The organism is Leisingera sp. UBA4491, assembly GCF_002388965.1.
Taxonomy (GTDB): domain Bacteria; phylum Pseudomonadota; class Alphaproteobacteria; order Rhodobacterales; family Rhodobacteraceae; genus Leisingera; species Leisingera aquaemixtae.
Genome location: NZ_DGNN01000024.1, coordinates 1 through 108,903 on the forward strand (window position 1 = coordinate 1; position 108,903 = coordinate 108,903).

At 65.2% G+C, this 108,903-nt stretch carries 91 protein-coding genes and 1 pseudogene; 57 read left to right on the top strand and 35 right to left on the bottom strand.

Annotation, left to right across the window (positions count from 1 at the left end):
* The 6 genes from B2P87_RS12615 to B2P87_RS12640 form a co-directional block, all read right to left on the bottom strand.
* Positions 1-518: hypothetical protein (locus B2P87_RS12615; RefSeq protein WP_286852644.1), on the bottom strand; the 518-nt coding region annotated here is incomplete at its 3' end.
* Positions 515-922, bottom strand: a complete 408-nt coding sequence (locus tag B2P87_RS12620; protein ID WP_058284687.1) for an ExbD/TolR family protein — start codon at positions 920-922, stop codon at positions 515-517. The genes B2P87_RS12620 and B2P87_RS12615, both read right to left, overlap by 4 nt.
* The gene (locus tag B2P87_RS12625) at positions 919-1,329 is read right to left on the bottom strand and encodes an ExbD/TolR family protein (protein ID WP_286852645.1); all 411 of its coding nucleotides are present in this window, start codon (positions 1,327-1,329) and stop codon (positions 919-921) included. Before B2P87_RS12625 ends, B2P87_RS12620 begins: the two co-directional genes overlap by 4 nt.
* A gap of 145 nt (positions 1,330-1,474) precedes the next feature.
* Positions 1,475-2,092: a MotA/TolQ/ExbB proton channel family protein gene (locus B2P87_RS12630; protein ID WP_141892263.1), complete on the bottom strand. Its 618-nt coding sequence runs from the start codon at positions 2,090-2,092 to the stop codon at positions 1,475-1,477.
* Positions 2,093-2,095: 3 nt separating this feature from the next.
* Positions 2,096-2,515 (bottom strand): hypothetical protein, encoded by a 420-nt coding sequence (locus B2P87_RS12635; protein WP_141892262.1) that lies wholly within the window; start codon positions 2,513-2,515, stop codon positions 2,096-2,098.
* A gap of 65 nt (positions 2,516-2,580) precedes the next feature.
* Positions 2,581-3,426, bottom strand: coding sequence for a hypothetical protein (locus tag B2P87_RS12640; protein WP_141892261.1), 846 nt, complete (start codon positions 3,424-3,426; stop codon positions 2,581-2,583).
* A 185-nt stretch (positions 3,427-3,611) separates the two neighbouring features.
* On the opposite strand from B2P87_RS12640, the gene tssA reads away from it, so the two are divergent.
* The 22 genes and pseudogenes from tssA (at position 3,612) to B2P87_RS12750 (ending at position 33,399) form a co-directional block, all read left to right on the top strand.
* The gene (tssA, locus tag B2P87_RS12645) at positions 3,612-4,670 is read left to right on the top strand and encodes a type VI secretion system protein TssA (RefSeq protein WP_141892260.1); all 1,059 of its coding nucleotides are present in this window, start codon (positions 3,612-3,614) and stop codon (positions 4,668-4,670) included.
* 71 nt (positions 4,671-4,741) lie between these two features.
* Complete coding sequence (tssB, locus tag B2P87_RS12650; protein ID WP_058284681.1) at positions 4,742-5,257, top strand: type VI secretion system contractile sheath small subunit; 516 nt, start codon at positions 4,742-4,744, stop codon at positions 5,255-5,257.
* Positions 5,258-5,272: 15 nt separating this feature from the next.
* Entirely contained in the window at positions 5,273-6,769 is a 1,497-nt protein-coding gene (gene tssC, locus B2P87_RS12655) for a type VI secretion system contractile sheath large subunit (protein WP_058284680.1), read from the top strand.
* Positions 6,770-6,837: 68 nt separating this feature from the next.
* Complete coding sequence (locus B2P87_RS12660; protein ID WP_058284679.1) at positions 6,838-7,338, top strand: Hcp family type VI secretion system effector; 501 nt, start codon at positions 6,838-6,840, stop codon at positions 7,336-7,338.
* A gap of 91 nt (positions 7,339-7,429) precedes the next feature.
* On the top strand, positions 7,430-8,233 hold the full coding sequence (locus B2P87_RS12665) for a type VI secretion system accessory protein TagJ (protein ID WP_058284678.1): 804 nt from the start codon (positions 7,430-7,432) through the stop codon (positions 8,231-8,233).
* Complete coding sequence (gene tssE / locus B2P87_RS12670; RefSeq protein WP_141892259.1) at positions 8,226-8,723, top strand: type VI secretion system baseplate subunit TssE; 498 nt, start codon at positions 8,226-8,228, stop codon at positions 8,721-8,723. The genes B2P87_RS12665 and tssE overlap by 8 nt, the downstream gene beginning before the upstream one ends.
* A 1-nt stretch (position 8,724) precedes the next feature.
* Positions 8,725-10,602 (top strand): type VI secretion system baseplate subunit TssF, encoded by a 1,878-nt coding sequence (tssF, locus tag B2P87_RS12675; RefSeq protein WP_141892258.1) that lies wholly within the window; start codon positions 8,725-8,727, stop codon positions 10,600-10,602.
* Complete coding sequence (gene tssG, locus B2P87_RS12680) at positions 10,566-11,621, top strand: type VI secretion system baseplate subunit TssG (RefSeq protein ID WP_141892257.1); 1,056 nt, start codon at positions 10,566-10,568, stop codon at positions 11,619-11,621. The genes tssF and tssG overlap by 37 nt, the downstream gene beginning before the upstream one ends.
* A gap of 1 nt (position 11,622) precedes the next feature.
* Positions 11,623-14,346 (top strand): type VI secretion system ATPase TssH, encoded by a 2,724-nt coding sequence (tssH, locus tag B2P87_RS12685; protein ID WP_141892256.1) that lies wholly within the window; start codon positions 11,623-11,625, stop codon positions 14,344-14,346.
* Between the two features lie 59 nt (positions 14,347-14,405).
* A complete protein-coding gene (locus B2P87_RS12690; protein ID WP_141892255.1) occupies positions 14,406-15,641 on the top strand; it encodes a hypothetical protein in 1,236 nt (411 codons plus the stop codon).
* Between the two features lie 87 nt (positions 15,642-15,728).
* Positions 15,729-16,559 carry an ion transporter gene (locus B2P87_RS12695; RefSeq protein ID WP_058284722.1) on the top strand — a complete coding sequence of 277 codons (831 nt, stop codon included), beginning with the start codon at positions 15,729-15,731 and terminating at the stop codon, positions 16,557-16,559.
* A pseudogene (gene tssB / locus B2P87_RS12700) lies at positions 16,552-17,043 on the top strand (type VI secretion system contractile sheath small subunit); the annotation flags it as partial. The gene B2P87_RS12695 and the pseudogene tssB (B2P87_RS12700), both read left to right, overlap by 8 nt.
* Before the next feature lie 351 nt (positions 17,044-17,394).
* The gene (locus B2P87_RS20025) at positions 17,395-21,012 is read left to right on the top strand and encodes a type VI secretion system contractile sheath domain-containing protein (RefSeq protein WP_338034741.1); all 3,618 of its coding nucleotides are present in this window, start codon (positions 17,395-17,397) and stop codon (positions 21,010-21,012) included.
* Positions 21,013-21,076: 64 nt separating this feature from the next.
* Complete coding sequence (locus tag B2P87_RS12710) at positions 21,077-23,188, top strand: type VI secretion system Vgr family protein (RefSeq protein ID WP_141892253.1); 2,112 nt, start codon at positions 21,077-21,079, stop codon at positions 23,186-23,188.
* A 9-nt stretch (positions 23,189-23,197) separates the two neighbouring features.
* Positions 23,198-23,806, top strand: coding sequence for a DUF6931 family protein (locus B2P87_RS12715; protein WP_058284721.1), 609 nt, complete (start codon positions 23,198-23,200; stop codon positions 23,804-23,806).
* Between the two features lie 17 nt (positions 23,807-23,823).
* Positions 23,824-24,126 carry a PAAR domain-containing protein gene (locus B2P87_RS12720; protein WP_141892252.1) on the top strand — a complete coding sequence of 101 codons (303 nt, stop codon included), beginning with the start codon at positions 23,824-23,826 and terminating at the stop codon, positions 24,124-24,126.
* 8 nt (positions 24,127-24,134) lie between these two features.
* Positions 24,135-25,628, top strand: a complete 1,494-nt coding sequence (gene tagH, locus B2P87_RS12725) for a type VI secretion system-associated FHA domain protein TagH (protein WP_167510303.1) — start codon at positions 24,135-24,137, stop codon at positions 25,626-25,628.
* A gap of 44 nt (positions 25,629-25,672) precedes the next feature.
* Complete coding sequence (tssK, locus tag B2P87_RS12730; protein ID WP_141892251.1) at positions 25,673-27,013, top strand: type VI secretion system baseplate subunit TssK; 1,341 nt, start codon at positions 25,673-25,675, stop codon at positions 27,011-27,013.
* A gap of 14 nt (positions 27,014-27,027) precedes the next feature.
* A complete protein-coding gene (gene tssL / locus B2P87_RS12735) occupies positions 27,028-28,434 on the top strand; it encodes a type VI secretion system protein TssL, long form (protein WP_141892250.1) in 1,407 nt (468 codons plus the stop codon).
* Positions 28,431-32,003, top strand: coding sequence for a type VI secretion system membrane subunit TssM (tssM, locus tag B2P87_RS12740; protein WP_141892249.1), 3,573 nt, complete (start codon positions 28,431-28,433; stop codon positions 32,001-32,003). Before tssL ends, tssM begins: the two co-directional genes overlap by 4 nt.
* Positions 32,003-32,677 (top strand): type VI secretion system-associated protein TagF, encoded by a 675-nt coding sequence (gene tagF, locus B2P87_RS12745; protein ID WP_141892248.1) that lies wholly within the window; start codon positions 32,003-32,005, stop codon positions 32,675-32,677. Before tssM ends, tagF begins: the two co-directional genes overlap by 1 nt.
* The gene (locus B2P87_RS12750; RefSeq protein ID WP_167510305.1) at positions 32,677-33,399 is read left to right on the top strand and encodes a PP2C family protein-serine/threonine phosphatase; all 723 of its coding nucleotides are present in this window, start codon (positions 32,677-32,679) and stop codon (positions 33,397-33,399) included. Before tagF ends, B2P87_RS12750 begins: the two co-directional genes overlap by 1 nt.
* A 36-nt stretch (positions 33,400-33,435) precedes the next feature.
* On the opposite strand, the gene B2P87_RS12755 is transcribed toward B2P87_RS12750, so the two are convergent.
* On the bottom strand, positions 33,436-35,601 hold the full coding sequence (locus tag B2P87_RS12755; protein WP_141892246.1) for a serine/threonine protein kinase: 2,166 nt from the start codon (positions 35,599-35,601) through the stop codon (positions 33,436-33,438).
* A gap of 44 nt (positions 35,602-35,645) precedes the next feature.
* Positions 35,646-36,173 (bottom strand): OmpA family protein, encoded by a 528-nt coding sequence (locus tag B2P87_RS12760; protein WP_244940841.1) that lies wholly within the window; start codon positions 36,171-36,173, stop codon positions 35,646-35,648.
* 231 nt (positions 36,174-36,404) lie between these two features.
* Between B2P87_RS12760 and B2P87_RS12765 the strand changes: the two genes are divergently transcribed.
* The gene (locus B2P87_RS12765) at positions 36,405-37,247 is read left to right on the top strand and encodes a M15 family metallopeptidase (protein WP_058284664.1); all 843 of its coding nucleotides are present in this window, start codon (positions 36,405-36,407) and stop codon (positions 37,245-37,247) included.
* 95 nt (positions 37,248-37,342) lie between these two features.
* Here B2P87_RS12765 and B2P87_RS12770 read toward each other — a convergent pair whose 3' ends face one another.
* The 8 genes from B2P87_RS12770 to B2P87_RS12805 form a co-directional block, all read right to left on the bottom strand.
* Positions 37,343-38,842 (bottom strand): caspase family protein, encoded by a 1,500-nt coding sequence (locus B2P87_RS12770; protein ID WP_141892244.1) that lies wholly within the window; start codon positions 38,840-38,842, stop codon positions 37,343-37,345.
* Between the two features lie 126 nt (positions 38,843-38,968).
* Positions 38,969-39,295, bottom strand: a complete 327-nt coding sequence (locus tag B2P87_RS12775; protein WP_058284662.1) for a hypothetical protein — start codon at positions 39,293-39,295, stop codon at positions 38,969-38,971.
* Positions 39,296-39,297: 2 nt separating this feature from the next.
* Positions 39,298-39,684, bottom strand: a complete 387-nt coding sequence (locus B2P87_RS12780) for a response regulator (RefSeq protein ID WP_008558444.1) — start codon at positions 39,682-39,684, stop codon at positions 39,298-39,300.
* Between the two features lie 33 nt (positions 39,685-39,717).
* Positions 39,718-40,581, bottom strand: coding sequence for a CheR family methyltransferase (locus B2P87_RS12785; protein ID WP_058284660.1), 864 nt, complete (start codon positions 40,579-40,581; stop codon positions 39,718-39,720).
* Entirely contained in the window at positions 40,578-41,060 is a 483-nt protein-coding gene (locus B2P87_RS12790) for a chemotaxis protein CheW (protein ID WP_058284659.1), read from the bottom strand. The genes B2P87_RS12785 and B2P87_RS12790 overlap by 4 nt, the downstream gene beginning before the upstream one ends.
* Positions 41,050-43,209, bottom strand: a complete 2,160-nt coding sequence (locus B2P87_RS12795; protein ID WP_141892243.1) for a chemotaxis protein CheA — start codon at positions 43,207-43,209, stop codon at positions 41,050-41,052. The genes B2P87_RS12790 and B2P87_RS12795 overlap by 11 nt, the downstream gene beginning before the upstream one ends.
* Before the next feature lies 1 nt (position 43,210).
* On the bottom strand, positions 43,211-43,585 hold the full coding sequence (locus B2P87_RS12800) for a response regulator (protein ID WP_058284657.1): 375 nt from the start codon (positions 43,583-43,585) through the stop codon (positions 43,211-43,213).
* Entirely contained in the window at positions 43,582-43,869 is a 288-nt protein-coding gene (locus tag B2P87_RS12805; protein WP_058284656.1) for an STAS domain-containing protein, read from the bottom strand. Before B2P87_RS12805 ends, B2P87_RS12800 begins: the two co-directional genes overlap by 4 nt.
* A 425-nt stretch (positions 43,870-44,294) precedes the next feature.
* On the opposite strand from B2P87_RS12805, the gene B2P87_RS12810 reads away from it, so the two are divergent.
* The 7 genes from B2P87_RS12810 to B2P87_RS12840 all read left to right on the top strand — a co-directional run bounded on the left by B2P87_RS12810 (position 44,295) and on the right by B2P87_RS12840 (position 52,029).
* A complete protein-coding gene (locus tag B2P87_RS12810; protein ID WP_141892242.1) occupies positions 44,295-46,676 on the top strand; it encodes a methyl-accepting chemotaxis protein in 2,382 nt (793 codons plus the stop codon).
* 167 nt (positions 46,677-46,843) lie between these two features.
* Positions 46,844-47,788, top strand: coding sequence for a CheB methylesterase domain-containing protein (locus B2P87_RS12815; protein WP_167510302.1), 945 nt, complete (start codon positions 46,844-46,846; stop codon positions 47,786-47,788).
* Between the two features lie 26 nt (positions 47,789-47,814).
* Positions 47,815-48,378 carry a chemotaxis protein CheD gene (locus B2P87_RS12820; protein WP_008558442.1) on the top strand — a complete coding sequence of 188 codons (564 nt, stop codon included), beginning with the start codon at positions 47,815-47,817 and terminating at the stop codon, positions 48,376-48,378.
* 195 nt (positions 48,379-48,573) lie between these two features.
* Entirely contained in the window at positions 48,574-49,287 is a 714-nt protein-coding gene (gene modA, locus B2P87_RS12825; RefSeq protein ID WP_141892240.1) for a molybdate ABC transporter substrate-binding protein, read from the top strand.
* Entirely contained in the window at positions 49,284-49,988 is a 705-nt protein-coding gene (modB, locus tag B2P87_RS12830) for a molybdate ABC transporter permease subunit (RefSeq protein ID WP_141892239.1), read from the top strand. The genes modA and modB overlap by 4 nt, the downstream gene beginning before the upstream one ends.
* Positions 49,988-51,073, top strand: a complete 1,086-nt coding sequence (gene modC / locus B2P87_RS12835) for a molybdenum ABC transporter ATP-binding protein (RefSeq protein WP_141892238.1) — start codon at positions 49,988-49,990, stop codon at positions 51,071-51,073. Before modB ends, modC begins: the two co-directional genes overlap by 1 nt.
* 125 nt (positions 51,074-51,198) lie before the next feature.
* Positions 51,199-52,029, top strand: a complete 831-nt coding sequence (locus tag B2P87_RS12840) for a bifunctional allantoicase/(S)-ureidoglycine aminohydrolase (RefSeq protein ID WP_058284652.1) — start codon at positions 51,199-51,201, stop codon at positions 52,027-52,029.
* 51 nt (positions 52,030-52,080) lie between these two features.
* On the opposite strand, the gene bhcR is transcribed toward B2P87_RS12840, so the two are convergent.
* Positions 52,081-52,914 (bottom strand): HTH-type transcriptional regulator BhcR, encoded by an 834-nt coding sequence (gene bhcR / locus B2P87_RS12845; RefSeq protein ID WP_141892237.1) that lies wholly within the window; start codon positions 52,912-52,914, stop codon positions 52,081-52,083.
* A gap of 198 nt (positions 52,915-53,112) precedes the next feature.
* On the opposite strand from bhcR, the gene bhcA reads away from it, so the two are divergent.
* The 5 genes from bhcA to B2P87_RS12870 all read left to right on the top strand — a co-directional run bounded on the left by bhcA (position 53,113) and on the right by B2P87_RS12870 (position 58,096).
* The gene (bhcA, locus tag B2P87_RS12850; protein WP_141892236.1) at positions 53,113-54,303 is read left to right on the top strand and encodes an L-aspartate--glyoxylate aminotransferase BhcA; all 1,191 of its coding nucleotides are present in this window, start codon (positions 53,113-53,115) and stop codon (positions 54,301-54,303) included.
* Complete coding sequence (gene bhcB / locus B2P87_RS12855) at positions 54,303-55,271, top strand: beta-hydroxyaspartate dehydratase BhcB (protein ID WP_141892235.1); 969 nt, start codon at positions 54,303-54,305, stop codon at positions 55,269-55,271. Before bhcA ends, bhcB begins: the two co-directional genes overlap by 1 nt.
* 16 nt (positions 55,272-55,287) lie before the next feature.
* Complete coding sequence (gene bhcC, locus B2P87_RS12860) at positions 55,288-56,451, top strand: 3-hydroxy-D-aspartate aldolase BhcC (protein WP_141892234.1); 1,164 nt, start codon at positions 55,288-55,290, stop codon at positions 56,449-56,451.
* A 72-nt stretch (positions 56,452-56,523) separates the two neighbouring features.
* The gene (gene bhcD, locus B2P87_RS12865; protein WP_141892233.1) at positions 56,524-57,489 is read left to right on the top strand and encodes an iminosuccinate reductase BhcD; all 966 of its coding nucleotides are present in this window, start codon (positions 56,524-56,526) and stop codon (positions 57,487-57,489) included.
* A 94-nt stretch (positions 57,490-57,583) separates the two neighbouring features.
* Positions 57,584-58,096 carry an AmiS/UreI family transporter gene (locus B2P87_RS12870; RefSeq protein WP_141892232.1) on the top strand — a complete coding sequence of 171 codons (513 nt, stop codon included), beginning with the start codon at positions 57,584-57,586 and terminating at the stop codon, positions 58,094-58,096.
* 57 nt (positions 58,097-58,153) lie between these two features.
* Here the strand turns inward: B2P87_RS12870 and B2P87_RS12875 are convergent, their stop codons facing one another.
* The 3 genes from B2P87_RS12875 to puuE all read right to left on the bottom strand — a co-directional run bounded on the left by B2P87_RS12875 (position 58,154) and on the right by puuE (position 61,563).
* On the bottom strand, positions 58,154-59,590 hold the full coding sequence (locus B2P87_RS12875; protein ID WP_141892231.1) for a uracil-xanthine permease family protein: 1,437 nt from the start codon (positions 59,588-59,590) through the stop codon (positions 58,154-58,156).
* Positions 59,591-59,659: 69 nt separating this feature from the next.
* Entirely contained in the window at positions 59,660-60,151 is a 492-nt protein-coding gene (locus B2P87_RS12880) for an ureidoglycolate lyase (RefSeq protein ID WP_141892230.1), read from the bottom strand.
* Positions 60,148-61,563 carry an allantoinase PuuE gene (puuE, locus tag B2P87_RS12885; protein ID WP_141892229.1) on the bottom strand — a complete coding sequence of 472 codons (1,416 nt, stop codon included), beginning with the start codon at positions 61,561-61,563 and terminating at the stop codon, positions 60,148-60,150. The genes B2P87_RS12880 and puuE overlap by 4 nt, the downstream gene beginning before the upstream one ends.
* Positions 61,564-61,712: 149 nt before the next feature.
* On the opposite strand from puuE, the gene uraH reads away from it, so the two are divergent.
* Positions 61,713-62,069 (top strand): hydroxyisourate hydrolase, encoded by a 357-nt coding sequence (gene uraH, locus B2P87_RS12890; protein WP_141892228.1) that lies wholly within the window; start codon positions 61,713-61,715, stop codon positions 62,067-62,069.
* Between the two features lie 79 nt (positions 62,070-62,148).
* Here the strand turns inward: uraH and B2P87_RS12895 are convergent, their stop codons facing one another.
* Complete coding sequence (locus B2P87_RS12895; protein WP_058284641.1) at positions 62,149-63,057, bottom strand: LysR family transcriptional regulator; 909 nt, start codon at positions 63,055-63,057, stop codon at positions 62,149-62,151.
* Positions 63,058-63,161: 104 nt separating this feature from the next.
* Here B2P87_RS12895 and B2P87_RS12900 point away from each other — a divergent pair, with 104 nt between their 5' ends.
* Together B2P87_RS12900 and B2P87_RS12905 are read left to right on the top strand one after the other, a co-directional pair.
* The gene (locus B2P87_RS12900) at positions 63,162-64,421 is read left to right on the top strand and encodes a urate hydroxylase PuuD (protein ID WP_141892227.1); all 1,260 of its coding nucleotides are present in this window, start codon (positions 63,162-63,164) and stop codon (positions 64,419-64,421) included.
* A 312-nt stretch (positions 64,422-64,733) separates the two neighbouring features.
* Positions 64,734-64,937, top strand: coding sequence for a hypothetical protein (locus tag B2P87_RS12905; protein WP_058284716.1), 204 nt, complete (start codon positions 64,734-64,736; stop codon positions 64,935-64,937).
* Positions 64,938-64,999: 62 nt separating this feature from the next.
* Here B2P87_RS12905 and B2P87_RS12910 read toward each other — a convergent pair whose 3' ends face one another.
* Positions 65,000-65,917 (bottom strand): LysR family transcriptional regulator, encoded by a 918-nt coding sequence (locus B2P87_RS12910; RefSeq protein WP_141892226.1) that lies wholly within the window; start codon positions 65,915-65,917, stop codon positions 65,000-65,002.
* A 207-nt stretch (positions 65,918-66,124) separates the two neighbouring features.
* On the opposite strand from B2P87_RS12910, the gene xdhA reads away from it, so the two are divergent.
* The 5 genes from xdhA to guaD all read left to right on the top strand — a co-directional run bounded on the left by xdhA (position 66,125) and on the right by guaD (position 73,938).
* Positions 66,125-67,588 carry a xanthine dehydrogenase small subunit gene (gene xdhA, locus B2P87_RS12915; protein WP_141892225.1) on the top strand — a complete coding sequence of 488 codons (1,464 nt, stop codon included), beginning with the start codon at positions 66,125-66,127 and terminating at the stop codon, positions 67,586-67,588.
* A gap of 12 nt (positions 67,589-67,600) precedes the next feature.
* A complete protein-coding gene (gene xdhB, locus B2P87_RS12920) occupies positions 67,601-69,919 on the top strand; it encodes a xanthine dehydrogenase molybdopterin binding subunit (RefSeq protein ID WP_141892224.1) in 2,319 nt (772 codons plus the stop codon).
* 3 nt (positions 69,920-69,922) lie between these two features.
* Complete coding sequence (xdhC, locus tag B2P87_RS12925; RefSeq protein ID WP_244940843.1) at positions 69,923-70,930, top strand: xanthine dehydrogenase accessory protein XdhC; 1,008 nt, start codon at positions 69,923-69,925, stop codon at positions 70,928-70,930.
* Positions 70,931-70,961: 31 nt separating this feature from the next.
* Positions 70,962-72,557 (top strand): xanthine/uracil/vitamin C permease, encoded by a 1,596-nt coding sequence (locus tag B2P87_RS12930; protein WP_141892223.1) that lies wholly within the window; start codon positions 70,962-70,964, stop codon positions 72,555-72,557.
* Positions 72,558-72,633: 76 nt separating this feature from the next.
* Positions 72,634-73,938 carry a guanine deaminase gene (gene guaD, locus B2P87_RS12935; RefSeq protein WP_141892222.1) on the top strand — a complete coding sequence of 435 codons (1,305 nt, stop codon included), beginning with the start codon at positions 72,634-72,636 and terminating at the stop codon, positions 73,936-73,938.
* 108 nt (positions 73,939-74,046) lie between these two features.
* Here the strand turns inward: guaD and B2P87_RS12940 are convergent, their stop codons facing one another.
* Together B2P87_RS12940 and B2P87_RS12945 are read right to left on the bottom strand one after the other, a co-directional pair.
* Positions 74,047-75,411 (bottom strand): sensor histidine kinase, encoded by a 1,365-nt coding sequence (locus tag B2P87_RS12940; RefSeq protein WP_208764548.1) that lies wholly within the window; start codon positions 75,409-75,411, stop codon positions 74,047-74,049.
* Positions 75,401-76,072: a response regulator transcription factor gene (locus B2P87_RS12945; RefSeq protein WP_008558446.1), complete on the bottom strand. Its 672-nt coding sequence runs from the start codon at positions 76,070-76,072 to the stop codon at positions 75,401-75,403. The genes B2P87_RS12940 and B2P87_RS12945 overlap by 11 nt, the downstream gene beginning before the upstream one ends.
* 144 nt (positions 76,073-76,216) lie before the next feature.
* Here B2P87_RS12945 and B2P87_RS12950 point away from each other — a divergent pair, with 144 nt between their 5' ends.
* The gene (locus tag B2P87_RS12950; protein WP_141892220.1) at positions 76,217-77,332 is read left to right on the top strand and encodes a Do family serine endopeptidase; all 1,116 of its coding nucleotides are present in this window, start codon (positions 76,217-76,219) and stop codon (positions 77,330-77,332) included.
* A 235-nt stretch (positions 77,333-77,567) separates the two neighbouring features.
* A complete protein-coding gene (locus B2P87_RS12955) occupies positions 77,568-80,108 on the top strand; it encodes an AMP-binding protein (protein ID WP_141892219.1) in 2,541 nt (846 codons plus the stop codon).
* On the opposite strand, the gene B2P87_RS12960 is transcribed toward B2P87_RS12955, so the two are convergent.
* The 3 genes from B2P87_RS12960 to B2P87_RS12970 form a co-directional block, all read right to left on the bottom strand.
* The gene (locus B2P87_RS12960; RefSeq protein WP_141892218.1) at positions 80,105-81,313 is read right to left on the bottom strand and encodes a pyridoxal phosphate-dependent aminotransferase; all 1,209 of its coding nucleotides are present in this window, start codon (positions 81,311-81,313) and stop codon (positions 80,105-80,107) included. The genes B2P87_RS12955 and B2P87_RS12960 overlap by 4 nt on opposite strands.
* 259 nt (positions 81,314-81,572) lie before the next feature.
* A complete protein-coding gene (locus B2P87_RS12965; protein ID WP_141892217.1) occupies positions 81,573-82,460 on the bottom strand; it encodes a LysR substrate-binding domain-containing protein in 888 nt (295 codons plus the stop codon).
* Between the two features lies 1 nt (position 82,461).
* The gene (locus B2P87_RS12970) at positions 82,462-83,352 is read right to left on the bottom strand and encodes a LysR substrate-binding domain-containing protein (RefSeq protein WP_141892216.1); all 891 of its coding nucleotides are present in this window, start codon (positions 83,350-83,352) and stop codon (positions 82,462-82,464) included.
* Between the two features lie 153 nt (positions 83,353-83,505).
* Between B2P87_RS12970 and B2P87_RS12975 the strand changes: the two genes are divergently transcribed.
* Complete coding sequence (locus tag B2P87_RS12975) at positions 83,506-85,008, top strand: aldehyde dehydrogenase family protein (RefSeq protein ID WP_141892215.1); 1,503 nt, start codon at positions 83,506-83,508, stop codon at positions 85,006-85,008.
* Positions 84,998-86,269: an NAD(P)/FAD-dependent oxidoreductase gene (locus tag B2P87_RS12980; protein ID WP_141892214.1), complete on the top strand. Its 1,272-nt coding sequence runs from the start codon at positions 84,998-85,000 to the stop codon at positions 86,267-86,269. The genes B2P87_RS12975 and B2P87_RS12980 overlap by 11 nt, the downstream gene beginning before the upstream one ends.
* 31 nt (positions 86,270-86,300) lie before the next feature.
* Here B2P87_RS12980 and B2P87_RS12985 read toward each other — a convergent pair whose 3' ends face one another.
* Positions 86,301-87,329, bottom strand: coding sequence for a zinc ABC transporter substrate-binding protein (locus B2P87_RS12985; RefSeq protein ID WP_244940842.1), 1,029 nt, complete (start codon positions 87,327-87,329; stop codon positions 86,301-86,303).
* A gap of 98 nt (positions 87,330-87,427) precedes the next feature.
* Between B2P87_RS12985 and B2P87_RS12990 the strand changes: the two genes are divergently transcribed.
* The 3 genes from B2P87_RS12990 to B2P87_RS13000 are packed head-to-tail and all read left to right on the top strand — an operon-like array spanning position 87,428 to position 89,471.
* Positions 87,428-87,910, top strand: a complete 483-nt coding sequence (locus B2P87_RS12990; protein WP_008558390.1) for a Fur family transcriptional regulator — start codon at positions 87,428-87,430, stop codon at positions 87,908-87,910.
* Positions 87,907-88,668 carry a metal ABC transporter ATP-binding protein gene (locus tag B2P87_RS12995; protein ID WP_058284703.1) on the top strand — a complete coding sequence of 254 codons (762 nt, stop codon included), beginning with the start codon at positions 87,907-87,909 and terminating at the stop codon, positions 88,666-88,668. The genes B2P87_RS12990 and B2P87_RS12995 overlap by 4 nt, the downstream gene beginning before the upstream one ends.
* Positions 88,665-89,471, top strand: coding sequence for a metal ABC transporter permease (locus B2P87_RS13000; protein WP_141892213.1), 807 nt, complete (start codon positions 88,665-88,667; stop codon positions 89,469-89,471). Before B2P87_RS12995 ends, B2P87_RS13000 begins: the two co-directional genes overlap by 4 nt.
* Positions 89,472-89,523: 52 nt before the next feature.
* On the opposite strand, the gene B2P87_RS13005 is transcribed toward B2P87_RS13000, so the two are convergent.
* Positions 89,524-91,809, bottom strand: a complete 2,286-nt coding sequence (locus B2P87_RS13005; RefSeq protein WP_141892212.1) for a response regulator — start codon at positions 91,807-91,809, stop codon at positions 89,524-89,526.
* Positions 91,810-91,827: 18 nt separating this feature from the next.
* Complete coding sequence (locus B2P87_RS13010) at positions 91,828-92,724, bottom strand: PhnD/SsuA/transferrin family substrate-binding protein (RefSeq protein ID WP_141892211.1); 897 nt, start codon at positions 92,722-92,724, stop codon at positions 91,828-91,830.
* 200 nt (positions 92,725-92,924) lie between these two features.
* On the opposite strand from B2P87_RS13010, the gene B2P87_RS13015 reads away from it, so the two are divergent.
* The 4 genes from B2P87_RS13015 to B2P87_RS13030 all read left to right on the top strand — a co-directional run bounded on the left by B2P87_RS13015 (position 92,925) and on the right by B2P87_RS13030 (position 98,643).
* The gene (locus tag B2P87_RS13015; RefSeq protein WP_414671960.1) at positions 92,925-96,992 is read left to right on the top strand and encodes a PEP/pyruvate-binding domain-containing protein; all 4,068 of its coding nucleotides are present in this window, start codon (positions 92,925-92,927) and stop codon (positions 96,990-96,992) included.
* A 158-nt stretch (positions 96,993-97,150) separates the two neighbouring features.
* On the top strand, positions 97,151-97,387 hold the full coding sequence (locus tag B2P87_RS13020; RefSeq protein ID WP_141892210.1) for a type II toxin-antitoxin system ParD family antitoxin: 237 nt from the start codon (positions 97,151-97,153) through the stop codon (positions 97,385-97,387).
* The gene (locus B2P87_RS13025) at positions 97,380-97,682 is read left to right on the top strand and encodes a type II toxin-antitoxin system RelE/ParE family toxin (RefSeq protein WP_141892209.1); all 303 of its coding nucleotides are present in this window, start codon (positions 97,380-97,382) and stop codon (positions 97,680-97,682) included. The genes B2P87_RS13020 and B2P87_RS13025 overlap by 8 nt, the downstream gene beginning before the upstream one ends.
* Positions 97,683-97,731: 49 nt before the next feature.
* Positions 97,732-98,643 (top strand): MurR/RpiR family transcriptional regulator, encoded by a 912-nt coding sequence (locus B2P87_RS13030; protein WP_141892208.1) that lies wholly within the window; start codon positions 97,732-97,734, stop codon positions 98,641-98,643.
* Positions 98,644-98,652: 9 nt separating this feature from the next.
* Here the strand turns inward: B2P87_RS13030 and B2P87_RS13035 are convergent, their stop codons facing one another.
* From B2P87_RS13035 to B2P87_RS13045, 3 genes are all read right to left on the bottom strand, one after another.
* Entirely contained in the window at positions 98,653-99,087 is a 435-nt protein-coding gene (locus tag B2P87_RS13035) for a GFA family protein (protein WP_208764547.1), read from the bottom strand.
* Positions 99,088-99,154: 67 nt separating this feature from the next.
* Positions 99,155-100,429, bottom strand: coding sequence for a Vi polysaccharide biosynthesis UDP-N-acetylglucosamine C-6 dehydrogenase TviB (gene tviB, locus B2P87_RS13040; protein ID WP_141892206.1), 1,275 nt, complete (start codon positions 100,427-100,429; stop codon positions 99,155-99,157).
* Between the two features lie 104 nt (positions 100,430-100,533).
* Positions 100,534-101,217: a DnaA N-terminal domain-containing protein gene (locus B2P87_RS13045; protein ID WP_141892205.1), complete on the bottom strand. Its 684-nt coding sequence runs from the start codon at positions 101,215-101,217 to the stop codon at positions 100,534-100,536.
* A gap of 552 nt (positions 101,218-101,769) precedes the next feature.
* Between B2P87_RS13045 and B2P87_RS13050 the strand changes: the two genes are divergently transcribed.
* Together B2P87_RS13050 and B2P87_RS13055 are read left to right on the top strand one after the other, a co-directional pair.
* Entirely contained in the window at positions 101,770-103,074 is a 1,305-nt protein-coding gene (locus tag B2P87_RS13050) for an AAA family ATPase (RefSeq protein WP_058284692.1), read from the top strand.
* Positions 103,071-104,198, top strand: coding sequence for a ParB/RepB/Spo0J family partition protein (locus tag B2P87_RS13055; protein ID WP_141892204.1), 1,128 nt, complete (start codon positions 103,071-103,073; stop codon positions 104,196-104,198). The genes B2P87_RS13050 and B2P87_RS13055 overlap by 4 nt, the downstream gene beginning before the upstream one ends.
* A gap of 595 nt (positions 104,199-104,793) precedes the next feature.
* Here the strand turns inward: B2P87_RS13055 and B2P87_RS13060 are convergent.
* Entirely contained in the window at positions 104,794-105,834 is a 1,041-nt protein-coding gene (locus tag B2P87_RS13060; RefSeq protein WP_141892203.1) for an OmpA family protein, read from the bottom strand.
* Between the two features lie 187 nt (positions 105,835-106,021).
* On the opposite strand from B2P87_RS13060, the gene B2P87_RS13065 reads away from it, so the two are divergent.
* On the top strand, positions 106,022-107,542 hold the full coding sequence (locus B2P87_RS13065) for a caspase family protein (protein ID WP_333869310.1): 1,521 nt from the start codon (positions 106,022-106,024) through the stop codon (positions 107,540-107,542).
* A gap of 325 nt (positions 107,543-107,867) precedes the next feature.
* Here the strand turns inward: B2P87_RS13065 and B2P87_RS13070 are convergent.
* Positions 107,868-108,903, bottom strand: a 1,036-nt coding sequence (locus tag B2P87_RS13070) for a DUF4384 domain-containing protein (protein WP_286852666.1), incomplete at its 5' end; no start/stop codon positions are given.

A 108,903-nucleotide genomic window follows, 5' to 3' on the forward strand; every position in this document is an offset into this window, starting at 1 on the left:
GCCGCGGCGGCGGCCGCGGCCGGTTGCACCGCTGCCGGGGCCGGGACCGCCTGGGCGGATTGCGGCTCCGCTGCCACGGCGGCCAGGACAGGCAGGCGGACGCCGGGCAGGCTGGCGGCAGGCGCGGAGGTGCTGGCGAGCATGTCGGGCAGAGCCTGTGCAGGGGATGCCGCAGCGGCCTGAGCGGCAGCGGGTGCAAGGCTGGTTGCTGGCGGGGCGGCAGAGGCGAGGCGGCCGGCTGCGGGAGCTTTCGAATGCGCTTTGGACAGCGGGATGCTGCCTGCGCTGAGGCCTTGGCTTTGCGCTTGAGATTCAGGGGCTTGCTTGCCTTTCGCCGCCTGCGGCACGGCCTCGGACCGCGGGATGCGGTGGGCCTGCAGGTTGAGGGCGCTTTCCGGTGCGGGCTGCTGCGGCAGCGGACCAGGAGAGAGCGAGTTCAGCAGCGCGGCGGCTCCGCCAGCGTGGACCAGGGCGGAGGCCGCAAGCCCCAGCACCCATATGGCCGGGGTGCGCATCACCCGTCCGTTTCCGGGGTGACGACCAGCACCACCTCGCGGAATCCCAGCGCTTCGCCCTCAGCCACCAGCGGCAGCACTTTGCGCAGTTCAGCCGCGCGGTGGGCGTTGATGCGCAGGCGCAGCTCCGGATCGTCTGCCAGCAGGGCGGAGAGGGCAGGGGAGAGGGCGCTGCGGGCGATCGCCTCCCCGTCGAGCGCCAGGGCGCCTTGGGCGGAGATGGCCAGGGTGACGCCGCCCGAGGGCATATCGCGGCCGGTGACGGCGGTGGCGGGGCGGACGTCAAACGGGGCGGTTGCGTCCATCCGGCCGATCAGCATGAAGAAGACCAGCAGGAAGAACACCACGTCGATCAGCGCGATGATGGTTTCCGAATGCGGGTTGCGGGCCGGGCGGTTGAGCTTCATGGCGCCGCCTGCAGCCGCAGCACGCGCAGGCGGGTGACGCCGGCCAGGGCGGCGCTGTCCATCACCGTGATCAGCGCCTGGGTCTGCGCCGCACCGGAGGGCAGGATCACCACCTGGGTCAGCGGTTCCCCGGCCACGGCGGCGGCGAGGGCGGCTTGCAGGGTTTCCGCGTCCAGCGCGGTGCCGCGCAGTACCGGCACGCCGTCGGCGCCGAGGCGGATCATCAGGGTGCCTGCCGGGGACTGGGGAGTGCCCGCAGCGCCTTCGGAGGGTTTCACCGCCGGGATCATGTCGAGGTTCAGGTAGGTGGAGGTCACCATGAAGAACACCAGCAGGATCAGCATTACGTCGATCATCGGCACCAGCGAGATCAGGGCGCGGGGGCGGGCGGGCCGGTTGAGGGTCATGCCGCCCTCGAAGCCATTCCCCTACGGAGGCTCGCGCCCGGTTCCGAGGGGGGGCGCATTCGCGCCCGCCCTGTGGGGCGGGGCCGGGCGCGAACCGGACCGCAAGCGGTCCGGTGAAGAATTGACTGAGAGCAAGAGGCCATTTTTAACGCGACCCGTCGATCAGCAGCAGGCGGCCGGCGGCGCTTTCGATGGCTTGCGCGGCGGCGTCGATGCGGGCGGCGAACAGGCCGGCGGCGACGGCGGCGGGGATCGCCACCATCAGGCCCGCGGCGGTGGTCAGCAGCGCCTGCCAGATGCCGCCGGCAAGCACCGAGGCGTTGGCGGCGCCTTGCGCCAGCTCCAGCTCCTGAAAGGACTGAATCATGCCCAGAACGGTGCCGAGCAGCCCTAGCAGCGGGGCAACCATGGCGATCAGCTCCAGGAGGCGGATCAGGGAGTTCATGCGGCTGACTTCCTCATTGCCGCGGCGTTGCAGCTCATCCTGCAGCAGCGGGCCGCGCAGGCCGTCCTGCAGTGCCTGCATGGCATAACCCATCACCCGGCCGGCGGGGGATGGGTCGGTCCCGATGCTTTGCTGAGCACGTGTGCGGTCGCCGTCCCGCCACAGGTCCAGGGCCTGTTCGCGGGCCGCCGCGCCGGAACGCACCGGCCAGAGCTGGATCAGCTTCACCGCGATCACGGTCACCGACAGCAGCGACATCAGCGCCAGAAGCGCAATCACCGGGCCGCCGGTGCCAAGCATATCCCAGGTGCCGCTCATGGCTTATTTCACCAGCGGCGCGGCGGCGCGGGAACCGAGCTCGAGGATCGGGAAACAGTCGATCTGGTCCTCGTTCTGGGGCTGGCAGGAGGTGATGTCATGCAGCAGGATTTCAGAGATGTTGCCGCAGGCGATTTCCGGAATCTCGAACAGTTTCAGGGTGGTGCGCTGGACCGGCAGCGGGGCGGCATCAATCGACAGCAGCCGGTCGATCACCCCCTGGCCGTCGAGAATGGCGAGCGACATCTCGAAGCCTTCGAAGCTTTTGCCGGTCTGGTTGCGGAACAGGAAAAAGGCGCGGCAGCCGCCGCCCTCGATCTCCTCGGTCTTGTTCAGCTCGACCCGCAGCGGGCCGGTTTCCGCCGCGGCGGCGAGCGGCAGGCAGATCAGGGCGAGGGCAGTCAGCAGGCGGGTCAGGGGCATCACTGTCTCCGGGGTGCGGTGGGAGGCCCAGCCCGCAACCGCTGCGGGCCGGGCTGTTGTTCGGGTCAGGCCAGGGCTGTCAGCGCCTTTTCGATGCGGTCCATGGCATCGCGGGCGGAGTCGAGGTCGCGGCGTTTCAGGTGCCGGGCGGCCACGTGCAGGGCGCGGGCCAGCCGGCTGCGGGCCTTGCCCGGGGCGCGGGCGACGCTGGCCTGCAGCGACTGGGCGCGCTTGACCTGCGCGCCCAGGCTGCGCTGGTCCATTTCGCGCTGGCCGCGTTTCATTGCTTTGGCCTCGTCCTCGCGGTCCTTGCCGGTGCGGGCGACAGCGCGTTCGATCACCAGGATCATCGTCTCAGCCTCCTGCAGGCGGCCCTGGTTGATCAGGCTGACGGATTTCGCCAAGGCGCGCTTGAGCTTCAGCTCCAGCGGGCCGGGGGCGAGGCTGATCCGCGGCTGGATGCGCTTGAGGCGGCGTTTCAGCGGCGCGACGGCCTTTTCGCCGATGTCCGGGGCAGAGATGCCGGCGGCGGTCTCCTCTGTCACCTGGCCCTCGGGCTTTTCCGGCTTGAGACTGTCCAGCAGGTTGCCGCCGTCGTCGTAGAACAGCACGTTGACCTTGGGCTTGCCGCGCTTGAGGAATTTCTTCAGCTCAGTGATCATGCGCTGCGGCGCGGTTTCGCAGATCATCTCCATCGCGCCGGAGCGCACCACATAGGTTCCCCAGGCCATTGGCGGCCCGCCGCCTTCCTTCTTCATCGGGGGTTTCAGGGTTTCCGGTTTCTTGCCCGGCTGGATCATCAGAAGCGGGTCTTTGCTCTGGTCCAGACAGAAGGCAAAGCTCATCCTTTTCTTGGCGCCCTCGCGGACCATCGCTTTGACTTCCTTGCCGGAAATGCGCTCAATACTCATTATTCACCCGCCTCAAAAAGGTGTGAAAACATTTGACTTTAGGATGCCGATAAGGCTCTCTTGGGGTCAAGTTTTTGTTTGAGATTAGGGCATCCTTAACCGCCAGTTCTGAAAAGGGTGGGGGGCTGCTTGACGTTACGTTAACAAGGCCGCAAAACCGGAAGAAAAAGCGGGGGGGCGATTAGATGGATCCGGCAGTATTGCTGCAGTCCAAAGGGGACGATTCGCCCAGCGGCGACAACCTCGAATACGACCCGGCCTTCACCGAGATGGAGCTGGCGGCTCAGCCCGGGGAAGAATCCGTTGTCGGCAATGAGACGATCGCCGCCACGGATCCGGATTACCGCGAAGTTCAGAAGAAAGCGCTGGAGGTGCTGGAGCGCAGCCATGATCTGCGCGCGGCGGTGTTCCTGGGCGATGCGCTGCTGCATTCCGAGGGTCTGCCCGGCTTTGCTGATGTGACCACCTATATCCGCGGCTGCCTGGAAGAGTTCTGGGAGACTTGCCATCCGGAGCTGGATGAGGATGACGGCGACCCGACGATGCGGATCAACGCGGTGCAGGACATGTGCGGCCAGCCGGACGGGATGGCGGGAGCGTCGCCGCTTTACCGCTCGCTGCGGCGGGCGCCGCTGACCGAAAGCCGCGGCTTCGGCCGGTTCTCCCTGCGCGACATCGAAATTGCCGAAGGCATGATGACCGCGCCCGCGGACATGGAGCATATCCCCGACACCGCCACCATCGGCGCCGCCTTTCAGGACAGCGATGAGGATCTCATCGCGGAGCGGCTGGCGGCCATTGAGACGGCGGAGAAGAATGTCCGGGCGATCTCGGCGGTGTTTGATGCGCAGACGCCGGGGCAGGGGCCGGATCTGAGCGCGCTGATCAAGCTGCTGCAGCAGATCGCCAAGCGGATCCGCAACTATGCCGGTGCCGGTGCGGATGAGGCTGCCGAGGGTGGCGCCGAAGAGGATGAGGCCGTGGAGGCCGGGGCAGCCGCCCCGGCTGCGGCTGCAGCGGGCCGGCCGGCGGGCGCGATCAACTCACCCGCGGATGTGTCCAACACGCTGGACCGCATCATCAGCTATTACCGGCGGGCGGAACCTTCGAGCCCGCTGCCGATCCTGCTGGAACGGTGCAAGCGGCTGGTTGGGGCCGATTTCCTCACCATTATGAAAGACATGGCCCCGCAAGGGGTGGATAACGTCCACCTGATCGGCGGCATCGAAGAAGACGATGACTGACGGACACGGCAGACAGCCGCGGCGGACCCCGCCGCGGCACCCGTGACAGCAAGACGAGCAAGGAGACCTAGATGGCCGGAAGTTCACAGAAATTCATTGCACGCAACCGGGCCCCACGGGTCCAGATCGAATATGACGTGGAGCTGTATGGCGCCGAAAAGAAGGTGCAGCTGCCGTTTGTGATGGGCGTGATGAGCGACCTGGTGGGCAAATCCGAAGTGGAGCAGCCCGCGGTGGCGGACCGCAAGTTTCTGGAAATCGACGTGGACAACTTCGATGACCGGATGAAGTCGATGGCGCCGCGCGCCGCCTTCACCGTGCCCAACACGCTGACCGGCGAGGGCAACCTTGCGGTCGACATCACGTTTGAGAGCATGGACGATTTCAAGCCCGCAGCCATCGCCGCCAAGGTGGAGCCGCTGCGCGAGCTGCTGGAAGCGCGCAGCCAGCTGTCGAACCTGATGACCTACATGGACGGCAAGACCGGCGCCGAGGATCTGATCTCCAAGATCATTCAGGATCCGAGCCTGCTGAAAACCCTGGCCGCGCAGCCGAAACCCGGCGGTGACGCCGAGAGCGAAGAATAAAAGGGGAGGACAAAGATGGCTGAAGAAGAACTCCAGGCGGAAGCCGCTGCCGGTGAAGCCGCCTTTGGCTCTGCCGAATTTGCCAACCTGCTGCAGAAGGAATTCCGCCCCAAGTCGGATCAGGCCAAGACTGCGGTGGAGAGCGCGGTCAAGACCCTGGCCGAGCAGGCGCTGGCAAACTCCGCACTGATTTCCGACGACGCGCTGCGCTCGATCGAGAGCATCGTGGCGGAGATCGACAAGAAGCTGACCGAGCAGGTGAACCTGATCCTGCACAATGAGGATTTCCAGCAGCTGGAAAGCGCCTGGCGCGGGCTGCATTACCTGGTCAACAACACCGAGACGGACGAGCAGCTGAAGATCCGGGTGATGCCGATCACCAAGAAGGAAATGTCCAAGACCCTGAAGAAGTTCAAGGGGACGGCCTGGGATCAGTCGCCGCTGTTCAAGAAGATCTACACCGAGGAATTCAGCCAGCTGGGCGGCGAGCCCTATGGCTCTTTGGTGGTGGATTATCACTTTGACCATTCCCCGCCGGACATCGAGCTGCTGGGCGAGCTGTCCAAGATCGCCGCGGCCGCGCATGCGCCGCTGATCACCGGCGCCAAGCCAACGCTGTTCCAGATGGACAGCTGGTCGGAACTGTCGAACCCGCGCGACCTGACCAAGATCTTCCAGACCCCGGAATATGCCGCCTGGCGCAGCCTGCGCGACAGCGAGGATGCCAAATACGTCGGACTGGCGATGCCGCGGTTCCTGGGGCGTCTGCCCTATGGCTCCAAGACCGACCCGGTGGAGGAGTTTGCCTTTGAGGAAGACACCGCAGGCGCAACCAGCGAGAAATACGGCTGGGTCAATGCGGCCTACGGCATGGCGGTGAACATCACCCGGTCGTTCAAGATGTACGGCTGGTGCTCGCGCATCCGCGGGGTGGAAAGCGGCGGCACGCTGGAAAACCTGCCCAGCCACACCTTCCCGACCACCGATGGCGGCGTCGATCAGAAATGCCCGACCGAGATTGCCATCGACGACCGGCGCGAGGCGGAACTGGCGAAGAACGGCATGATGCCGCTGATCCACCGCAAGAACACCGACGTTGCGACCTTCATGGGCGCGCAGTCGCTGCACAAGCCGGCCGAGTACGACGATCCGGACGCGACCGCCAACGCCAACCTGGGCGCGCGGCTGCCGTATCTGTTCGCCACCTGCCGCTTCGCCCACTATCTGAAGTGCATGGTGCGGGACAAGGTCGGCTCGTTCAAAAGCCGTCAGGACATGGAATCCTGGCTGCAGGACTGGATCAACAACTATGTTGATTTCAACGCGGATATCTCCTCGGAGAACGAGAAGGCGCGCAAGCCTCTGGCCGCAGCCGAAGTGGTTGTGGAAGAGGTAGAGGGCAACCCGGGGTATTACACCTCGAAATTCTTCCTGCGCCCGCATTACCAGCTTGAGGGGCTTTCCGTCTCGCTGCGGCTGGTATCGAAACTGCCCTCGGAAAAGGGAGGCTGATTTCCCACTCTCCAGCCTCACTCCCATCATACTGCAGTAGAGTTCTTAGTTTTTGAAAGGATAGAAAAATGGCTGCAAATATGTTCGTGCAAATCTCGGACATCGAAGGCGACGCCACCGAGGAACAGCACAAGAAATGGATCGTCGTTCAGTCCGCGAGCTGGAACGTCGAGCGTGCCGTGGAAATGACCGACCTGGGTTCGACCCAGCGGATGCATGCGAACTCCAACTTCGGCAAGGTCGAGCTGACCTCGCAGATGGGCAAGGCGTCCAACGGTCTGGCCCTGTCGGTGGCAAACGGCACCGTGCGCCCGGAAATCGTCATGCATTGGTGCCGTTCGGGTGACAGCGCCAGCCAGGGCCTGCTGGTCTATTCGACCTGGAAGTTCAAGGATGTGGTGGTGGACAGCTATTCCATCTCTGCCAGCGAAGACGGCATCCCGGAAGAGACCTGGTCGCTGGCCTATGCGTCGCTTGAGCATGAGTACAAGTCGACCAACCAGAAAACCGGTAAACTGACCACTGAAGGCACCTTCAAGTGGAACGTGCAGACCGGCAAGGTCGAGTAAAGCTTTGCGCTGGCCCCGGGCGTATCGGCGCCCGGGGTCCGTTTTTTCTGAAGCATTTGCAGCATCCATCCACGTTGCGGAGTAGAGCCCCATGACACCCGAAGAGCATCTGAAGGCCGGTGATCCCAGGGCGGCGCTGGAGGCGCTGCAAGCCAAGATCCGCGCGGACGCGAGCAACGCCAAGCTGCGGGTTTTCCTGTTTCAGCTGCTGTGCGTGCTGGGCGACTGGAAGCGGGCGATTGCCCAGCTCAAGGCGGCGGCGGGGCTGGATGAAGGCGCCACGGTGATGGCACAGGCCTACCGGGAGGCGATCATCTGCGAGGTCTACCGCGAGAAGGTCTTTGCCGGGGAGAAATCGCCGCTGATCCTGGGCGAGCCGGAGGAATGGCTGGCGCATCTGATCGAAGCGCAGAAGCTGCTGGCAGCCGGCAATCCCAAGGAGGCCGCGGAGCTGCGCGCCAAGGCGTTCGATGCGGCACCGGCCAGCCCGGGCGAGGTGAACGGCAAGCGGTTTGAATGGATCGCGGACGCTGACATGCGGCTGGGGCCGGTGCTGGAGGCGATTGTGAACGGCAAGTATTACTGGCTGCCGTTTTCCAAGATCGTCTCGTTCGAAGCAGAAGAGCCGAGCGACCTGCGCGATGCGGTCTGGACGGCCGGAACCCTGACGCTGGCGGGCGGCGGTTCGGTGGCGGCGATGATCCCGACCCGCTATCCCGGCAGCGAGAAGGCGGACGGGCTGTCGATGCTGGCGCGCGCCACCGTGTGGCAGGATGCCGGCGGGGAAACCTATACCGGTCTGGGCCAGCGGCTGCTGGCGATCGGCGATGAGGACATTGCCATCATGGACGTGCGCACACTCCGGATGGATGGGCACGGCGAAGAGAATGGCTGACAAGACACTGGCCGAGCGCCTGCAGCCCTCGCTGCTGGACCGGCTGACCGACAATGCGCCAGGCGATCAGAAGGAAACCCGCGAGAGCCGGGTGATCGACTTGGTGCGGCTCAGGGAGATCATCCAGCGCGATCTGTCGTGGCTGTTGAACACCCAGAATGTCGAAAGCCATTTCGATGCGGAGAGATACCCGTCGGTGTCGGCCTCGGTGCTGAACTACGGGCTGGTGGAGGTGGCGGGCGAAGCCTCGACCTCTGAGAAGGCGGAAGCGATCCGGCGGTCGATCAAAAAGGCGATTGCCACCTATGAGCCGCGGATCATCGACGGCTCGGTCGATGTGCGGCTGCAGGAGGGGACCGACGCCACCGAGATGACCGTCGGCCTGGAGATCCGCGCTGACATGTGGGCGCAGCCGATGCCGCTGGAGCTGTATCTGCGCAGCAAGGTCGATCTGACCACCGGCGAAGTGGAAATGGAAAGGGCGCTGTGACATGGATACACGGCTGCTGACCCATTACGAAAACGAGCTGAATTACCTGCGCGACATGGGCGCGGAGTTTGCCGCCGCCTATCCCAAGATCGCCGCCCGGCTGGGGATGGAGGGGGTCGAGGTGCTCGACCCTTATGTGGAGCGGCTGCTGGAGGGCGCTGCCTTTCTGACCGCGCGGGTGCAGCTGGAGCTGGAGCTGCAGTATCCGAACTTCACCTCGAACCTTCTGGAAATCATCTATCCGCATTACCTGGCGCCGACGCCGTCGATGATGATCGCGGCGTTTGAGCCGGATGCGGCGAACTCGGCGGTGAAAAGCGGCTATGTGCTGAAGCGCGGCGCCACCCTCAGGTCGCGGCTGACCGAGGGCGAGCAGACGCCCTGCGAATTCCGCACCGCCGCCGATCTGACGATGTGGCCGATCCAGATCACCGAGGCGCAGTGTATCGACGGCCGCGGCGAGCTGGTCGCGGCGGGCGTGGCCACCGGCTATGACGCGCGGGCGGGCATCCGGCTGCGCATCAAGCGGATTGACGGCGACCCGATCAGAAAGCTGGAGATGGACAAGCTGTCGCTGTACCTGTCCGGCTCCGCGGGCAACAGCTGGCCGCTGCTGGAGCTGCTGTGCACCCAAGTGCAGGGGATCGTGGCGCGCTCGACCGACCGGCGGGCGGACTGGCAGCTGCCGCTGCGCGGCGCCAAGGTGGTGCAAAAGGGGTTCAGCCCCGAAGAGGCGCTGTTGCCGCTGCCGCGCCGGGTCTATGACGGCTACCGGCTGCTGCAGGAATATTTCGCGATGCCGGAGCGGTTCCGCTTTGTCGAGCTGCAGGGGCTGCGGGCGGGGCTGGAGAAATCCGCCGGCAGCGAGGTGGATCTCTATATCCTGCTGCGCGAAGGCATGCCCGAGGTGGCCCCGATCGTGGTGCCGGAGGTGTTCCAGCTGAACGCGGTGCCCGCCGTGAACCTGTTTGAGAAGCGCTGCGACCGGGTGCGGATTGCGCCGATTGATACAGAGCATCACGTGATCCCGAACCGCACCGCGGGTCTCGATTTCGAGGTCTACGCGTTGCAAAGCGTGGTCGGGATCAGCGGCGAGGGCGAGGACGACGTGGTGTTCCGCCCGTTCTATTCCGCCAATGACTTCACCGCGGCGGGCGAAAGCCACCCGGCCTATTACACCGTCAAACGGCGGATGCGGCAGCGCTCGGAGAAGGAGCGTTTGCGCGGGGTGCGCAGTTCTTACCTGGGATCGGAGGTGTTCCTGACGCTGGTGGACCGGGCCCAGGTGCCCTATTCGCCGGGGCTGGAGCAGCTGGCGGTCACTGCGCTGTGCACCAACCGCGACCTGCCGATGCTGCTGGCCACCGGCAATGACGATGTGTTCCACCTGCCCGAAGGCGGGCCGGTCAAGAAGGTGACGCTGCCGGTGTCGCCCACCCGCCCGCACCCGACGCTGGCGCAGGGGGACACCGCCTGGCGGCTGATCTCGCACCTGAGCCTCAACTACGTGTCGATTGCCGAAACCGGCAAGGGCCAGTCGGCGGAGGCGCTGCGCGAGCTGGTTGGGCTGTATGCGCCCTTGGGCGACCGGGTGACGGAAAAGCAGCTGGAGGGCATCCTGTCCGTTGGCGCCCGGCCCATCGTGCGGCGGATGAGCGACGAGGTGCTGTCGACCGCGGTGCGCGGCCTGGAGATCACCCTGGGCTTTGACGAGAGTTTTTTCGAGGGCAGCAACATCTATGCGCTGGGGGCCGTGCTGGAACGGTTCTTCCGCGGGTATGCCAGCATCAACTCATTCACGGAGACAGTCCTGAAGACTGAAAAACGCGGGGAAATTGCCAGATGGCGACCGGAAAAGGGCCTTGGCCGGATGATCTGAGCCTCTATGGCCGGCTGGCTGCGGAGCCTGAGAAACACCACGTTTTTCAGGCCCTGAGGGTGTTGGAGGCGCATTTCGGCGACGCCCCCCGCCTTGGCGAAAGCCGCCGCCCGCGCCAGGACAGGCTGCGGCTGGGGCAGGAGGCGGAACTGGCCTTCCCGCCCTCGACGATTGCCGCCTTCAAACCGGCGGAGGGTGATAAACCCGCGGTGCTGACCAACCGCTTCTTCGGCCTGTTCGGGCCGCAAGGGCCGCTGCCGCTGCACCTGACCGAATACGCCCGCGACCGCAAAAGGAACCACCGCGATCCGACAATGGTGGCCTTTGCCGACATGCTGACGCACCGGCTGATGAGCCTGCTGTTCCGCGCCTGGACGCAAGGTTCGCCAGCGGTCAGCTTTGACCGGGCCGATGATCCGATGGCGCGCAAGGTGGCGTCTCTGATCGGCTATAATGGCTTCAAGTTCACCGGCCGGGACGAGATGCCCGACCTGGCCAAGCTGCATTTTGCCGGCCACCTGGCCCGCGGCGCGAAGAACCCGGACGGGCTGGTGTCGATCCTGGCAGCGTTTTTCGAGGTGCCGGTCAGCCTGGAGGAATATGTCGGCAGCTGGCTGGAGCTGGAGCCGGATGACCGCTGGGGCCTGGGCTATGGCGGGCTGGGGCAAAGCACCAGCATCGGCGAAAAGGTGTGGAGCCGCACCGCCAAGTTCCGCATCCGCATCGGGCCGCTGACGCTGAAGGATTACGAGCGGCTGCTGCCGGGCGGTGAAGCGCTGAAACGGCTGCGCGCGATTGTGCGCTCTTATGTTGGCGATGTGCTGGATTGGGACGTGAACCTGGTCTTGGCGGGCGATGAGGTGCCGCGCGCATCCTTGGGCGGCACCACCCGGCTGGGGCACACCAGCTGGATCCGCTCGCGCCCCGATCCGGATGCGGACCAGCCGGACGTGAATGATTTGTACCTGTACCCGGGATTTGGCGCCGGGGCTGAAGAGCGAGTAGAGGGAGGGATTTGAGATGACCGAGATCAGCCGCGTGGCGCTGTTTGGCAAGCTGAACAAGCTGGGGTACCAGGCCGTAGAAAGCGCAACCGTGTTCTGCAAGATGCGCGGAAACCCCTATGTCGAACTGGTGCATTGGATGCATCAGCTGCTGGCGCAGCAGGACAGCGATCTGCACCGGATCATTCAGCATTACGATCTGGACACGGGCAAGATTGCCGCCGAGCTGACCCGCGCCCTGGACATGCTGCCGCGCGGGGCGTCGACGATCTCCGACCTGTCGGACCACCTGATGGACGCGATGGAGCGGGGCTGGGTCTGGGGCTCGCTGCTCTATTCCTCCGGCCAGGTGCGCAGCGGGCATCTGCTGTTGGGCATTTTGAAGACGCCGGCCCTGCGCAATATTCTGTCCACCATGTCGCCGGAGCTGGCGAAGATCGGCGCCGATGATCTGGCGGACAACTTCCATGAGGCCACCGATGGATCGCCGGAGGAACGGCTGGGGGCGCAGGACGGCTCCAACGTCACCGGCGGCGGGGCGGAGCCGGGCGAGGCGTCCGGCGCGATGGCGCCGGGTGCGATGGGCAAGGGCGAGGCGCTGGAACAGTTCTGCACCGACCTGACCGAGCAGGCCCGCAATGGCGAGATCGACCCGATCGTGGGGCGGGACGAGGAAATCCGCCAGATCGTTGATATCCTGATGCGGCGGCGCCAGAACAACCCGATCCTGACCGGCGAGGCCGGGGTGGGCAAGACCGCGGTGGTCGAGGGCTTTGCGCTCAGGATCGCGCGCGGTGATGTGCCGCCGGCCCTGCACGACGTGCGGCTGCTGGCCCTGGATGTGGGGCTGCTGCAGGCCGGTGCCAGCATGAAGGGCGAGTTCGAGAACCGCCTGCGCCAGGTGATTGACGAGGTGCAGGCCAGCCCGGTGCCGATTGTGATGTTCGTGGATGAGACCCACACGCTGGTGGGCGCAGGGGGCGCGGCGGGCACCGGCGATGCGGCCAACCTGCTGAAACCGGCCTTGGCGCGCGGCACCCTGCGCACCATCGGCGCGACGACCTGGGCCGAGTACAAGAAATACATCGAGAAAGATCCCGCGCTGACCCGCCGCTTCCAGGTGGTTAAGGTGGATGAGCCGGGTATCCCGAAGGCGGTTCTGATGATGCGGGGCATTGCCTCGATGCTGGAACAGCACCACCGGGTGCAAGTGCTGGACGAGGGGATCGAGGCTGCCGTCAGCCTGTCGGCCCGCTATATCCCGGCGCGGCAGCTGCCGGATAAATCGGTGAGCCTGCTTGATACCGCCTGCGCCCGCGTGGCGGTGAGCCAGCACGCCGTGCCTGCCGAGGTCGACGACAGCCAGCGCCGGATCGAGGCGCTGACCACCGAGCTGGAGATCATCGGCCGCGACGAGACTGCCGGTTACGAGGTTGCCGACCGGCGCGAGGCGGTGCAGGCCGCCAAGGCTGCCGAGGAGGAGCGGCTGGCCGGTCTGACCGAGCGCTGGAACAAGGAAAAGGCGGTGGTCGAAGGCATTCTGGAGCTGCGCGCCAAGCTCCGGGAGGGGGCCGCGCCCGTGGACGCTCCGGCTGATGCCGGGGACGACGTGGCGGAGGGCGCCGCCGGCAGTCCGCTGACGGATGAGGAACGCGCCAAGCTGATGCAGGAGCTGAAGGACAAGAACGCGGAGCTGGAGGCGCTGCAGGGCGACAGTGCGCTGATCCTGCCGATTGTCGACCATCAGGCGGTGGCCTCGGTGGTGGGCGACTGGACCGGCATCCCGGTGGGCCGGATGGTCAAGGACGAGATCCAGACCATCCTGAACCTGGAGGAGCATCTGGCCAAACGGGTGATCGGCCAGGACCACGCGATGAAGATGATCGCCAAGCGGATCCAGACCAGCCGGGCAGGCCTCGACAACCCGAACAAGCCGATTGGTGTGTTCATGCTGGCCGGCACCTCCGGTGTCGGCAAGACCGAAACCGCGCTGGCGCTGGCCGAGGTGCTGTACGGTGGCGAGCAGAACGTCATCACCATCAACATGTCGGAATACCAGGAGGCCCATACTGTCAGCAGCTTGAAAGGCGCGCCGCCGGGTTATGTCGGCTATGGCGAGGGCGGGGTGCTGACCGAGGCAGTGCGGCGCAAGCCTTACTCAGTCGTGCTGCTGGATGAGGTCGAGAAAGCGCACCCGGATGTGCATGAGATTTTCTTTCAGGTGTTCGACAAGGGCGTGATGGAAGACGGCGAGGGCCGCGTGATAGATTTCAAGAACACGCTGATCCTGCTGACCTCCAACGTCGGCACCGAGACGATCATGGATCTGTGCTCCGATCCCGATCTGATGCCGGAGCCGGAGGGCATGGCAAAGGCGCTGCGCGATCCGCTGCTGAAGGTGTTCCCGCCAGCGCTGCTGGGGCGTCTGGTGACGATCCCCTATTACCCGCTGTCGCCGGACATGATCGCCGAGATCACCAGGCTGCAGCTGGGCCGCATCCAGAAGCGGGTCGAGGAGGCGCACGGGGTGCCGCTGGTGTATTCCGATGCCGTGGTCGACAAGATTGTCGAGCGCTGCCAGGAGCTGGAGTCCGGCGGCCGGATGATCGACGCCATTGTCACCAATTCGATGCTGCCGGATATCTCCAACGAATTCCTGCGCCGCCTTATTGAGGGCACGGAGGTCAAGAAGGTCGATATCGGCGTCACGGACGGCGAGTTTTCCTATGCGTTTGAGTAACGCGGTGCCAGACAACCGGCCTGCGCATTGAAATTAAACAGTCACAAGGGAGAGACCTGATGGCCAAGACAACAACCGTTAAGCATAAGTTCTATGTCGTTGATCTGGTGCGGTCCAAGCCCAAGCTGCAATACATCGAGATCCCGAAATACCGGGTCGATGTGGAGCTTGAAGTCACCACCACGGGCACGCTGAAAAAGCCGGATCCGGCGCCCTCGACCAAACTGAAGCGCCTGGAAGAAGCCGGCATGGTCGAGCTGGAGCGCTATGAGAAGGTGATCACCGAAGAGGCGGTGAAGCTGGACGCCAAGGTCGGCAAGCTGATGGAGACGCCCGGGGCGGCGGCGCAGAAAGAAGCGGAAAAGATGATCCAGGCGACCAACGCCTCGATCAAGAACGCGATGGATTCGGCGGAAGGGGCCGCCCAGAAAGCCATCGAAGCGCGGCTCAAGAAGGAAGCCCAGGGCGACAAGCTGCTGAAGGAGGCGCGGGTCAAGACCACGCTCAAGGTCGGGCTGGGCACGATCAAGATCGCAGGCTCCGTGGCCAAGCTGGTGGCGACCTCCGGGGCGGATGTGACCTCTTACAAGACCATCGTGACGGAGGTTGTGAAGCTGGGGCTGGAGATCAATCAGCAGCTCAAGAACGAGGCCAAGCTGCGCAAGGATCTGTATACCGGGATCCAGGCCTATATCACCCTGCGCGGCACCGTTCTGATGCAGGCGGCGGAGCGGCAGGGGATCACCGACACGTCGGGGATTTCGGTGAAGAAGCCGATTGAGGCGATCAAGAAGCTGACCGCCAAGGCGCTGGCGATGGGCGATGAGGTGACCAAGGGCAAGGACGCCAAATCCATCGCCAAGAACCTGCTGGATGCCACCGTCAAGGGGATCTCGGCCAAGGTGAATGACGCTGAGAAAGCGCGCAAAGCCTACCGCGAGCACACCACCAAGACGCGCGGCAAGACCGACAGCCTGGGCGTTTCGGCGGACAAGCTGATGAAGAAGGTGCGCGCGTCGAAAACCCTGAAAGAAGGCGTCAAACTGGGCGCGGAATGCATGACTCTGAAACGCGCCGCCAGCGAACTGGCCGCCAAGCTGAAGGAGCGCGAAGCCTATCTGGAGGAAATGCAGGCCCTGATGGAGGGCAACGGCATGAAGATCGACGACCAGACGACGATCCAAAAGCTTAAGGAGCTGGACAAGAAGTCGATTGCCTCGGAAGCGGCCACGCTGATGGGCGCAATCAAAACCGTCAAGACCTTGGTGGACAACGTCAGCAAGGCGGTCGCCTGATCCGGACCGGCAAAGCAATGGCCCGGCCCAAAGCCGGCCGGGCCGCAGACAGGGAGAAGACCAGTGGAAACCCAGGCCAGCACCGGCATGACGCTTCGGGACCGCGCCCGCGAATTCGTCGAGCGCCCCTGGGTGACGAATACCATTCTTGGCATCATCATCTTTAACGCCATCACCCTGGGCCTTGGCACCTCTGCCGCGGTGCGGGCGCATGCGGGCGGGCTGCTGGATGTGATCGACACCGCGGTTCTGACCATCTTTGTGCTGGAGCTGGCGCTGAAGCTGTTTGCCTATGGGTTGCGGTTCTTCTCCTCTGCCTGGAACATCTTTGACCTGGTTGTGGTCTCTTTCGGGCTGCTGCCGGACAGCCAGGGCCTGTCGGCCTTGCGCGGCCTGCGGGTGGTGCGTGCCCTGCGCCTGCTGTCGGTCATTCCGCAGATGCGCGCGGTGGTGCAGGCGCTGCTGGATGCCTTGCCGGGCATGGGCGCGGTGATCGTGATGATCTCCATCGTGTTTTACGTCTTCGGCGTGATGGCAACGATGATGTACGGGCAGGCCTTTGACGAATGGTTTGGCACTCTGGGCCGGTCGCTCTATTCGCTGTTCCAGATCATGACGCTGGAAAGCTGGTCGATGGGCATCGTGCGCCCGGTGATGGAGGAGTTCCCCTTTGCCTGGTCGTTCTTTGTGCCCTTCATCGTGATCACCGCCTTCTCGGTCCTGAACCTGTTTATCGGCCTTCTGGTCAACACCATGCAGTCGGCGGTGGAGGCTGAGGCCGAGGCGGAGTTCGAGAAGCTGCGGGACTTGGTGAAATCGGAAACGGACGTTGTCGATGCCCATGTCCTGGAGCTGCATGAGCAGATCAAGGCGCTCAGGGCTGAGATCGCGGAAATGAAAGGGCAGGGCAATGGCTGACAGCTCGCAGAAATTCATCGCCCGCAACCGGGCGCCGCGCGTTCAGATCGAATATGATGTGGAGCTCTATGGCGCCGAGAAGAAGGTGCAGCTGCCCTTTGTGATGGGGGTGATGAGCGATCTTTTGGGGAAATCCAAGGTCGAACAGCCCGCGATTGCAGACCGCAAATTCCTGGAAATCGACGCCGACAACTTCGATGAGCGGATGAAGGGGCTGGCGCCGCGCGCCGCCTTCACCGTGCCCAACACGCTGACCGGCGACGGCAATCTTTCGGTTGATCTGACGTTTGAGAGCCTCGCCGATTTCTCGCCCGGTGCCATTGCCGCCAAGGTCGATGCGCTGCGGCCGCTGCTGGAGGCGCGCACCCAGTTGCAGAACCTGATGGCCTATATGGACGGCAAGACCGGGGCCGAGGCGCTGATCGAGACGATCCTTAACGACCCGTCGCTGCTGGCTGCGGTGTCGGCGCCGGCGGCGGATGCTCAGACCGCGGCGGCGCTCGACTCCTTGCGCACTCTGGAGCTTCCGGAGGCGCAGGCGGACACCACGGGTGACGTGCTGGCGGGGCTTGCCGCACAGGCCCCGGAGGACGCTGAGGCAGAGGATGCTGCGGGCGGCGTTCTGGCAGGGCTGCGGGCGGCAGCGCGTGAGGAGCCGGAAGCAGATGATGGTGCAGCGGATGTGCTGGCCGGCCTGAGTGCGGCGGCACCAGAAGACGAAGACCAGGGCGATGAAGCCGGGGAGGCGCTGGCCTCGCTGGCTGCTGCGGGGGTTCCGGACGCCGGAGAGAGCGATCAGACGGGCGCCGTGCTGGAAGGCTTGGCGCAGGCAGAAATGCCCGATGCGGAAGAGGATACGTCCGGCGCTGGGCTCGCCGGGCTGGCGGCGCAAGAACCTGAGGAGACTGCCGGGGAGGATGCCGCTGGCGCGGCGCTGGAGAGCCTTGCGGCGGTTGAGATTGCTGAGACCGCGGCGGAGGACGCTTCGGGCGTGCTGGACGCGCTGGCGGATCTGGATGTGCCGGAGGCCGCTGTGGAGGAGGATCATTCTGCGGTACTGCAGGGGCTCGCCCCGGCCGAGGTGGAGGACGAGGCTGAAGACGCTGCAGGGGCGGCGCTGGAAAGCTTGGCTGCCGTGGAGGTTTCCGAAGACGCGGAGGAAGATGTCTCCGGCGTGCTGAGCGGGCTGGCCGATCTGGAACAGGCTGAGGAAGACAGCGGCGCGCAGGCCGCGTCGGCCTTGGAGAGCCTGGCGGATGCAGCAGTTCCGGATGCTGAGGAAGAGGACGGTCTGGAAGACGTGCTTGGCAGTCTGCTGGAGGATGCAGCCGAAGAGGAAGACGCCGCCAGCGAAACAGAGGATGCGCTGGAAAGTCTGGCCGCTGCCGGGATTGAGGACGCGGATGACGGTGGAGCGGAGGACATTCTTGAGGGATTGCTGGATGCCGCGCCGGACGACGCGCCCGAAGAAGAAGATCTGAGCGCCGTTCTGGACAGCCTGGAAGCACCGGAAGAGACCGAAGAAGCGGACGCCGCCGGGGATGTTCTGGCTGGTTTGGCGGATGATCTGCCGGAAGGCGATCCGGAGGATGAGACGGATCTGGACGATATCCTGGGCGGCCTTGACGCGCCGGATGAAGAGACCAGTGAAGATGGCCTGACTGCAGCGCTCGACACGCTGAAGGCGCCGGAAGACGAGGAGGGTGTAGACAGCGGCTTGGATGATCTGCTCGCGGACCTCGGCAGCGGCGTGCTGGAAGACGAGGCCGAGGAAGACACCGCTGATGTGCTGGCGGAACTCGCAGGGGCAGACGAGGCGGAGGACACAGACAGCGGTGATGCGGATCTGGATGCGCTTTTGGCCGGCGGGCTGGATGAGGATGACGATCTGGACAGTCTGCTGGGCGGTCTGGATGCGGAGGAAGACACGGAGAGCGATCCAGATACACTGTTGGGCGATGCGGCGGACGAAGCGGTTGCAGAGGACGCGGCAGAGGATAGCGGTTTGGATGATCTTCTCAGCGGCTTGGACGCCGGGGAAGAGGTGGACAGCGCCGATCTGGACGCGCTTCTGGCTGATGATGAGGCCGCCGAAGAAGACGGTGGTGATGATCTGGACGCCTTGCTGGGCGGATTGGACGAGACGGTAGAGGACGCCGGGGAGGATGCCGGGGACAGCGGACTTGATGATTTGCTGGGCGGTCTGGATGACGATGGCGGCGAAAAGTCCGGCGACGCTGACGGTGATGATCTGGACGAGCTGCTGGGCGGGCTGGATGAGGATGAGGCCGGCGAGGATGCCAGCCTGGATGACCTGCTGGGCGGCCTTGGCAGCGACGAGGACGGCGACGGTGATCTGGACAGCCTTCTGGCCGGTCTTGGTGAAGAAGCGGACGCTGAAGAGGCGGACGGCGCGGAAAGCGCCGAAGATGACCTCGATGCGCTGCTGGGCGGGCTGGGGGACGCGGATGCGGATCTGGACAGCCTGATGGGCGATGACGGGGACGTGGACCTGGATGATCTTCTTGGCGGTCTTGGCGATGACGATGAGGACACCGCCGGGGATGGCAGCGATGATCTGGATGCGCTGTTGGGGGATCTGGACGACGGCGGCAACGCGCCAGCGGCAGAGACTGCCGGGGCGGAACTCTCGGACGAACCGGAGTTTGCCTATGGCACCATGAGCGCGGAGCGGCCTGCCGCGCAGAAGCTGGCGCGCAAGCGGTTCCGGGTGGCCGTTATGGGCGATTTTTCAGGGAGAGCGGCCAAGGGGCAGCTGGAAACCGGCGATGCGCTGGCGGCACGCAAGGCGATCCTCTTGGACCCGGATACGGTTGAGGATGTGATCGAGCGCTTTGCCACCGAACTGGTGCTGCCGATTGGCAAACAGGGCGCCGGGATTGCGGTGAAGCTGGAGGATCTGGACGGTCTGCATCCGGATGAACTCTATGAAAACGTGGAGCTGTTTTCCGAGCTGGCGGGCCTGCGCAAGCAGCTGCAGAGCGGGGCAACCGCGGATCACGCCGCAAAAACGCTGAAGGCCTGGGCGGAGAAATACGGCACCAAGGCGCGGGCGCCCAAGCGGACCTCGGCAGGGAATGCGGTGCCTGCGGACAAGCGGCTGAGCGCCTTTCAGCAGCTGATCAAAGATACCGGCATCACCCCGCGTGCGGCCTCGCCGGTGGAGGACCTGCTGGCGCGAGTTGTCGGCCCGCATATCCGGGCGCTGCCGGACCCGGACCTGGCGGCGATGCAGAAGGCGGTGGATGAGGCCTTGTCTGATGCGATGCGGCTGGTGCTGCATCATCCGGAGTTCCAGTCGGTCGAAGCGCAGTGGCGCTCGCTGGATCTGATGGCGCGCTCGATCGAGGCGGACGATACGCTGGATGTGATGCTGTATGACATCTCGGCAGAGGAGCTGGCGGCGGATCTGGCGGCGGAGGACGATCTGTCCAGAACCGGCTTGGTGCGGCTGCTGACGGAGGAGCCGCTGGACGAGGAAAACGGGCGCGGCGGCTATTCGGTGCTGATCGGCATGTATCAGTTCGAGGAAACCCCGCCGCATGCAGAGCTTTTGGGCCGGATCGCGCGGGTGGCGGCGCATGTGGATGCGCCGTTCTTTGCGTCCATTTCGCCGGAGTTCCTGAAAACGCCCAAGGCGGAACGGCCCAAGCTGGTGGCGGAGGCCTGGGACACGCTGCAGGGCATGGCGGAGGCTGGGCATCTGGGGCTGGTCAGCCCGCGGTTCTTGCTGCGGCGCCCCTATGGTGAGAAAACCGAACCCTGCTATGAGTTTGATTTTGAGGAGTTTACCGAAACGGAAGGCCTGAAGGGTATGCTTTGGGCCAATCCGGTGGTGCTGGTGGCGATCCTACTGGGCCGGTCCTTCAAGGAGTTCGGCCCATCGCTGCAACTGGGCAAGATCATGTCTTTGGGGGGAATGCCCTATCATTATGTGAGCGACAGGTTTGGCGACCAGGTGGCGCTGCCCTGCACGGAGCGCAATATCGACCTGAACAAGATTGCGATGGCGCAGGAGCGCGGGTTCATGGCGGTGAGCGCGGTCAAGGGACGGGACGAGGTGCGGCTGACCTCCTTCAACTCCTTGAAGGGCAGCCAGATCCTGGGGCCCTGGACCGGACTGCCGGCGCCTGAGCCTTCGCCGCCGGACCCGCGCGGGCTGCCGGAACCGCCGGTTCCTGCGGGCGGCGGCGATGATAACGATTTGGACCTGCGGGGCGATGATGGCGGCGATTTCGGCCTGGATGATCTGGACCTCGGGGAAGATGACGACGGCCTGGATCTGAGCGGCCTGGATTTCGACGCTGAGGACGGCGGCCTAGATGATCTGGATGACCTTTTGTCGTCGTTTGGGGATGACGGCGATGAGGATGACGATGACGGCGGCGAGGAAATGGATGCAGAGCTCGCCGCGCTTTTGGATGATTTGTGATGCGTATGTTTGAGAACACTGCCGGCGATTACCGGACCGGTTCCCGTCGCGGAAAGGAGGAGACATGGTTGTAAGCAAGGGCCATGAAAACGACCTCGTCTGGATGTCGGGGACTTATGCCACCGACGGCCTGATGATGAGCCGGGCCATCGTGCGTGAGGGGCTGAGCAAGCTGACCGAGACTACCATCGAGTTTGCCGCCACCAAGGCCCAGCCCAAGCTGGAGGACCTGGTCGGCAAGCAGATGAACGTGCATGTGATGCGCCAGCAGACGGAGCATCAGTTCAACGGTATCTGCGTCTCGGTCGAGCATCTGGGGTTCCGCAACGGCTATGAGATGTTCGTGGCCGAAGTGCGCCCCTGGTTCTGGATGCTGACGCGGACCTGCGATCTGCGGGTGTATCAGGACAAGACCACGGTCGAGATCATCAAGCAGCTGTTCAGCGAATACGGTTTCAGTGATTTCACGGACAAGCTGAGCGACAGCTATACCACACGCGAATACTGCCTGCAGTACCGCGAGAGCGACTTTGATTTCCTGTGCCGCCTGATGGAGGAAGAGGGGATCTATTACTATTTCGAGAGCCCGGTTGGCGAAACCACGCGCGAAAAGCTGATATTGTGCGACGGGGTCAGCGGCCATTCCCCGATCAACGGCGGATCAACTGTCGAGTTCCACGCCCGCGACGACAGCGACCGGCGGCGCGAGGAGCATATCTCCGAGTGGACCAAGGATGAGCGCGTGACCCGCGGCAAGGTCACGCTGAACGATTTTGATTTCCTGACGCCATCGGCGGATCTCAAGGCCACCTCGGCAATTGCCAAGGGCAAGCATTCCTACAAGGACTATGAAGTCTACGACTACCAGGGCCATTACCGGAAGGATTCCACCCTCGGCACCAAACTGGCGCGGGTGCGGATGGAGGCGGAGGCGATCAGGCACATTCGCTGGCGCGGCGCCTCCAGCGTGCCGACGCTGGTCACCGGCTGCACCTTCACCATGAAGGAGCACCCGGTGAGCGAGAATAACAAGGAATACCTGGTGATTGATGCGGAGCATCACATCAAGGTGGCCTGGGATTACGGCGAGCGGGAAAGCCAGAAGCGGAAGGAGGTCGCCACCAAAGGCGCAATGCGCCGCGATCTGAAGGCGAAGAACATGGATGTGCCGGCGGAGATGGAGCACGACGTTTATGCCTCGACCTTCGGTGCGATCCTGAAATCCGAACAGTTCCGGGCGCCGCTGGTGACCCCCTGGCCTGAGGTGCAGGGGCTGCAGACCGCAACCGTGGTCGGCCAGAGCGGCGAGGAGATCTGGACCGATGAGCACGGGCGCATCAAGATCCAGTTCCACTGGGACCGGGAGGGCAAGAAGAACGAGACGTCCTCCTGCTTTGTGCGGGTGATGACGCCCTGGTCCGGCAAGAACTGGGGCATGGTGGCCATCCCGCGGATGGGGCAGGAGGTTGTAATCCAGTTCGAGGATGGCAACCCGGACCGGCCGATCTGCACGGGCATGCTTTACAATGCCGAAACGATGCCGCCCTATACCTACCCGGACGATCAGACCCAGCTGGGGATCAAGACCAACTCCTCCAAGGGCGGCGGCGGCTATAACGAGCTGATGTTCGACGACAAGAAGGACAGCGAACTGATGCGGGTGCAGGCGCAAAAGGATCACCAGATGCTGGTCAAGGACCGCTCGACGGTGACGGTTGGCCTGGATGCGCCCGATCCGGAGGTTACGTCTGCGGATGAAAAGAGCTATGTGTTCACCGTCCAGCAGCACATGACGGAAACCGTGCATCAGGGCGACCGCACCGAAGTGGTGGAGACCGGCGACAAGTCGGAGACCATCCAGACCGGCAACATGACCCTGGACATCGACACCGGCAACCTGACCGAAACGATTGCCCAGGGCAACCATACGGAGACCGTGTCGCTGGGCAATCTGACCGTCGATGTGACCGCGGGCAAGATCGCGATGAGCGCAGGCCAGGAAATCAAGCTGACCGTGGGGGCCTCAGAGGTCAAGATCGACAATTCCGGCGTGACCATCAAGGGGCCGATGATCAAGATCGAAGGCACCGGCATGGTCGAAGCAAAGGCACCGATGACCACCGTGAAAGGCGAGGCCATGCTGACCCTGAAGGGCGGCCTCACGATGATCAACTAGGTGGTGCAGATGCCGGGAAGATTTGAAAAGCTGGTCAAGATGCCCGCCGATCCGGTGGCCAAGCTGCTGTCGCGGGCAAATGTGATCCTGAAGACGCCGCTGGAGGCGCCGCCGACGGCGCAGGCCGGGGCGGTGCTGGAGGAACTGGACCGCAAGGGCGCGCTGGTCGATCTGTTGCGGGTGCTGGCGGTGCTGCTGCCGCCGCGGGAACGGGTGTGGTGGGCCTGCCTCGCCGCACGGGACTATATCGGGCCGCGGTCGGACAAGGACCCGGCCGCGCTGAAGGCGTCCGAGGCCTGGGTGTTCGAGCCCACCGAGGAAAACCGCGACAAGGCGCGGATCACCCTGGATCATGCCTATGTCGATGATGACACGGTGAATTGCGCGCTGGCGGTGCTCTATGCCGCCGGAACGCTGGGACCCGGAGAATTGAACCAATATCCTGCCCCCGCAGGGGCCTCTGAGGCGGCCGCCTTTGCCATGAATATGGTGGCCTTGGGTCAGTTGTCTGATAAGTTTGAAGAACACGGCGGCGTTCTGGTGGAACGGGCGCTGGATATCGCGCGCGGGGGCAAAGGTCAGGTGATCGAAGTCCCCCAGCACGCGGCGCAGGACTGACAGGGAGGATGTAACAGATGGGAATGCCACAGGCCCGGGTGACGGATCTGCATGCCTGCATGCTGCCCTCCACCCCGCCGCCGCCGGTGCTGCCGGTGCCGACGCCGATCCTGCCGCCCTGCGCGGTGACCGTGCTGGTTGCCAACCTGCCGGCCGCGCGCTTGGGGGACATGTGCACGGCGGCGCCGTCGCCGCACCCGATCATCAAGGGCTCGGCGACGGTGCTGATCAACAATATGCCGACCGCGCGGATCCTGGACAACACCGCCTGCGGCGGCATGGTCGTCAAGGGTGAATTCACCGTTCTGGTGGGAGGTTAGGCCCAATCATGGGAGTGACGCTGAAGTTTCAAAGCTCGGGCGCGATGCCCGGCGATGCGGCCCCTGTTCCGATGCGGGGGCCAAGCCTGACGGTGGGGCGCGGAGCCAGCTGCGACCTGGTGCTGCCCGATCCGGACCAGATGCTGTCGCGCAATCACTGCGTGATCGAGGATCACAACGGCAATGTGGTAGTGGTCGATCTGAGCTCCAACGGCACCTTTCTGAACTATTCCAAGATCCCGCTGGGCCGGACGCCGACACCGCTGAACAATGGCGATGTGCTGTGCATCGGCAATTATGAGCTGGTGGTGGAAATCCGCGACGACCTGATGGACGTCGGGGAGCTGATTGCGGCGCCCGCGGCGCAGGCGCCCGTGTCGCCCGGCAACGCCGCCAATGCGCCTGATCCGCTGCAACTGTTTGAGGATAGCGGCGGCCCGGGCGGCGATTTCCTGGATGACCTGCTGGGCGAGGGGCCGAAGGGGCCCGCGCAGCTGAACCCGGTCGACCCGATTGACGAGCTGCTGCCGCCGCTGGGCGAGGACGAGGATCCGTTCTTCCAGAAGACCAGCGACGGGCGCGAAGGCGCGGGGGCCAGCCTGGCCAACCACAACCCCACCGCCTCGGACGGGTTTGCCGCGCCTGCCGCGCATTCGAGCATGATCCCGGACGATTGGGACGACGAGTTCCTGTCCGGCATCGGCGGACCGGATGAGCCGGAACCGCAGCCCGAGCCGCCGCGCGAGGTTCCGCCGCCGCCGCAGGAGGTGCCGCCTTCGCAGCCGCCGCAAGAGGTGCCGCCGCAGCCGCCCCAGGAAACCCCGCCTCCGGCACCGCCGCAGGAGGTTCCGCCTGCGCCGCCAACGGAAATTCCGCCCTCTCAGGACGGGGGCAGCCGGGCGCTGCCCTCTGCCGGAGCACAGGAGGCGATTGAAGCTTTCCTCAGCGGGGCGGGCGCAGAGATCAGCATCGGCCCGGAAGATCACATCAGCACCATGGCGCGCATGGGCCGGGTGATGCGGACGCTGGTCGCGGGGTTGCGGGAAATTCTGATGACGCGGACCTCGATCAAGTCGGAGTTCCGCATCGAGCAGACGATGATTTCGGCCGGCGGGAACAATCCGCTGAAGTTCTCGATCACGCCGGAGCAGGCGGTCGAGGCGATGGTGCGCCCGGCGACCAAGGGCTATCTCAGCCCGGAAACAGCCGCCGAGGAGGCGCTGAAAGACATCAAGGCGCATGAGGTGGCGATGGTCACCGGCATGGAGGCGGCGCTGAAGGGCGTTCTGAAGCGGCTCGACCCCAAGGCGCTGGAGGCGCAGATTGAGGACAAGGGCGGCCTCAGCGGCCTCCTGCGCGGCAAGAAGGCCCGTTACTGGGACGTTTACGAGCAGCTTTATGCGGAGATTTCCGACCAGGCTGAGAATGATTTTCACGACCTGTTCAGCCGCGAATTCGCGCGGGCTTACAAGCAGCAGCTGGACAGGCTGAAGGACGGATAAGAGCCGCGCCGCTGGCGCGCGCCTGCAAGGAAGAGGAGATCCCGGTGTCCTGGGACAGCAAGGTACTTTGGACGGAGGGGCTGTTTTTGCAGCCGCATCACTTCCAGCAGTCCGACCGTTACAACGAGGCGCTGGTGGCCGGTCTGGCGCGGCGGCTCAGCCCGTATGCCTGGGGCGTGAACGGGCTGGAGATTGACCACGAGGCGCTGAAGATCGGCCAGTTTGCGGTCAAGTCCTGCGAGGGGCTGACCCATGACGGCACGGTGTTCCGGGTGCCGATGGCGGATCCGCATCCGCCGGCGCTGGAGGTGCCGTCAACGGTCAAGGATTGCATCGTCTACCTGACCGTGCCGCAGCGGCGCCAGGGGGCGGTCGAGGTCGACCTGAGCGGTGCCGAGCGCTCCGCCAGCCGCCTGCGCCCGGACAAGCAGGAAGTGACCGACGTCACCTCCTCCGAGCGCAAGCCGGTGCAGCTGGACGTGGGCAAGATGCGCCTGCAGTTCGCGCTGGAGGTGGATGATCTGGCCGACCTGCTGGCGATCCCGGTCGCGCGCATCATCGAGGTGCGCCCGGACAAAGAGATCGTGCTGGATCAGGCCTTTATACCGTCCTGCCTGGATGTGCGCGCGGCGCCTGCGCTGAACGGCTTCCTGCGGGAGCTGGAGGGCTTGCTGGCGCACCGGATGGAAGCGCTGGCAGGCCGCCTGTCCGAGGCCGGCGGCGCCCGCGGGGTGGCGGATGTGTCGGATTTCATGCTGCTGACGGTGGTGAACCGGCTGCTGCCGCAGGTGCGCCATCTGCGCAATATCGAGAACCTGCACCCCGAACGCCTGTTCACCCTGTGCGCCGGACTGGCGGGGGAGTTGTCGGTGTTCATGTCGTCAGACAAACAGGCGCCGGAGTTTCCGCCCTATACCCATGACAATCTGGTTGCGTGTTTTGCGCCGGTGATCCGGGTGCTGCGGCAGTATCTGAGCTCGGTGCTGGAGCAGAACGCGATTCCGATCAAGCTGGAGGCGCGCAAATACGGTATCTCGGTGGGAGTCATTGCCGACCGCAAACTGCTGGGCAACGCCGGTTTTGTGCTGGCGGTCAGTGCCGACATCCCGGCCGAGGACGTGCGCAAGCATTTCTCGGGTCAGGCCAAGATCGGGCCCGTCGAGGAAATCCGCCAGCTGGTGAATTCGGCGCTGCCGGGGATCACCCTGCGCCCGCTTCCAGTGGCGCCGCGGCAGATCCCCTATCATTCCGGCGTGGTCTACTTCGAGATGGATGCGGACAGCCCCTATTGGCGCAAGATGACCACTTCCGGCGGGATCGCGGTGCATGTGTCGGGCCAGTATCCGGGGCTCAAGATGGAGCTTTGGGCGATCCGTAATGCATAAGGGAAGGCGCTGAGATGGCTGATTATGACGATCCCTTTGCCGAACCGGGGGATACCGACAAGACGGTGATCAAGCCGAACCCGGGCGGGCGGCGCAGCGCCACACCGATGCAGCAGCCAGAGGCGCCGCCGCAGCCCGCGGATCCGGATCTGGATGCCTATGGCGTGCCGCAGGCGGCAGCGCCGAGGCCGCAGGCTGCGGCGGGCGGGGCCAAGGCGCCGAAGATGGCGCTGACGGGGATGAACCAGCTGACCGCCTGCGCCGCAACCCTGTTTGCGCTGATTTCCCGCATCCGCAACCGGGCGCAGCACATGGACCCGGACGCGCTGCGCAAAAGCGTGGTGGCGGAGGTGCGCGCGTTCGAAAACCGCGCGCTGCAGGCAGGAATTCCGGCGCAGACCGTGAAGGTCGCGCGCTATGCGCTGTGTGCGACGCTGGACGATGTGGTGCTGAACACGCCCTGGGGCGGGCAGTCCTCCTGGGGACTGCAGTCGATGGTCGCGACCTTCCACCGCGAGGTGGTGGGCGGCGACCGGTTCTATGACCTGCTGGCGCGGCTGGAGAAGGAGCCGGGCGCCAATATCGACATGCTCGAATTCCTCTATATGTGCCTGTCGCTGGGGTTTGAGGGCCGTCTGCGGGTGGAGCAGGGCGGCTCCGAGAAGCATCTGCAGATCCGCGGCGCGCTGGCCCGGATCATCCGCAACCAGCGCGGCCCCGTCGAGCGCGATCTGTCGCCGCATTGGGAAGGCATCGTCAAGCCGTTCAAAGCGCTGTCGGTCTGGCGGCTGGTGTGGATCACCCTGGCGGCCACCGCTGCGGTGCTGGCGCTGCAGTTCATCGGCCTCAGCTGGATGCTGTCGAACAAGACCGAGAATGTGGTGGGGCAGCTGTCGATTGTCGACGCCGGTCCGAAGGCACAGCTGGAACGGCGCGCGCCGCCGCCCCCGCCGCCGCCGCTGGCCCCGACCACCGAAGAGCAGGTCGCCAAGGTCTCCGGCTTCTTGGAGCCGGAAATCAAGGAAGGCATCGTGCAGGTGTTCCAGAAGGGCAATACGCTCATCATCCGGCTGACCGGCTCCGGCATGTTCGGCTCCGGCTCGGATCAGCTGAGCAAGGCGTTCCGCAACCCGGTGAACCGGGTGGCCGAGGCGCTGAATGACGAAAAGGGCAAGCTCATCGTGGCAGGGCATTCCGACAACGTGCCGATCCGTTCCTCGCGGTTCCCGTCCAACATGGCGCTGTCGCTGGCGCGGGCGAAATCGGTGATGGCCGGCATGGCCAAGGTCATGACGGATCCGGACCGGCTGTCGGCCGAGGGCCGCGCCGACAAGGAACCGATTGCAGACAACAGCACCCGCGCCGGGCGGGCCAAGAACCGCAGGATCGAGATCCTGCTGGTTCAGGAGGTTCAAGGATGATCCGCCGTTATATCATTCCCCTGTTCCGGTCGATCTACACCGTCCTGCTGATCCTGGCCGCGGTGCTGTCGGCCTGCGTGTGGTTCTTTGCGCCGTTCATCGGCAGCGCCGACTGGCGCCCGTTTGACGGGGTGATGGCGCGGCTGATCGCCATCGGCGTGATCTTCCTGCTGTATTTCCTCATCATCGGCCTCATCTTCTGGCGCCGCCGCCGCAAGGATAAGGAGATGACCGAGGAGATGGCCGAGGCGGCCGATACCTCGGAAGATGATGTCTTGTCCGAGGAAATCGGCGAGCTGCGCGGCAAGTTCAAGGACGCGATGAAGGAGCTGCGCAAGTCCAAGGGCGGGCGGCGCCACCTGAATGACCTGCCGTGGTACATCATGATCGGCCCGCCGGGTGCGGGCAAGACCACGGCGATCGTGAACTCCGGCCTGCAGTTCCCGCTGGCCGAGAAGATGGGCAAGGCCGCCATTGGCGGCGTTGGCGGCACCCGCAATTGCGACTGGTGGTTCACCAATGAGGCAGTGCTGATCGACACCGCCGGGCGCTATACCACGCAGGAAAGCGATGCGGAGGCCGACAATGCGGCCTGGCTGGGCTTCCTGGGGCTCTTGAAAAAGTACCGCAAGCGGCAGCCGATCAACGGTGCCATCGTCGCGATCTCGCTGTCCGACCTCAGCTTGCAGGATGAGATCACCCAGAAAAGCCACGCCGCTGCCGTGCGCCACCGCCTGGAGGAACTGCGCGAGAAGCTGGGCGTGCGCTTTCCGGTCTATGTGCTGTTCACCAAAGCAGACCTGATTGCCGGCTTCCAGGAGTTCCATGACTCCTTGGGCAAGGAGGACCGCGAGCAGGTCTGGGGGTTCACCCTGCCGCTGCCCAAGGGCAAGAAGGAAGAGCCGCCGATTGCCGCGTTTGACCAGGAGTTCGGCCTGCTGCTGGGGCAGATCAACGCGCAGCTGTTGGAGAAGATGCAGACTGAGACCGATCATCAGCGCCGGGCGCTGATTGCCGGCTTCCCGTCGCAGGTGGCGTCAATGCGCGCGGTGGCGCGCGACTTCCTGATGGAGGTGTTTCAGGACAGCCGCTATGCGCAGCGGCAGATGCTGCGCGGGGTCTATTTCACCTCCGGCACCCAGGAAGGCACACCGATTGACCGGCTGATGCTGGGCATGGCGCAGACCTTCGGCATCGGTCGGCAGGCGATTGGTTCGGGGCAGGGCACCGGGCGCAGTTTCTTCCTGACCCGGCTGTTCGAGGGTGTGATGTTCCCGGAGGCGGGGCTGGTGTCGGCCGACGACAAGGTCGAACGCCGCTACCGCTGGACCCGGCGGATTGCGATTGCGGCCACCGTGCTGGTGGCTATCGCAATGGGCACGCTGTGGGTGCGGTCCTATCTCAAGAACACCGATCTGATCGCCCAGGCCGAGGGTCAAGTGTCGGCCTACCAGGCCGCAGCGGCAGAGCTGCCGCCCAGCCCGGTGGGCGACACCGACCTGGTTCCGGTGGTGGCGGCGCTGAACAACCTGCGCGACATGCCGGGCAATCCGGTGCTGTCGGACCCGGAGCCCGAGCGCGCGATGACCTATGGCCTGTACCAGGGCGAGGTGATCGGCACCCAGGCCGCACAGACCTATCGTGCGGCGCTGAACCAGCGGCTGCTGCCGCGGCTGCTGGTGCGGCTGGAGCAGCAGATCGAGGGCAACATGAACAACCCCGATACGCTCTATGAGGCGCTGAAGATCTACCTGATGCTGGGGCTGCAGGGGCCGATGAACCCCGATCTGGTCAAGGAATGGATGCGGCTGGACTGGGAAAACATTGCCTACCCCGGCATTGCCCGCACCCAGCTGCGCACCGATCTGATGGATCACCTGACCGCGCTTCTGTCGCAGCCGATGGAGGAGATTGCGCTCAACGGCCCGCTGATCGCCCAGGCGCAGAACATCCTGTCGGAAATGCCGCTGGCGCAGCGGGTCTATAACGGCATCCTGAATTCGCAGCAGGCCACCGCGCTGCCGAAATGGCGGATCACCGATGTCGGCGGGCCGTCGGTCAAGCGGGTGCTGGTGCGCAGTTCCGGCAAGCCGCTGAATGATGGGATCGAAGGCATCTTCACCTATGACGGCTTCCACAATGTGTTCCTGCCGGAGGCGGTCAGTGTTGCCGAACGCGTCCACCGCGAGGCCTGGGTGCTGGGGGAGCAGAGCGAGGCAGCGCAGAATGAGGCGGTTCTTCTGAAGCTCAGCCGCGATGTGCTGGACCTTTATTACAACGACTACATCAGCCGCTATGACCAGATGCTGGGCGATATCGACATCATCCCGCTGGAATCGCTGTCCCATGCGGTGGAAGTCACCAATGTGCTGTCCGGGCCGACCTCTCCCATCGTCAACATCCTGACCGAAGTCAGCAACGAAACCCGGCTGAACGAAGACAAATCGGTGCTGGACGCGGGCTCTCTGGCAGCGGGTGCGCAGCAGGTTGCGGCGATTGAATCCCGGTCGAACCTGTCGATCCAGGGGCAGATCCTGCTGGAGGCGCTGGTCAATTCCGCCGCCAATGCGCCGGGAGAGACAGCCAAGCCGCCGGGGGCCTATGTGCAGGAGCGGTTCCAGTGGCTTTATGATCTGGTCAACCGGCCCGAGGGGCAGCCGTCGCAGCTGGATGACCTGATGGGGCAGCTGCAGCTGGTCTATCAGGAGCTGAACAAGATGTCCTTCTCCGGCGTGGCTGCCGGCGGCCAGAGCGGCCAGGCCCTGCTGCAGTTCCAGCAGACCGCCAGCCGCATGGGCGGGCCGCTGCCCCGCTGGGCAACGCAAATCTCGGCGGGCTCATCGGGGATCACGTCCGAGGGCACCCGCGCCTCGATCAACGCGCGCTGGCAATCGGCGGTGCTGCCGTTCTGCGAACAGGCGCTGGCGAACCGCTATCCGTTCAACCGCTCGGCGCGGGCCGATGTGGCAATGGCGGATTTTGCCAAACTGTTTGCGCCGGAGGGGATGATCGACAGTTTCTTCAACGAGCATCTGATGAAATACGTCGATACCCGCAGCCGGCCCTGGACCTGGAAGCGCGTCAATGACGTCGACCTGGGCATCAGCCCGGCGGTGCTGCAGCAGATGCAATATGCGGCCGAGATCAAGGAGGCGTTTTTTGCGGACGGGCCGCAGCCGGCGGTGAACTTCCAGATCACCGTCAACGCGCTGGATCCCAAGGCCAAGGAGGTGCTGCTGGAAATTGACGGCACCAAGGTGGCTTACAATCACCGTTCCGGCGCGCCGACGCCGGTGGCGGTGACCTGGCCCGGCTCGGTCGGGCTGGCGCGGCTGACGCTGCTGCCGCAAAAGCGCGATGCCGAGAACGTGCTGTCGCGCGACGGGCCCTGGGCCTGGTTTCGGCTGCTGGACGCGGCAGAGGTGCGGCGCACCAATGTGTCCGACCGGCGGCGGGTGAACTTCCGCGTGGGCGGCCGGCTGGCGCTGTTTGAGCTGCAGTCCGGCTCGGTCATCAACCCCTTCGCCCTGCCGGCGATGGCAAAGTTCAGCTGCCCGAAGTCGATGTGATGGCGGGGTTCGGGGCCTTCGGTAAGATGCCGTCAGCCGGGGATTTCTTCCGGCTGAACACGCCGGGCGGTTTTGTCCGGGTGTGGGACGCCTGGCTGCAGCAGATCATGCTGGACGGCAGGGCCGCTTATGGCGCCGGGTTTGACGCGCATTACATGACCGCGCCAATCTGGCGGTTCACCTTGCCTGCCGGACTGGCCGGCGCGGGGGCGGTGATGGGCGTGATGATGCCATCGGTCGACCGCGTGGGGCGCCGGTTTCCGCTGACGCTGATGGCGGGTGCGGGTGTGCCGGGACAAGTGGCGGCGGGGCCGTACCATTTCGGCGAGGCCGCATTATTTGAACGGCTGGAGGATGTGGCGCTGGATGCATTGGAGGACACGATGACCAAGGACCGCCTGGCGGCGACACTCGCAGAGATACCGGCGCCGGCGGCACCGGCCGCTGGCGCCGAGGCCGCAGCGGGGATGACGATGGTTCTGGCCGGGGCCCAGGGCGCGGAGAGGCTGACAGCCGCATCGGATGACGCCCGGCTGGCGGATTGCAGCCTGTGGACCGCGGTTCTGGACGGGGTGCCGCGAACGCTGGCGTGCAGCGGTCTGCCGCAAGGCGCCGCGGCGCTCGGGCTGTTTGACCTGGGCGCGACGGTCTGGGAGGGGGCCGGGGTCTCATGATGAACCCGATGCGCAAATACCGCTATACCGCGCAGACCCACGTGGGACTGAAGCGCAAGATCAACGAAGATGCCGTTCTGGCGCTGCCGGAGCATGACATCTGGCTGGTGGCCGATGGCATGGGCGGACACCAGGCTGGCGACTTCGCCAGCCGCCTGATTGCCGATGCGGTTGCGACGATCCCGCAGGGGCTGGACCCGGCGGCGCGGATGCATTCGCTGCGGGACGCGATCCAGACCGCGCACCAGGCCATCCGGGCCGAAGCCGCCTCCCGCGGCGGCGGCACCATCGGCTCAACCGTTGCCGCGCTGATCATGGCGAACCAGCATTTCGTCGGCCTCTGGGCCGGGGACAGCCGGATCTACCGGCTGCGCAATGGCCGGATCGAGATGCTGACCGAAGATCATTCGGCGGTGGCGGAGTTTGTTCTGGCGGGCAAGATGACTTGGGACGAGGCCGACCAGCATCCGCAATCCAACGCGATCACCCGGGCCGTCGGGGTCGGCGAGGCGCTGGAAATCGACAAGGTGCGCGGCGGCACGGTGCCCGGCGACCGCTTCCTGATCTGCTCTGACGGGCTGACCAAATACGCCACTTTTGCGATCCTCGCGGATGTTCTTGGCAGCACGCCGCTGGAAACGGTTGGCGACCGGCTGATCCAGATCGCGCTGGACGGCGGCGGCGCGGACAACATCACCGCCGTCGTGATTGATGTCCTGTAGCCAAGCCGCTGCCCTTGCAGGGGGCCGCCTGCCCGGTCAGGGTTTGGCGGTGACAAGAACCCGGCTGTCCAGCGAGCGGATGCGGCTGGAATCGGCCTCGTAACTGGCCTGCAGCGCTTCGGCAAAGCCGACGGCGCTTTCCGAGGTCGGGCGCATCCCGTCAAACAGCGGCTCCGACGAATGCAGCACCAGCACCTTGCTTTTGCCCAGGGTGCTGTCATCCACCTTAAAGGCGATGCCGCCGCCGGATGCGGACTCCTCCAGGCTGTAGGCCACCCGCACCGGCACGTCGCCCGCAGCCCCGCCGCGCAGGCTGGCCACCGCATTGTCCGGGCGCGCGATGTTGGGCAGCAGGTGAAACACGTTGCCGGAGACATCAAGGACCGACACCGTCAGGTAGCCGTCGGTCACATCCCCCGGCAGCACCACGTCGATTACCGGGTTTTCCCCGACAAAGAACCGGCCGGAGGGGTTGGGCTCCACCGTCGAGCCGCCCACCGCGAATTCCACTTCGGCACCGCCGGAGGGGGCTTTGGGCAGGTGCTGCTCCACCACACACAGAGAGTCGTTCAGCACCTCGACATCCAGCACCACCTGGCGCTCATGGGCCAGCGCGCGCAGCGCGTCGAACAGCTCCAGCCGGGTGGCGGTGTTGGCGACGCGGCCGCTGATCAGGATCGGGTCGGCCGGCGCATAACCGTCATAATGGCCGTTCCCGTCGCGCACCAGCGGGCCGCAATCAGCAAAGGTGTCCATGATCGCCTTGACCTCTGCCACCGGCAGCATCGGCAGTTCGAACCGGATTTCTGCTTTGCCTTCCAGCGCCCCGGGCAGGCCGTTGCGGAAGCGTTCGTTCAGCATTTCGGCAACGTTGGTGTCGCTGGTCGTGCCGGTCAGGCGGGCCTTGTTGTTGCTGACCACCAGCCGCCATTCGCGCAGGCCCTCAAGCGGCCTTACCGTGTCCAGCAGATCGGCGCCCCAGGTCTCGGCGATTGCGCCGGAGGCCAGGGTCAGATCCGCGTCCTCAGCCAGCGCCAGCAGGGCGTCGCGGGTGGCTTCCGAGGGCACGTTGCCGACGATCTGCACCGGCCCGTCCGCCGGTTTTTCCGCAATCAGCGAATAGGGGCGGACAACCGGATAAGACGGACCCATGAAGCTGTCGAGCATGCCGGAGAAATAGGCCCCCGCGCCGCCGCCGCCGAGCAGCAGCAGAACCGCCAGTGCCGCCCACAGGCCGCCGCGCCCACTCTTTTTCCCCTGTGCGGTTGCGCGCGCCGGGTCCGGCGGGGGAGGCGGCGCCGGCTGGCGGGTTTGCGGTACGATGATGGTGGCATCTTCGGCTGCGGGTCCGTCCAGCACATCCGCCAGACTGCCGCCGTCGGGATTGTCGAGAAACGCCAGCACCTCGCCCGCGCTTTGGAACCGGTCATCCGGGTCCGGGGCGCACATCCGGCCGATCAGCGTCCTGAGGGGTTCCGGCACACCGCTGGTATCCAGCGGTTTCTGCTTGTTCTCAACCACTTCCATCGGGTTGGCGCCGAGTTTGGGCGCGGCGCCGCGGAAGTTGGCAAGCAGCAGCGCGCCCAGCGAATAGATGTCCGAGCGCGCGTCGGTCTGCCCGCTCATCTGCTCCGGCGCGGCATAGGAATACTTGCCCGCAAATTCATTGCCGACAATGGTCTGGGCGCCCGGGTTGGTGTCCTTGGCAATGCCAAAGTCGATGATCACCGCCTCTGCCGGGTCGCCGCCCCGCAGGATGATGTTGTCCGGGCTCAGGTCGCGGTGGACGATATTGCGGGCATGCGCCGCCTGCAGCCCTTCGGCCACGCGGCGGCAGATCACCAGCAGATCTTCGGCCGCCATCGGCCCCTGTTTCAGCCGCTTGTCGAGGCCGGGGCCGTCGATGTAATCCATCAACAGGTAGATATGGCCGTCCGGCGTGCGGTGGTTTTCCGAATAGCGCACCACCGCGGCATGGCGGATTTCGCGGATATTCTCCTCGCGCGCCATCAGGACGGTAAAGTCCTCGTTGGCTGCAAGCTCCTGCTTCAGCACCTTCAGGGCCACCAGGTTGCCGGAGATTTCCGAGCGCGCCTTGTAGACATCCGAGGTGCCGCCGCGCCCCAGCAATCCTTCGATCCGATAGGTATTGTTCAGCAGATCACCCGGCTGGAACAAGTCGCCAGGGCGCGATTCAAGCATGGAGTTCTCCCTGGCCTGCAGTCCGCCGCGAGCCCAAGCCGGGCTTAGCCCAGGGCCTGGAATTCGACGCGGCGGTTTTCATCCGCACGCGGGTTGTCCTGATTGAAAGGCGCGGTCTCGCCCATGCCGATTGCCTTCAGCATATCCTCGGGCACGCCGCAGGCGCTGATCAGGTGGCGGCGCACTTCCTGCGCGCGCAGCAGCGACAGCCGCTCATTATAAGCAGCGGAGCCGGAGCTGTCGGTATGGCCGATGATCTGGAACACGGTGCCGTCCATCAGTTTCATCGACTCGCACATATTGGCCAGCTTGGGCGCCTGGTCCGCCCGCAGCGCCGCGCTGTCAAAGTCAAAGGAGATCTGGACATTGATCTGGGCCTGCTGGTCCACCGGATTGTATTCCTCGGCGGCGGCCGCCACGGTCGCGGTTTCCTGCGCCGTGTCCTGGGTCTGGTCCGTGCTGCTGGGCACGATCACCAGGCCGCGGGTCTTCTGCTTTTTGAAGGCTTCGGTGATTTCCTCAACCGACAGTTCACCGCCGTTCGACTGCGCCTGCGCCAGCGGTGCGAACATGAGACCGGCGCCTAGAACGCTTGCGAAAATTCCTTTCAGGGGGATCATGCTCAGCGCCCTTTCCTACCGTTACAACTTCGCTGGCAGCTTATACCAGCACCTGCTGCCTGCCAATGCCGGGCAAAGGCCAGCGGCGGAAAAAAACACGGTGTTTCCGGCAAGTTGTAAACAGGGGGTTTACTTGCCGCGCACTGAAAGATTGAAATGGGCGCAGGTGAACCGGGAGGGTATATGCGGGTTCTGCCAGCCGTCATAATCGCCATTGGCCTGGTGCTGGCTCCGGCTGTCTGGTTCGGGCTCAGCTGGCTGCTGAGCGAAGAAGATTACCAGGGGGCCGGCGGGGTGGATTCCACCGCGCGTATCGAGATCGAGATGCTGCGCCAGCAGGTCGAGGATCTGCAGGCCCGGATGACCGACCTGCAGAACGAGCTTGCCAGCCTGCCCGCGGGAGGGGCAGGCACCGGAACCCCTTTCACCGATGATGCGGCCGGCGAGGCCGCGATCTGGAACCAGACCGGCGGCGCGGATCTCGATTATGCGCAGGTGGTGCTGATCGCCGACCGGCTGAACGTGAACCGCGGGCTGAAGGTGACGGGCGGCAGCTATCTGACGGAAAAGCTGGGCCGCCCGCGGGAAGATCTGAACGACACCTGCCAGCCGATGACCAACCCGGACCTCAAGGAAAAGCTGGTGACAGAGCAGGTCGGGCCGATCCGGGTCAGCATGCTGCGCCCGGCCATCGAAAGCCTGAAGGTTGTGTTCGAGAACATCCGCCAGGCGGACCCCGACCTTTATGCCCGGATCAACACGGCCGGGGCGCTGTGCGTGCGCCGGATCCGCGGCACGCTCAGCGCGCTCTCCACCCACAGCTATGGCCTGGCTGTCGACCTGAACATCGACGGCAAGCTGGATAATTTCACTGATGGCAAGACCCAGCTGGGGTTGACCATCATGGCGGATTTCTTTTACGACCAGGGCTGGGTCTGGGGCGCGGGGTTCCGCCGCGAGGACAGCATGCATTTCGAAATCAGCCGCCGCCAGCTGGATCAATGGCTGGCCGAAGGGCAGCTGTAACCGTCGGCTTGTCTGCCCAAGGGCCTGTTCAGGAACGAGATGCGCAAAAGGGCGAACAATCCATGAAGCGGATGCATCCGCGGGAACCCAGACGCTTACCCTTCCAGCCCGTAGGCCTGGCGGATCCCCCTTTGGGTGCCCGGCCCGAAATTGCCGTCGATCGCGCCTGCATAGAAATTGTTGTCTTTCAGCTTTCGCTGCAGCGCGCGCCGGGTCTCTGCGGTGAACATCTTGGGGCGTTCGCTCAGCAGGTTGAGCACATCAGAACTGCCGCTGCGCAGCGCCGCATACAGGTAATGGGCTGAATCCTCGGGGCCTTTTGACGGGATCAGCCCGTCATCGATCAGGGCGGCGAAATTGAACTGGGCCTGCGGATGGCGCAGGTCGGCAGCGCGCTCAAAGAACGTCAGCGCTTTCTTCGGGTTGGCGCGCAGGCCAAGCCCGCCCTGGTAATGCAAAAAGCCAAGATCGTTGATCGCATCGGCAAAATCCTGGGCCGCCGCCGCCTGATACAGCTCCAATGCCCTGGCCGGATCGGCGTCGACGCCGGTGCCGCGCTCATACAGCTTTGCCAGCTCAAACTGCGCTTCCGGGGAGCCCGCGTCCGCAGCCCGCTGCAGGAAATCCACGGCCGCCTTGGGGTCAAACCGGCCCTCATTCGGGTTCAGCCGGATATAGGCCAGTCCCAGCATCGACCGGGTATCGCCGAGGTCGGCCAGCGCCAGCAGCTGCTCCTCCTGGTCGGGTTTCAGCGCGGCCCAGGCGGCAGAGGCATCGGCCACGGAAACCGGGGCGTCATTTGCGCCCGGGCCGGCCAGATAGAACGGCACGCCCGTCAGCGAGCCGTAGGTATAGGGTTCCTGCAGGTTGCCGGTGGTCTCCAGAACCCGGTCGCGCACTTGGCGGAACATCAGGCTGATCTCCAGCCCCGGCTGCACCATCTTCTCCATCAGCGCCGTGGCATAAGGCGAGTTGCTGCCGCTGCCGTCCAGCGCCACCTGGCCGTCCTTGGCGGCAAAGGCCACCAGCGTGCCGCGGTCCGGATCGGCCGGCGCCATGCCGCCGCCGCCGCGGGTGGCGGCAGCGTTTTCAGCGGCCTGGGTGCCGCCTTGCTCCAGCGCAATCGAGTCGCCCAGCGGGTTGTCGCGGCAGCTGTCGAGGATCACGATGCGCATCTTGCGGGCCCGGTCCACGGCCGCCAGCAGCTGTTTCAGCGAAAGCGACTGGCGCTGCACATCCCGGTTGCCGGCCACCTTGGCGTCTGCCGGGATCAGGAAATTCTCGCCCTGAACCTCGATCCCGTGACCTGCAAAATAGACCAGCGCCAGATCGGCAACTTCGGAGCGGAAGGCGAAATCCTGCAGCAGCAGCTCCATTTCCGCGGTGCCCGGATCCAGCGCCAGGCTGACGTCAAACCCGATGCCCTCCAGCGTGTCCGCCATCGCGGCGGCATCGTTGCGGGTGTTTTCCAGCGGCGGCAGGTACTGGTAGTCAGCCACGCCGATGACCAGGGCGATGCGGTCGCTTGCAGCCTGCGCCCCTGCCGCCATCAGCAGGCAGGCGGTGAAAATCAACGGTTTGAAAAGCAAAGACATACGGACACCCGGGCTGGCTGTTTCAGCTAGGCCCAATGTAGTCTGCGGCGGCCGCAATGAAAAAGGAAATTCGCGGCCGCGGGTCTGCAGCGCAGCTCCGCCCGGGTCTGGGCGGAGCCGGGGCGTTCAGGTGTCTGCCAAGCTGCTGGCAGAGCGCAGCCGGTCGCGCAGTTTTTCGAGAGTGACCCCTGCCGCTGCGGCCGGCAGATCGGCAGGGCCGGACTCATCAACTTGCGCCTGCACGCGCTTGTAGAAACCGGAGAGCCCGGCCAGGGTCTGGATCACCAGATCAAAGTCCTGCAAAGAGCGCAGTTCCTGGCTGGTCGGGGGCGTGCCCCGTTCCAGCACGTCCAGCACGACGTCTTCCAGCGCCTGCATCTGACTGCGCAGCTGCTCCATTTCCCACGCCGAGGCGGCGCAAAGTTCGCTCAGGGCTTTGCCGGGACGCTCCATGGTTACAGCCGCCCGACGACCTGTTCGATGGCCTGCTTCATCGTGGCGACCGTGAACGGCTTGCGGACAATGTTGTTCAGGCCGATCTGCTTGCCGACCTGGATCATCTCCGGCGTCGGCTTGCCGGTGACCAGAATGAACCCGACCCGCTGTGTGACCTGGTGGCTGCGCAGGGCCTTCAGCAGACCCAAACCGTCCATGCCCGGCATGTTGTAGTCGGACAGCACCATGTGAACCGGTGTCTGGATCAGTTTCTGGTAGGCGCCCTGGCCGGAGTTTTCGACCATGTAGTTCTTGATGCCGATCTCATCCAGGCTTTGTGTGATGATCCCCCGGCTGGTTGACATATCGTCAACGACCATAACGCGGAGAGAGTCTTTCAAGCTCATTTTTCTTTCCTTCTGCTCTGCTTGCAGCCGTGGTCAGGAAGTCCTGCCAGCGGGTGAGTTGACATAGGTTGTGATCCCGGCCGTCTTCAGGTGCTGCGCTGCCGGGCCGGACATGCGCTCTGAGTGCCCGATGAAGAGATAGCCGCCCGGGTTCAGGGCATTCTGGAAGGCCTGCCACACCTTCTGCTGAGTCGGGTTGTCGAAATAGATTGCCACATTGCGGCAAAAGATGGCGTCGAACCTGCCGCGGAACGGAAACGGCTCGATCAGGTTCAGCACCCCGAAGGTGATCAGCTTGCGCAGACTGTCCGGCAGCCGCCCCTCGGCGTCCCGGGCCGGCACCAGCTTGCGGTATTTCGCGTCAATCTGGGCCAGTTCGTCCTCGGGGTATTTCGCCGCCTTGGCGTGCCGCACCACAACCGGGTCGATATCGGTGCCCAGGATCTTGAAATCCAGCTTGGCCGCGTCCGGGCACAGATCCAGAACGGTCATCGCAATCGAATAGGGTTCCTGCCCGTTGGAGCAGCCCGCCGACCACAGCCGCACCCGGCCGCCGCGCCGCGCCTGTTCGATCAGCGGCGGCAGCACATCGTTGCGCAGGGTTTCGAAATGGTGCGGCTCCCGGAAGAAATGGGTCACGTTGGTGGTCAGCAGCGACAGCAGGCCGCTGCGCTCCTGTTCGGAACTGGGGCCGTCCAGGCAAGCCAGATATTCCTTGAAGCTGGTGAAATTGCGCTGGCGCAGCTTGCGCGCCAGCCGCGAGGACACCAGCGGCTTCTTGCTTGCCGCCAGGGCCAGGCCGAAGTGCTTGTGCGCAAACTGCGCGATGGCTTCGAACTCCTGGTCCGAGAGCGTAAAGCTTTCAGCTGCGGGAGTGATGGAACCTTCTGCGCTCACGGCATCACCTGCTCCGGAGCTGAGATCACCGCATCCAGATTGATGATGCGCACCATGGTGTCATCATGCGAGATGATGCCCTGGATGTATTCCATCGTGTTGCGGCTGTCGACCGGCGGGGTGTCCTGGATATCATCCGGGTTGATCGAGATGATTTCCGAGACCGATTCCGCCAGCAGCCCGACCGGTTTGCCATGCACCGAAACCACGATAACCACATTGCGCTCGCTGGCTTCGGTCTGCTGCAGGCCAAAGCGGGCTGACAGGTCATAGATCGGGATCACTGCGCCGCGCAGGTTCATCACCCCCAGCACATCGGCCGGCGCATGCGGCAGGATGGTCACCGGCGACCAGCGCCGGATCTCGCGGATCTGGGTGATCTTCAGGCAAAAGGCCTGGCCTGCCACGGTGAAGCTGACGAACTCGCTGTGTTCAGCGTGCTTCACTTCCTGATCGTTTTGCTTCACTTCAGCTTGCATTGCTCAATCTCCGCTCGGTGTCAAAGGCGGCTGCCGTGGGCGAAGCCGCAATGATGCTTTCAGGGTCCAGGATCATGGCGATTTTGCCATCGCCCAGGATGGTTGCAGCGGCGACGCCGGGAATTTCCCCGCAGACGCCGTCGAGGCTTTTGATCACCACCTGGCGCTGATCGTGGATGTCATCCACTGCCAAGGCGCAGCGCTGGCCGGTTTCGGTCTCCACCAGCAGGTAGACGCCGGCCTGCCGGTCGCTTTCGCGATAGAGACCCAGCGCGCGGGCAACATCGCAGATCGGCACGAAGTTGCCGCGGATCGACAGCAGGGTGCCGTCGGCGCCGAGGCTGTTGATCATGTCGTCGCTGCCGCGCATGGTTTCGACGATCGACGTGATCGGCACCACCATGGTTTGATCGGCAACCGACACCACCATGCCGTCCATCACCGCCAGTGTCAGCGGAAGAATGATGGTGAATGTGGACCCTTTGCCCGGGGCGGAGGAGATGTTGATGCGCCCGCCGAGGCCGGTCACCGCATTCTTCACCACGTCCATGCCAACCCCGCGGCCGGAGAGGTTGGAGATCTCCTTGGCCGTTGAGAAACCCGGTGCGAACAGCAGGTTGTCAATCTCGCCGTCGGTCAGCTCGGCGTTTTCCGGGATCAGCCCCTTCTCGATCGCGATCTGTTTGACCCGCGGACGGTTCACACCGGCGCCGTCGTCCCTGATCTCGATGCAAACGCTGCCGGAGCGGTGCGAGGCAGACAGGCGGATTTCGCCGGTGGTCTGCTTGCCGGCCGCGGTCCGGTCCTCGGGCTTTTCCACGCCATGGTCGACCGCGTTGCGCAGAATGTGCGTCAGCGGGTCGGACAGCCGTTCGATGACTGTCTTGTCGACTTCGGTATTTTCGCCCTCGGTGACCAGTTTGCAGGTCTTGCCGGTGGCAGCCGACGCTTCGCGCACGATGCGGGCCATGCGCTGGAACAGCGGCTTGACCGGCTGCGCACGGATGGCCATCACCCCTTCCTGGATGTCGCGGGCCAGATTCTTGAAGCCTTCCAGCTCCGTCTCGACGTCCCGCGTGTCGGAGACGTTGAGGTTGGCGATCTGCTGCGCCAGCATCGAATGGTTGATGATAAGCTCCCCGACAGCATTGATCAGCCGGTCCACCCGCTCGAGCTCGACGCGAAGCGTCGGCTTGGGACCGCCGCGCTGCTCCTGCTTGCCGCTCTCGGCTTTCGGGGCCGATGCCTTTTCTTCGGCAGCTGCCGGCTTGGCTTCGGGTTCAGGTGCGGGGACCGGCGGTTCAAAAGGGGCGGCAGCTGCCTCGCCGTCTGCGCTGCCGGCGGCAGGCGGGGCGGTGAACATCGCATCCAGGGCCGCCAGGGCATTTGCCTCCGCTTCGGCATCGCCATCCCCGGCAATCGACAGCTCGCACAGTCCTTCGACAAACTCAAAGACCGCCTCGACCACCGATCGCGGTTCCTTGGTCACCAGGACCAGGTCCCACGCCAGGTAGCTTTCGTCCATGTCCATGGTGTCGAACCCGGGCAGCTCGTTCTCGTCGAGCGCCACGGTCAGATCACCCATGTCCCTGAGCGCCTGGAACAGGAAGAACGGCTCGTTGCCGGTGCCGTACATTTCCTTCAGCGGCTGGAAGCGGATCCGGTAGGTTTCCTCCTGCGGTGCTGCCGGAGCGGCACCCAGATCGCCAAGGTCCATCATCGGCGCCGGGCCGCCAAGGCCCATCGGCTCGAAGGTGAGGTCCTCCTCCTCATCGGGAGTGTATTCGTCCAGCGCCGCCAGCAGGGTGTCGTGGTGCGCCTCGTCGATCTGGCCGCCGTCGCGGGCAGCCTCGACCAGCGCCGACAGGTGGTCGCTGGAGCGCAGCAGCAGCTGAACCAGCTTTTCGTCCAGCTCCAGCCGGTTGGAGCGCACTTCGTCAAACACGGTCTCGAACCGGTGGGCAAACGCCACCAGGTCATCCAGGCCAAAGGCTCCGGCGCCGCCCTTGATAGAGTGCACGGCGCGGAAGATCGCATTGACAACCTCGGGGTTGTGATCGCCTCCTTCGATAGCGGTCAGCCCCTCATCCGTTGCTTCGAGGAGCTCTTCGCACTCCTCAAAGAAGGTGTCCTGAATCGAGCCCGACATCTTAGGCCGCGGCTCCGGTCACACGCTTGAGCGCGAAGATCAGCGAGGCATCGTCAAACGGTTTGGTGATCCAGCCGGTGGCGCCGGCGCCGCGGGCACGGGCCTTCAGCTCAGGCGCGCTCTCGGTGGTCAGCACCAGGATCGGCACCTTGGAGTTGATGCCTTCGCCGCGCAGCTCCTCGATCACGCCGAAGCCGTCGAGGTTGGGCATGTTGATGTCGGTGATCACGACGTCGGGATCGACGTCGGGATACATGTCCACGCCTTCGCGGCCGTCAACCGCACAGTGGTATTCAAAACCGGCCTCTTCCAGGGTTGCGGCCAGAAGATTCCGGATCGTGCGGGAATCGTCGATTGCCAGAACTTTGGTCTTCATGCTGTTTCCTCGTCTTCAAAACGGTTGGGCTCCAGCCCCAGAAGGGTCAGGGACTTGCGGCAGGATTCGGTGATGTTGGTGACTGAGAAGCCTACCCCCTCGGACCGCCACTGCTGTTCTGCTCCAAGCAGAACCTGCAGGCAGCGCGAAGGCATCAGAGCGACGCTGCTGCAGTCAATTTCGACCGCCCGGGAGCGGGCCCCTTGCAGGAAGGCGATCAGAGGATCCAGCTCCGCGAAGGCATTCGGCAGATCCAGAATGTGCTTTTGCGTTTCCGTGGTCATTTTCGGCGATTCGCACCCCCGTTGTCGGCGATCAGTTCGAGTTCGATGGAGCAATTGATAGGTGCGGGGCCTTAACATTTGATTGCCGCCGCGTGCGCTCGGAGAGGGATTCATAAGGAGAGGACCCGCAATTCAGCTGGGAAATTCCCGTCAATTTTTATCAGTGGCCGGCCGGGGCCGGAGAATCACCCGGCCGCTGCGCCCGCGCGCCTTCGGCTGTGCGCGGCGGCCTGCGCACAGCCGGCAGCTGTATGTTTACCCGGCCTTTACCGAGTGACGCTGATGCGCTGCGGAATCCGGGGCTTTTTTGCTGTTGACAGGTGTCACGCTTCCCTTCCGTAAGCCGCAAATTAACGTATCCGCGCCATCCTGAGCAGCATCATCATATGCGGTGGCCTAGACCGCGATGCTCTTAGGAGGACGGAATGAAAGCGCTTAAATCGCTCAAGCTGGCACATAAACTGCCACTGTTTGTTGTTGGGTTCGGTATGCTTGTGACGGCGATTCTCGTCACTATCAGCACGGTCAGTTTCCAGCGCAGCGCAGAACTCAATGCCCAGGACCAGCTCAGCTCCATGGTGGCGGACCGCAAGTTGTCGGTTCAAACCCTGCTGGACGGAATTCACGCGGATGTGCAGACGCTGGCCTCGGTGCCGTCGACGGCAACCGCCATCGAATGGCTGACAATGACTTGGAACGACCTGGAGGGAAATCCCGGCCAGGTGCTGCGCCAGGCCTATATCGATGCCAACCCCCATCCGGCCGGAGAGAGGCACCTGCTGGCGCGGGCGGAGGGCGACTCGCCCTACCACATGCACCACGAAAGCTTTCACCCGGCTTACAAGATGCTGATCGACAGCAAGGGCTATTATGATGCCTTTCTGATCAACCTGGCGGGCGACATTGTTTATTCGGTGTTCAAGGAAAACGATTTCGGCACCAATATGATGTCCGGGCCGTTCAAGGATTCCGGGCTTGGCAAAGTCTATCGGGAAGCGCTCGAAGGCAGCCGCAGCGAGGTGTTCTTTGCCGATATGGAGCCCTACGCACCCAGTGCAGGCGCAGCAGCGGCCTTTGCCGCCGCTCCGGTTGTCAATGATGCCAATCTCACGGTCGGCGTGCTGGCGGTGCAGATCCCCGTAGACATGCTGGGGGCCATCATCAACAACGAGCAGGGCATGGGCGACACCACCCAGGTCTATCTGGTGGGGTCCGACATGCAGGCCCGGACCAAATCACGGTTCGAAGGCGGATTTGATGTGCTCTCGCCGCTGCCGCCGACCAAGCAGGTGGTGGAAGCCTTTGACGGCAAGTCGCATGTGCAGAGCGGCGTTCCCGGCCTCAACGGACATTCCGTGCTGGCCTATTCGGAACCGCTGCCGCTGGCCTTTGCGGACTGGGCGATCATCGCCGAGCAGGACTGGGCCGAGCTTATGGCGCCCGCGGTCAAAAAGCGCAACATGCTGCTGATGGCCTCGCTGATCTGCGCCGGCGGCATGTCGCTCTTCGGCTGGCTGTTCGCCCGCTCCATCACCAAGCCGATCGACCGGATCTGTGCGGACATGGAGGCTGTCTCCTCCGGTGATCTGGACACAGAGGTCGCAGCGGCCGGCCGCTCCGACGAAATCGGCAAGATCGGCAAAACGCTGGTCTCGATGCAGGACGACTTGAAGCTGGCCCGCGCCGCGGAAGAGGAGCGCGCCGAGATGCAGCGCCAGCAGCAGGAAGTGGTCGAAAGTCTGAGCACCGGCCTGATGCAGCTTGCGGATGGTGATTTCTCGCGTGAGATCAAGGGCCCGTTCCCGCAGGAATACGAACAGCTGCGGAAGAACTTCAACAGCACGGTCACCAATCTGAGCGGCACCGTTCAGCAGGTGATCGACGCCTCCGGCAGTATCCGCAACGGCGCCGCCGAAATCAGCCAGGCGTCCGATGACCTTTCGCACCGCACCGAGAGCCAGGCGGCCACTTTGGAAGAAACCGCCGCGGCGCTGGATGAGCTGACCGCGTCGGTGAAATCCGCCGCCGAAGGCGCCCGCAGCGTTGAGGCCACCATGGCAGAGGCGCGGACCGAAGCGGAGAACAACCGCGAAGTGGTGCAGAGCGCGGTGTCGGCCATGACCGAGATCGAGCAGAGCTCGAACCACATCAGCCAGATCATCTCTGTGATCGACGACATCGCCTTCCAGACCAACCTTCTGGCCCTGAACGCAGGCGTCGAGGCGGCACGGGCGGGCGAGGCCGGCAAGGGCTTTGCCGTGGTCGCAAGCGAAGTGCGGGCGCTGGCGCAGCGCTCCTCCGATGCGGCGATGGAGATCAAGACCCTGATCGGCGACAGCTCCAAACAGGTTGAGCGCGGAGTGGATCTGGTCGGCAAGGCCGGCGAGGCGCTGCAAAGCATCGTCGAACGGGTCACCCATATCTCGCAGCTGGTCTCCGGCATCGCCGAGGGTGCTGCAGAACAGTCGACCGGCCTCAACGAGATCAACACCGGCGTCACCCAGCTGGACCAGGTGACCCAGCAGAACGCAGCCATGGTGGAAGAGGCCACAGCGGCCGGCCACATGCTGAACACCGACGCGACCAAACTGGCCGAGCTGGTCGCGCATTTCCGGGTCGCAGGCGTCAGCCCTGCAGCCCGTCCTGCCGCTGCAGCGGCCCCGGCTGCTCCCGCTCGGGCGGCGGCCCAGCCTGCGCCTTCGGCGCACGGCAGCGATGACTGGGAGATTGAGGCCAGCGCCGCGCCTGCCGCGGTACCTGCGGCCGCCAGCGGCAATGCCGCCCGCGATCTCTGGCAGGACTTCTAAGCGACTCACCGGAGGCGCCGCTGCCAGGGCAGCGGCGCCTTCAGGCCATGGCAACCTGTGCCGGAAATTCGGATGGCACCGCAAATTAACTGGGGAACCCATTGTCTTCGAAAAACTTATTGATCATTACCACTGACCGCAGCTTTGCCCGAACCCTGCAGAGCTACATGGAATCCGCTTACCCGGGCATGCGGGTGTATTTGGCGAACAACCTGATGATGGCCTACAATCAGGCAGAAGCGGCGCAGCCGGTTTTTGCCTTTGTGGAAGACGGGTTCACCAAGCTGCCGGAATTCGAGATGATGATGGCGCTGTTTTCGGCGATCGACACGCGCTGGGTCTCGGTCATGGACACCCAGGGCGCGACCCCGGCGCGGAAATCCTCACCGCTGCTGGACGTCGGAGCGGGTATCTTCGAACTGACGAAGGCGGATCACCCCAGCCAGTTCGCCCAGTATTTCGACATGATGGTCAACGCACCGCGCCGCAGCCCCCGGACGGCGGCGCGCGCCACGGCAAGCGGTCCTGCAGCGGCTGCGGGCGGCAGCCGCAAGCTGATCCTGATCGGGTCTTCGACCGGCGGGGTGGAAGCCCTGCGCAGCATTCTGGTCGGCTTCCCGTTCGACTGCCCGCCAACCCTGATCGTGCAGCACACCGGCAAGAATTTCGGGTCCGGCCTGGTGTCGCTGCTGGACCGGATCTGTCCGGCGCGGGTGCGGGCGGCCGAGGACGGCATGGCGCTGGAGCCGGGCTATGTCTACATCGCCGCCGGTCAGCGCCGCCACATGGGGCTGAGCAACCGCAAGCCGCTGCAGCTGCGGATGAAGGAAGGGCCGGATATTTCCGGCCACACGCCGTCTGTTGACGCTCTGTTCACCTCTGCCGTGCCATATGGAAAGGACGTTGTTGCCACCATTCTGACCGGCATGGGCCAGGACGGCGCCCGGGGGCTGCTGGACCTGCGCAAGGCCGGCGCCAAGACCTTTGCCCAGGATGAAAAGTCCTCGGTCGTTTACGGAATGCCCAGAGTGGCCTGGGATATCGGCGCCGCGCAGCAGCAGGTGCCGCTGGCCCGGATGGCCAGCACACTACTCCAGGCCAGCAAAGCCTGAACATACCGCAGGAAGGAACCAAAGCCTTGACCACTGTTTTCGCCAACTCGAAATCTGTAACGGTTCTTCAGGGGGAATACCGGGTGACCACCGATCCGAAAATCGTGTTCTCCACGGTGCTTGGCTCGTGCATCGCGGCGTGTATCTACGATCCGGAGAACGGTGTGGGCGGAATGAACCATTTCCTGCTGGCGAATGCCCGCCAGGGCGGCGCGGCCAACGCCCGGTACGGCATCCACGCGATGGAGCTGCTGATCAACGGAATCATGAAGAAGGGCGCCGTGCGGTCCAACCTGAAGGCCAAAGTCTTCGGCGGCGCCAAGATGTCGGCAAACCTGTCGGATATCGGCGCGTCCAATGCCGACTTCGTGCAGCGGTTCCTGCGCGATGAGGGCATCCCGTGCATCTCCTCCAGCGTTGGCGGCACATCCGCCCGCAGGGTGCGGTTCCACGCCTGTTCCGGCGCGGCCCAGCAGACCCATGTCCAGGACGACCGCAAGCTCGGCGAAATGGAGCAGCGTGCCGCAACGCGCCCGGCTCCGGCACCGGCACCGGCGGCAGGCGGCCCGGGCGCTGTCACCCTGTTCTGACCGGCCAGCCCTGCAAAGGCAGAAGACTGCGCCGCCCGGTGTGCACCGGGCGGAGGCAAATACCGTTTGCCCGCGCTGGCCGGCAGCGGTAGTTCCTTAGGGGCTATGAGAAGAAACCGGGCCTCATTTTCGCTGTCTCAGATCTTGCCGGGCCTACGGCGGGTCCTGGCAGCGGCTGTCCTGCTGATATGCGGCATGGCAGCGATGGCGCAGGCGCAGATCACGGTCTTCGCCGCCGCCAGCACCAAAACAGCGCTGGATGAGGCCGCCGCCGCCTATCAGTCTGCAACCGCGCGGACAGTCACCATTTCCTATGCCGGCTCCCCGGCGCTGGCGCGGCAGATCCAGCTGGGCGCGCCGGCGGATGTGTTCCTCTCCGCCAATTCCGGCTGGATGGATGTTTTGCAGCAGGAGGGGCTTGTGGATCCGGCCTCGCGCCTGGACTTGCTGACCAACCGCCTGGTGCTGATCGCGCACGGGAACGGCGCCGCACCGCTGGACCTGTCAGCCGCGGATCTGGGCGGGCTGCTGGGCGAGGGCCGGCTGGCCATGGCGCTGACCGATGCGGTGCCTGCGGGCATCTACGGCAAGGCCGCCCTTATGGCATTGGGGCAGTGGACCGCCGTCGCGCCCAAGGTGGCGCAGGCCGCCAATGTGCGCGCAGCGCTGGCGCTGGTGGCCTCGGGCGAGGCGCCAATGGGCGTGGTCTACGCGACCGATGCCCGCGCGGACAGCAAGGTCTCGGTGATCGCGGTGTTTCCGGAGGCAAGCCACCCGCGGATCGTCTATCCGGCGGCTGCCGTCGCAGGCGGTAACGCCGCAGAAGCCAAGGTTTTTCTGGAGTATCTGCGCAGCCCCGAAGCGCGGGACATCTTCCTGCGCCACGGTTTCGGGGTGCTGGCGGAGTGAGCGCTGAGACGGCATGGCTGGGGCCGCAGGAATGGCAGGCGGTGATGCTGTCGCTGCGGGTCTCTCTTTGGGCGACGCTGGCGGCGCTGCCGCTGGCTGTCTTTGTGGCCTATGCGCTGGCGCGCTGGCGGTTTCCCGGCAAGCAGATCGTCAACAGCCTGGTGCACCTGCCGCTGATCCTGCCGCCGGTGGTGACCGGCTACCTTTTGCTGACGGTGTTCGGCACCAAGGGGCCGGTCGGCGGTGCGCTGCAGCAAATCGGCATAGTCTTTGCCTTCCGCTGGACCGGCGCGGCACTGGCCGCGGCCATCATGGCCTTTCCGCTGATGGTGCGGGCGATCCGGCTGTCGGTGGAGGCTGTGGATCCGAAGCTGGAACAGGCCGCCGCAACCCTGGGCGCTTCGCGGGTGCTGTGCTTTGCCACCGTCACCCTGCCGATGATCCTGCCGGGGCTGATTGCCGGCACCGTGCTGGGCTTTGCCAAGGCGATGGGGGAATTCGGCGCGACCATTACCTTTGTCTCAAGCATCCCGGGGCAGACGCAGACGCTGCCCTCGGCGATCTACACGTTTCTGCAGGTGCCGGGCGGGGAGGCGGCAGCATTGCGGCTGACGCTGGTGTCAATCGCCATCGCCCTCAGCGCGCTGCTGTTCTCCGAACTACTGGCACGCCGCGCGGCTGAGCGGACCGGGGGGCGCTGATGCTGACGGTCTCGCTGCAACATGCGCTGCCGGGGTTCGGGCTGGATGTGCAGTTCGAGGCGCCGCCCGGCGTCACCGTGCTGTTCGGGCGGTCCGGCACCGGCAAGACCACGGTGATCCAGGCGGTTGCCGGCCTGCTGCGGCCCGATCAGGGGCGGGTGACGCTGAATGGAGAGGTGCTGTTTGACACCTCGCAGCGGCATTGGCTGCCGCCGCACAAGCGCCGCATGGGCTATGTATTTCAGGAGGGGCGGCTGTTTCCGCATCTGACCGTGCGGCAGAACCTGCTGTTCGGGCAATGGTTTGCGCCACGCAGCGCCAAGCGGGAGAGCCTGGACCGGGTGGTGGAGCTGCTGGGCATCGGTTCCCTGCTCCAGCGGCGGCCCGGGCGGCTGTCAGGCGGGGAGAAACAGCGGGTGGCGATTGGCCGGGCCCTGCTGTCGGCGCCGCGGATGATCCTGGCGGATGAGCCGCTGTCGGCGCTGGATGAAGCGCGCAAGGCGGAGATCCTGCCCTATTTCGAGCGGCTCAGGGACGAGATCGGCATCCCGATGCTCTATGTCAGCCATTCCGCCGCTGAAGTGGCCCGGCTGGCGACCACGGTTGTGGTACTGCAGGACGGCAAGGTGCAGCGCCAAGGCAGCGCGGCTGAGGTGCTGGGCGATCCGGCGGTCCTGCCCGCGGGCGTGCGCGCCGCCGGCGCCCTGCTGGAAGCACGAGTGACCCGCCACCACGAGGACGGGCTGACGGAGCTGGAGGCGGGCGGCGTGCCGCTGTTCCTGCCGCAAATTACCAGGGCTCCAGGCAGCCAGGTGCGGGTGCGGATCTCGGCGCATGAGGTGATCCTGTCGCGACAGCGCCCCGAAGGCCTGTCAGCGCTCAACATCCTTCCGGGCACGGTTGAGAATGTCCGCACCGGCGGCGGCCCGGGCGCCATGGTCTCGCTGCGGACGCCGGCCGGGCGGGTGCTGGCCCGGGTCACCCGGCGCTCGGCGCAGGCGCTGGGGCTGGAACCGGGGGCAAATTGCTTTGCAGTGGTCAAAACCGTCTCGATCGCGCCGGAGGATATCGGCAGCGGCGGCTAGGCGTCCCCGCCTGCTTTCAAAAATTCCGCAACAATCCTTCAGGTAATCTTGATACGGAAATAAGTTCGGTTGCGGGCGGAGCGCGGGTATCAATAGGGGCAGCAGTTCAAGAGGAAAGGCAGCCCATGACCAAACGATCCTATTACGCCCCGGAAGGCGGGCTGCCGCCACAGACCCAATTGCTGACCGACCGGGCGATGTTCACCGAAGCCTATGCGGTGATCCCCAAGGGCACGATGAGCGATATCGTGGCGAGCCTCTTGCCGTTCTGGGACAAGGCCCGCTTCTGGGTGCTGTCGCGGCCCCTGTCGGGCTTTGCCGAGACGTTTTCCCAGTATATCGCCGAGGTGCAGCCCGGCGGCGGCAGTGACCAGCCGGAAACCGAACCCGGCACCGAGGCGGTTCTGTTTGTGGTGCAGGGCGCCATGACGCTGACCATCGACGGCACCGCGCATGAGTTGGAGGAGGGCGGTTATGCTTTTCTGCCGCCGCAGGCCAGCTGGAGCCTGCGGAACAACTCCGGCGCGCCGGTGCGCTTCCACTGGATCCGCAAGGCGTATCAGGCGGTTGCAGGCCTGGACGCGCCCGAAGCCTTTGTCACCAACGAAAACCGCGTCGATCCGACGCCGATGCCGGGGACCGAGGGCAAATGGGCGACGAGCCGTTTTGTCGACCCGAACGACCTGCGCCATGACATGCATGTGACCATCGTCACCTTCGAACCCGGCGCGGTAATCCCCTTTGCCGAAACGCATGTGATGGAGCATGGCCTCTATGTGCTGGAAGGCAAGGCAGTCTACCGGCTGAACCAGGACTGGGTCGAGGTCGAGGCGGGCGATTACATGTGGCTGCGCGCCTTTTGCCCGCAGGCCTGCTATGCCGGCGGCCCGGGCAAGTTCCGCTATCTGCTGTACAAGGACGTGAACCGGCATATGCCGCTGGCGCCGCTGCGCTGACGGCGGGGGGAGCGCCCGGCCCGAAAATGTGCCCGGGCGCTGCCCGGCTGGTCAGCCGGGCGCGGCCTGATCCGCCGCCGGCGCGCCCAGCCCATAGGACAGTTTTTCTGCGGCGCCCCTGACCAGGGCGCCGATTTCGCTGATGCGCGCGTCCGGCATCCTGGACGTGGGCCCGGAGACAGAGATCCCGGCCAGCACCTCACCCTGCATTCCGAACACCGGCGCTGCCACACAGCGCATGCCCGGCGCCTTCTCCTCGTCGTCGAAGGACCAGCCGCGGCGGCGGATCTGCGCCAGATCTTCGCGCAAGGCGTCTGCCGAGGTCAGGGTTTTCTCCGTGAATTCCTGCAGCGCGCTCCCGCGCAGGAAGCGGGCCAGCTGGTCCTCCCCGAAACAGCTGAGCAGCGCCTTGCCGATACCCGACGCGTGCATCGGTGAAGTGGTGCCGGGCGGAAAGAAGGCGCGGATCGACTCGTAGGTTTCCACCTGGCTCACAAACATCACGTCGCCGCCGCGTTCGATACCGAGGTTCGAGGTTTCGCCGGTTGCCTCCATCAGCTCCCGCATCACCGGCCGCGCCCGCTCGATCACGCTGGAGCGGCGCAGAAAGGCAGAGCCGAGGCGGAAGGCCATGGCGCCGATGTGCCAGGTCTGCGACTGCGGCTCCATCTCGACGATCTGGCGCGCCTCCAGCGTGGCCAGCACCCGGTACATAGTGGCCGCCGACTGATCCAGCGCGGTGGAGAGTTCCGTCAGCGTCATGCCGCTGGCGCCGGCCAGCGCATCCAGCACGTCCAGCGCGCGGTCGAGCGATTGGATCGTGGGCGGGTTGCTGGCGGAATCAAAGTTCTTTGGGCGGCCCTTGCGGCGCGGTGCTTGCGGCATTTTCAGGCCTCCGAAGGCAATTCAAACAGCAGCTTATTGATACATCTGAAAATCACTTCTGTACAATGAAAAACTCAAACCCTTTGTAAAACGGTGCTTTTTCAGCGCTTCTTCCATTTATGAAATCTTTTTTCAAAAAAATTTACCCGCGCGCGCCGCCCCCTTAGAGTGAAGGAAATCGCCACAGGAGGGCACGACATGAGCTTTCAAAATCCGGTTTTCATCCCCGGTCCGACCAATATGCCCGAAGCGCTGCGCAAGGCGGTGGACATGCCGACGCTGGACCACCGCTCGCCGCTGTTCGGCCAGATCCTGCACCCGGCACTGGCTGGGGTGAAGAAGGTTCTGAAAAGCGAAACCGCAGAGATCTTTGTCTTTCCGTCGACCGGCACCGGCGGCTGGGAGACCGCAATCACCAACACGCTGACCGCAGGCGACAAGATCCTGGCCGCGCGCAACGGCATGTTCAGCCACCGCTGGATTGACATGTGCCAGCGCCACGGGCTGGACGTTCAGATTGTCGAAACACCCTGGGGGGAAGGCCTGCCTGCGGACCGCTACGAGGAAATCCTGACCGCCGACACAGCCCACCAGATCAAGGCGGTTCTGGCGACCCACAACGAGACTGCGACGGGCGTCAAGTCCGACATCGCTGCTGTCCGCCGCGCGCTGGATGCGGCAGGCCACCCGGCGCTCTTGTTTGTGGACGGCGTGTCCTCGATCGCCTCGATGGACTTCCGGATGGACGAATGGGGCGTCGATATTGCCGTCACCGGCTCGCAAAAGGGGTTCATGCTGCCGCCGGGCCTGGCCATCACCGGCTTCTCGCCCAAGGCGATGAAGGCGGCGGAGACCGCGACCCTGCCGCGCACCTTCTTTGACATCAAGGACATGGCCAAGGGCTATGCCAACAGCGCCTATCCCTACACCCCCTCTGTCGGGTTGCTGAACGGTTTGAACATGGCCTGTGGTATGCTGCTGGATGAAGGGCTGGAGAACGTCTTTGCCCGCCACCACCGGATTGCCGAGGGCGTCCGCGCCGCGGTCCGCGCCTGGGGGCTGGAGCTGTGCGCGGTGTCGCCGGAGGTCTACTCCGACAGCGTCAGCGCAATCCGCACGCCCGAAGGCTTCGACGCCAACACGTTCGTGAGCCTGGCGGCCGAGAAATACGGCGTCGCCTTTGGCACCGGCCTGGGTGAGGTCGCGGGCAAGGTGTTCCGCATCGGCCACCTGGGCAGCCTGACTGACGTGATGACGCTGTCCGGCATTGCGACCGCCGAAATGGTCATGGCCGACCTGGGCCTGAACATCAAACTGGGCTCCGGCGTGGCGGCGGCTCAGGACTACTACCGCGGCAACAGCGCCAGTAGCGCCAAGGCCGCCGCCTGATGAAGGATAACGCGATGTATATCCCGACCTATGAGGACATGCTGGCTGCGCATGAGCGCATCCGGCCCCATATCCGCCGCACACCGGTCCGCACCTCGGATTATCTGAACGAACTGACTGGGGCGGAGCTGTTCTTCAAGTGCGAGAACTTCCAGGAGCCGGGCGCCTTCAAGGTGCGCGGCGCCACCAACGCAGTGTTCGGGCTGGACGAGGCGCAGGCCGCCAAGGGCGTCGCCACCCATTCCTCGGGCAACCATGCCTCCTGCCTGTCCTACGCAGCCATGCTGCGCGGCATTCCCTGCAACGTGGTCATGCCGCGCACCGCGCCGCAGGCCAAGAAGGACACCGTGCGCCGCTATGGCGGGCGGATCACCGAATGCGAGCCCTCGACCAGTTCGCGCGAGGAGACCTTTGCCAAGGTGCAGGCGGAAACCGGCGGCGATTTCGTGCATCCCTACAATGACCACCGGGTCGTCGCGGGGCAGGGCACCTGCGCAAAGGAATTCGTGGAGCAGACCGATGGCCTCGACATGGTTGTGGCCCCGATCGGCGGCGGCGGCATGATCTCTGGCACCTGCCTGACGCTGTCGACGCTGGCACCGGAAATCCAGGTGATCGCGGCAGAGCCGGAACAGGCCGATGACGCCTACCGCAGCTTCAAGGCGGGCTACATCATCGCCGATGATGCGCCCAAGACCATTGCCGACGGGCTGCTGGTGCCGCTCAAGGAGCTGACCTGGCACTTCGTCAGCAACCACGTCAGCGAGATCTACACGGCGTCTGATGCGGAAATCATCGACGCGATGAAACTGATCTGGAAGCACCTGCGCATCGTGATGGAGCCGTCCTCGGCGGTGCCGCTCGCCACCATTCTGAAAAACAAGGACGCCTTCGCGGGCAAACGCGTGGGCCTGATCGTCACCGGCGGCAATGTCGACCTCGACAAACTGCCTTGGATGAACAGCTAAACTGGGGAATAGAACCATGAACGCACAGACAAATTTTGATCAGCTCGAAGTCGGCTATGACGTCCCGGCGGTCCCGGGCATGGACGAGGCTGACATCCAAACCCCGGCGCTGGTCCTCGACCTGGACGCGCTGGAGCGCAACATCAAGAAGATGGGCGACTATGCCAAGGCGCATGGCATGCGCCACCGGGTGCACGGCAAGATGCACAAGTCGGTGGATGTGGCCAAGCTGCAGGAAGAACTGGGCGGCGCGGTTGGCGTTTGCTGCCAGAAGGTCTCCGAGGCTGAGGTCTTTGCCCGCGGCGGCATCAAGGACATCCTGGTCTCCAACCAGGTCCGCGACCTGCAGAAAATCGACCGTCTGGCCCGTCTGCCCAAGCTGGGCGCGCGCACCATCGTCTGCGTTGACGACCTGGACAACGTGGCCGACTTGTCGGCAGCGGCGCAAAAGCACGGCACTGAGCTGGAAGTCTTCGTTGAGATCGACTGCGGCGCCGGCCGCTGCGGCGTGACCACGACTGAGGCGGTTGTCGAGATTGCTAAGGCGGTGAACGCGGCAGAAAACCTTAAGTTCTCCGGCATCCAGGCCTATCAGGGCGCGATGCAGCACATGGACAGCTACGAGGACCGCAAGGCCAAGCTGGACATTGCCATCGCCCAGGTTGCAGATGCGGTTGAGGGCCTGAAGGCCGAAGGCATCGCGTGCGAGCTGGTTTCCGGCGGCGGCACCGGCTCCTACTACTTTGAATCGAACTCCGGCGTGTACAACGAGCTGCAGTGCGGCTCCTATGCCTTCATGGATGCGGATTACGGCCGCATCCTCGACAAGGACGGCAACCGGATCGACCAGGGCGAGTGGGAAAACGCCTTCTTCCTGCTAACCCAGGTGATGAGCCACGCCAAGGCCGACAAGGCCATCGTGGACGCAGGCCTCAAGGCGCAGTCGGTCGACAGCGGCCTGCCCTTCGTCTTTGGCCGCGATGACGTGGAATACATCAAGTGCTCGGACGAGCACGGCGTGGTCTCGGACCCTGACGGCGCGCTGAAAGTGGGCGACAAGCTGCGCCTGGTGCCGGGCCACTGCGACCCGACCGCCAACGTGCATGACTGGTACGTCGGCGTGCGCAACGGCAAGGTCGAAACCGTTTGGCCCGTCTCGGCCCGCGGCAAAGCCTACTAACCGATCCATCCCCAAACTGGCGGAGGTGCGCATGCCGCCCTCCGCCGGCTTTTTTGTTGAGGAGAAACAGACATGTATATCGTTCCGGAAAAGGCGGTTGCGGACCTGGTGACCCGCGAAGCCTCGTTCGATGCGGTCGAGAAGGTTTTTGCCGCCATGGCGTCGGGGGATGCCTACAACTTCCCCGTGGTGCGCGAGGCGATCGGCCATGAGGATGCGCTCTACGGCTTCAAGGGCGGCTTTGACCGGGCTGGTCTTACACTTGGACTTAAGGCCGGCGGCTACTGGCCGAACAACCTGGAAAAGCGCGGGCTGATCAACCACCAGTCCACCGTTTTCCTGTTTGACCCGGACACCGGCAAGGTGAAGGCGATGGTGGGCGGCAACCTCCTGACCGCGCTGCGCACCGCCGCGGCCTCCTCGGTATCGATCAAGCATCTGGCCCGCCAGGACGCCAAGGTGATCGGCATGATCGGCGCAGGCCACCAGGCCAAGTTCCAGCTGCGCGCGGCGCTGGAGCAACGCAATTTCGAGAAGGTCATCGGCTGGAACTTCCACCCGGAAATGCTGCCGAACCTGCAAGAGGTGGCCGAGGAGGCGGGGCTGCCGTTTGAAGCGGTGGAACTGGACGGCCTGCGCGAGGCGGATGTGATCATCTCGATCACCTCGTCCTTCGACGCGATCCTGAAGGCGGACCAGGTCAGCCCCGGCACCCACATCGCCTGCATGGGCACCGACACCAAGGGCAAGCAGGAAGTCGACCCGCAGCTGCTGGTCAAGGCGGACGTGTTCACCGACGAGGTGGCGCAATCTATCTCCATCGGTGAGGCGCAGCACGCGGTGGCCCAGGGCCTGATCCAGGAGGCCGACGTCGCCCAGCTTGGCGCAGTAATCAACGGCACCAACCCGGGCCGGACCTCGGACGATCAGATCACCCTGTTCGACGGCACCGGCGTCGGCCTGCAGGATCTGGCCGTCGCGGCCTCTGTGGTTGAGGTGGCGGTGGAAAAGGGCATCGCCATTGAGGTCGATTTCTAAGCACAGCCAGAAACACATTCTGCGAATATCCGCATAGCGGAGCGGCAGGAGAGAGGTGTACCTCTCTCCTGTTTTCCATTGAGGGACTGGAAAAATGTTTCTGGGATTGAGCCTGCTGGTGGTCGGCGTGGTGCTGTGCCTGAACGGCGTCTGGCAGATGGGCCGGATCGAGGACCGCGAGATCATCCTGATCAACGCCGTTGCGGCGCTGGTGTTCTTTGCCGTGGTGCTGCTGATCGCGCTGGCCGCGCGGCAGCCGGCGGACCTGCTGGATGCAGGCATGACGCTCTTGTTCGGCACCACCTACCTCTGGGTGGCTTATAACCGCATCTTTGCGTCCAGCGGCGCGGGGCTGGGCTGGTTCAGCGGCTTTGTGGCGCTGACCGCCGCGCCCATGGTGCTGCGGGTGCTGGCGCAGGGGGATGGTCTGTTCGATGTCTGGCTGGCCGCCTGCTGGGCGGCCTGGTCCGGGCTGTGGTTCCTCTTCTTCCTGAACCTCGCGCTCCGGCGCGGCAGCCCGCGGCTGACTGCCGCGGCAACGCTGCTGTGCGGGATCTTCACCGGCTGGCTTCCGGGGCTGGCGGTCTTGCACGGGCTGGCCGGCTGAGAGCAAAAAAGCCGGCCCTTTGCGGGCCGGCCGTTGATTTAGCTACAGGCGGTTGCCTCAAGCTTGATCCTCATGCGGCAGCGACCCGCGTCCGTGGCCGCTCAGCCCGCCAGAAACTTCCTCGGTCGCTTCTCCCGCCAGTTCCTGCGGCAGCACCAGGTTCAGCACGATGGCAATCAGCGCGGCTGGCAGCAGACCGCTGGTCAGCAGGATGCGCGCGGTATCGGGCATGTGCTGCAGCGCGCCGGGCTCCAGCTGCAGGCCCAGGCCGATGGACAGGGAGATCGCAAAGATCACCATATTGCGGCGGTTCCAGTCCACGTCCGACAGCATCGAAACACCGGCCGCAACCACCATGCCGAACATCACTATGACGCCGCCGCCCAGCACCTCGATCGGCACGGTGCGGATCACCGCGCCCACCTTGGGCACCAGTCCGCAGACAATCAGGAAGATGGCACCGCAGGTCACAACGTGGCGGCTCATTACCCCGGTCATGGCGATCAGGCCGACGTTCTGGGAAAACGACGTGTTGGGGAAGGCACCGAAGAAGCCCGCCATGGCGGTGCCGATACCATCGGCATAGGTCGCGCCGGCGATCTCCTCCTCGGTGGCCTCACGGCCCGCGCCGCCCTTGGTCACGCCAGAGACATCGCCGACGGTCTCCACCGCAGAGACAAAGCTCATCAGGCAGAAACCGATGATGGCCGCGGCAGAAAACTCTACCCCGTATTTGAACGGCTGCGGCAGGGCAAAACCCGCGGCTTGCGACCAGGAGCCGGAGACCGCCTCGAGCGTCAGCATGCCGGTCATCAGCGCGTAGATGTAGCCCGCGATCAGACCGAGCAGCACGGCAGAGACCGACAGCATCCCCCGGGTGAAGAACTTGAGGCCCAGAGTCACAAAGATCACCACCAGCGCCGCCGACCAGTTGAGGAGAGAGCCGTATTCCGGCGTGCCGATGGCGGGCACACCGCCTGCGGCATACTGGATGCCCACCTTGACCAGCGCGAGGCCGATCATCGTCACCACCAAGCCCGTCACCAGCGGCGGCAGGGCAAAGCGGATCCTGCCGATCACCGTGCCCAGCAGCCCGTGGAAGATACCGCCAATAATGACGCCGGTGAACAGCGCAGCCAGCCCGTCCACGCCCTTGCCCGCAACCAGCGGGATCATGATCGGCAGAAAGGCAAAGGAGGTGCCCTGCACAATCGGCAGCGCGGCTCCAACCGGACCCAGGGTGATGGTCTGCAGCAGGGTGGCGACGCCGGCAAACAGCATCGACATCTGAATGAGATAGAGCAGTTCCGGAAAATCGGGCGAGTTGGAGCCGAAACCGAAACCGGCGGCCCCGGCCACGATGATGGCGGGCGTCACGTTTGAGACGAACATCGCCAGCACATGCTGGATGCCGAGCGGCACCGCCTTATGCAGGGGAGGCGTGTAATTGGGGTCGCGCAGCTGCGCCGGCGTCCCGATGGAAGTGTCAGCCATGAAAGGTATCTCCTGTCGGTCATGGGGATCTTGCCGCTTCTTGTTTTTGTTGGCGGCTTCGGGCTGTGGTCAGTCCGCGACCACGGTAAAAGGCTCCTTGAACCAGTGTTCTTCGAGGTTGGGTGAGGTGCCGATCCGGTCGACAACGATGTATTGGCCGGGCGCGCCGAGGGGCGCGAGCACCCCGTGCCAGATGCCGCGGTGCAGGTTGACGGACTGGCCCGGCTGGCTGATGAAGGCCTGCAGGTTGACCGGCACACCGCCGTCGTCATCCGCCACCACCACCAGCATCGGCACGCCGCTCACTGGCACAAAGGCCTGGCTGCCCTCGGGGTGGCGCTCCACCATGTCCACCTTATGCGGCAGGTGGCGGGCCTTGGCGTCAAACAGGCTGATGCCGGCCCGGCCGTCCGGGCCGAAATCCACGACCGCGCGGTCGTGATGACGGCCGCACATGCCCTGATTGATCATCTTGTCCGGAGCGCCCGCAACCTCGATCACGTCGCCATAGGGCGCAAAAGCCGCTGCGGTCAGCGGCTTCGCTGTCAGCCGGCCGCTCACGGCAGCATGTCCTGCAGGCGGAACTGGGCAATGCGCTCAACCTGGCGGCAGGCCTCATCGAACTCGGTCGCCCGGTCATTGTGGATGCGGCGGTGGAACGCCTCCATGATTGACGCCTTGTTATGGTCGCGCACCGCAACGATGAAGGGGAAGCCGTGCTTCTCCACGTACTCGGTATTGAGCCGAGTGAAGGTCTCGCGCTCCTCATCGGTCAGCATATCAAGGCCGGCACTGGACTGTTCTGAGGTGCTCTCGGCGGTCAGCCGCCCCGCAGCGGCCAGTTTGCCCGCCAGATCCGGGTGCGCGGTCAGAACGCCCAGACGCTCATCCTCGCTGGCGGTTCGGAAGATCCGGCACAGTGCATTGTGGACGCCCGCAGCGCAGTCATGCGCCGGGCCCAGCTCCAGATCAAAGGCACGGTCGGCGATCCACGGCGAATGCTCGAAGATCGAGCCGAACTTGGCGACAAACGCCTCGCGGTCCATTTGGCTGGGGCGCTCGCGCTTCACCGGCGGATGGGTTTCGGCCCAATGCTCGGCAATGTCGATCCGGCGCGGGCACCAGACGCCCTCGAATCCCTGGATGTAATCGATGAAGCGCTTGAGGCCGGCGATCTTGCCCGGACGCCCGACCAGACGGCAGTGCAGGCCGATGGTCATCATCTTCGCAGCACCTGCCTCGCCCTCGGCATAGATCACGTCGAAGGCATCCTTCAGATACTGGAAGAAATGCTCGCCCGTGATCCAGCCCGGCGAATTGGCGAACCGCATGTCGTTGGCTTCCAGCGTGTAGGGGATGATCAGCTGTTCGCGCCCGCCGGTTTCCAGCCAATAGGGCAGGTCGTCGTCGTAAGTGTCAGAGATGTAATCGAACCCGCCTTCTTCGGCCACTAGCTGCACCGTATTGGCGCTGCAACGGCCTGTGTACCAGCCGCGCGGGCGGGTGCCTGTGACCTCGGTATGCAGGCGCACGGCTTCGGCGATTGCGGCGCGCTCCTCCTCCTCGGCCATGTCCTTATGCTCGACCCACTTCAGGCCGTGGCTGGCGATCTCCCAACCCGCGTCCTTCATCGCCTGCACCTGTTCAGGGCTGCGGGCCAGCGCGGTCGCCACGCCATAGATGGTCAGCGGGATGCCCGCGCCGGTGAACAGCCGGTGCAGCCGCCAGAAGCCGGCGCGGCTCCCGTATTCATAGATCGACTCCATGTTCCAATGGCGCTTCCCGGGCCATTGCGCTGCACCGGGAATGTCGGACAAGAAAGCTTCCGAGGCCGCATCCCCATGCAGGATGCAGTTCTCGCCGCCTTCTTCATAGTTCAGAACAAATTGCACGGCGGCTTTGGCCCCATTGGGCCACTGCGGGTCGGGTGCGGCAGCACCGTATCCGCGCAGGTCACGAGGATAGCGCGTCATGTCAGGTCTCCTGTCTTTTTATTATGTATAGAACAGATAATCTGCTTCGGCTTTCAGTATATTTTTGAAAGAACTTTTTGACTCTTCCCGCTGTATGGGGCGGGCTGAACCAAGCATACCTAGGGAAACGGAATTGAAAGGAGGCTGTCATGGCCGGATTTCTGACCACCCATGTGCTGGACACCGCCCGCGGCTGCCCGGCGGAAGGGCTGAAGATCGACCTGTACCGGATCGAAGGCGATGAGCGCATCCATCTGCGCAGCCTGACCACCAATGACGACGGGCGCACTGACGAACAGATCCTGCCCGCAGGCGAATTCGCCACCGGCACCTATGAGCTGGTGTTCCACGCAGGCGGCTATCTGCGCGCCACCGGCCAGGCTGGGGCGGACCCGCTGTTCCTGGACGAGGTGCCGCTGCGTTTCGGCATGAGCGAGGCAGACAGCCACTACCACGTGCCGCTCTTGCTGTCGCCTTACGGCTATTCCACCTACCGCGGCAGCTGAGTCGCACACCCCAAGATACCTCTCCTCCCGCTTGGCATCTGCCGGCGGTTCCCGCCTCAGGAAACTGGGGCGGGCTTTTTCATTCTGGGGGGAGGGACGCCTGAATGTGATCCACCATGAAATCCATGAACAGCCGCACCTTGGGGTCCTGATGGCGGCGGTGAACGTACAGGCAGGCCATCTGGATCGGGATCGGCGGCTCCTCCGCCAGCACCGGCACCAGCCGGCCGGAGGCGAGGTGTTCCGATATTTCGAACACCGGCTTCAGGATGATCCCATGCCCGTCCAGCGCCCAGCTGGTCAGCACGTCGCCGTGGTCCGATTCAAACGGCCCCGTAACCGTCACCCGCTTGACCCCATCCTGGCTGCGCAGCGGCCATTGGAACTCCGGCGCGCCGGGATAGCGCAGGTTCAGGCAGTCATGCGCGTCCGTCTTCAGCTCCTCGCTGTTGTTCGGCTGGCCGCGCCGCTTGATGTACTCTGGCGCCGCGCACAGCACCCGCGGGCAATCGGCGATCTTGCGGATGCGCAGGTTTGAATCCTCCGGCACGCCAAGGAAAAACGCCGCATCCAGCCCCTCCGCCGCCAGGTCCAGCTTGCGGTCCGACAGCCGCAGCCGGATCGAGATCAGCGGATAGGCTTCCTTGAACTTCGGCACCGCCGGTGCAATCAGGTGCTGCCCCAGACCCAAGGGCGCCGCCACATAGAGCGTTCCGCGCGGGGTTTGGGTGACGCTGCTGATATCGGCCTCCGCCTCGTCAACCGCTTCCAAAATCTTGACCGCCCCGTGATAGAACAGATTGCCCTGTTCGGTCGGATTGAGCAGCCGGGTGGTGCGCTGGAACAGCCGCACGTTCAGGTGATCCTCCAGCTGCGAAATCCGCGACGACGCCACCGCGGCCGAGATCCGCATGTCCCGCGCAGCGGCAGACATGTTGCCAAGTTCATAGACACGGACAAAGGTGCGGATGTTGTCGAGATAGGCCATTCACGTATTCTTTGTGTTATTTTGAAACAGCTTGGGTTTTTTACCTAATACATGAAAATAACACCATGCTCTAGTCTCGGGTCAAAGCTTATGAGGAGAGAACAATGGAAGAGCTTGTGATCATGTGGGACTGGCTGGGCTTTGCGGTCCGCTGGCTTCACGTCATCACCGCCATTGCCTGGATCGGATCGTCCTTCTACTTCGTCGCGCTGGACCTTGGCCTGCGGAAGGTTCCGCATCTGCCGGTCGGCGCGCACGGCGAGGAATGGCAGGTCCACGGCGGCGGTTTTTATCACATCCAGAAATACCTGGTGGCGCCGGAGAACATGCCGGATCATCTGATCTGGTTCAAATGGGAGAGCTACGCCACCTGGCTGTCTGGCGCGGGGCTGCTGATGATCGTCTACTGGGCCGGCGGTGAACTGTACCTGATCGACTCCAGCAAGGCTGACCTGGCCCTGTGGCAGGGTATCCTGATCTCCGGCGCATCACTCAGCATCGGCTGGCTGGTCTATGATGCCTTGTGCAAATCGCCGCTGGGGGAAAAGCCGACCTTCTTGATGGTGCTGCTGTTCGTCCTGCTGGTCATCATGGGCTGGGGCTACAACCAGATCTTCACCGGCCGCGCGGTGATGCTGCATCTGGGCGCCTTCACCGCGACCATCATGACGGCAAACGTGTTTTTCATCATCATGCCGAACCAGCGCATCGTGGTGAAAGACCTGCAGGAAGGCCGCACGCCGGACGCAAAATACGGCAAGATCGCCAAGCTGCGCTCGACCCACAACAACTACCTGACGCTGCCGGTTGTGTTCCTGATGCTGTCCAACCACTACCCGCTGGCCTTTGCCACCGAGTACAACTGGCTGATCGCGGCGCTGGTGTTCCTGATGGGCGTGACCATCCGCCATTACTTCAACAGCAACCACGCAGGCACCAGCAACCCGACCTGGACCTGGCCGGTGACCGCCATCCTGTTCATCGGCATCATGATCCTCAGCCAGGCGCCGCTGCAACAGGACACCGTTGAGGAGTCCGAGGCGCGGGAGCTGACCAAATCCGAGCAAGTGTTTGCCAGCAATCAGCATTTCGAGGACGTGATGAATGTGGTACCGGGCCGCTGCGCCATGTGCCACGCGCGGGAGCCCTACTATGACGGCATCCGCCGCGCGCCCAAGAACGTGCTGCTGGAAACCCCGGCGGATGTGGCGAAATACGCCAAGGAGATCTACCTCCAGGCCGGTGCCACCCATGCGATGCCGCCCGCAAACGTCACCTTCATGGAGAACGAGGAACGCGCCCTGATCCGCCGCTGGTACGGCAGCGCCTCCAAAGATCTGCCCTTCGCGCTGGCTGCGAACTGAAGCAGACCCGACGGACAAGCCCAATGGCCCCGCCCCTGTGGCGGGGCCATTTTTGTCGGGCACCCCGCGTGCACCATCCGTACACCGCTTGTGCACCCCCGATGCTGCAAGACGCTGGAACCAAACTGCGCCGGCGTGTGTTATACTGCCACGGGGTTTGCCCAATTGTGCCGGAAACCCGGGGCTTTCCGGCCTGTTCTGCCACAGCGCCAATCCCTTTCGGGCACCCTTTTTCCCGGCGGAAAACGCCGGGAGCTGGCCGTTTGGGACCGCGGCAACACTGCGGGGTTTGGGCGTGAAGGAGGAAACGTGATGTTTAAGAAGACTTTCGCTATAGGATTTGCACTCTGCACCACCTTGGCCGCCTGCGGTGACACCACTGGCGAGCGGCTGGTCTACGGCGCGGGCGCCGGGGCCGCCGGCGCGGCGGTTCTGGACGGCAATGTGGCCGCGGGCGCCGCAGTGGGGGCCGCAGCAAACCTGCTTTACTGCCAGGAAAACCCGCACCGCTGCTAAGGCGGGTCTCATATTCCATATCAGGCGGGCCACCGGTGCCCGCCTTTTCTTTGGCGTGATGTCTACTTGCCGGTCTCGCTGTGCCGGAAGGCGGCCAGACCCTGCTTCACTGCGTAATCGACGAACAGGCGGATCTTGGGGTCCTGCAATTTCCGGTGCGGGTACAGGCAGCCGAAGATCGTCGGCTCCGGCGGCGTGTCCGGCAGCACCTCGACCAGCGCGCCGCTGCGCAGATGCGCGGCCACGTCAAAGCGCGGCTTGTTGACGATGCCGCGCCCGTCCAGCGCCCAACCCGTCAGCACGTCGCTGTCATCGGCGTCGTATTTTCCTGAAACTTCCAGCTTGCGCGGGCCTTCCGGCGTGGCCAGCGTCCAGTAATATTCGGGCGAGCGCGGGTAGCGCAGCAGCAGGCAGTTGTGCCCCGTGAGAAGATCCTCCGGCACCTGCGGGGTACCATGCCGCTCCAGGTATTGCGGCGCGGCGCACAGCACCCGGGCGCAATCGGCGATCTTGCGCATCTTCAGGGTCGAGTCGTGCGGGGTGCCGATAAAGAACGCCACATCCAGCCCGTCAGCCAGAATATCGACCTTTCGGTCCGACATCCGCATCCGGATTTCGGTGGCGGGGTACGCTTCGACAAACCCCGGCACCAGCGGCGCTATGATGCGGCGGCCCACACCCAACGGCGCGGTCACCCGGATCACCCCGCGCGGTGCGGCGGAGAACTGCGAGACCACCGCCTCCGCGTCCTCAATCGATTCGAGCACCTTCTTGGCCTCGGTGTAGAACAGCTGCCCGGCCTCGGTCGGGGTCAGCGATCTCGTGGTGCGGTTGAACAGGCGCACGCCAAGGTGCTTTTCAAGTTCCTTGATCCGCTTGCTTGCCACGGCAGGAGTCAGCCGCAGATCCCGCCCGCCAGAGGTGATGCTGCCCAGCTCGACGACTCGGGTAAAGACCCTCAGGGATTCCAGATAAGACATCGTTCACAGACCTTTACAGGGCGCATCTGCCGCTTGCACAGCGCGGCGGCAGGCGGCAAACACGCCGGTTCCGGCCCCTGTTATCCTAATCATTTTCAACAGGGTGTTGAAAGCCTTTCGCGATTGCAGCCGTTAACCGATGCAGTCAGACAAGGTAAAAATAACATAAGCGGGCCAGCTCGGCCCAAGAGACATTCGGGAGGCCCCATGGCACATCAAACCGGCATACGCTTTCTTCTGAACGGCAAGGACATTGTGCTGGAGGACGTGAAGGCGACCACCACCCTGCTGGATTTCCTGCGGCTGGAGCAGCGCCTGACCGGCACCAAGGAAGGCTGCGCCGAGGGCGACTGCGGCGCCTGCACCGTGCTGGTGGGCCGCCTGCAGGGCGGCGCGCTGCGCTATGAGACCGTGAACGCCTGCATCCGCTTCCTTGCGTCGCTCAACGGCTGCCACGTGGTGACGGTCGAGCATCTGTCCGGCCCCAAAGGCCGTCTGCACCCGGTGCAGCAGGCGATGGTCGAATACCACGGCAGCCAGTGCGGTTTCTGCACCCCCGGCTTTGTGATGTCGCTTTATGCGCTGTGGATGGAAAACCCGCAGCCGAATGAGACGCAGGTTGAAACCGCCGTGCAGGGCAACCTCTGCCGCTGCACCGGCTATGAGCCGATTGTGAAGGCAGCACTGGCGGTGAACCAGTACGGCACCCCGGCCAATGATTACCTGACCACCGAACGCGACAACCTGACCGCCAAGCTGAAGGCGATCCAGCCCGAGGCCCGCGTCGTGACCGGCCCCGAGGACGACCGCGCCATCCTGCCACTGGACGCGGCGGATCTGGCAGAAGTGCTGGCCGAGAACCCCAAGGCAACCATCGTCGCAGGCTCCACCGATGTGGGCCTCTGGGTCACCAAGTTCATGAAACCGATCTCCCCGGTGGTGTTTGTTGCCCACTTGGAGGAGCTGAAGGCGATCGAGCTGACCGATGAGGCGCTGACCCTCGGTGCCGGCGTCACCTATACCGAAAGCGAAGCGGCGATCCGCGACGCCTTCCCGCACCTTGGCGCCTACTGGGACCGCATCGCCGGCTGGCAGGTGCGCAACATGGGCACCATCGGCGGCAATATCGCCAATGGCTCGCCCATCGGGGACACCCCGCCGGTGCTGATCGCCTTGGGTGCTGAGGTGACGCTGCAGAAAAAAGGCGGCGCGCGCACCCTGCCGCTGGAGGATTTCTTCATCGATTACGGCAAGCAGGACCGCGAGCCGGGCGATTTCGTGGCCTCGATCCGCATCCCGCTGCGCCGGGACGGGCAGATCGACGCCGCCTACAAGATTTCCAAGCGCCGGGACGAGGATATTTCCTCGGTCGCTGCCGGCGTCAGCGTCACCGTGAAGGACGGCACGATCACCTCTGCCCGGATCGCATTCGGCGGCATGGCAGCCACGCCCAAGCGTGCCGCCGGTGCCGAGGGTGCGCTGGTGGGCCAGCCCTGGGGCGAGGCCGCGTTTGACGCCGCAGCGGAGGCGGTGAAGCAGGATTTCACCCCGCTCAGCGACTGGCGCGCCTCTGCGGAGTACCGGTCGCTCACGGCCAGCAACCTGCTGCGCCGCTTCTACCTGGAACATGATGCGGGAACCGCCGGGGCTGTCCGGCTGGCCGTCGCCTGAGGAGATTTTGAGATGAAAGACCATCAGACCATCAGCGGCGCCGTGCACCATGACCGCCAGCACGACAGCGCGATCAAGCATGTCACGGGCCGCGCCGAGTACACCGACGATATCGCCGAACCCTATGGCACGCTGCACGCCTACCTGGGTGTCTCCACCGTGGCGCATGCCAATATCAAGGGCATCGACCTGTCTGCCGTGCGCGCCGCGCCCGGTGTGGTGGATGTGCTGACCGCGGATGACATTCCCGGCGTCAACGACATCAGCCCCACCGGCAAGAATGACGAGCCGGTGTTCCCGACCGAGAAGGTCGAATTCCACGGCCAGCCGATGTTTGCGGTGATTGCCGAAACCCGCGACGCCGCCCGCCGTGCTGCCGAACTGGCACAGGTGGACTATGAGGTGCTGCCGCATGCACTGGACCCGGTCCAGGCGCAGGAGGCCGGTTATCCGATGATCACCGACCCGCTGAAGCTGGAGCGCGGCGATGTGGAGGTGGGACGGAAGGGTGCCCCCCACCGCATCCAGGCGCAGATGACCGTCGGCGGCCAGGACCACATGTATCTGGAAGGCCACATCGCCTTTGCCATCCCGGGCGAGGATGAAGATGTGACCGTGCATTGCTCCACCCAGCACCCGAGCGAGGCGCAGCATATGGTGGCGCATGTTCTGGGCGTTGCGAACAACGCGGTCACCGTCAACGTGCGCCGGATGGGCGGCGGTTTTGGCGGTAAGGAAAGCCAGATGAACCTGTTCTGCGCGGTGGCAGCAATCGCTGCGAAGAAGCATAACCGCCCCGTCAAGATCCGCCCGGACCGCGACCAGGACATGACCGCCACCGGCAAACGGCATGACTTCGTGATCGACTATGACGTGGCCTTTGACGATGCGGGCCGCATTCAGGCGGTCGAGGGCGGCTTTGCCGCGCGCTGCGGCTATTCCTCGGACCTGTCCGGGCCGGTCACCGACCGCGCGCTGTTCCATGCGGATAACGCCTATTTCTACCCGAATGTACTGCTGAAAAGCAGACCTATGAAGACCAACACCGTCTCCAACACCGCCTTCCGCGGCTTTGGCGGCCCGCAGGGTGTGATCGCGGCGGAGCGGATGATCGAGGAGATCGCCTATGCCCTCGGCAAGGACCCGCTGGATGTGCGCAAGGCGAATTTCTACGGTGAAGAGGGCCGCGACCTGACGCCCTACCATCAGAAGGTGGAGGACAACATCCTCGACCGGCTGATCGGGGAGCTGGAGGAAAACGCCGAATACCGCAAGCGCCGGGAAGAGATCATCGCCTTCAACAAGGACTCGAAGATCATCAAGAAGGGCATTGCGATCACGCCGGTGAAATTCGGCATCTCCTTCACCGCGACCTGGTACAACCAGGCGGGCTCGCTGATCCACGTCTACAATGACGGCTCGATCCACCTGAACCACGGCGGCACCGAGATGGGGCAGGGCCTCAACACCAAGGTGGCGCAGGTTGTGGCCGACGCCTTCCAGGTGGATTTCGAGCGCATCAAGATCACCAAGACCACGACTGAGAAAGTGCCGAACACCTCCGCCACCGCGGCCTCTTCGGGCTCGGACCTCAACGGCATGGCGGCGCTGGATGCGGCGGAGCAGATCATTGCCCGGCTGACCAAATTCGCGGCTGAGAAGTACGGCGTGTCAGAGGCGGAAGTCGAATTCCTGCCCAACCGCGTGCGCGTCGGCAGTGAAGAGATCCCCTTCGACAGGCTGGTGAAGGAGGCCTATATGGCCCGCGTCCACCTGTCGGCGGCGGGGTTCTACAAGACGCCGGAAATCCACTGGGACCGCGCGGCGGGCAAGGGACAGCCGTTCTTCTACTACGCCTATGGCGCGTCCTGCTCGGAAGTGTCCGTCGATACGCTGACCGGCGAATACCGGGTGGAGCGCACTGACATCCTGCATGACGTGGGCCGCTCGCTGAACCCGGTCCTGGACAAGGGCCAGGTGGAAGGCGCGTTCATTCAGGGCATGGGCTGGCTCACCACCGAGGAGCTGTGGTGGGACGGTGAAGGCCGCCTGCGCACCCATGCGCCCTCGACCTACAAGATCCCGCTGGCCTCTGACCGGCCGCGCATCTTCAACACCCGGCTGGCCGAATGGTCGGTGAACAAGAAGCGCACCATCAAACGGTCCAAGGCCGTGGGCGAGCCGCCGTTCATGCTGGGCATCTCGGTGTTCGAGGCGCTGTCGATGGCGGTTGCCAGCACCGCGGATTACAAGGTCTGCCCGCGCCTGGATGCGCCGGCCACGCCGGAGCGCGTGCTGATGGCGATCGAAACCCTCAAGGGGCAGGGCTGAGCCATGGCACGCCGCCTTTCCCTCCAGGACTTTCTGTCCCGTTACGAACATGTGGTGCAGGTCGCGCTGACCCGCGTCCGCGGGTCCTCCCCGCGCGAAGCCGGCACCTGCATGTTTGTGGCGGCAGAGGGCCTCTGGGGGACCATCGGCGGCGGCCAGCTGGAATATATCGCCATCGACCACGCGCGGCGGATGCTGAAGCAGGATCGCGCTTTGCGTTCCGTCGAGAGCCTGAATCGCCCGGCCGGTAGGCCGGGCAGCGCCCGACCCTCCCCACGGGAGGGCGCTAACGCACCCACCCAGGGTCAGGCACTGCCCTCAGCACTGTGTGAAACGCTCGACGTGCCTTTGGGCCCGGAGATCGGTCAGTGCTGCGGCGGACGGGTCGAAATGACGCTAAAGTGGATATTTCAGGCCGACCGTGACGACGCCATCGCACGCGAACAGGCCGGAGAGCAGGCGCTGCCGCATGTCTATGTGATGGGCGCAGGCCACGTGGGCCGGGCCCTGGCGGATCTCTTCCAGCACATGCCGGTGCGCTGCATCCTGATCGACCAGCGCGCCGAAGAGCTGGCCCTGTGCCAGGCGGATGTGGAAATCCGCCAAAGCGCTATCCCTGAGATCGACATCGCCGCCGCCCCTGCGGGCAGCGCCTTTATCATTCTCACCCACGATCACGCGCTCGACTTCCTGCTGGCCTCCGCTGCATTGCAGCGCGGCGACGCGGGCTATGTCGGGCTGATCGGATCGGCCACCAAGCGGGAGAAGTTCCGCCGCTGGTGCCGGGACCATTGCGACGGTCTGGGAACCGACCGTCTCATCTGCCCCATCGGGGCAGGCGGCAGCCGCGACAAGCGGCCCAGCGTCATCGCAGCCTTCGTGGCAGCGGAAGTGATCGCTGATTTGACCTCTGAAACTGCCGCGTCCGCTCCAGCACGGAGCAAGGAATTGCCCCAAACGGGCAAGCAACCGGACGCAGAGGGAGACACGGCTGGAGCATTCAGCCGTTAAGGACTGCGTCCTCTGATAGGAGGAGGCCGCCATGACCACAGGGCGGAGCTATACGTATAAACTGTTCGCGCGGAATGACTTCAGTGCATTCTGGGCGCTGTTCACCGACAACCTGATCAACCTGATCGTGCTTTCGGGCATCTGTCAGTTTGTCTTCAACATGCCGGCCGACATCGTGTTCGGCCGCATCGTGCCGGGCGCCGCGGTGGCGATCCTGGCCGGTATCGCGGTCTACACCTGGCTGGCCAAGCACATTGCCGAGAAGGAAGGGCGCGACGTGACGGCGCTGCCCTATGGCATCTCGACCCCGGTGATGTTCGTCTATCTGTTCGGGGTGATCGGGCCGATCTACTGGTCCACCAATGACGCCATGCTGGCCTGGCAGGTGGGCATCGGCGCGGGCTTCATGGGCGGCATCGTCGCCGGCCTTGGCGCGATCGTCGGCCCCTGGCTCAAACGTGTGACCCCGCGCGCCGGGATGCTGGGCACGCTCTGCGGCATTGCGCTGGTGTTCATCGGCACCGTGCCGCTGGCGACGATCTTTGAAAATCCCTTCATCGGCTTTGCCTCGATGATCATCATCCTGTGGGGTCTGGTGGGCCGCCACCGGCTGCCGTTCAACATCCCCGCCGGTCTCTTGGCGCTGATCGTGGGCACCGTTGTGGCGCTCGGCATGGGCGAGGCATCGGTCTCCTTCGAGGGCGTCGGCGTCTACCTGCCGGTCCCGTACTTCGGCGACCTGATCGCGGGCATCCAGCATCTGTTCGCCAACCCGGAGCTGTTCCTGGTGCTGGTGCCAGTGCAGATCTACAACTTCATCGAAACCATGAACAACGTCGAAAGCGCCGAAGCCGCGGGCGACCACTACCCGGTTGCCGTCTGCCAGGTGACTGATGGCGTTGGCACCATGATCGGCGCAGTCTTCGGCTCGCCGTTCCCGACCACCGCCTACATCGGCCACCCGGCGTATAAGCGAATGGGCGCGCGCTCCGGCTACATCATCGGCGTCGGGCTGGTGATCCCCTTTGCCGCCTTCTTTGGCCTCCTGGCGTTCCTCAACAACCTGATCCCCGTGGCGGCTGCCGCGCCGGTTCTGGTGTTCGTGGCACTGAGCCTGGTCACGAACACTGCGCATTCGGTGAAGACCGACCACATCGCCGCGGTGACCATCGCGATGATGCCGCATGTGTCGGCCTTCCTGGTGATCAAATGGGGGGCACTGGCCGGCGCATTGGGCGCACTGGGTGCCACCGGCATGGCGCAGCTGGGCGATCCGGAACTGACAGCGGCGCTGCTGCAGCAGGGCGCACATTACGAAGGCCATCTGGCCCTCAGCCAGGGGGCCATCCTGACCGGCCTGATCTGGGGCGCCATCGTGGCCAGCGTGATCGACGGCGACTTCCGCAACGCGGGCGGCTTTGCCCTGGCGGCGGCACTGATGTCGCTGGTTGGCATCATCCACTCTGCCAGCCTGCACTGGCCGGAATTCAGTGGTGTTGCCATGGGCTACCTGATCGCTGCAGCCTTCCTCTACATCTACCCGATCTTCCACAAGGCGGAGGAGCATGAGGAAGCGGCAGAGGACGGTGTGAAACCCCACGTGCCGCATCTGCCGGCGGGCGAATAATCCCAAATGACACCCAAATAATAATGGGCAGGGGGCCAGCGCGTCCCCTGCCTGCGAACCAAGGACACCAAAAGACATGACATCGAAACAGACGCTGCTGCGCGGGCGGGTTCTTTCCTTCACCGCCGAGCCGCAAGGCCCCGAAGACACCAGCGCCTATGAGTTCATCGAGGACGGCGCGCTGCTGGTCGCGGACGGCATGATCCTGGCCAAGGGCAGCTATGACGCGCTCGCCCCGCAGGCCGCAGGCGCCGAGGTGATCGACCACCGCCCGCATATCCTGATGGCAGGCTTCATCGACACCCACCTGCATTTCCCGCAGGTGCAGGTGATCGCCTCCTGGGGCTCACAGCTGCTGGAGTGGCTGAACAACTATACCTTCCCCGAGGAGGTCCGTTTTGCCGACGCTGGCCACAGCGCTGAAATGGCCGGGCATTTCTTTGACCTGCTGACCAGCCACGGCACCACCACCGCCGTCGCCTACTGCTCGGTCCACAAGACCTCCGCCGAGGCCTATTTCACCGAGGCCGCCCGCCGCAACATGCGGATGATCGGCGGCAAGGTCCTGATGGACCGCAACGCGCCCGAGGGCCTGCTGGACACGCCCTTGAGCGGCTATGACGACACCAAGGAGCTGATCGCGAAATACCACGGCAACGGCCGCGGGATGTATGCCATCACCCCGCGCTTTGCCATCACCTCCACCCCCGGCCAGATGGAGATGGCCGGCGCGCTGGTGCAAGAGCACCCGGAGTGTTACGTCCAGACCCATCTGTCGGAAAACCACGACGAAATTGCCTTCACCGCCGAGCTGTACCCGCAGGCGCGCGATTACCTGGATGTCTACCAGTCCTACGGGCTGCTGACGGAAAGGATGCTGCTGGGCCATTCGATCCACCTGCAGCCGCGCGAGATCGACGCGCTGGCGGAGACCAAGGCCAAGCCGGTGTTCTGCCCGACCTCCAACCTGTTCCTCGGCAGCGGGCTGTTTGACGACGCAGGCCTGCGCAGCCGCGGCATCACCAATGCGATTGCCACAGACATCGGCGCAGGCACCAGCTATTCGATGCTGCAGACCCTGAACGAGGGCTACAAGGTCCTGCAATTGCAGAACCAGAAGCTGCACCCTTTGCGCGCCTTCCACTGGATCACCCGCGGCAATGCGGTGGCGCTGGGGCTGGAGGACAAGATCGGCACGCTGGAGGCGGGCACCGAGGCCGATATCGTGGTGCTCGATTCCCGCGCCACCCCGGCAATGGACCTGCGGATGCAGCGGGCAGAGACCCTGTCGGAGGAGCTGTTCATCCTGCAGACCCTGGGCGAGGACCGCGCCATCGCGCAGACCTATGCGGCCGGCAAGCCGATGAAACCGGCGGCATAGGGCCGGAACCGTCAGGCTCCGCCGCGCCGGGCTGAGGCGTCCAGGCTGCGGCGGATCCCGGTGCCGTTTTCCGGCAGCGGAAAACGGTCAGGACCGGGCCGCGGCGGGCTAGGCTGAAAATCGCACTTCCACCCGCAGGCCGGGTTTTGCATCGGACAGGCGCAGCTCGGCCCCGTGCAGGCCGGCAATCGCCGCCACCAGGCTCAGCCCCAGGCCGCTGCCCGGCGTGGTCCGGCTCCGCTCCAGCCGGTAGAGGCGGCGCAGAACCTTCTGGTGTTCTGCCTCCGGGATGCCGGGGCCATGGTCGCGCACAGACAGCACCGCCGCCGCCCCGTCGCGGCGCAGCGACAGGCTGATGCCGGTGCCTTCGGGCGTATGGCGCAGCGCGTTTTCGATGAGGTTCGCCAGCAGCTGGCCCAGCAGGGCGCGGTCGCCGGTGACGGTGACGGGCGCCTCCGGCAGGCTGAGGCTTAGGGTGCGGTTCTGCTCCTCTGCCGCCGGTTCATAGATTTCGCCAAAGGTGGCGGCGACCTCGCGCAGGTCGACGGCTTCGAACCGCGACCGCGGCGTGCCGTCCTCCAGCTGGGCGATTTGCAGCAGCGCCTCGAAAGTGCTGGTGATGCCGCGGGTCTCCTCCAGCGCCTTGTCTGCCAGCGCCTGCGCCTCTTCTGGCAGGTCCGGCATCTCCTGCAGCCGCGACAGCTGCACCGCCACCCGCTGGATCGGCGTTTTCAGATCATGCGCAATGTCCGCCGAAACCTGCCGCAGCGCCTCGGTCGCCTGCTGCTGCGCCTGCGCCATGCGGTTCACGCTGCGGCCGATGCGGGCGATATCGCCCTGCGCCGGCCCCGTCTGCGGCACCCGCGCGCCAAGGTCGCCGGAGGTGAGCGCCGACAGCGTGCGCTCGATCCCCCTGAGGGAACGGGCTGAGCGCCGCGCCAGCAGCACGCCGCCCAGCATCGCCAGGGCCGTCGCGGGCAGCAGGCTGAACAGGAACACCCACAGGAACGTCTGGCGCAGGTCATCCAGCGGCTTGGCGCTTTGCGCCACGGTCAGCAGCCCGCCGTGGATGTATTCGCTGAGCGAGATGAACCGGCCCGAGATCTCCACCGGTTCCGGCCCCAGCGCGACCACCCGGAACCCCGCCTGCTGCTGCATGATCGCGGCATTGCCGGCCACCACCCGCCCGCCGGGGCGGCGGTAGCTGAGCAGCCGCCGCTGCGGGTCTGTCTCGCGCGTTTCGGCATTGACCAGCGCCGCCAGCGCCGCGGCGGAGGGCGCGGCGCGAAAGCCCGCCATGTCCTGAGTCAGGCTCTGCTCGATCGCCTGCCGCTGGGCACCATGGGCAACGTAGTAGGTGATCCCGAGGCTGAGCGAGCTGGCCGCGACAAACAGCAGCGACAGCCACAACGACTGCCGCATCGGCGAAGAGCGCAGCAGCACCCGCGCCCGGCTGAACAGGTCAGCCGGCAATCCGGTACCCCGCACCGCGCACGGTTTCGATCAGTTCGGTCCCGAACGGCTTGTCGACCTTGGCCCGCAGGCGCGAGATATGGGTCTCCACCACATTGGTCTGCGGGTCGAAACTGATGTCCCAGACCGCTTCCAGCAGCATGGTGCGGGTCTGCACCCGGCCCTTGCGGCGCAGCAGATGCTCCAGCAGGCGGAACTCGCGGGGCAGGAGGTCGATCTCCTGGCCCGCGCGCGTCACCTTGCGGCGGATCAGGTCCATCTCCAGATCCCCCGCCCGCAGCACCGTCTCCTGCTCCTGCAGGCCCGGGCGGCGGGCCAGCGCGGCCACCCGGGCGGCCAGCTCGCCAAAGGCAAAGGGTTTGACCAGATAGTCATCCGCCCCGGCCTCCAGCCCGTCGATCCGGTCGTTCACGCCGCTCAGTGCCGTCAGCATGATCGCGGGCGTGCGCACACCCGCGCCGCGCAGGGTCTTGATCAGGCTCAGCCCGTCAAGACCGGGCAGCATCCGGTCGATGATCAGCACGTCATACTCCGCTGCGGTGGCCTGCAGCAGCCCCTCGCGCCCGTCGGTGACGAGATCGGCGGTATGCCCTTCCTCGCGCAGGCCCGCCTGAACATAGGGTCCGGTGGTGGCGTCATCTTCGATCACCAGGATTTTCAAGGCCGGCCCCTCCCGTGTTTCAGCGCGCCGGTGATACACCCCGGCGCGGCGCAGCGCACATTACAGATCTGTATAGAAGGCGTCAGGCGGTTGAAATCCAAGCCCTCCATCTGGCTTTCATCACTTCAACGCAAGGAGACGAAGATGTCCAATCCTGCCACCGCCCCCAAGAGATTTGCCTTTGGCCTGACCGCCGCCGTTTCGGCCGCCGCGATGCTTGCGCTGACCCCGGCCGCTGCGCTGGCGGTGCCTGCCGGCGGCTACGCCGATCTGGTCGAAACCGTCGCGCCCGCGGTTGTCTATGTCGAGGTGACCGGCAAGGCGCAGCCCGTGTCGGACCACCAGGCAATGCCCAATGACCCGATGATGGAGGAATTCATGCGCCGCTTCGGGGGCCGCATGCCGCAGCAGCCGGACAGCCGCCCGATGAAAGGCGCAGGCTCCGGCTTTGTGATTGCCGAGGAGGGGCTGATCGTCACCAATAACCACGTGATCGAAAACGCCCAGACGGTAACCGTGACCCTGGCCGACGGCAGCAAGCATGACGCCACCGTTGTCGGCACCGACCCGCTGACCGACATCGCGCTGCTTAAGGTAGCGGCGGACGCGCCGCTGCCGGTGGTGGAATTCGGCTCCTCCGGGGAGCTGCGGGTGGGCGATGAGGTCATCGCCATGGGCAGCCCGTTCGGCCTGTCGGGAACGGTGACCTCCGGCATCGTCTCGGCCACCTCGCGCAACATCAACTCCGGCCCGTTCGACGACTTCATCCAGACCGACGCGGCCATCAACCGGGGCAACTCCGGCGGCCCGCTGTTCAATGCCGAAGGCGAGGTCGTGGGCGTCAACACCGCGATTTATTCGCCGGGCGGCGGTTCCGTCGGGATCGGCTTTGCGGTGCCCTCGGACATGGTGCAGAAGATCGTCGCCGATCTGGAAGATGACGGCGAAATCACCCGCGGCTGGCTGGGCGTGCAAATCAAGCCGCTGTCGGAGGACGCCGCCAACGTGCTGGGCCGCGAGGCCGGCAAGGGCGTGGTGATTGAAGGCGTGCAGGCAGACAGCCCCGCTGCCAAAGCGGGCCTGAAGCCCGGCGATGTGGTGCTGCGCTTTGGCGGTGCCGAAATTGAAGAGCTGCGCGATCTGACCGCGGCAGTGGCGATGAATGCCCCCGGTGAGTCGGCACAGATCGAGGTGCTGCGCCAGGGCAAGGCGCTGACGCTGGACGTGACCTTGGGCGACCGTTCCGGCCAGGAAACCTGACCCCCTGCGCCGCCATCGCACCCCCGCCGGGCTGTCGGCGGGGGTGTCCGCATGTGTTCAGCCGGGCGATGCCAACCATTGCTGTCACGGCTCAATCCATTCTTACCATAATGTTGATTACATACTTCAGACAGGGTCCGCACGAGGGCATGAGAAAGCGCAGCGCGGCCGGCCCGCATCAATAATTGACAAAATTAGTAAATTATCTTACCCGCCGCCCTCGAAGGAGTTGCGGATGTTTTTTGACCTCGAGAATTTGCGCGCTTTCGGCCCCCGGCCCTGCCTGGAGACGGCGGGTGGACCCGGGCTGTCCTACGCCGGACTGGCCGATGCCGCAGCGCAGTTTGGCGCCCTGCTGCCGCAGGACCGGCAGCTGATTGCGGTGGAAGCCGCCGCCGATCCCGAGGCCATCACTGCCTATGTTGGCGCCTTGGCCGCGGGCCACGCAGTGATGCCGCTGCCCGCCGGGGATGAAGCAACCGCTGCCCGGCTGGAGGAACGTTTCCGCCCTGCCGCCAGTTTCCGCCGGCTTGGCGGCGCCTGGCAGCTGCTGGCCCATGCGCATGAGCCCGCCGCCATCCACCCGGAGCTTGCGCTGCTGCTGCAAACCTCCGGCAGCACCGGCCATGGCCGCGGCGTGCGGCTGACCGGTACCGCCGTGGACGCCAACGCCCGCGCAATTGCGCAGTATCTGGAAATCCACCCAGAGGACCGCGCCGCGCTGATCCTGCCGCTGCATTATTCCTATGGCCTGTCGGTGCTGCATTCGCATCTGGCAGCCGGCGCCAGCCTCTGGCTCGCCCCCGGCTCGGTGCTGGAGGCCGGTTTCGCCGCCGCGCTGGAGGCCTCCGGCGCCACCAGCCTGGCCGGTGTGCCGCACCACTTCAGGCTGCTGGAGAGCGCAGGCCTGTCCCACGCCCTGCCCGAAAGCATCAAGACCCTCACCGTGGCGGGCGGGGCCATGGAGCCGGATCAGGTCAGCGCCTGGGCCAGCCGGATGCAGGCCCGCGCCGGGCGGTTCTTTGTGATGTACGGCCAGACCGAGGCCACCGCCCGGATCAGCTACCTGCCGCCGGAAGAGGCGCTGGCAAACCCCGGCGCGGCAGGCCGCGCCATCCCCGGCGGCCGCCTGCTGCTGCGCGATGCCGGCGGCAAGGAAATCACCGCGCCCGAGGGCGAAGGCGAGCTGATCTACCAGGGCCCTAACGTGATGATGGGCTATGCCGAAGACAGCGCCGATCTGGCCAGGGGCGCGGAGCTCAGCGAACTGGCCACCGGCGACCTGGCCCGGCGCGATGCAAACGGGCTCTATCATATCACCGGACGGCTGTCGCGGATGTCCAAGATCGCGGGCCTGCGCATCGGCCACGACGCCATCGAACGCGCCCTCGCCGCCCAGGGGCATGAGGCCGCGGTCTGGGGCGACGACGCCCGCATCTCCATCGCCGTCTGCGGACCGCAGGACGGCATCGCCGCGCTGGCGGCCCGGCTGACCGGCGTTGGCCAGCAGCATTTCACCGTGATCCCGCGCGCCTCCCTGCCGCGCCGCGCCAACGGCAAGATCGACTATCCGGCGCTCAAGGCGCAGTCTGCTAAATCTGCGCCTGCGAAAGGCGTCCTCGCCGCCTATCAGGCCGCCTTTGCACCGCAAACCGTGGGCCGCAACGACAGTTTCGCCTCGCTTGGCGGCGACTCGCTGCGCCATGTGGAGCTGTCGCTGGCGCTGGACGAGGCCCTGGGCGGCGCCCCGGCCGGCTGGGAAGACATGCCGGTCAAGGATCTGGAGCAGGCAGCCCCGGCACCCTCCGCCAGCCTGCCCTTTGACCTGGTGGCCCGGGTGGTTGCCATCCTCGCCGTGGTCACTGCGCACCAGACATTCTGGCCGGTCTACGGCGGTGCGGCCGCAATGGTGATCCTGATGGGGATGAGCATTGCAGGCTTCCGCTGGGACGCGCTGGCATCCGGCAGCATGCGCAGCTTTTTCAAACCGGTGGCAGCGGTGCTGACCCCCTATTACCTGATCCTGGCCGGCTATGCCGTGGCCTGGGAGCAGGTGCCCTGGGCCTCGGTCTTTCTGGCCGGCAACTTTGCCCTGACAACGCCCGAAACGCATCTGATGCTGCCCTATCTTTACTGGTTCATCGAGGCGTATCTGCAAATGACGCTGCTGGCGGCGCTGCCGTTTGCCCTGCCGCCGGTGCGGCGCTGGCTGGTGCGGCAGGGCGCGTTCCGCACCGGCCTCTGCTTCCTGGGGTTTGCCGTCGCCATCAGGCTGATCGCGCCGGAAATCTGGCAGATCGGCGGCCGCGCGCAGTTCACCGTGCCGTGGGTCTTCTACCTCTTTGCCCTCGGCTGGTGCATCACCGCCGCCTCGACGCTGGGGCAGCGGCTGCTGGTGCTGGGGGCGGCCTGCGTGATCATGCCCGCCGCCGCCTATCTGGGCGGAAACTGGTACGGGGCCTGGATCAAATACATGTGGCTGCTGGCGCTGATCGCCGGGCTGCTGTTCATCAGCCGCCTGCCGGTGCCGCGCTTTGCCGCCCGCCCGATGATGCGGCTGGCGCAGGCGGCCTTCCCGATCTACCTGCTGCACCGCTTCGTGCCGGAGCTCTTGATGCCGGTGATCGGGCTGGAGGGCCGCAGCCCGCTGAACGATGCACTGGCCATCTTCGGGGGCATCGCCCTGGGCCTTGCCGCCGCCGCGCTGCAGCGCCAGCTGGTGCAGGCCTGGTCCAATGCGCGCAACCGCCCGGAACAGGCCATGGCCGAAGCCTAGCGGAGCGCCGCCACCGCCCCGCCGATCCGGCTCAGTGCCTCCCGCAGCTCTGCCTCGGAGGTGGCATAGGAAATCCGGAAATAGGGCGAGATGCCAAAGGCGCGGCCAGGCACCACCGCCACATGGTGCTGGTCCAGCAGATAGGCGCAGAAATCCGCGTCCGTCTCCAGCACTTGGCCCTCAGGGGTGCGCTTGCCCAGAAGCCCTGCGCAATTGGCAAACGTGTAAAACGCCCCCTCCGGCACCGGGCAGGTGATCCCCTCCATGGCGTTCAGCGCCTCCACCACCAGGTCGCGCCGCGCCTGGAAACTCTCCCGCCGCTCGGCCAGCACCTCCTGCGGGCCGTTGAGCGCCGCCACCGCCGCCGCCTGCGAAATGGACGAGGGATGCGAGGTCGATTGCGACTGCACCACCTTCATCGCGTCGATCAGCGCCTTCGGCCCGCCCGCATAGCCCAGCCGCCAGCCGGTCATCGCATAAGCCTTGGAGACGCCGTTGACCGTCAGCACCCGGTCCTTCAGCCGCGGCTCCACCTGTGCAGGTGTTGCGAATTCAAAGCTGCCATAGATGATGTGCTCATACATGTCATCGGCCATCAGCCAGACATCCGGATGCCGCAGCAGCACCTCCAGCAGCGGCTGATAGTCGGCGGCGCTGTAGCCGGCGCCTGCCGGGTTCGAAGGCGAATTCAGCAGCAGCCAGCGGGTGCGCGGGGTGATCGCCGCTTCCAGCCTGTCCGCCGTCAGCCGAAAGCCGGTATCATCCCCGCAAGGCACCAGCACCGGTTCGCCGCCCGCGATGCGGATGATATCGGAATATGAGGTCCAGTAGGGCGTCGGCACGATCACTTCATCGCCCGGGTTGAGGCTTGCCATGAAAGCGTCGAAGAGGATTTCCTTGGCGCCGGTGCCCGCGACGATCTCGTCCAGCGTGTAGTCCAGCCCATTGTCGCGCTGGAACTTGGCCTGGATGGCCTGCCGCAGCGCCAGCGTGCCGCCAAGCGCGGTGTATTTGGTCTCCCCCGCCCGCATCGCGGCGGCGGCGGCCTCCTTGATGTGCTCCGGCGTGTCGAAATCCGGCTCGCCCGCGCCAAGGATGATCACCGGCGCGCCTTCGTGCTTCATCTCTGCCGCCTTGGCGCCGATGGTGAGGATTTCCGAGACTTCGATCGGGTCAAGACGGCTGGCGCGGCGGAATTGGGCCATGGCGGAGGCTCCCTGCTGGTTTTGGCAAAGCCAGCTTGAAACGAAAGCTGCACTTCGGAAAACCGTCGCTTTACGACACAACCCATTCCGGTTCGGCATTGGTCCCGTTTCTGCCGCGCAGGGCTGCGCCTGCCTGGGTAGGTGCGAATGCACCTGTCCGTTTTGCCGGAGGCAAACCTCCGCTTTGACGGGCAGGCAGGTGCAGCCCGGCCTGCCGGCCGGGCAAGCCGGGCAAGCCGGGCAAGCCGGGCAAAAGGTCTCAATTCGACTTCGAATGCAACTGCTTCTTCAGCCATCGTTCCAGTTTCTGCACCGCCTCCGGCACCGGCCCGTGCGGGCGCACCAGGTAATAGCGCTTGCGCGACACCAGCGCCGGACCGGGTATCCGCAGCAGATCCCCTGGCGCGATCTCCCGCGCCACCATGTCATAGGGCACAATGGCCGCCCCCAGCCCCGCCGTGGCGGCGGCAATCACCATCGAATGCTGATCGAAATAGCGCCCGTCCTGCCGCGGCGCGCCCGCCAGACCGGCGCGCTCGAACCACTCCGCCCAGGACCCCGCGCGGCTTTCCAGATGCAACAGCGGCGCCTGCGCCAGATTTTCCGTCCGCTCCAGCTGATACGCGGCATGGAACCCCGGCGCGCAGACCGGCACCATCTCCTCCCCGAACAAGGGGGCCATATGAGTGCCGGGCCAGTTATCCAGCCCGTAATGCACCGCCAGGTCGAAGTTTTCCCGCGCAAAATCAAACGGCTCCAGCCGGGTGGAGAAGCTCAGTTCCACCTCCGGGTGGCGGGCAAAGAAATCCGGCAGCCGCGGGATCAGCCACAGGTTGGCAAAACCCGGCAGCACCGCAATCCGCAGGGCCGACCGCCCGGCCCCGGCGGCAGCGGCCTTCTGCAAGGTGGCGCGCAAGCCCGCCAGATCCAGCTCCAGATCGGCGGCCAGCCCCTGCCCGGCCGGCGTCAGCACCACGCCGCGGCCCGCGCGCTGGAACAGGTCGAACCCCAGATCCGCCTCCAGTTCCTTCACCTTCTTGCTGACCGCGCTTTGGGTGAGCCCCAGTTCCTCCCCCGCAGCGGTAAAGCTCTGGTGCCGTGCAGCGCTCTCGAAACAGCGCAGATGGGTCAGGCTTGGAAGCCGCATGTCATTTCTCCTCCAGCTGCGCCAGCAGCCACTCGCGGAACTTGATCAGCGGATACTCCTCCGCCTGATCCGCAGGCCAGACCAGGAAGTATTCGCCCAGACTCACAGCTTCGCCTTCCATCGCCAGCGCCAGCCGGCCTTGCGCAATCTCATTCTCGGCCAGGAAATCCGGCAGCAAGGCCACCCCCAGCCCATGCACCGCCCCCTGCGTCATGGCGGAGGACTGGTCAAACAGCATCCCCCTGAGCTTCTCCGCCGGCACGTCGTGCAGATGAAACCACTGCTCCCAGCAATCGGGGTGCGTCTCCAGATGCAGCAGCGGATAGTCCAGCAGCTCCGCCGGGCGGGCCACCGGCCCGTCCATCAGCCCGGGCGCGCAGACCGGCAGCACATGTTTCGGCATCAGGGGCAGATACTCCACCCCCGGCCAGTCGCGCGTGCCGTAATGGATCGCCGCCTGCGCACTGCCCCCGTCAAAGCTGAACGGCAGATTGTGGGTGTGCAGGTTCACGGTGATGCCGGGGTGCGATGCGGCAAACCCCTTCAGCCGCGGCGCCAGCCAGTGGAGGCCAAAGGACGGCAAGATCGACAGGGTGAAACTGCCGCCGTCCGGGTTCGCGCGCAGCTTGACCGAGGCCTGCGCCAGCCGGGTCAGGATCGCCCGCGCCTCCTTGGCAAAGCCTGCGCCTGCCGGCGTCAGCTGCATCCGCATTTGGTCACGGGCGATCAGATCGACCCCCATCTGTTCTTCCAGCTGTTTCAGCTGGCGGCTGACGGCGCTTTGCGTCAGCGACAGATCCTCCGCCGCCGCCGAGGCGCTGCCCAGCCGGTCAACCGCCTCCAGCGCCAAGAGAGACGGGATCGAGGGCAAAAAGCGGCGCGGGGCAATCATATGATCTTAGCTCATAGCTTCACGATTTAGTTTCAATAGCAATCCGCGCCCGGCGGTGCAATTTCTATATCAGACCGACCCCCGGCGGGACATTAGCGCAAAGCAGGCTAAAGTTTTGCTCATGCCCTGCCCTCGCATCCAAAGGATTCCGACATGCCCCATTCCGACATTCTCGCCGCTGCCGGCCTTACCCAAGCCGAACTGACTGGCGGCAGCCTCTCCGTCACCACGCCGGTGGACGGCAGCGAAATCGCCCGGCTGAAACCCCACAGCATGGCGGAGGCCGAAGCGCAGATCGCCGCCGCCAAGGCCGCCTTCAAATCCTGGCGCCTGGTGCCGGCCCCGCGCCGCGGCGAGCTGGTGCGCCTCTTGGGCGAGGAACTGCGCCGCGAAAAGGAAAACCTGGGCCGCCTCGTCACCCTGGAATGCGGCAAGATCTACCAGGAAGGCCTGGGTGAAGTGCAGGAGATGATCGACATTTGCGACTTTGCGGTGGGCCTGTCGCGCCAGCTCTACGGCCTCACCATCGCGTCCGAACGCCCCGGCCACGCCATGCGCGAGAGCTGGCATCCAATGGGCACCTGCGGCATCATCACCGCCTTCAACTTCCCCGTCGCCCCCTGGTGCTGGAACGCAGCCCTTGCGCTGGTCTGCGGCGATCCGGTGATCTGGAAACCGTCGGAAAAAACCCCGCTCACCGCCCTCGCCGTGCAGACAATCTGCGACCGCGCCATGGCGGCCTTCGGCGGTGACGCGCCCGAGGGCCTCATTCAGGTGCTGATCGGCGAGCGCGAATTGGGCGAGGCGCTGACCGCCTCCAATGACGTCGCCATCATCTCCGCCACCGGGTCGGTGCCGATGGGCAAGGCGGTCTCCGCCGATATGTCCAAACGCCTCGGCCGCACCATTCTGGAACTGGGCGGCAACAACGCGATGATCGTGGCGCCCTCCGCCGATCTGGAAATGGCCCTGCGCGCCATCGTGTTCTCCGCCGTCGGCACCGCCGGCCAGCGCTGCACCTCCCTGCGCCGCCTGATCGTGCATGAGGACATCTATGACGCGCTGATCCCGCGCCTGATCAAGGCCTATGAGGGCCTGCCGATCGGCGACCCGCTGGCCGATGGCACCCTGGTCGGCCCGCTGATCGATGCCGCCGCGCTGGATGCGATGAGCAGCGCACTGGAACGGGCGAAATCCGAGGGCGGCACCGTGCATGGCGGCGCACGCGCGCTGGCGGACAGCCACGCAGACGCCGCCTATGTCCACCCGGCGATTGTCGAGATGCCTGCCCAGACTGCCATCATGCACACCGAAACCTTCGCCCCGATCCTCTATGTGGTGAAGTATTCCAATCTGGACCAAGCCATTGAAATGCAGAACGAAGTGCCGCAAGGTTTGTCCTCCTGCATCTTCTCCACCGACGTGCGCGAAACCGAATATTTCCTCTCGGCAGCAGGCTCCGACTGCGGTATTGCCAACGTCAACATCGGCCCCTCCGGCGCGGAAATCGGCGGCGCTTTCGGGGGCGAGAAGGAGACGGGCGGCGGCCGCGAAAGCGGCTCCGACGCCTGGAAAGGGTACATGCGCCGGCAGACCAACACCGTGAATTACTCGCGCGCGCTGCCGCTTGCTCAGGGGATCAAGTTTGACATCTGATCTGGCGTCCGGCCTCTGGCATCAAACCTGCCAGGAAACCCCAGCCTTCCCGGAATTCTCCGGGGAGGCGGAGGCCGACCTCGTGGTGATTGGCGGCGGCTACACCGGCTGCTCCGCCGCTTTGAAGGCCGCCGAACTGGGCGCCTCGGTCCGTCTGATCGAGGCGGAGGATACTGGCAGCGGCGGCTCCGGCCGCAACGTGGGGCTGGCCAATGCCGGCCTCTGGCTGCCGCCGGAGGACATCAACGCCGCACTGGGGACAGAGGCCGGCAGCCGCCTGTCGGCCCTGCTGGCCGGCGCGCCGCAGATTGTGTTCGAACTGATCGCAAAACACGCCATCCAATGCGAGCCGGAGCGCAAAGGCACCTTGCATTGCGCCCATGCGCCGTCCGGGCTGAAAGACCTGCAGCGCCGCCACGCCCAGCTTCGCGCCATCGGCGCGCCGGTGGAGCTGCTGCCGCGCGAGGAGGCCGTGCAGCGCACCGGGTCCAACGCCGTGCACGGCGCGTTGTTCGACCCGCGCGCAGGCACCATCCAGCCGCTGGCCTACGCCCGCGGCCTCGCCCGCGCCGCCGCCGCGGCGGGCGCGCAGCTGCACACCTGCTCTCCGGCCACCGCCATCCGCCGCGACGGCGGCAGCTGGCAAGTGGCGACGCCCAAGGGCAGCCTGCGCGCGCGCCACCTGATCATGGCGACCAACGCCTATGCGCGCGGCATTTCCGGCTACGAGGCGCCTTCGGTGATTCCGGTCCATTACTTCCAGGCCGCCACCGATCCGCTGCCCGCCGCGCTGCTGGAGAAAATCCTGCCAAACAAGGAAGGCTGCTGGGACACCGCACTGGTGATGTCGTCGTGGCGGCTCGACCAAGCCGGGCGGCTGGTGATCGGCGGCATGGGCGCGCTCAACCATGCCGGCAGCGCCCTGCACCGCAGCTGGCTGCCCCGCAAGCTGGCGGCGCTGTATCCGGAGTTGAAGGATGCGCGGCTCCACAACCACTGGCACGGCCGCATCGCCATGACCACCGAGCATCTGCCCAAGATCCTGGACCTGCAGGGCGGATATGCCTGTTTCGGCTATTCGGGCCGTGGCATCGGCCCCGGCACCCTGTTCGGTGCCGCCATGGCCGAGGCGCTGCTGAGCGGCGACAGCGCCCGCCTGCCCGTGCCGCCTGCCAAGGATCACGCGATCCCCTTCGCGGGCCTGCGCAGCGCCTACTATGAGACCGGCGCCACCTTGACCCATCTGGTCAGCGACAGATGAAAAAGACGGGCCGCCCCGGCCCGCCCTTCACTCATTCGCACCCGGCAATCGCGCTGCCGATATCCCGCAGAAGCGCGGGGTAAAACTGCGGCCCCGGCTCCAGTTTGGCGCCCAGCGGATCCAGCAGCGCGGTGCCTGCTCCGGTGCCGTCCAGCACGGTGGCGACCACGCCCGGATTGAACTGCGGCTCCGAGAACACGCAGGACACTTTGAGATCGGCCACAACGCCGCCCACTTCGGCAATCCGCGCCGGGCTCGGCTTGACCGCATCCCCCAGTGAAATCGCACCGGCCGCGTTCAGGCCGAAACCGCGCTCGAAATACTGATAGGCGTCGTGGAAGACGATGAACTGCTTGGCCCGGAACGGTTCCAGCGACGCCGAGATACTGGCGGCAGCGTCCGCAATCTCCTGCTTGCCGGCCTCTGCATTGGCTTTGTAGGCTGCGGCATTGTCCGGGTCGTGCTCTGCCAGCTCTGCTGCGATCACGTCCAGCCAGGCCTGTGCATTGGCCGGCAGCAGCCAGGCGTGCGGATCGGCGCCCGCATGGCTGTGCCCGTGCGCATCCGCGTGATCGCCATCGTCCTCGCGGCTGTCATGGTCTGCATGATTCTCATGGCCTGCGTGATCACCGTGATCATCGTGATCCTCATGATCGCCATGATCCTCGTCATGCCCATGCGCCTCAAACCGGGCCCCTTCGCGGAACGCCAGCACTTCGGTGCCTTCCGCCGCCAGCAGCTCCACCCGGTGCGCATCGCCCGCCAGCTCCTCCAGCGGGCCTTCCAGCCAGGGGGTCAGCGCCTCGCCCATCCAGAACACCAGATCCGCCTGGTCCAGCGCCTGCGCCTCGGACGGGCGCATCGCATAGCCATGCGGCGACGCCCCCGGCGGCACCACCAGGGCCGGCGCGCCCAGCCCCTGCATCACCCGCGCCACCAGCCCGTGCACAGGGGTGATATCCGCCGCCACCTTCGGCACCCCGGCCCAGGCCCCGCCTGCCCCGGCCAGCACGGCCACCGCCACCGCCGCACCGCTTTTCCACACGCTAGAGTTCCGCATATCAAGCCCCATGTAATCTTATAACATCACGCAGTTGATAAACGTCATAACATAACATATCAAGAGACAAATCACCCGCCCCTCAAAGGACCCGCCAAATGGACTCCATCGGTTTTGAGCCGCACGACCACAGCAGCTGCATTCAGGACTGCATCGCGGCAGTGGACGCCCACTGCCGGGCAGAGGGGCTGCAATTCACCCCCGTGCGCCGCCGGGTGCTGGAAATCCTGCTGCAAGAGCACCGCGCGCTGGGGGCCTATGAAATTCTCGACCGCCTGCGCGAAGAGGGCCTCGGCTCGCAGCCGCCGGTGGCCTACCGCGCCTTGGATTTCCTGGTGAAAAACGGCTTCGCCCACAAGATCGAGCGGCTCAACGCCTTCATCGCCTGCTCCCACCCGGGCGAGACCCACGCACCGGTTTTCCTGATCTGCCGCGCCTGCGACGCCGTGGCGGAGGCACAGCGCGAACCCACCCAGGGCCAGCTGGGCCAGGCCGCCCGCGACGCCGGTTTCGTGATCGAACGCGCGGTAATCGAGGCTGAGGGCCTGTGCCCCAAATGCCAGAAAGCCGCCGCCGCATGAGCCTGATCGCCCTGAACAACCTGTCGGTCCGGCACGGCGGCAATACGGTCCTGTCCGGCGTCAGCCTGACCATCGAACCGGGCGAAATCGTCACCGTGGTCGGCCCCAATGGTTCCGGCAAGTCCACCCTGCTGCGCAGCGTGATCGGCGCGCAAAAACCTGCGCGCGGCACTGTCACCCGGGCGCCGGGGCTGCGCATCGGCTATGTGCCGCAGAAACTGCACATCGACCCTACCCTGCCGCTGACGGTGCGCCGCTTCCTCAGCCTGCCGCAGCGGGTGTCCGACGCCCGCGCCGCCGAGGCGCTGGAGCAGGCCGGGGCCGGCGATCTGGCGGCGCGGCAGATGTCGGGCCTCTCCGGCGGCCAGTTCCAGCGGGTGCTGCTGGCCCGCGCGCTTCTGTGCAATCCGCAACTGCTGATCCTGGACGAAGCCACCCAAGGCCTCGACCAGCCCGGCTCCGCCGCCTTTTACCAGCGCATCGAGAAGGTCCGCCAGGAGCTGGGCTGCGCGGTGCTGATGGTCAGCCACGAGCTGCATGTGGTGATGGCGGCCTCTGACCGGGTGATCTGCCTGAACGGCCATGTCTGCTGCGAAGGCGCGCCGGAGCATGTCGCCTCCGCCCCGGAATACCGGGCGTTGTTCGGCACCGGCACCCAGGGCGCGCTGGCGCTCTACCGGCATGAGCACAACCACAGCCACGACCACGACTGCGCCCACGGGAACGGGCACGACCACCCTCACGAGGCCGCAGAATGACCTTTCTCGACGATTTCCTGATCCGCGCCGCGCTGGCCGGCATCGGCGTGGCGCTGGCCGCCGCGCCCCTGGGCTGTTTCGTGGTCTGGCGCCGGATGGCCTATTTCGGCGATGCCACCGCCCATGCCTCGATCCTGGGGGTGGCGCTGGCGCTCAGCTTTGACGTCTCGGTCTTTGCCGGCGTTCTGGCCACCGCGTTGGCGATGGCCACCACCGTGTCGGCGCTGGCCGGGCGCGGCTATGCGATGGACACGCTCCTGGGGGTGCTGGCGCATTCCTCGCTCGCCTTCGGCCTGGTTGCCGTTTCTTTCCTGCAGGGCGTGCGGATCGACCTGATGGCCTATCTGTTCGGCGACATCCTCGCCGTGGGCCGCGCCGATCTGGCGGTGATCTGGGGCGGCGCGGCGCTGGTGCTGGCGCTGTTGTGGTGGCGCTGGTCTGCCTTGCTGACCGCAACGCTGAACCCGGACCTGGCCCATGCCGCCGGCATTGATCCCCGGCGCGAGCAGATGGTGCTGACCATTGCGCTGGCGCTGGTGGTTGCCGTGGCGATCAAGGTGGTGGGCGTGCTGCTGATCGCGGCGATGCTGCTGATCCCGGCTGCCGCCGCCCGCCCCTTTGCCGCCACGCCGGAGCGGATGGCCGCCATTGCCGCGCTGCTGGGGATGCTGTCGGCCACCGGCGGTTTGCAGCTGGCCTTCGCGCTGGATACCCCGGCCGGACCCAGCATTGTCTGCCTGGCCGCGGCGCTGTTTGCCGCCTCCAGCCTGACCGGGCTGCTGCTGCACCGCCGCCGCGGCTGAGCCTGCCGCGGCCAGCGCCGTCAGCCTGGCCTGGCGGCCCGCCGCGGCGGACTCAGCTGCCGGTTTTCTGCAGATCCGGGCTGCCCGCCCATTTGCCGATCGCCTCGGTCAGCGCCTTCTTGTTGATCGGCTTGCTCAGGAAGTCGTCCATCCCCGCCTGCAGGCATTTTTCCCGGTGGGTCTGCAGCGCATTGGCGGTGAGCGCCACGATCGGGCATTTGCCGCGGCCGGTCTCGGCCTCGATGCGGCGCATTTCGGCGGTGGCTTCGATCCCGTCCATTTCCGGCATCATCATGTCCATCAGCACGATATCGGGACGTTCGGCCCGGAAGCGGGCAACCGCTTCGGCGCCGTTGCCGGCGATGCTGATCACCAGCGGCGCGTCCTTCAGCATTTTGGTCACCACCATCTGGTTGGTGCGGTTGTCCTCTGCCAGCAGCACTTTCAGCAGCCGCCCCTCCGGCTGCAGCCCGGCCGGCGCCCCGGCGGCGTCCGCCGGTTTCTGCACCGGCCTGCTCAACAGCCGGCTCATCACCTGGCGCAGCTGCACCGCCCGCACCGGCTTCAGCGCAAACTCGCAGGCGCCAAGGGCATCGCAATCGGCCCGGCACAGGGCATTGTCGACCGAGGACAGGATGATCAGCGGCACGGTTTCAAAGCCGGGCATCGCCCGGATCCTGGCCGCCAGCTCATGCCCGTCCATCGCAGGCATCTGGTAATCCAGCAGAATAACATCGAACCGCCGCCCGTCCAGCTGCGCATCCGACAGGATTTCCAGCCCCTCATGCGCCGAAGCCGCCTGCGTGCAGGCCACGCCCCAAGTGCTGAGCCGTTCCGACAGGATCACCCGGTTCAGTTCCAGGTCATCGACCAGCAGCGCGCTGAGCCCGGCAAAGCTGCGCCCGCCGCTGCCCTGTCCCGGCACGGTCTTGTCAGAGGCCCGCAGCGGGATCTGGATCGTGAACACAGAGCCTTTGCCCGTCTGCGACTGCACCTCCACCGAGCCGCCCATCAGCTCCAGCAGCCGCGCCGAGATCGCCAGCCCCAGGCCGGTGCCTTCGAAATTGCGGGTGGCCGCATTGTCGGCCTGCTCAAAGGCACGGAAGATCCGGCCGATCCGGTCCTGCGCGATGCCGATCCCGGTATCGGTCACCTGCAGCCTGACCAGCAGGCCGCCGCCGGGCTGCGCGCAGCCGGTCACTTCGATAAAGACATAGCCCTGGCTGGTGAACTTCACGGCATTGCCTGCGATATTGGTGATCACCTGGCGGATCCGCCCGGCATCGCCCTCGAACAGTTCCGGCAGGGCGGGGTCATAGCGCATGGTGACCTCCACCCCCTTTTCCGCCGCCTTGGGCGACAGCAGGGTCACCACATCCTCGACCGCCGTCTGCAGATTGAACGGCGCGCAGCTGAGCTCCAGCTTGCCGGCCTCGATCTTGGAGAAGTTGAGGATGTCGTTGATGATCGTCAGCAGCGCCGAGCCGGATTTGCCGATGGTCTCCGCATACATCCGCTGGTCGTCGTCCAGCCGGGTTTCCTGCAGCAGCTCCGCCATGCCAATCACCCCGTTCATCGGGGTGCGGATCTCGTGGCTCATGTTGGCGAGGAATTCCGACTTGGCGCGGTTGGCGATATCCGCGGCCTCGCGGGCCTGCTCCATCGCAAACTCGCGCTCATCGCGTTCGGCAAAGGTTTCCTCCAGCACCCCGACCGAGAAGTCCAGCGCCCGGAACTCCCGCGAGGCGTACCAGGGCAGCGGCCGCAGCGGGCTGCGCAGGCCGGCAATCGCATCCGACATCCGCTTGTGAATCATCTGCAGCGGGCGCAGCGCCAGCACATGCACCAGCAGCAAAACCAGCAGCGACAGCGCCAGCACCGGCACCACCGTCCAGATGATGATCTGGCGCACCTTCTCGCGCACCAGCGCCTGGCCGTCGCGCGTCGACCACTTCACCAGCATGGTGCCGAAGGAGGCCCCCTCCAGCTCAATCGGCCGTTCGTAGATCACATGGCCGTCGTCCTGCAGCGCTTCGGGCGCCTGTGCCGAGGCCAGCAGCTTGCCCGACGGGTTGCGGATCTGGATCGACACAATCTGCGGCTTGCGCGCCACCGCCTCGTACAGGCCGGTTTCCAGCACCGGCACATCCTCCACGATGATCGCTTCCAGCATCAGCCCGCTCAGCAGCGAGACCGTCAGGTCCGCCTGCTCGGTCAGCTGCTGCTCCAGCCGCTGCACCTCCTGGCGCTGCGCCAGATTGCCAACCGCAAAGCCGACCGCGGAGGCGGCCAGCAGCAGCGACAGTACGATCTGAAAGAGGATGCCCGTTCGTTTCATGACTTCAATGCGGCGCCTTTAAAATGCCAGGCTGCGCTCCATTGCCCGGCGGATAATGTCATAATCCTGATCGGCCCCCAGCAGGAACCCGTTCTTCGAAATCCGGCGCACGATCTCCTCGTTCTCCGAGGACAGCATGACCTTGCGCATGGCCTCCAGCACGTTTTCCGGCATCTGCGACGACGCCAGCCAGGGCTTGGTGACATTGTCAAACGAGGCCAGCACCCGGATCGGCACGCCCTTGGCGACCAGCTTCTTATAAGTGCTCTCCTTCAGGGCGCCTGCGGAATACCGGCCCGCGCCCACCGCCTCCCCGACCAGGTCATGGCGCCCGAGATAGGCAAACTCATAGAGATCGGCGCTGCTGATACCGGCGTTCAGCAGGTATTCCTGCGCCAGATAGCGGCCGATGGTCGACAGTTCATCCCCGAAGGCAAAGCTGAGACCGGCCAGATCCTCCATCGCCTGCACGCTGCTGTCCTTGTGCACCACGATCACCCCCTTGAACCGCTTGCGGCCGTTCTTGGATTCCATCGCGACAATCCGGATGCCCGGGTTTTCCTTCATCACATGCACGTAAGACGCCGGGCCGAAGCGGGCGAAATCCACCTCGCCGCTGGCCAGCTGGCGGATCCCCTCGCCGTATTCCTTGGCGACCTTCAGCCGGATCGACACCGGCTCGCCCAGCTCTTCGCTCATGCGTCCGGCCAGGAAGGAGAGAAACGGCTGGTACTTTTTAACCGTTGCAGTAGGTTTATCCGCCGCATAGGTACCAAAAACCAGCTCAATCCCGGCCTGGCCTGGCGCCGGAACAAACGCTGCAAGGCACGCGGACAGGACAGCGGCCGGTGCCGCCGCCCGCAGCGGCCTCAGGAAAAGCTTAATGATACCAATAGTCCACTCAAACAACTTCACGGCTTTAGCCTCCTGACTGACATCGGCTGGCACAGCGGGCGGGCCTTTCCACCCTCGTTACATGCCACATGGTTAAGAATACAATGTTAACGCGCCTCCAATTCTTGGAAAAATTTTGCGGTTCTTTTATTCTCCGCCCTCTATATTAACGGTTCAGTAAGATTTTCGTAATCTTTTAGGCAAATTCGCCACAATTCAGAATGCCCGCTAGAACTGGCTCAACAGGAAACGCCGTGAAGAATACCACCTTGCCCCAAAGAACCTCAGGGTCCCGCCACCGCTCAGTGCAAATCACTGTGCTGACGGCACTTTTTTCAGCAGTCCCGGTCGCGGCCCTGGCCATCCCTTCGCCGGAGCTGGTGATCGGCTCGGTGTCTTCGCTGTCGCAGGTGCTGGCGGTTGGAATTGCCATGATTTCCGGCCTCGGCGCTGTCGTTGCGGCAAAACTTGGTTTTACCCCCAAACCGGGCGGATCTCCGCGGCGGTACCCGGTCAAGCTGATTTCTGTGCTCGTTCTCGCGGCCATTGCGCTGGCGGCTGGTAACTATTGGCAGTATTCCTCGCATGCGCAGCAAGAACTGGCAAGACTGCAGGCCACCCTGACCCGGCCGGCGCAGTTTGACGGCACCACCATCAAGGATGCCGCGCTCAAGGAGACCAGCTTCACCAAGCAGGAGGACCATCCGCTGGCGATGAGCACCGCCGATGCCGCGGCGGCGCTGGAAGACGGCTCCACCCTGTTCTACGACATCCGCGAAACCGGCGAGAACGCCATGGGCACCCTGCCCGGCGCCACCCACATCCGTTTCCCGGACTTCGTCCAGAGCCAGCCGGTCAAGCCGGGCCAGAAGGTCGTTCTGTTCTGCCACAACGGCAACCGCTCCTCGGAAACCTGCGCCAAGCTGGCGGCGATGGGCATCGACTGCAGCTTCATCGCCGGCGGCATCGAGAAATGGATCGTCGAGGGGCGCGCGTTCTCCGACAAGGATGTGAAAACCCTCTCCGACCTGCGGGCAATCCCGGACTACCCGGGCAAGGACGTGCTGCTCAGCACCGATGATTTCACCAACCTGCTGACCACCGAGGATCTGCAGATCGTCGACACCCGCTATCCCGGCGACTTTGAATCCGGCCACCTGCCCGGCGCCGTCAACATCCCGATCCGCAAGATGACGACCGCCGAGCTGATGGACCGCATCGCGGAACTGGACCCCGGCAAACCCACCATCGCCGCCTGCTATGACCGCCGCAGCTGCTTCATGAGCCAGGTGCTGGGGCTGGAGCTGTCGCAGCAGGGCATCGACTTCCGCGGCCGCTATACCCTGCCGTGGGAATATTTTGTCGCACCCAAGCCAAAGCCGCATGTGCAGGCGTGGCTGGCCGACCAGCAGACCGGCCTCTGGGACAAGGCGATCTCGGCGCTGGCCGCCGCGCTGCTGTGGGTGCATGAGCGCAGCCATATCCTGCTGGGCCTTTTGGCGTTGTCGATCGTGACCCGCATCCTGGTGCTGCCGGTGGCGCTGAAATCCGAACGCGATCAGATCATCACCAACGAGACCGCGGATGAGATGAAGGCGCTGAAGGCGAAACTGGCCCATGACCCGGTGCGCAAGGCGCGCGCGGTGCAGGCGTTCTATAAGGACAAGGGCCTGACCCCGATGAAGAACCTCACCGCGCTGCTGTTCCTGCCGGTGATGATGCTGGGCGTCTCCGCCGCGCAAGAGGCCAGCGCCTCGCTGCAAACCCCGTTCCTGTGGATGGCTGACCTTGGTGCGCCCGATCCGCTGTTCATCCTGCCGGTGCTGTTCTGTGCGCTCGCCGCCGTCTACCTGCTGTGGGCCGTGGCCAAGACCCCGCGCCAGAAACTCCTGTGGATGGTTCTGGGCATGCCTTCGCTGTTCGCCATGGTGTTCAGCCTGACCGCGGCCGCCAATGCCTATCTCTGCTTCAGCCTGACGCTCCTGCTGGTGCAGCGCGCCTATGTCACCGGCATGCACCGCAAGCTGGCTGAAGCGCTGTCGCTGCGCGCCCACAAGCGCCGCCTTGCCAAGCTGCCGCGCGGCGTGATCCCGATGGGCTACACCGAGGAGCTGGAGCACGCCGGCAACAAGGCCCTGCGCCTGTCGATCCTGCGCAACGCCGGCCTGCCGGTGCCCGGCGGCGTGATCGTGCGCTCCGACGCAATCCACGACTACCGCGAAATGACGGACGCGAAAAAAGACGCCTTTGCCGCCAGGGTCTTTGCCCTTGCAGGCGGCAAGCCGGTTGCCGTGCGCTCCTCCGCCAGCAACGAGGACGGCCACGATCAAAGCTTCGCAGGCGTCTTTGAATCCGTGCTCGACGTGACCGCAGACACCATGCGCGCCGCGCTGGACGAAGTGGTGACCAGCTTCTCGTCCGAGCGTGCCGCCAGCTACTCCGGCGAGGGCGACAGCACCGATCAGGGCAACATCGTGGTGCAGGAAATGGTGCAGGCGGAATACGCCGGCGTCCTTTTCACCCAGGACCCGATGGCCCCCGGCATGTGCATGATCGAATGGGTCGAGGGCTGCGGCGAGGACCTGGTGTCCGGCCGCGTCACCCCGACCAGCCTGCGCTTTGGCCGCTACACCGGCCTGCCCGCGGCGGAAGATCAGGACCAGACCCTGGACATGGCACCGCTGCTGGCCCTTGGGCGTCAGATCGAGGAGACCTTCGGCTGCCCGCAGGACGTGGAATGGGCCTATGCAAACGGCCAGTTCCAGATCGTCCAGAGCCGCGACATCACCACGCTGTCCTTGGGCACCGAGCAGGAACAGACCCGCCTGGCCGAATGGCGCGATCTGCTGGACCGCTATGCCGCTGCCGACCCGGACCAGACCATCCTGGAACAGGACGAGATGTCAGAGGTCCTGCCCCGCCCCACCCCGCTCTCCTTCTCGCTGATGAGCGAGCTGTGGGCGCCGGGCGGCAGCGTTGATCTCGCCTGCCGCGAGCTGGGCGTGCCGTATGGCCTGCCTGAGGGGCGCGACGGCCATCTGGTCAACCTGTTCGGCAAGACCTACGTCGATGTGGCGCTGAAACAGGGCATGACGCTCAAGCTCACCGCCGCCAAGGCCAAGCAGCTGCGCAAGCAGGCGCATCCGATGATCACCCGCTTCCGCGGCGAGGTGATGCCGGAGCTGAAGAACAAGCTGGCGATTTGGCAGGCGGTGGATTACGCCGCCCTGCCCCAGGACAAGCTCTTGGAGGCGATCTCCACCCTCAAGGACATGTTCATCCGCGAGGTCTATTTGGAGGCCGAGAAGATCAACATCCTGGCAGGCTTCACCATGGGCGAGGCCGGCACGGCAGCGGCTGGCGATCCGGCCCTGCGCGCGCACCTGATGCACGCGGAACTGCCCAACGCGCCTTCCAGCCTGCTGGCCTCCTGCACCGGCAGGGATGCCCAGGCCCGCGCCACGCAGCTGATGGGGCACCGCTCGATCTTCGACTATGAGCTGTCCTCGCCCCGCTACAGAGAGGCGCCGGCGCTGCTGGAATCGCTGCTCAGCAACACGGTGGAGCCGATCGGGTCCGTCCCGGTTCCGGCCAACCTGCCGGATGAGCTGGACGATACAATCGGCATCGCCATCGCCTATCAAGACCTGAAGGAGCAGGCCAAGCACGAGGCCCTGCGCGTCGTCGCCGAACTGCGCCGCGCCCTCTTGGCGCTGGGGCAGATCAGCGGGCTGGGAGATCTGGTGTTCAGCCTCACCTTCGACGAGGTGCTGTCCGGCAACTGGACCGCCCCCGCACGGCTGCGCGAACTGGCAGAGGCGCGCGCCGCCAAGGAGGAGCTGCGCAAGAAATCCGCTCCCACCGCGGTCTCCCTCACCCTGCGCGACTGCGAGCTTTTGTCGCTCGGTGCCCAGGCCCAGGCCGGTGACGGCACCATGGGCGGCACCTGCGTTGCGGGCAGCGGCAGCGCCACCGCCCGGGTGTTCTGGATGGAAGACGACAGCTGCATCGACCCCGCGGCGTTTGCAGACTTCCAGGACGGCGACATCCTGGTCTGCCGGATGGTCAACCCGGCCTGGCTGCCATACGTCCAGCGCTCCGGCGCGGTGCTGTCCGAGGTCGGCGGCTGGCTCAGCCATATGGCCATCGTCGCCCGCGAAAAGGACGTCCTGATGCTGGTCGCCTGCAAGGGTCTCGACAGCCTGAGCCACGGCGAACAGGTGACCGTCAGCGAAGACGGCTCCATCCAGCCGCTGGAGGAAAAGGGCCTGAAGGCCGCCTCCGCCTGACGACGGCAGCACCGAAAGCAAAAGCCCCCGCACCACACGGCAGCGGGGGCTTTTTTAATCTTATAGCCCTCCCAGGCCCGGGCGCTGCCCTTTCCGCCTCACCTCTTGTAAGCTTGGCAAAGATTGCCATATCCTGTTACAGCGAAAGGAACCCGCCCATGGCCACCATGAATGTATCTCTGCCGGACCAGATGAAAGACTGGGTCGAGGAACAGGCCCGCACCGGCACCTATGCCAATTCCAGCGACTATGTCCGCGACCTGATCCGCCGCGACCAGGCCCGCACCGCCGCCATTGCCGAACTGCAAACCGCCATTGATGCAGGCCTCGCCAGCGGCCCGGCGGAACCGCTGACCGCCGAAGATTTCAAGGCCGCCATGCGCCGCAATGGCTGAGCCGCGCTGGCGGATCCGCCCCGCCGCCTGCGCCGACCTTGCCGCCATCTGGCGCTATGGCCGGGACACCTGGGGCGCGGCGCAGGCCGACGCCTATGCCGACAGCCTGTTTGCCCTGTTCGACCTGCTGGCGGACTTCCCCGAAATGGCCCGCGAACGGACTGAGTTCACCCCGCCGGTCCGCATCCACCCCTCAGGCGCGCATCTGGTGATCTACCGGCTGGAGCAGAGCCGCCCCGAGATCCTCCGCATCCTGCACGCGCGCCGGGACCTGATGGCGTTCCTCTCGGAGTAACATCCGTTCCGGCCTTGCCATTTTCCGCACATCTGCTCTGATATGGCGCATGGACCCGCATCTCGACCCCCGGAAAACCGCCCGGCTGATCCAGCATCTGGAGGACCAGATGGAGCAGCTTCCGCCCAAGCTGAAGGCGGCGGCGAAATACGTGATCGACAACCCCGGCGACTTCGGCCTCGACACCGTGCGCACCTCGGCCCAAAGGACCGGCATCAGCGCCAACGGCTTTGTCCGCCTCGCCCAGCACCTGGGCTATGACACGTTCGAGGCCTTCCGCGCCCCCTTCCGCGCCGCCCTCACCACCGCGCATGAGGCAGACCTTGGCCAGGACTGGCTGGAGCGCATGGCCGGCGCAGGCCCCGCAGGCGCGCTGCAGGCGGCGGCGGCGCGCAACCAGCTCAACATCACCTCCCGCTCGCTGCGGCTGATGACGGCCGAGCGGACGCAAGCCATCGTCGGCACCCTCACCACCGCCCGCCGCAGCTATGTCACCGCCACCCGGTCATCCTACGCGCTGGCCTACTATTTCCACTACGTCGGCCGCATGGCCTTGCCCTCACTGGACCTCGTCCCCCGCCACATGGGGGCGGCGCTGGATGACCTTCTCGACATTGGCCCCGAGGACTGCCTGATCGCCATCACCTTCGCCCCCTACTCCGCCGGCACCATCCAGGCGCTGCGGCTGGCGGGGGAGCGCGGCGCATCGGTGATCCTGATCTCCGACAGCGAGGTGATCGCCCCCGGCATCCGCACCGATCACGTGCTGGCTGTCGCTGCCAACTCGCTGCATCCCTTCGGGGCTATCGGCGGCGCAATGGCGGTGCTGGAATGCCTGCTCACCCATTTGATCGACGCCGGCGGCGAAGACGCCCGGCGGCGGATCGAGGCCTACGACGCCCTGCGCCAGGACAGCGGCGCCTATTGGAGCGGCCCGAAACTGCCACGGGTCGGCGGCTGATCACTCCCCTCAGACGTCACCGTCAATAAACGGGTTCTGCGCCTCCCATTCATCCCGGGTAGCCCGCTTGTGATCGCCCTCCAGCCGCACCGATGCCATCGCCCGGTCGGCGTAGATCTCCGACCTGAGCGGCCACGCCAGCGCGGCATCAAACAGCCCCGGCATCAGATCATAGGGCGCGCCGTCCTCATCCACGTCCCGCATCCACAGATGCGACCCGCATGTGCTGCAAAACGCCCGCTCCGCAAAGGCAGATGATTGATAGCGCGAGACCGGCCCCTCGACTGTGACCGCTTCAGCATCAGCCTCGAAACATAAGAACAGCCCGCCGCTCCAGCGCTGGCACATGCGGCAATGGCAGGCCCCGGCGCGCGGATCATGCGAGCCTTCAACACGGATCTTCACAGCGCCGCACAGGCAGCGGCCTTCCAGAACGTCACTCATCACAGACCTCCTTGCCGATGCGCCAAGGCTACAGCAATTCGGGTCTCAAAGGGAGGTTCCGCCCGGGTTAGAGCCGCAAATCTGCCTCTTCCGGCGCCAGCACGTATTTCAGGTCATAGACCAGCGCGCCCTCGGACCCCAAGGCGCGGATCGCTGCCGCACCCATGTCGCGGAACTCGGAATGCGCCACCGCCAGCACAATCCCCGCATAGGCCCCCTGCCCCGGCTCAGCCATCAGCGATATGCCATATTCCTCCTGCGCCTCCTGCGGGTCGGCATGGGGATCATGCACGTCCACCACAGCCCCGTACTGCTGCAGTTCCCGCACCACGTCGATCACCCGCGTGTTGCGCAGGTCCGGGCAGTTCTCCTTGAACGTCAGCCCCATTACCAGCACCCGTGCGCCCGCCACCGGCAGGCCGCGTTTCAGCATTGCCTTGACCATCTCACCGGCCACATAGGCGCCCATGCCGTCATTCAGACGGCGTCCGGCCAGCAGGATCTCCGGGTGGTAGCCCAGCTGCTCCGCCTTGTGCGTGAGGTAGTAAGGGTCCACCCCGATGCAGTGCCCGCCCACCAGACCGGGGCGGAACGGCAGGAAATTCCATTTTGTCCCAGCGGCTTCGAGAACCGCCTGGGTGTCGATCCCCATCTTGTTGAAGATCTTGGCCAGCTCATTCACCAGCGCGATGTTGATGTCCCGCTGGCTGTTCTCGATCACCTTCGCGGCCTCCGCCACCCGGATGCTGGCGGCCTTGTGGGTGCCCGCCGCCACCACCTCGCGGTAGAGCGCATCCACCCGCTCCGCCACCTCGGGCGTGGAGCCGGAGGTGACCTTCACCACATCCTTCAGCCGCCGCTGCTTGTCGCCGGGGTTGATCCGCTCCGGGCTGTAACCGGCAAAGAAATCCGCGTTGAATTTCAAACCCGACCGCGCCTCCAGCACCGGCACGCAGTCTTCCTCGGTGGCGCCGGGATAGACGGTAGATTCATAGATCACCAGATCGCCGGCTTTGAGCACCCCGCCAACAATGGCCGACGCCGCCAGCAGCGGGCGCAGATCGGGCCGGTGGCTGGCGTCCACCGGCGTCGGCACGGTGACGATGTAGATGGAGCACTCCGCAATCTCTGCCGGGTCCGACGTGAACTTCAGAAACTCCGCAGCAGCCAAGTCCTGCGGCTCCAGCTCTCGGGTGCGGTCCTCGCCCCGGCGCAGCTCCGCGATGCGGCCCGGATCAATGTCGAACCCGATGACCTCGCGGTGCTGCCCGAAGGCCGCCGCCAGCGGCAGCCCCACATAGCCAAGGCCGATGATACAGATCCTGTCCTGCGCGCCGTTCATTCCGGGCTGCTCCTTGTTCCGGCGGGCCGATTGTTCCAGGCCCCTGCCCGCCCACATAAGCCCCTGCCCCCAAGGGGTTCAACCATATGGGCCAAGTTTCGGCCTCACGCCTCCACAACAATGGCGGAGACTTCGCCATCCACATCGCGGCAGGCGGCCAGCAAGCGCGGCATCAGATGCGACATCACGTAATTCGCATGGAACCGGCTCGGCGCCTTCAGCACCAGCCTGCCCCCTGCCCGGCCCGCGCGCTCCAGCCCCTGCACCCAGGAGGCATAGTTGGCGGGATCCTCCGCATGCAGCACTGCCTTGGCCAGGCTCCATTCGCTGCCGTCCGACACATCCGGCGCAGGCGGCACCGCGCCGGGGCGCAGGGGCACCACATTCGGTGCCGGCTCGTCCGCCCCTTGCATCCGGTGCTCGAAGTCCGGTCCGACCGCGCCCCAGCGCTCCTCGGTGTCGGCCAGCAGCCGCTCCAGATCAATCCCGTATTCCGTCACCCGCCCGCGTGCGCCCTGGCGTTTCACCACCAGCCAGCCCATGCCGCGCAGCTTGGCCATCTCGCGCTTCACCGTGCGTTCATCGACATCCCACAGCCGGGCGATCTCCCGCTGCCCGACGGCCAGCTCATCGCGCTGCCAGTTGTAGCGCGCGGTCATCAGTGTCATGAAACGCAGAACCAGCTTCTGCGCCCCCTTGCCCTGGCCAAGCGCATAAGCCCCCATCGCCGTGAGGATGTCATATTTCAGCGCAGAGGCGTTGCGCCCCGCAGGCCGTTTGGCAAGCATTGCTGCCCCCGTTTCTCCCCCCTGCCCTCCTGGGCCGGGATGTGCTGCCTCAAGTGCTCCCGGATGGTTTGCCGGGAATTACGCTGGCCGGTTTGGCTCCGAACTCAACGCTATTCGTTTGTTGTACCCGATTTGCGTCCGGAATTCCGATTCTGTCAAGCGCCGGCGGGAATTGAATTCAGACCCAATCCCTTTTTCGAAAGAAAAATTGGTATCAATGGTATGGGGGGACATCTTGAGTGTCCCCTATTCTGGCAGAAATGTCCCCCAATCTGCAGTGTTCCGGCCTGGGGTGTCCCCCTAAATCTGGCGTCAGAACCCCAGAAAAACCCAATGAAACGAATCGTTTGGCCGGGGCCTTCCGAATCGCCCAGGCCCTTGTGCTGCTGGGCCTTTTGCAAATGTGTCCCCGCGGGGACAGGACGCTCTTTCCAACCATATTAGCTTTTGCGTTTTTTGCAAATTCGGCGTAAATGGATATTGAGGCTGAATTAGCGTCCGCAAAAAATGGGCGCTGTTAAAAACAACACCGTGTGAGGCTAAGGAGCAGCGATGTTTACGCACGAAGACCTGTCCAAGATGCAGGCCCAATCTCTCAAGATGCAAAGCTGGATCCGCCAGCAGACCTTCTCCCCCGAAATGGAAAAGACCCTGCGCCGGTTCTCCTCCTGGGAGGTGGCGGAGCTGATCTTCCGCGTCAACCAGTCGACCCTGCGGGGACGGCTCGCCACCGACCCCTCGCTGCCCCAGGGCCATGTCGAGGAGGACGGCCGCCAGCGCTGGTATTCGCTGGAGGAGATCAATGAGCTGCGCCGCCGCATCAAGATCAACCGCAAATCCCTGCTGCCCAAGCGCCCCGCGGGCAAACGGGCGCTGCGGGTGGCGATCTCCAACTTCAAGGGCGGCGCCGGCAAATCCACCGTTGCCCTGCACTTCGCCCATGCCGCAGCGCTGGACGGCTACCGGGTGCTGTGCGTCGACTTCGACCCGCAGGCCACCCTGTCGCACTCCATGGGCCTCAGCGACGTCACCGAGGATTACACCGTCTGGGGCATCATGGCCCGCGACCTGGTGCGCGAGACGGAACGGATGAACGCGGTATCGCAAGGCGCCGAGTCCGGCACCGCCCTGCCCCAGCGCCAGCTGCCCGACGCGATCACCGGCATGGGGCTGCAGGACCTGCGGGTCAGCGATTTCGTCAAGCCGACCAGCTGGCCGACCATCGACATCATCCCGTCGTGCGCCAACGCGGCCTTTGTGGAATTCGCCTCCGCCCAGTACCGCCACCTGAACCCGGAATGGTCGTTCTTCGCCGCGGTCTCCCGCTACCTCGACCAGCTGCCCGCGGAAGACTACGACCTGATGATCTTCGACTGCCCGCCCGCCATCGGCTACCAGTCGATGAACGCGGTCTTTGCTGCCGACATGCTCTATATCCCCTCCGGCCCCGGCTACTGGGAATATGACTCCACCACCTCCTTCATCGGCCAGCTCTCTGAGGCGCTGGAGGACCTGTCGGCGTTTAACGGCGTTGTCCCCGCGGGGACATTTGCCCTGCCAAAGGTTTTCCAGGACGTCCGCTTTCTCCTCACCCGTTACGAAAGCGGTAACGATTTGCACCGTGCGATGCGTTCGGCATTTATGAAGGTGTTCGAGGGCAGAATGACCGAGCACCCGATCGAGATGACACGCGCAGTCGAGCAATCGGGCCGCTTCCTGAGTTCCATCTACGAAATCGATTACCGGGAAATGACACGCGAAACCTGGCGCCGTGCGCGGGCGTCGTTTGATCAGGCCTACGATGAATTCAAGGCCTACGCGCTGGAAGCCTGGGAAAATCTGGAGGATGAGGCATGAGCAAACGCAGAGTCTTCGACATCGACTTCCCGACTGAACCGAACACCCCCTCTGAACCAAAATCCGTCCCCGCGGAGACCGCCGTCCAGAAGCCGGACCAGCGGATGCGCAAACCGTCTGAATCGCGCCGCGGGCCGATGGCCACCGCGATCTCCGAGAACGCCGATGCGTTGCGCACCCGTGCCGAGGCGGAAATGAAGATCCGCGCTGAGAACGACCGGCTCGCGCATGAGTTCGTGCGGCTGAAGAAGCTGGGCCTGGTGGTCGACCGGATTCCGATTGGCCGGATCGGCATGCAGAAGCTGGTCCGCGACCGCAAGGAAGGGCGCGATCCGGAGCTGGATGAGCTGAAGGCCTCCATCAAATCCATTGGCCTGTCGAACCCGATCCGGGTCGAGGAAAACGAGGACGGCACCTATGAGCTGATCCAGGGCTACCGCCGGATGCGGGCCTATCTGGAACTGCTCAGTGAAACGGGCGACGACATCTACAGCCATATCCCCGCGGGTTTGGTGGCCAAGGGCGACAGTCTGCAGAGCCTTTACCGCCGGATGGTGGACGAGAACCTGGTGCGCCGCGACATCTCCTTTGCCGAAATGGCGCAGCTGGCGCTGCGCTATGCCGAGGATACCGGCACCGGCGCGGAGACCATCGAGGATGCGGTGAACGACCTCTACGCCTCAGCGGGCCGGCAGAAGCGGATCTACATCCGCCATTTTGCCCAGGTGCTGAAGGCCGTGGGGGATGTCCTGAAACACCCGGAGGCCATCCCGCGGGCCTTGGGGCTGGACCTGAAGAAACGGCTGGAGGCCGATGCGATGAACGCCCAGGTGCTGCGCGACGCGCTGGCGCGGGTGAAGCCGCAGAACGAAGAGGCGGAGCTGGAGGTGTTGCGCAGCTTTGCCGAGGGCAAGCGCAAGAACGCCCCCCGCACCCCCGCTGCGCCGCGCGCCGGCGTCGCCAAGACCACCCTGCGCTGCACTGTCCCCGCGGGGACAGTCCGCTGTCAGGCGCGCGACGGCAAGATCGAAATGGCAATGGAGCGCGACTTCTCGGAGATCGACCGGCACAAGCTGGAAGATGCCATTGCAGCCTTCTTTGCGGCGCTGGAAGACCCGTCCTGAGCGGTTTGTCCCCGCGGGGACAGGTGACGAAAACAACCGGGGCCCGGCAGAAATGCCGGGCCCTTTTCCTATCCGCATCCGCAGTTGCGGGAGGTTTCCGCGCGCTGTCCCCGCGGGGACAGCCCGGGCGGCATGGCCCGCCGCAGCCCGCGGGGCAGGGTCTGATCAGGGGATTTCGATGGCATTTCGCGCTGCTGTCCCCGCGGGGACAAACCGGCGCGCAGGCGCCAAGGCCCGCTGATTTTCATGCGTTTCAGGGCCGCGGGCGCCACCTGTCCCCGCGGGGACAGCAAGATGAAACCAGGCGCCGCGTCACCAAAATGTGCGCCTGTCCCCGCGGGGACAGGCGGCGCAGCTTGCGGCGGCAGCGGACGGAACAGCCCCTCCAGCGCTTTGGCGCTCACCCGCCGGGCGGCTCGGTTGACCGCTGTGTAACGCCTGAACCCGGAGGTGTCCCCGCGGGGACAGGCAAAGATTTTCCTGACGGAACCGGGGCAGGCAAAAGAAAAGGCCCGGCGGAAGGGGCCGGGCCTTGGGTGTTTTCAGAGGCTGTCCCCGCGGGGACATGGCGGCGCTGGCCCGGGTCAGCGCCCGGTCAGTTCAGCACCTTGAATTCGATCCGCCGGTTCTTGGCCCGGTTCTGCGCGGTGTTGTTGGGCACCAGCGGCGTGGTCTCGCCATAGCCGACGGCCACCAGGCGCTCTGCCGGGATGCCGGTGGTTAGCAGATAGCTGTTGACCGCCGCCGCGCGTTTCTCGCTCAGCTGCATGTTCCAGGCTGATTTGCCCTGGCTGTCGGTGTGGCCGCCGACCTCGACAATCATGCCCGGGCAGCGGCGGATGATGTCCGACAGGCTGTCGAGGAAGTCGCGGGAGCTGGCGTCGAGCCGGGCGGTGGAGGGAGCGAAGTTGACGCTGCGGCCCTGCGACAGAATTTCGAACCGTCCGGTGCAGGCCTCGCGGCTGAAATCGCCGCTGGCCTCCAGCGCGGCGGCGGCGCCTGCGGTCACTGTCCCCGCGGGGACAGAAGCGGTGCCGGGCGCGGTGCGGTCAAACATCAGGTCCAGGCTGACCAGGCCCACGGGGGTGATGGTGACGCCCGCGGCTTCCTCCAGCTTTTCGCGTCCGGGGTTCAGCGCGAAGTCCTCCAGTTTGAGGATGACCGGCTGCACGGTGGCCACGGCAACGCGGTCGTTGCCCAGCAGCGTTACCGCCACCGGCACCATCAGCTGCGCCTCGATCCCGTGCAGCGACAGGGTGACCGGCAGCTCGATCTGTTTCCGCTGCACTGCAGAAAGGTCGGCGATCTGGTCCGGGCCGATGCGGGCGGTAATGGTGGCCTCGGGGTAGGTGAAGGTTTCAAAGAACAGGAACCGCATCCGCACGTTGCGCAGGTCGATGGACGTGTCGACGGAATCCAGCGCGATGCGGATTTCGGCGTCGCCCTGTTCGGAGATGCTGCCGGAGAAGGCGGCGAAGCGGCTCGATTCCGCAATGCTGCCTTTTTTAATGGATATGAAGCGGATGGCGGAGGATTCCGCGTTGAGCTGCCAGCCGTGCTCAAACGGGCCTGAGGCCAGAGCTGGACGGAGGATTAGGAGAAAAACCGTTAATATTGAAAGGGTTAAGCGGAGCATGCGCGATCCATTCGGGTTGGCGGACGTGGAGTCCCGGCCCGCGGGCAGGGACGGAAGATGTCCCTGCAGTCTAACAGCAGGGTTGCTGCCGGGTGCAAGGGACGCGATAGTTTGGTAACGAAATACCCTTAATAATTGGGAAGCTGCCCCGGGCACGGTAACCGGGGCAAGGAAGTGGAGCAGGTGCGTGCGAATTTTCGGGATGTGGATCCGGCTGGCGGTTCTGGCCGCCGCGGTGCTGGGCCTTGCCAGGGCCGCCTGGGCGGAGGAGCGGCTGGCGCTGGTGATCGGCAATTCGGCCTACGGGTCGGTGCAGCCGCTGGACAACCCGGGGCGCGATGCCCGGCTGATGGCTGAGACGCTGGAGCGGCTGGGCTTTGACGTCACCCTGGCGGTGGATGCGCCGCAGCTTGAGATGAAGCGCGCCATCGCCCGGTTCGGACGCAAGCTGCGCGGGGCAGGGCAGGATGCGACCGGCCTGTTCTACTATGCCGGCCACGGGGTGCAGAGCTTTGGCAGCAACTACCTGCTGCCGGTCGATGTGGCGCTGTCGGATGCCGCCGATCTGGACCTGATGGCGGTGGAGGCGCAGTCGGTCTTGCGGCAGATGGCCTCGGCCCGCAACCGCACCAATATCGTGATCCTGGATGCCTGCCGCAACAACCCGTTTAAGGCGGTGGCGGATCTGAACGAAAGCGGCCTGGCGGAGATGAAGGCGCCGACCGGGACCTTCCTGGCCTATGCCACGGCACCGGGGGAGGTGGCGCTGGACGGCGAGGGGGAGAACAGCCCGTTCACCGAGGCGCTGGCGCGCGAGATCGTGGTGCCCGGGGCGCCGGTGGAGCAGGTGTTCAAACAGGTGCGCCGGGCGGTGCTGGAGCAGAGCGGCGGCGGCCAGACGCCCTGGGACACGTCCTCGCTGGTGAGTGACTTCACCTTTGCCGCGGCAGAGCCGGAGGCGGTGATGAGCGCCGCGGAAATCGAAGAGGCGCAGATCTGGCGTTCGGTCAAGGCGTCGCGCGACACGATGCAGATCATGCTGTTCCTGCGCGGCTACGGCAGCGGCAAATATGCGGATGAGGCGCGGGCGCTGCTGGCCAGCCTGATGGAAGAGGAGCTGCACGGCGGCACAGGCGCTGCGGTTGCGGCCGCACCGGCCGCTCCGGCGGAGCCTGCGCCTGCGCCCGCTGCTGCGGATGCCGAGACGGCGATGTTCCAGGCGGCGCAGGGCGATGGCAGCAAGGCGGCCTATGAGGCCTATCTGATGGCCTACCCTGAGGGCCGGTTTGTTGAAATGGCCGCCGCCGAGGTTGCGGCGCTGGCCGCCGGGGCAGGCCAGGACCCGCAGGCAGGCACGGAGGCCCCGCCAGCAGCGGCTGAGGACGCGCCTGCAGCGGTGGCGCTGGTGGAAACCGGGCCGATCACCTTTGCCAGCCCGCTGGATACTGATGCGGCGGCGATCTCCGGCCTGACACTGGCCGAGGCGGTGACCCGCTCGCCGTCCTTCCCGCCGGTCGACGGGCTGCCGGAAAGCTATTGGAAGGACCAGTCCTGCAGCAGCTGCCATCAATGGACGCGGGAGCGGCTGTGCACGCAAGGAAACACGTACCTGAGCCTCAACATGCAGCGCTCGCTTGGCAAGCAGCATCCGTTTGGCGGGGCGCTGAAACAGGCGCTGAAGAGCTGGGCCGCGGGCGGCTGCCAGTAAGGTTTGCGGGCTTTGATCCAGCAGGGCAGGGGAGGGCTCCCGCCCGTGCAGGCGCATTTGAAAATGCACCGTCCCGGTTGGGCGTGGCGCTGTGCTGCGCACAGCGCGGGGCGAACCTTCGGAAAGGCAGCGCATTCGCTGAATGGCTTTTAGGGCGTCGTTGCTGAGTGGCACTTAGGGCAGATGCCAAAGTCTATGCCGCCTTCGTCCGCCCTTGAGGGGTGGCGCGCGGCGCGTCAGCGCAGCGCCGGACCCAAGGCCGCCAAGGCCTGGCGGCGTCAGCCGCGGGCCTGCGGGCGCGGGAGGCCCCCGCGTCCGGACGGTGTCAGGGGGCGTGGGTTGTGATCAGGAAATAGACCCATTCGCCTTTGAAATCAGGGTGTTGGATGCGGGCCGCTGCCACCTGGGCGCGCAGGAAATCCAGGTAGGGCGCGGCAGGTTCGCTGAGCGGGCGGGTGCCTTCATACAGCGGGTGCGAGGCGGCGAAGGCGACGGCGATTTCCTGGCCGTAGGGCGGGCCGACGGTGATGTGCAGGCCGGCGTCTCCCGGACCCTTGGCGCCCACGCGCAGGGCGCTTTCAGGGGCGGCTTCTGCCAGCGGCGCCAGATCGTTGGGACTGAGGTGCAGCACCGCGCCGCCGGCGTCGAAATAGTCCACATACACATAAGCCGGATAGTCCGGGGCGGTGAGGTCGAAGAACAGCCGCTCGCCGCCGGAATAGTCGAGCACCCGGGCATGGGCGTCCGCGCCGACCAGCAGCGGGTTGGTGATCTGGTCGGTGCTTTGCGGCAGGCCGACGCGGGAGATCCCCGCCAGCGCGCCGCATTGCGGGCGGGGCAAGAGGCGCATCTGGTCGGAGACGGTGATATCGGCGCCCATCTGCGCTTGCAGCGCGGCCAGAATGGGGCTGCGCAGCCCGTCCTCGGGCAAGTGGCCGCGCAGCTCCAGCGTGGCGGTTTCAGGAACAAACGCGGCTTGCAGGCGGGAGCAGGGGACAGCGGCGAGGATGCCGGAGATGCCGTCGCGCAAGGGATCGCCACCGGCCACGGCATCGCCGGGCTGCATGAAGGACTGAAAAGCGGCGAGGGAGACCGGGTCGATGCCGCCGCTGCCGCCCTGGAACGCCAGCGCGGCCTTGATGCGGGGCGGGTCCGGGAGGGCCGCGGGCGTTTGCCGGGCGGGCAGCGCGGTCTGCGCCAGCGGTGCGGAAACGGGCTGCGCCTCGGGGCTGGGCTGGCTGGCTGGAGGCGTCTGCGGCAGGGCCGCCGCGTTTGTTTGTGCGGTTGCGGCGGCACTCAGCGGTGCGGGCGCGTCAGTCAGCGCGATGGCGGCTTCTGGGGGGGCCGCGGCGGCGGCCGCG

Excerpts from the sequence above, each read along its gene's own strand:
- B2P87_RS12950 (WP_141892220.1), top strand. The coding sequence starts at position 76,217 with ATGTCCAATCCTGCCACCGCCCCCAAGAGATTTGCCTTTGGCCTGACC.
- B2P87_RS12770 (WP_141892244.1), bottom strand. The coding sequence starts at position 38,842 with ATGTCTTTGCTTTTCAAACCGTTGATTTTCACCGCCTGCCTGCTGATG.
- B2P87_RS12625 (WP_286852645.1), bottom strand. The coding sequence starts at position 1,329 with ATGACCCTCAACCGGCCCGCCCGCCCCCGCGCCCTGATCTCGCTGGTG.
- uraH (WP_141892228.1), top strand. The coding sequence starts at position 61,713 with ATGGCCGGATTTCTGACCACCCATGTGCTGGACACCGCCCGCGGCTGC.
- B2P87_RS12965 (WP_141892217.1), bottom strand. The coding sequence starts at position 82,460 with ATGCGGCTTCCAAGCCTGACCCATCTGCGCTGTTTCGAGAGCGCTGCA.
- B2P87_RS12805 (WP_058284656.1), bottom strand. The coding sequence starts at position 43,869 with ATGACCACGGAAACGCAAAAGCACATTCTGGATCTGCCGAATGCCTTC.
- B2P87_RS12870 (WP_141892232.1), top strand. The coding sequence starts at position 57,584 with ATGTTTCTGGGATTGAGCCTGCTGGTGGTCGGCGTGGTGCTGTGCCTG.
- bhcB (WP_141892235.1), top strand. The coding sequence starts at position 54,303 with ATGAAGGATAACGCGATGTATATCCCGACCTATGAGGACATGCTGGCT.
- tssH (WP_141892256.1), top strand. The coding sequence starts at position 11,623 with ATGACCGAGATCAGCCGCGTGGCGCTGTTTGGCAAGCTGAACAAGCTG.
- B2P87_RS12955 (WP_141892219.1), top strand. The coding sequence starts at position 77,568 with ATGTTTTTTGACCTCGAGAATTTGCGCGCTTTCGGCCCCCGGCCCTGC.
- B2P87_RS13045 (WP_141892205.1), bottom strand. The coding sequence starts at position 101,217 with ATGCTTGCCAAACGGCCTGCGGGGCGCAACGCCTCTGCGCTGAAATAT.
- modA (WP_141892240.1), top strand. The coding sequence starts at position 48,574 with ATGGCAGCGATGGCGCAGGCGCAGATCACGGTCTTCGCCGCCGCCAGC.
- xdhA (WP_141892225.1), top strand. The coding sequence starts at position 66,125 with ATGGCACATCAAACCGGCATACGCTTTCTTCTGAACGGCAAGGACATT.
- xdhB (WP_141892224.1), top strand. The coding sequence starts at position 67,601 with ATGAAAGACCATCAGACCATCAGCGGCGCCGTGCACCATGACCGCCAG.
- tssC (WP_058284680.1), top strand. The coding sequence starts at position 5,273 with ATGGCTGAAGAAGAACTCCAGGCGGAAGCCGCTGCCGGTGAAGCCGCC.
- B2P87_RS13060 (WP_141892203.1), bottom strand. The coding sequence starts at position 105,834 with ATGCTCCGCTTAACCCTTTCAATATTAACGGTTTTTCTCCTAATCCTC.
- bhcR (WP_141892237.1), bottom strand. The coding sequence starts at position 52,914 with ATGCCGCAAGCACCGCGCCGCAAGGGCCGCCCAAAGAACTTTGATTCC.
- B2P87_RS12875 (WP_141892231.1), bottom strand. The coding sequence starts at position 59,590 with ATGGCTGACACTTCCATCGGGACGCCGGCGCAGCTGCGCGACCCCAAT.
- B2P87_RS13020 (WP_141892210.1), top strand. The coding sequence starts at position 97,151 with ATGGCCACCATGAATGTATCTCTGCCGGACCAGATGAAAGACTGGGTC.
- B2P87_RS13005 (WP_141892212.1), bottom strand. The coding sequence starts at position 91,809 with ATGAAACGAACGGGCATCCTCTTTCAGATCGTACTGTCGCTGCTGCTG.
- tssG (WP_141892257.1), top strand. The coding sequence starts at position 10,566 with ATGGCGACCGGAAAAGGGCCTTGGCCGGATGATCTGAGCCTCTATGGC.
- tssA (WP_141892260.1), top strand. The coding sequence starts at position 3,612 with ATGGATCCGGCAGTATTGCTGCAGTCCAAAGGGGACGATTCGCCCAGC.
- tagH (WP_167510303.1), top strand. The coding sequence starts at position 24,135 with ATGGGAGTGACGCTGAAGTTTCAAAGCTCGGGCGCGATGCCCGGCGAT.
- B2P87_RS12995 (WP_058284703.1), top strand. The coding sequence starts at position 87,907 with ATGAGCCTGATCGCCCTGAACAACCTGTCGGTCCGGCACGGCGGCAAT.
- tssM (WP_141892249.1), top strand. The coding sequence starts at position 28,431 with ATGATCCGCCGTTATATCATTCCCCTGTTCCGGTCGATCTACACCGTC.
- B2P87_RS12755 (WP_141892246.1), bottom strand. The coding sequence starts at position 35,601 with ATGCTTGAATCGCGCCCTGGCGACTTGTTCCAGCCGGGTGATCTGCTG.
- B2P87_RS13000 (WP_141892213.1), top strand. The coding sequence starts at position 88,665 with ATGACCTTTCTCGACGATTTCCTGATCCGCGCCGCGCTGGCCGGCATC.
- B2P87_RS13015 (WP_414671960.1), top strand. The coding sequence starts at position 92,925 with ATGCCCGCTAGAACTGGCTCAACAGGAAACGCCGTGAAGAATACCACC.
- B2P87_RS12635 (WP_141892262.1), bottom strand. The coding sequence starts at position 2,515 with ATGCCCCTGACCCGCCTGCTGACTGCCCTCGCCCTGATCTGCCTGCCG.
- B2P87_RS12715 (WP_058284721.1), top strand. The coding sequence starts at position 23,198 with ATGCCGGGAAGATTTGAAAAGCTGGTCAAGATGCCCGCCGATCCGGTG.
- B2P87_RS12630 (WP_141892263.1), bottom strand. The coding sequence starts at position 2,092 with ATGAGCGGCACCTGGGATATGCTTGGCACCGGCGGCCCGGTGATTGCG.
- B2P87_RS12930 (WP_141892223.1), top strand. The coding sequence starts at position 70,962 with ATGACCACAGGGCGGAGCTATACGTATAAACTGTTCGCGCGGAATGAC.
- B2P87_RS12780 (WP_008558444.1), bottom strand. The coding sequence starts at position 39,684 with ATGAGCTTGAAAGACTCTCTCCGCGTTATGGTCGTTGACGATATGTCA.
- modC (WP_141892238.1), top strand. The coding sequence starts at position 49,988 with ATGCTGACGGTCTCGCTGCAACATGCGCTGCCGGGGTTCGGGCTGGAT.
- B2P87_RS12775 (WP_058284662.1), bottom strand. The coding sequence starts at position 39,295 with ATGGAGCGTCCCGGCAAAGCCCTGAGCGAACTTTGCGCCGCCTCGGCG.
- B2P87_RS12975 (WP_141892215.1), top strand. The coding sequence starts at position 83,506 with ATGCCCCATTCCGACATTCTCGCCGCTGCCGGCCTTACCCAAGCCGAA.
- B2P87_RS20025 (WP_338034741.1), top strand. The coding sequence starts at position 17,395 with ATGCCCGATGCGGAAGAGGATACGTCCGGCGCTGGGCTCGCCGGGCTG.
- B2P87_RS13050 (WP_058284692.1), top strand. The coding sequence starts at position 101,770 with ATGTTTACGCACGAAGACCTGTCCAAGATGCAGGCCCAATCTCTCAAG.
- tssF (WP_141892258.1), top strand. The coding sequence starts at position 8,725 with ATGGATACACGGCTGCTGACCCATTACGAAAACGAGCTGAATTACCTG.
- B2P87_RS12720 (WP_141892252.1), top strand. The coding sequence starts at position 23,824 with ATGGGAATGCCACAGGCCCGGGTGACGGATCTGCATGCCTGCATGCTG.
- B2P87_RS13025 (WP_141892209.1), top strand. The coding sequence starts at position 97,380 with ATGGCTGAGCCGCGCTGGCGGATCCGCCCCGCCGCCTGCGCCGACCTT.
- B2P87_RS12815 (WP_167510302.1), top strand. The coding sequence starts at position 46,844 with ATGGAATCCGCTTACCCGGGCATGCGGGTGTATTTGGCGAACAACCTG.
- B2P87_RS13030 (WP_141892208.1), top strand. The coding sequence starts at position 97,732 with ATGGACCCGCATCTCGACCCCCGGAAAACCGCCCGGCTGATCCAGCAT.
- B2P87_RS13055 (WP_141892204.1), top strand. The coding sequence starts at position 103,071 with ATGAGCAAACGCAGAGTCTTCGACATCGACTTCCCGACTGAACCGAAC.
- B2P87_RS12990 (WP_008558390.1), top strand. The coding sequence starts at position 87,428 with ATGGACTCCATCGGTTTTGAGCCGCACGACCACAGCAGCTGCATTCAG.
- B2P87_RS12750 (WP_167510305.1), top strand. The coding sequence starts at position 32,677 with ATGAACCCGATGCGCAAATACCGCTATACCGCGCAGACCCACGTGGGA.
- B2P87_RS12985 (WP_244940842.1), bottom strand. The coding sequence starts at position 87,329 with ATGCGGAACTCTAGCGTGTGGAAAAGCGGTGCGGCGGTGGCGGTGGCC.
- B2P87_RS12970 (WP_141892216.1), bottom strand. The coding sequence starts at position 83,352 with ATGATTGCCCCGCGCCGCTTTTTGCCCTCGATCCCGTCTCTCTTGGCG.
- B2P87_RS12810 (WP_141892242.1), top strand. The coding sequence starts at position 44,295 with ATGAAAGCGCTTAAATCGCTCAAGCTGGCACATAAACTGCCACTGTTT.
- bhcA (WP_141892236.1), top strand. The coding sequence starts at position 53,113 with ATGAGCTTTCAAAATCCGGTTTTCATCCCCGGTCCGACCAATATGCCC.
- B2P87_RS12765 (WP_058284664.1), top strand. The coding sequence starts at position 36,405 with ATGCGGGTTCTGCCAGCCGTCATAATCGCCATTGGCCTGGTGCTGGCT.
- tssL (WP_141892250.1), top strand. The coding sequence starts at position 27,028 with ATGGCTGATTATGACGATCCCTTTGCCGAACCGGGGGATACCGACAAG.
- B2P87_RS12695 (WP_058284722.1), top strand. The coding sequence starts at position 15,729 with ATGACGCTTCGGGACCGCGCCCGCGAATTCGTCGAGCGCCCCTGGGTG.
- B2P87_RS12760 (WP_244940841.1), bottom strand. The coding sequence starts at position 36,173 with ATGTTCGCACCGCTGGCGCAGGCGCAGTCGAACGGCGGTGAACTGTCG.
- B2P87_RS12910 (WP_141892226.1), bottom strand. The coding sequence starts at position 65,917 with ATGTCTTATCTGGAATCCCTGAGGGTCTTTACCCGAGTCGTCGAGCTG.
- B2P87_RS12660 (WP_058284679.1), top strand. The coding sequence starts at position 6,838 with ATGGCTGCAAATATGTTCGTGCAAATCTCGGACATCGAAGGCGACGCC.
- B2P87_RS12795 (WP_141892243.1), bottom strand. The coding sequence starts at position 43,209 with ATGTCGGGCTCGATTCAGGACACCTTCTTTGAGGAGTGCGAAGAGCTC.
- B2P87_RS12790 (WP_058284659.1), bottom strand. The coding sequence starts at position 41,060 with ATGCAAGCTGAAGTGAAGCAAAACGATCAGGAAGTGAAGCACGCTGAA.
- B2P87_RS12895 (WP_058284641.1), bottom strand. The coding sequence starts at position 63,057 with ATGGCCTATCTCGACAACATCCGCACCTTTGTCCGTGTCTATGAACTT.
- B2P87_RS12665 (WP_058284678.1), top strand. The coding sequence starts at position 7,430 with ATGACACCCGAAGAGCATCTGAAGGCCGGTGATCCCAGGGCGGCGCTG.
- guaD (WP_141892222.1), top strand. The coding sequence starts at position 72,634 with ATGACATCGAAACAGACGCTGCTGCGCGGGCGGGTTCTTTCCTTCACC.
- tssB (WP_058284681.1), top strand. The coding sequence starts at position 4,742 with ATGGCCGGAAGTTCACAGAAATTCATTGCACGCAACCGGGCCCCACGG.
- B2P87_RS12840 (WP_058284652.1), top strand. The coding sequence starts at position 51,199 with ATGACCAAACGATCCTATTACGCCCCGGAAGGCGGGCTGCCGCCACAG.
- B2P87_RS13035 (WP_208764547.1), bottom strand. The coding sequence starts at position 99,087 with ATGAGTGACGTTCTGGAAGGCCGCTGCCTGTGCGGCGCTGTGAAGATC.
- bhcD (WP_141892233.1), top strand. The coding sequence starts at position 56,524 with ATGTATATCGTTCCGGAAAAGGCGGTTGCGGACCTGGTGACCCGCGAA.
- B2P87_RS12640 (WP_141892261.1), bottom strand. The coding sequence starts at position 3,426 with ATGAGTATTGAGCGCATTTCCGGCAAGGAAGTCAAAGCGATGGTCCGC.
- bhcC (WP_141892234.1), top strand. The coding sequence starts at position 55,288 with ATGAACGCACAGACAAATTTTGATCAGCTCGAAGTCGGCTATGACGTC.
- tagF (WP_141892248.1), top strand. The coding sequence starts at position 32,003 with ATGGCGGGGTTCGGGGCCTTCGGTAAGATGCCGTCAGCCGGGGATTTC.
- B2P87_RS12960 (WP_141892218.1), bottom strand. The coding sequence starts at position 81,313 with ATGGCCCAATTCCGCCGCGCCAGCCGTCTTGACCCGATCGAAGTCTCG.
- tssE (WP_141892259.1), top strand. The coding sequence starts at position 8,226 with ATGGCTGACAAGACACTGGCCGAGCGCCTGCAGCCCTCGCTGCTGGAC.
- B2P87_RS12800 (WP_058284657.1), bottom strand. The coding sequence starts at position 43,585 with ATGAAGACCAAAGTTCTGGCAATCGACGATTCCCGCACGATCCGGAAT.
- B2P87_RS12905 (WP_058284716.1), top strand. The coding sequence starts at position 64,734 with ATGTTTAAGAAGACTTTCGCTATAGGATTTGCACTCTGCACCACCTTG.
- xdhC (WP_244940843.1), top strand. The coding sequence starts at position 69,923 with ATGGCACGCCGCCTTTCCCTCCAGGACTTTCTGTCCCGTTACGAACAT.
- B2P87_RS12710 (WP_141892253.1), top strand. The coding sequence starts at position 21,077 with ATGGTTGTAAGCAAGGGCCATGAAAACGACCTCGTCTGGATGTCGGGG.
- B2P87_RS12620 (WP_058284687.1), bottom strand. The coding sequence starts at position 922 with ATGAAGCTCAACCGCCCGGCCCGCAACCCGCATTCGGAAACCATCATC.
- puuE (WP_141892229.1), bottom strand. The coding sequence starts at position 61,563 with ATGACGCGCTATCCTCGTGACCTGCGCGGATACGGTGCTGCCGCACCC.
- tviB (WP_141892206.1), bottom strand. The coding sequence starts at position 100,429 with ATGAACGGCGCGCAGGACAGGATCTGTATCATCGGCCTTGGCTATGTG.
- B2P87_RS12690 (WP_141892255.1), top strand. The coding sequence starts at position 14,406 with ATGGCCAAGACAACAACCGTTAAGCATAAGTTCTATGTCGTTGATCTG.
- B2P87_RS12900 (WP_141892227.1), top strand. The coding sequence starts at position 63,162 with ATGGAAGAGCTTGTGATCATGTGGGACTGGCTGGGCTTTGCGGTCCGC.